This is a genomic window from Acidobacteriota bacterium (assembly GCA_009861545.1).
Classification (GTDB): Bacteria; Acidobacteriota; Vicinamibacteria; order Vicinamibacterales; family UBA8438; genus WTFV01.
Genome location: VXME01000040.1, coordinates 69,108 through 162,129, shown reverse-complemented (window position 1 = coordinate 162,129; position 93,022 = coordinate 69,108). Strand labels below are relative to the sequence as shown.

The 93,022-nt window shown below is 69.4% G+C and carries 79 protein-coding genes and 1 tRNA gene; 42 read left to right on the top strand and 38 right to left on the bottom strand.

Annotated elements, in window-relative coordinates; translation table 11 throughout:
• Positions 1-33: 33 nt before the first annotated feature.
• Genes F4X11_05960 through F4X11_05950 form a run of 3 tightly spaced genes read right to left on the bottom strand, consistent with a single transcriptional unit; the run spans position 34 to position 2,044 of the window.
• Positions 34-288: a glutaredoxin family protein gene (locus F4X11_05960; GenBank protein ID MYN64561.1), complete on the bottom strand. Its 255-nt coding sequence runs from the start codon at positions 286-288 to the stop codon at positions 34-36.
• An 11-nt stretch (positions 289-299) separates the two neighbouring features.
• Positions 300-1,352, bottom strand: a complete 1,053-nt coding sequence (locus F4X11_05955) for a dihydroorotate dehydrogenase (protein MYN64560.1) — start codon at positions 1,350-1,352, stop codon at positions 300-302.
• Positions 1,229-2,044: a dihydroorotate dehydrogenase electron transfer subunit gene (locus F4X11_05950; protein ID MYN64559.1), complete on the bottom strand. Its 816-nt coding sequence runs from the start codon at positions 2,042-2,044 to the stop codon at positions 1,229-1,231. The genes F4X11_05955 and F4X11_05950 overlap by 124 nt, the downstream gene beginning before the upstream one ends.
• Positions 2,045-2,252: 208 nt before the next feature.
• Here F4X11_05950 and pyrR point away from each other — a divergent pair, with 208 nt between their 5' ends.
• The 3 genes from pyrR to F4X11_05935 are packed head-to-tail and all read left to right on the top strand — an operon-like array spanning position 2,253 to position 5,151.
• Positions 2,253-2,834 (top strand): bifunctional pyr operon transcriptional regulator/uracil phosphoribosyltransferase PyrR, encoded by a 582-nt coding sequence (pyrR, locus tag F4X11_05945; protein MYN64558.1) that lies wholly within the window; start codon positions 2,253-2,255, stop codon positions 2,832-2,834.
• A complete protein-coding gene (locus F4X11_05940) occupies positions 2,831-3,826 on the top strand; it encodes an aspartate carbamoyltransferase catalytic subunit (protein ID MYN64557.1) in 996 nt (331 codons plus the stop codon). Before pyrR ends, F4X11_05940 begins: the two co-directional genes overlap by 4 nt.
• Positions 3,827-3,828: 2 nt before the next feature.
• Complete coding sequence (locus tag F4X11_05935) at positions 3,829-5,151, top strand: dihydroorotase (protein ID MYN64556.1); 1,323 nt, start codon at positions 3,829-3,831, stop codon at positions 5,149-5,151.
• Positions 5,152-5,209: 58 nt separating this feature from the next.
• On the opposite strand, the gene F4X11_05930 is transcribed toward F4X11_05935, so the two are convergent.
• Positions 5,210-6,544, bottom strand: coding sequence for a glycosyltransferase (locus F4X11_05930; protein MYN64555.1), 1,335 nt, complete (start codon positions 6,542-6,544; stop codon positions 5,210-5,212).
• Positions 6,367-7,302: a glycosyltransferase family 2 protein gene (locus F4X11_05925; protein ID MYN64554.1), complete on the bottom strand. Its 936-nt coding sequence runs from the start codon at positions 7,300-7,302 to the stop codon at positions 6,367-6,369. Before F4X11_05925 ends, F4X11_05930 begins: the two co-directional genes overlap by 178 nt.
• Between F4X11_05925 and truA the strand changes: the two genes are divergently transcribed.
• From truA to F4X11_05895, 6 genes are all read left to right on the top strand, one after another.
• Positions 7,292-8,059: a tRNA pseudouridine(38-40) synthase TruA gene (gene truA / locus F4X11_05920; GenBank protein MYN64553.1), complete on the top strand. Its 768-nt coding sequence runs from the start codon at positions 7,292-7,294 to the stop codon at positions 8,057-8,059. The two genes, F4X11_05925 and truA, sit on opposite strands and share 11 nt — an antisense overlap.
• A 17-nt stretch (positions 8,060-8,076) precedes the next feature.
• Positions 8,077-8,871 (top strand): isoprenyl transferase, encoded by a 795-nt coding sequence (locus F4X11_05915; protein MYN64552.1) that lies wholly within the window; start codon positions 8,077-8,079, stop codon positions 8,869-8,871.
• Positions 8,739-9,662: a phosphatidate cytidylyltransferase gene (locus tag F4X11_05910; GenBank protein MYN64551.1), complete on the top strand. Its 924-nt coding sequence runs from the start codon at positions 8,739-8,741 to the stop codon at positions 9,660-9,662. Before F4X11_05915 ends, F4X11_05910 begins: the two co-directional genes overlap by 133 nt.
• Entirely contained in the window at positions 9,659-10,822 is a 1,164-nt protein-coding gene (locus F4X11_05905) for a 1-deoxy-D-xylulose-5-phosphate reductoisomerase (protein MYN64550.1), read from the top strand. Before F4X11_05910 ends, F4X11_05905 begins: the two co-directional genes overlap by 4 nt.
• A 36-nt stretch (positions 10,823-10,858) precedes the next feature.
• Positions 10,859-12,178 carry an RIP metalloprotease RseP gene (gene rseP / locus F4X11_05900; GenBank protein ID MYN64549.1) on the top strand — a complete coding sequence of 440 codons (1,320 nt, stop codon included), beginning with the start codon at positions 10,859-10,861 and terminating at the stop codon, positions 12,176-12,178.
• Between the two features lie 105 nt (positions 12,179-12,283).
• Complete coding sequence (locus F4X11_05895) at positions 12,284-13,645, top strand: MATE family efflux transporter (protein ID MYN64548.1); 1,362 nt, start codon at positions 12,284-12,286, stop codon at positions 13,643-13,645.
• A 12-nt stretch (positions 13,646-13,657) separates the two neighbouring features.
• Here the strand turns inward: F4X11_05895 and F4X11_05890 are convergent, their stop codons facing one another.
• The 3 genes from F4X11_05890 to hemL form a co-directional block, all read right to left on the bottom strand.
• Positions 13,658-14,536, bottom strand: a complete 879-nt coding sequence (locus F4X11_05890; protein MYN64547.1) for an HAD-IIB family hydrolase — start codon at positions 14,534-14,536, stop codon at positions 13,658-13,660.
• A gap of 165 nt (positions 14,537-14,701) precedes the next feature.
• On the bottom strand, positions 14,702-15,970 hold the full coding sequence (gene ispG, locus F4X11_05885; protein MYN64546.1) for a flavodoxin-dependent (E)-4-hydroxy-3-methylbut-2-enyl-diphosphate synthase: 1,269 nt from the start codon (positions 15,968-15,970) through the stop codon (positions 14,702-14,704).
• Between the two features lie 22 nt (positions 15,971-15,992).
• Positions 15,993-17,285: a glutamate-1-semialdehyde-2,1-aminomutase gene (gene hemL, locus F4X11_05880; protein ID MYN64545.1), complete on the bottom strand. Its 1,293-nt coding sequence runs from the start codon at positions 17,283-17,285 to the stop codon at positions 15,993-15,995.
• Positions 17,286-17,315: 30 nt separating this feature from the next.
• On the opposite strand from hemL, the gene F4X11_05875 reads away from it, so the two are divergent.
• The gene (locus F4X11_05875) at positions 17,316-18,356 is read left to right on the top strand and encodes a class I SAM-dependent methyltransferase (protein MYN64544.1); all 1,041 of its coding nucleotides are present in this window, start codon (positions 17,316-17,318) and stop codon (positions 18,354-18,356) included.
• A 65-nt stretch (positions 18,357-18,421) separates the two neighbouring features.
• Positions 18,422-18,847 (top strand): cytochrome c, encoded by a 426-nt coding sequence (locus F4X11_05870; GenBank protein ID MYN64543.1) that lies wholly within the window; start codon positions 18,422-18,424, stop codon positions 18,845-18,847.
• 108 nt (positions 18,848-18,955) lie between these two features.
• Here the strand turns inward: F4X11_05870 and F4X11_05865 are convergent, their stop codons facing one another.
• Complete coding sequence (locus F4X11_05865) at positions 18,956-20,911, bottom strand: tetratricopeptide repeat protein (GenBank protein MYN64542.1); 1,956 nt, start codon at positions 20,909-20,911, stop codon at positions 18,956-18,958.
• A gap of 42 nt (positions 20,912-20,953) precedes the next feature.
• On the opposite strand from F4X11_05865, the gene F4X11_05860 reads away from it, so the two are divergent.
• Entirely contained in the window at positions 20,954-21,628 is a 675-nt protein-coding gene (locus tag F4X11_05860; protein MYN64541.1) for a hypothetical protein, read from the top strand.
• A 31-nt stretch (positions 21,629-21,659) separates the two neighbouring features.
• On the opposite strand, the gene F4X11_05855 is transcribed toward F4X11_05860, so the two are convergent.
• Together F4X11_05855 and F4X11_05850 are read right to left on the bottom strand one after the other, a co-directional pair.
• Positions 21,660-22,217, bottom strand: a complete 558-nt coding sequence (locus F4X11_05855; protein ID MYN64540.1) for a Uma2 family endonuclease — start codon at positions 22,215-22,217, stop codon at positions 21,660-21,662.
• A gap of 199 nt (positions 22,218-22,416) precedes the next feature.
• Positions 22,417-25,692, bottom strand: coding sequence for a TonB-dependent receptor (locus F4X11_05850; protein ID MYN64539.1), 3,276 nt, complete (start codon positions 25,690-25,692; stop codon positions 22,417-22,419).
• A gap of 295 nt (positions 25,693-25,987) precedes the next feature.
• Between F4X11_05850 and F4X11_05845 the strand changes: the two genes are divergently transcribed.
• Positions 25,988-27,337, top strand: coding sequence for an ATP-binding protein (locus F4X11_05845; GenBank protein MYN64538.1), 1,350 nt, complete (start codon positions 25,988-25,990; stop codon positions 27,335-27,337).
• Positions 27,338-27,428: 91 nt separating this feature from the next.
• Here the strand turns inward: F4X11_05845 and F4X11_05840 are convergent, their stop codons facing one another.
• The 10 genes from F4X11_05840 to F4X11_05795 all read right to left on the bottom strand — a co-directional run bounded on the left by F4X11_05840 (position 27,429) and on the right by F4X11_05795 (position 41,485).
• Positions 27,429-30,767 carry a TonB-dependent receptor gene (locus F4X11_05840; protein MYN64537.1) on the bottom strand — a complete coding sequence of 1,113 codons (3,339 nt, stop codon included), beginning with the start codon at positions 30,765-30,767 and terminating at the stop codon, positions 27,429-27,431.
• Between the two features lie 258 nt (positions 30,768-31,025).
• Positions 31,026-32,690, bottom strand: a complete 1,665-nt coding sequence (locus tag F4X11_05835) for a tetratricopeptide repeat protein (protein ID MYN64536.1) — start codon at positions 32,688-32,690, stop codon at positions 31,026-31,028.
• A complete protein-coding gene (locus F4X11_05830) occupies positions 32,627-34,393 on the bottom strand; it encodes a CRTAC1 family protein (GenBank protein ID MYN64535.1) in 1,767 nt (588 codons plus the stop codon). Before F4X11_05830 ends, F4X11_05835 begins: the two co-directional genes overlap by 64 nt.
• A gap of 43 nt (positions 34,394-34,436) precedes the next feature.
• Entirely contained in the window at positions 34,437-35,474 is a 1,038-nt protein-coding gene (gene hemB, locus F4X11_05825; protein ID MYN64534.1) for a porphobilinogen synthase, read from the bottom strand.
• A gap of 15 nt (positions 35,475-35,489) precedes the next feature.
• On the bottom strand, positions 35,490-36,305 hold the full coding sequence (locus F4X11_05820; protein MYN64533.1) for a uroporphyrinogen-III synthase: 816 nt from the start codon (positions 36,303-36,305) through the stop codon (positions 35,490-35,492).
• On the bottom strand, positions 36,305-37,246 hold the full coding sequence (hemC, locus tag F4X11_05815; GenBank protein MYN64532.1) for a hydroxymethylbilane synthase: 942 nt from the start codon (positions 37,244-37,246) through the stop codon (positions 36,305-36,307). The genes F4X11_05820 and hemC overlap by 1 nt, the downstream gene beginning before the upstream one ends.
• Positions 37,243-38,595, bottom strand: a complete 1,353-nt coding sequence (locus F4X11_05810) for a glutamyl-tRNA reductase (protein MYN64531.1) — start codon at positions 38,593-38,595, stop codon at positions 37,243-37,245. The genes hemC and F4X11_05810 overlap by 4 nt, the downstream gene beginning before the upstream one ends.
• Positions 38,596-38,697: 102 nt before the next feature.
• A complete protein-coding gene (locus F4X11_05805; GenBank protein ID MYN64530.1) occupies positions 38,698-39,537 on the bottom strand; it encodes a hypothetical protein in 840 nt (279 codons plus the stop codon).
• Positions 39,538-39,564: 27 nt separating this feature from the next.
• Entirely contained in the window at positions 39,565-40,506 is a 942-nt protein-coding gene (locus F4X11_05800) for a VWA domain-containing protein (protein MYN64529.1), read from the bottom strand.
• A gap of 37 nt (positions 40,507-40,543) precedes the next feature.
• Positions 40,544-41,485 (bottom strand): VWA domain-containing protein, encoded by a 942-nt coding sequence (locus tag F4X11_05795; protein MYN64528.1) that lies wholly within the window; start codon positions 41,483-41,485, stop codon positions 40,544-40,546.
• A 280-nt stretch (positions 41,486-41,765) separates the two neighbouring features.
• Between F4X11_05795 and F4X11_05790 the strand changes: the two genes are divergently transcribed.
• The 9 genes from F4X11_05790 to F4X11_05750 all read left to right on the top strand — a co-directional run bounded on the left by F4X11_05790 (position 41,766) and on the right by F4X11_05750 (position 51,188).
• Complete coding sequence (locus F4X11_05790; GenBank protein MYN64527.1) at positions 41,766-42,122, top strand: NADH-quinone oxidoreductase subunit A; 357 nt, start codon at positions 41,766-41,768, stop codon at positions 42,120-42,122.
• Between the two features lie 263 nt (positions 42,123-42,385).
• Positions 42,386-42,937: an NADH-quinone oxidoreductase subunit C gene (locus tag F4X11_05785; protein ID MYN64526.1), complete on the top strand. Its 552-nt coding sequence runs from the start codon at positions 42,386-42,388 to the stop codon at positions 42,935-42,937.
• An 18-nt stretch (positions 42,938-42,955) separates the two neighbouring features.
• A complete protein-coding gene (locus F4X11_05780) occupies positions 42,956-44,089 on the top strand; it encodes an NADH-quinone oxidoreductase subunit D (GenBank protein MYN64525.1) in 1,134 nt (377 codons plus the stop codon).
• Positions 44,090-45,091, top strand: a complete 1,002-nt coding sequence (nuoH, locus tag F4X11_05775; protein MYN64524.1) for an NADH-quinone oxidoreductase subunit NuoH — start codon at positions 44,090-44,092, stop codon at positions 45,089-45,091.
• A gap of 17 nt (positions 45,092-45,108) precedes the next feature.
• Positions 45,109-45,654, top strand: a complete 546-nt coding sequence (locus F4X11_05770) for an NADH-quinone oxidoreductase subunit J (GenBank protein ID MYN64523.1) — start codon at positions 45,109-45,111, stop codon at positions 45,652-45,654.
• 10 nt (positions 45,655-45,664) lie between these two features.
• The gene (gene nuoK / locus F4X11_05765; GenBank protein ID MYN64522.1) at positions 45,665-45,973 is read left to right on the top strand and encodes an NADH-quinone oxidoreductase subunit NuoK; all 309 of its coding nucleotides are present in this window, start codon (positions 45,665-45,667) and stop codon (positions 45,971-45,973) included.
• Between the two features lie 10 nt (positions 45,974-45,983).
• Positions 45,984-48,098, top strand: a complete 2,115-nt coding sequence (nuoL, locus tag F4X11_05760; GenBank protein MYN64521.1) for an NADH-quinone oxidoreductase subunit L — start codon at positions 45,984-45,986, stop codon at positions 48,096-48,098.
• Between the two features lie 12 nt (positions 48,099-48,110).
• Entirely contained in the window at positions 48,111-49,688 is a 1,578-nt protein-coding gene (locus F4X11_05755; protein ID MYN64520.1) for an NADH-quinone oxidoreductase subunit M, read from the top strand.
• 30 nt (positions 49,689-49,718) lie between these two features.
• On the top strand, positions 49,719-51,188 hold the full coding sequence (locus F4X11_05750; protein ID MYN64519.1) for an NADH-quinone oxidoreductase subunit N: 1,470 nt from the start codon (positions 49,719-49,721) through the stop codon (positions 51,186-51,188).
• A gap of 214 nt (positions 51,189-51,402) precedes the next feature.
• Here F4X11_05750 and atpF read toward each other — a convergent pair whose 3' ends face one another.
• From atpF to F4X11_05725, 5 genes are read right to left on the bottom strand one after another with little or no spacing between them, the layout of a single operon-like run.
• Positions 51,403-51,909 (bottom strand): F0F1 ATP synthase subunit B, encoded by a 507-nt coding sequence (gene atpF, locus F4X11_05745; protein ID MYN64518.1) that lies wholly within the window; start codon positions 51,907-51,909, stop codon positions 51,403-51,405.
• 10 nt (positions 51,910-51,919) lie between these two features.
• A complete protein-coding gene (locus F4X11_05740) occupies positions 51,920-52,138 on the bottom strand; it encodes an ATP synthase F0 subunit C (GenBank protein ID MYN64517.1) in 219 nt (72 codons plus the stop codon).
• Positions 52,139-52,157: 19 nt separating this feature from the next.
• A complete protein-coding gene (gene atpB, locus F4X11_05735; protein MYN64516.1) occupies positions 52,158-53,126 on the bottom strand; it encodes a F0F1 ATP synthase subunit A in 969 nt (322 codons plus the stop codon).
• A gap of 55 nt (positions 53,127-53,181) precedes the next feature.
• Entirely contained in the window at positions 53,182-53,532 is a 351-nt protein-coding gene (locus tag F4X11_05730) for a hypothetical protein (protein MYN64515.1), read from the bottom strand.
• Positions 53,533-53,535: 3 nt separating this feature from the next.
• A complete protein-coding gene (locus F4X11_05725) occupies positions 53,536-53,778 on the bottom strand; it encodes a hypothetical protein (protein ID MYN64514.1) in 243 nt (80 codons plus the stop codon).
• A 169-nt stretch (positions 53,779-53,947) separates the two neighbouring features.
• Here F4X11_05725 and F4X11_05720 point away from each other — a divergent pair, with 169 nt between their 5' ends.
• Positions 53,948-54,871 carry a DMT family transporter gene (locus F4X11_05720; GenBank protein ID MYN64513.1) on the top strand — a complete coding sequence of 308 codons (924 nt, stop codon included), beginning with the start codon at positions 53,948-53,950 and terminating at the stop codon, positions 54,869-54,871.
• Here the strand turns inward: F4X11_05720 and F4X11_05715 are convergent.
• A complete protein-coding gene (locus F4X11_05715; GenBank protein ID MYN64512.1) occupies positions 54,858-55,853 on the bottom strand; it encodes a hypothetical protein in 996 nt (331 codons plus the stop codon). The two genes, F4X11_05720 and F4X11_05715, sit on opposite strands and share 14 nt — an antisense overlap.
• An 83-nt stretch (positions 55,854-55,936) precedes the next feature.
• The gene (locus F4X11_05710) at positions 55,937-58,087 is read right to left on the bottom strand and encodes a dehydrogenase (GenBank protein MYN64511.1); all 2,151 of its coding nucleotides are present in this window, start codon (positions 58,085-58,087) and stop codon (positions 55,937-55,939) included.
• 174 nt (positions 58,088-58,261) lie between these two features.
• On the opposite strand from F4X11_05710, the gene F4X11_05705 reads away from it, so the two are divergent.
• The gene (locus F4X11_05705; GenBank protein MYN64510.1) at positions 58,262-58,633 is read left to right on the top strand and encodes a cupin domain-containing protein; all 372 of its coding nucleotides are present in this window, start codon (positions 58,262-58,264) and stop codon (positions 58,631-58,633) included.
• On the opposite strand, the gene F4X11_05700 is transcribed toward F4X11_05705, so the two are convergent.
• From F4X11_05700 to ychF, 3 genes are all read right to left on the bottom strand, one after another.
• On the bottom strand, positions 58,634-59,467 hold the full coding sequence (locus F4X11_05700) for a rhomboid family intramembrane serine protease (GenBank protein MYN64509.1): 834 nt from the start codon (positions 59,465-59,467) through the stop codon (positions 58,634-58,636). It abuts the gene before it with no gap.
• Positions 59,468-59,590: 123 nt separating this feature from the next.
• A complete protein-coding gene (murJ, locus tag F4X11_05695; protein MYN64508.1) occupies positions 59,591-61,225 on the bottom strand; it encodes a murein biosynthesis integral membrane protein MurJ in 1,635 nt (544 codons plus the stop codon).
• Positions 61,222-62,580 carry a redox-regulated ATPase YchF gene (ychF, locus tag F4X11_05690; GenBank protein MYN64507.1) on the bottom strand — a complete coding sequence of 453 codons (1,359 nt, stop codon included), beginning with the start codon at positions 62,578-62,580 and terminating at the stop codon, positions 61,222-61,224. The genes murJ and ychF overlap by 4 nt, the downstream gene beginning before the upstream one ends.
• Between ychF and F4X11_05685 the strand changes: the two genes are divergently transcribed.
• The 14 genes from F4X11_05685 (at position 62,447) to ftsZ (ending at position 79,296) form a co-directional block, all read left to right on the top strand.
• Positions 62,447-62,887 carry a division/cell wall cluster transcriptional repressor MraZ gene (locus F4X11_05685; protein ID MYN64506.1) on the top strand — a complete coding sequence of 147 codons (441 nt, stop codon included), beginning with the start codon at positions 62,447-62,449 and terminating at the stop codon, positions 62,885-62,887. The two genes, ychF and F4X11_05685, sit on opposite strands and share 134 nt — an antisense overlap.
• 25 nt (positions 62,888-62,912) lie before the next feature.
• Complete coding sequence (gene rsmH, locus F4X11_05680) at positions 62,913-63,803, top strand: 16S rRNA (cytosine(1402)-N(4))-methyltransferase RsmH (protein ID MYN64505.1); 891 nt, start codon at positions 62,913-62,915, stop codon at positions 63,801-63,803.
• A complete protein-coding gene (gene ftsL / locus F4X11_05675) occupies positions 63,800-64,237 on the top strand; it encodes a cell division protein FtsL (GenBank protein MYN64504.1) in 438 nt (145 codons plus the stop codon). Before rsmH ends, ftsL begins: the two co-directional genes overlap by 4 nt.
• On the top strand, positions 64,212-66,566 hold the full coding sequence (locus F4X11_05670; GenBank protein ID MYN64503.1) for a transpeptidase family protein: 2,355 nt from the start codon (positions 64,212-64,214) through the stop codon (positions 66,564-66,566). The genes ftsL and F4X11_05670 overlap by 26 nt, the downstream gene beginning before the upstream one ends.
• Positions 66,563-68,101: a UDP-N-acetylmuramoyl-L-alanyl-D-glutamate--2,6-diaminopimelate ligase gene (locus F4X11_05665; protein MYN64502.1), complete on the top strand. Its 1,539-nt coding sequence runs from the start codon at positions 66,563-66,565 to the stop codon at positions 68,099-68,101. The genes F4X11_05670 and F4X11_05665 overlap by 4 nt, the downstream gene beginning before the upstream one ends.
• Before the next feature lie 7 nt (positions 68,102-68,108).
• Positions 68,109-69,530, top strand: coding sequence for a UDP-N-acetylmuramoyl-tripeptide--D-alanyl-D-alanine ligase (locus tag F4X11_05660; protein MYN64501.1), 1,422 nt, complete (start codon positions 68,109-68,111; stop codon positions 69,528-69,530).
• Entirely contained in the window at positions 69,530-70,615 is a 1,086-nt protein-coding gene (locus tag F4X11_05655) for a phospho-N-acetylmuramoyl-pentapeptide-transferase (protein MYN64500.1), read from the top strand. The genes F4X11_05660 and F4X11_05655 overlap by 1 nt, the downstream gene beginning before the upstream one ends.
• On the top strand, positions 70,612-71,994 hold the full coding sequence (murD, locus tag F4X11_05650; protein ID MYN64499.1) for a UDP-N-acetylmuramoyl-L-alanine--D-glutamate ligase: 1,383 nt from the start codon (positions 70,612-70,614) through the stop codon (positions 71,992-71,994). Before F4X11_05655 ends, murD begins: the two co-directional genes overlap by 4 nt.
• Positions 71,995-72,187: 193 nt before the next feature.
• Positions 72,188-73,288, top strand: coding sequence for a putative lipid II flippase FtsW (gene ftsW / locus F4X11_05645; protein ID MYN64498.1), 1,101 nt, complete (start codon positions 72,188-72,190; stop codon positions 73,286-73,288).
• Between the two features lie 8 nt (positions 73,289-73,296).
• Positions 73,297-74,454, top strand: a complete 1,158-nt coding sequence (gene murG, locus F4X11_05640; GenBank protein ID MYN64497.1) for an undecaprenyldiphospho-muramoylpentapeptide beta-N-acetylglucosaminyltransferase — start codon at positions 73,297-73,299, stop codon at positions 74,452-74,454.
• Complete coding sequence (locus tag F4X11_05635; protein MYN64496.1) at positions 74,378-75,853, top strand: UDP-N-acetylmuramate--L-alanine ligase; 1,476 nt, start codon at positions 74,378-74,380, stop codon at positions 75,851-75,853. The genes murG and F4X11_05635 overlap by 77 nt, the downstream gene beginning before the upstream one ends.
• On the top strand, positions 75,853-76,761 hold the full coding sequence (locus F4X11_05630; protein MYN64495.1) for an FtsQ-type POTRA domain-containing protein: 909 nt from the start codon (positions 75,853-75,855) through the stop codon (positions 76,759-76,761). Before F4X11_05635 ends, F4X11_05630 begins: the two co-directional genes overlap by 1 nt.
• Positions 76,751-77,983, top strand: coding sequence for a cell division protein FtsA (gene ftsA / locus F4X11_05625; GenBank protein ID MYN64494.1), 1,233 nt, complete (start codon positions 76,751-76,753; stop codon positions 77,981-77,983). Before F4X11_05630 ends, ftsA begins: the two co-directional genes overlap by 11 nt.
• Positions 77,984-78,000: 17 nt before the next feature.
• A complete protein-coding gene (gene ftsZ, locus F4X11_05620) occupies positions 78,001-79,296 on the top strand; it encodes a cell division protein FtsZ (GenBank protein MYN64493.1) in 1,296 nt (431 codons plus the stop codon).
• Between the two features lie 76 nt (positions 79,297-79,372).
• Here the strand turns inward: ftsZ and acpS are convergent, their stop codons facing one another.
• The 7 genes from acpS to larB all read right to left on the bottom strand — a co-directional run bounded on the left by acpS (position 79,373) and on the right by larB (position 87,543).
• Complete coding sequence (acpS, locus tag F4X11_05615) at positions 79,373-79,762, bottom strand: holo-[acyl-carrier-protein] synthase (GenBank protein ID MYN64492.1); 390 nt, start codon at positions 79,760-79,762, stop codon at positions 79,373-79,375.
• Complete coding sequence (locus F4X11_05610) at positions 79,759-80,493, bottom strand: hypothetical protein (protein ID MYN64491.1); 735 nt, start codon at positions 80,491-80,493, stop codon at positions 79,759-79,761. The genes acpS and F4X11_05610 overlap by 4 nt, the downstream gene beginning before the upstream one ends.
• Before the next feature lie 82 nt (positions 80,494-80,575).
• Positions 80,576-80,651: transfer RNA gene (locus F4X11_05605), tRNA-Ile, on the bottom strand.
• Between the two features lie 11 nt (positions 80,652-80,662).
• Positions 80,663-82,372, bottom strand: a complete 1,710-nt coding sequence (gene rpoD / locus F4X11_05600) for an RNA polymerase sigma factor RpoD (GenBank protein ID MYN64490.1) — start codon at positions 82,370-82,372, stop codon at positions 80,663-80,665.
• Between the two features lie 163 nt (positions 82,373-82,535).
• Complete coding sequence (locus tag F4X11_05595) at positions 82,536-84,296, bottom strand: DNA primase (GenBank protein ID MYN64489.1); 1,761 nt, start codon at positions 84,294-84,296, stop codon at positions 82,536-82,538.
• Between the two features lie 8 nt (positions 84,297-84,304).
• Positions 84,305-86,764, bottom strand: a complete 2,460-nt coding sequence (locus tag F4X11_05590; protein MYN64488.1) for a hypothetical protein — start codon at positions 86,762-86,764, stop codon at positions 84,305-84,307.
• A 17-nt stretch (positions 86,765-86,781) separates the two neighbouring features.
• Complete coding sequence (larB, locus tag F4X11_05585) at positions 86,782-87,543, bottom strand: nickel pincer cofactor biosynthesis protein LarB (GenBank protein ID MYN64487.1); 762 nt, start codon at positions 87,541-87,543, stop codon at positions 86,782-86,784.
• Between the two features lie 71 nt (positions 87,544-87,614).
• On the opposite strand from larB, the gene F4X11_05580 reads away from it, so the two are divergent.
• The 4 genes from F4X11_05580 to lepB all read left to right on the top strand — a co-directional run bounded on the left by F4X11_05580 (position 87,615) and on the right by lepB (position 92,919).
• Positions 87,615-89,123, top strand: a complete 1,509-nt coding sequence (locus F4X11_05580) for a glycosyltransferase (protein MYN64486.1) — start codon at positions 87,615-87,617, stop codon at positions 89,121-89,123.
• Positions 89,120-90,259 (top strand): citrate synthase, encoded by a 1,140-nt coding sequence (locus tag F4X11_05575; GenBank protein MYN64485.1) that lies wholly within the window; start codon positions 89,120-89,122, stop codon positions 90,257-90,259. Before F4X11_05580 ends, F4X11_05575 begins: the two co-directional genes overlap by 4 nt.
• 103 nt (positions 90,260-90,362) lie before the next feature.
• Positions 90,363-92,165 (top strand): elongation factor 4, encoded by a 1,803-nt coding sequence (gene lepA / locus F4X11_05570; GenBank protein ID MYN64484.1) that lies wholly within the window; start codon positions 90,363-90,365, stop codon positions 92,163-92,165.
• Positions 92,158-92,919, top strand: coding sequence for a signal peptidase I (gene lepB / locus F4X11_05565; GenBank protein MYN64483.1), 762 nt, complete (start codon positions 92,158-92,160; stop codon positions 92,917-92,919). The genes lepA and lepB overlap by 8 nt, the downstream gene beginning before the upstream one ends.
• Positions 92,920-93,022 lie beyond the last annotated feature (103 nt).

Genomic DNA, 93,022 nt, shown 5'->3' with positions numbered 1-93,022 from the left:
CGTCGGCACTCTGGGGTGTGGGGCCCGCTCGATTCAGTGGCCGCGGGGGGGGTTGTACGGTCGCTCCTCGCGGCGGGCGGCGGGGGCCGGCCTGACGCGCGCGAGCACTTGCCCTTCGTGCTCCAGCACCGGGATCTCGACCCCGAAGCGGCGCTCGAGGTCGCCGTTCCCGGTGATGTCGATCTGGCGCAGGGCGACCGGCTCGTTCCGTGCGACTGCGTCGACCACGCTCTTCATGGCGTCGCACAGGTGGCAGCCCGGCCGTGTGTAGAGCGTGAGCCGCAGCATGGCGCCTTCTCCTACGAGCTGATCCACGCGGTTTCCCGCGCCGAGAGGTCAACCGTGCCGACGACCTCGCCGACTGCGGCGTGGCCGTGGCGCTCCAGATAGTCGGTCACGCCCGCGAGGAGCTTCGGCCAGATACCGGGATCCTCGAAGTTCGCCGTGCCCACCTGCACCGCGTCGGCGCCGGCAATCAGGAACTCGAGCACGTCGCGCGCGGAGGCGATGCCCCCCATGCCGATGATCGGGATGCGCACGGCGGCGCGGCACTCGTACACCATGCGCACGGCGATGGGGCGGATGGCCGGACCGCTCAGGCCGCCGACGACGTTGGACAGCCGCGGGCGTCGCGTCTCCACGTCGATCGCCATCGCGAGAAAGGTGTTGACGAGCGAGACGGCGTCGGCGCCGGCCTCCTCGGCGGCGATCGCGATCGCGGCGACGTCGGTGACGTTCGGCGTCAGCTTGGGAAAGATCGGCAGCGTCGTCGCCGCGCGCACCGCGCGCACGACGTCGCGCACGCCGGTCAGGCTGCAGCCGAAGGTATGGCCTCCCTCGTCGATGTTGGGACAGGAGATGTTGATCTCGATGGCCGCGACGCCGTCCGCGTCGGACAGAATCCGGGCGACCTCGGCGTACTCGTCGACCGTCGAGCCGCAGATGTTGACGATGACGACGGCGCGCCGCGCCTTCAACTCGGGCAGCTTCTCCGCCACGAAGGTCCGCACGCCGATCCCCTGCAGCCCGATCGCGTTGAGCATCCCGCTCGGCGTCTCGACGATGCGGGGCGGCGCGTGTCCCTCGCGGGCCTCGAGGAACAGTCCCTTGACCGCGACGGCGCCCAGCCCCGCCAGATCGACCAGGTCGGCGTACTCGACGCCGTAGCCGAAGCAGCCGCTCGCGGCGATGAGTGGATTCGCCAGGCGCAGGCCGGCGATGTCGACGCTCAGGTCAGGTCGGCCCACGAGACCCGGTTTCCCTCGAAGACCGGCCCTTCCAGGCAGGCCCGGACGAAACGGGCGCCGTCGAGGATCCGCACCACGCAACTGTAGCAGCCGCCGAGCCCGCATCCCATGACCGGTTCCAGCGAGACCTGCACCGGGCGGCCCGCGCCCGCCGCCAGCCCTGCCACCGCGCGCATCATCGGGGTCGGTCCGCAGGCGTACACCATCACCGGGCGGTCCCCGGCAGCAGCCAGCTCGCGCTGCAGAGGAGCCGTCACCCGGCCTGCCTCGCCGCGCGTTCCGTCCTCGGTGGCCAGGACGACTCGTACGCCGAGGCGCTCGAAGAAGGGGACGCGGTACAGGTCTTCGCTCGACCGTCCGCCGTAGAACAGCGTCGTGTCGACGCCGTTCGCATGCAGTGCCTCGGCCAGCGTTGCGAACGGCGCGAGTCCGACCCCGCCGGCCACCATCCAGGCATGCGTCGGCGGACCGACGACCGAGAACGGGGTGCCGAGCGGTCCGAGGCAGCGGATCCGTTCGCCCGGCTCGGCCTGAAAGAGATCGCGCGTGACGGCGCCCACCTGCTTGCTGAGCAGCGAGAGACCGGTCACGGCGCCCCGCGCGTTGCGCAGGATTTCGAAGACCGAGAACGGCCGGCGGAGCAGGGGCTCGCGTCCGAGTGCCCGCTTGACCATCACGAACTGGCCCGGCCGGGTCTGCCGGGCGATGGCCGGCGCTTCGATTTCCAGGACGTTGTACGCGTCGGAGAGGCGGTGGTTGGCCGCTATGCGGGCGTCCACATCGACCGGTGAGGCCACCGGCGGAGTATACCCGAGGGCCGGGCCCCGGGCCGGGCGATGCCGCGCCGACGGGGCGCGATCTTGCGCGGCCGGCACGGCCGGGCTACGATCCTGCCGACTCTTTAAGCGCGTCCCCGCGAGGTCGCAAAGAGGTGCCAGCCGCAGAGTCCGCGCGCCCGTTCTTCCTTGTTCCCTGCCGCTCGTCCGGCGTCCGGAGATCGATCCAATGCCGCTGGTGATGGAAGCGGACGGGATTCAGCGCGCCCTCGTGCGCATCGCGCACGAGATCGTGGAGCGCAACCGGGGCGTCGGCGATGTCGCTCTCGTCGGCATCCGGCGCCGCGGAGTCCCGATCGCGCAGCGGCTCGCCCGTACCCTGCTGGAGATAGCCGGCCGCGAGGTGCCGACCGGCGCGCTCGACATCACGTTGTACCGCGACGATCTGATGCGGCACGCGGTCGGGCCGCAGCCGGTGCTGCGGCGCACCGAGATTCCCTTCTCCATCGATGATCGGCGCATCCTGCTCGTCGACGACGTGCTGTATACCGGCCGTACGACGCGCGCCGCTCTCGACGCGCTCATCGACTTCGGGCGCCCGCGGAGCATCCAGCTCGTGGTGATGGTCGATAGAGGTCACCGGGAGCTGCCGATCAGGGCCGACTACGTGGGGAAGAACGTGCCGACCTCGGCCCGCCAGAGCGTGCAGGTGAAGTTGATCGAGCAGGACGGTGTGGACGAGGTGGCGATCGGCGGGATCGGCGAACACGAGGAGGGACACGCACCTGGGACCGGGGAAGTCGCGCCATGAACGTCGCTCGCGACGCGCGTGAACCGGTGGCGGGCGGGCAGGTGGAGCCGGCGGCGAGACTGCGGTCGAAGCACCTGCTGAGCGCCGGCGATCTGAGTCGGGAGGAGATCCTGCTCATCCTCGACTCGGCCGAGGCGATGAAGGAGGTCGGCGCCCGACGCATCAAGAAGGTGCCGACGCTGCGGGGCGCCACCGTCGTGAACCTGTTCCTGGAGCCGAGCACGCGGACGCGCACGTCCTTCGAGATCGCCGAGAAGCGTCTCAGCGCCGATACCCTCAACATCGCGGGCGGCACGTCCAGCCTGCTGAAAGGGGAGACGCTGGTCGATACCGCGCGCACGCTCGAGGCGATGGCGCCGGACATGGTCGTCCTGCGGCATGCCGCGTCCGGCGCCTGCCACCTGCTGGCCGGCGCCTGCGACGCGCGGGTCATCAACGCGGGCGACGGCATGCACGAGCATCCTACCCAGGCGCTGCTCGACGCATTCACGATCCGCGAGCACAAGACCCGCTTCGAGGGACTCAAGGTCGCCATCGTCGGCGACCTCCTGCACAGTCGGGTGCTGCGGTCGAACATGCTGCTGCTGTCCGCTCTCGGAGCCGACGTCTGGGTCTGCGGCCCGCGTACGCTGATGCTGCCCGGTGTCGAGGGCTTCGGCGTGCGGGCGACCACGTCGCTCGACCGGGCGCTGGAGGATGCGGACGTGGTGATGTTGCTGCGCGTGCAGGCGGAACGGATGCAGGGCCACTTCTTCCCTTCGCGCCGCGAGTACTTCACCACCTTCGGGCTGACGGCGGAACGGCTCCAGCGCGCCAGGCCCGACGTCATCGTGATGCATCCGGGGCCGATGAACCGCGGCGTCGAGATCGCCTCCGACGTGGCGGACGGTCCGGTGTCGGTCATCCTCGAGCAGGTGGCGAACGGCGTCGCGGTGCGGATGGCGGTGCTCTATCTGCTGGCCGGATCCGATGCGGACGAAGGAGCGGAATGACGATGCAGGCGGTCGTTCTCAAGGGCGGGCAGGTCGTCGACCCCGTGCAGGGAATCAACGGTGTGGTGGATGTCCGCATCGACGAGGGGGGACGGGTGGCGGCGGTCGGCGCCGACCTCCCGCTCGACGGCGCGGCGCCGGTGGAGGTGCCGGCCGGGTTCGTCGTCTGTCCCGGCTTCATCGACATGCACGTCCACTTCCGGGAGCCGGGGCAGGAGCACAAGGAGTCGATCGCGAGCGGCGTTGCCGCCGCCGTGGCGGGGGGGTTCGCGGCGGCGGCCTGCATGCCGAACACCGATCCGGTCAACGACCATGTCGGCGTCACCGAGGAGATCGTCCGCAAGGCGGCCGACGCCGGGCTCGCCAGGGTCTATCCGATCGGCGCGGTGTCGGTGGGCTCGCAGGGGGAGCGGATGACCGAGATCCGGGCTCTCCGCGAGGCCGGCTGCGTGGGCATCTCCGACGATGGTCATCCGGTTGCCGACGCGCTTCTCATGCGGCGGGCGCTCGAGTACGTGTCGATGTTCGGGATGCCGGTCATCAACCACTGCGAGGAGCCTTCGCTGGCGGCCGGCTGCGTCGTGCACGAAGGTCATCGCGCGTCCGCCCTCGGTCTGCGCGGCCAGCCCGGAGAGACCGAATCGATCATGGTCGAGCGGGACGTCAGCCTGAGCGGGCTGACCGGCGGGGCGGTCCACGTGGCGCACATGAGCGCCGGAGAGTCGCTGCGCGCGGTGCGCTCGGGCAAGGAGCGCGGCATCGCGGTGACGTGCGAGGTGACCCCGCACCATTTCATCCTGACCGACGAGGACCTGCGCTACGACACCAACTTCAAGATGAACCCGCCCTTGCGCGCCGCCGCGGACCGCGATGCGATGCTGGAAGGGCTCGCGGACGGCAGCATCGACGCCATCGCCACCGACCACGCGCCCCACCACGCCGACGAGAAGGCGGTGGAGTTCGACCGGGCGCCGTTCGGCATCATCGGTCTGGAGACGGCGGTGTCGCTTTCGCTGGATCGCCTCGTTCATCGCGGCGTGCTGTCGATGAGCCGTCTCGTCGAGCTCTACGCGCCGAATCCGGCACGGATCCTGGGAGTCGAGGGCGGGACGCTGAAGCCCGGCGCAGCGGCCGACATCACGATCCTCGCGCCGGACACCGCGGTGGAGGTGGCCGCCGACCGGTTCCGCTCGAAGGCGCGCAACACGCCCTTCGACGGCTGGCGGTTGCGCGGCGCGGTGGCCGCCACCGTCGTCGGGGGGCGGGTCGTCTACATCAACGAGACGGTGCCCGAGGCGGCGGCGCTGGCGTGGCCGGCGCCCTGACCCGGGAAGGGCCGCTCGTCCGCGGCGCGGTCTCCGACGTTCTTCCCGTGCCCTGGATTCACGGCGTACCCGGTGGGTCGGCACGGTTCGCCGCCGGGCCGGTTCCCGCCACCGCGGCGTAGACCGCCGCGGTCTCGCCGACCATCCGCTCCGCGCTGAAGGCGGCACGGGCGCGCCGGCGCCCCGCGGCGCCGAATGCCCTCCGCTCGACGGTGTTGCGCAGCAGGCAGGCCATGGCCCGCGCCATCGCGGGGGCGTCGCCCGGCGGCGCGAGCAGTCCCGTTTCCCCCTCCACGACACTCTCGGGGATGCCTCCGGCGCGGGTGCCGACCACGGCCAGCCCGGCCGCCATCGCGTCCAGGACGGAAGTGCCGAGCCCTTCGGTGATCGAGCTCATGACGAAGAGATCGAGTCCCTTCAGCACGGACGGCACGTCGGATCGGAACCCGGTGAGAATCACGCGGCCTTCCAGGCGCAGGCGCCGGATCTGACGCGCGAGCGCGCCCGCGAGCTCCCCGGCGCCGACGATCAGGACCCGTGCGTCGGGGATCTCGCGAACGAGCTGCGCCGCGGCGTCGACCAGATGGCGCTGGCCCTTGTGCGGCACGAGCGCGGCGACGTTGCCCGCGACCGGGCAGCCCGGAGGCAGATCGAACTCGCGGTGGAGATCGAGGCGTGGCGCCCGTTCGATCCGGTCGATGTCGATTCCCTCGTGCACCACGGTGGTCCGCGCCGCCGGCACGCCGTCGGCGGCCAGCATGTCCCGGATGGCGGACGACGCGCAGATGAAGCGGTCCACCTGGCGGTACTTCCAGCGGGAGAAGGCGTTGCCGCGGACGTGGAAGTCGACGCGGCGGGAGGCGATCAGGGGCGGCGCCGCGCGCCGTCCCGCCAGCGTCCGGGCGAGTGCCGCCATGGCGATCGCGTGGGCGTCGTGGGCATGGATCACGTCCGGCGCGAGGTCGCGGACCAGGCGGGAGAGTCTCCAGGCGGCGCGCAGGTCCAGATCCCCGCGCGGCGCGAGTGCGTGCAGGTCGCCGCCCTCCGCCGCGCGCCGGAACAACTCGCCCCGCGGTTGGGCGGCCAGGGCGGCGCGCTCGCCTCGCCGGCGCAGGCCGCGCACCGTCAGCAGCGCCTGGTGCTGCCCGCCGCGCCACGTGCGGGCCGTGTCGACATGCAGAGAGAACATCGCTGAGGCGTTCCGGCTCACCGCGGTCAGTCGCGGTCGCTCCCGCCGCCGCGTTGGCGCTCCCACAGTTTCACGAACTTGAGGAAGACGTAGCCGGCGTTCAGCATGGAGATGATCAATCCGTGCATGCCATCGCGCACGCCGCGCCGGACGACGTAGTTGCGCAGGAACGCCGCGAGGGGGCGGGCGGCCACATCCACCCATCCGGCGCGGCGCCCGTCGCGGTGCATCTGGCGGGCCGCGAGCGTGGTGTAGCGGTCGATGGTCTGCAGGTGGTGGGAGACGTCGCGGTACGCGTGGTGCTCCAGCTCTCCCTGCAACCGGTCCACGGGACCGTCGACCGCGACCGACTCGTGCACCAGCCGTTCGTTCCAGCGGGCGTTGCGGCGGTCGTAGAGGCGCAACGGGAGGTCGGGGTGCCAGTCGGTGGAACGGATCCAACGGCCGAGATAGCGCGTCACGCGCGGAATGCGGTACCCGCGCGCAGCCGGCTCGTGGCGCAGCAGCGCCTGAATCTCGTGCGCGAGAGAAGGCGAGACGCGTTCGTCGGCGTCGAGCGACAGCACCCAGTCGTGCGCCGCAAGCCCCGTCGCATGGTTCTTCTGTGCGCCGTAGCCGGCCCACTCGCGCGTGGTGACGCGGTCCGCGATCTCGCGCGCGATGCGCATGGTGTCGTCGGTGCTCCCGGAATCGACCACGACCAGCTCGTCGGCCCAGCGGACCGATCGGAGCGCGGCGCGAATGTTGCCGGCTTCGTTTCTCGTGATCACGACCACCGAGAGGCGGGGCATGGGAACAGGCCCGAGTCTAGGAGCCTGCGCCGCAGAACGCAACGCAGTGCGTTGCGCGGTGCAGATTCCTGGGGCGGTGGGGCTGGGGCCGAACACGGAGCTCGCGACGGGTTCGGCGGCGCTATCAAAGCGCCTCTGTATACTTGCTCGCGCGCCAGCGATGCGCACCATCAAGCTCACTCTCGCCTACGACGGGACCGACTACGTGGGCTGGCAGCGCCAGGCGCGGGGACGCTCCATACAGGGCGAGGTGGAGCGGGCGCTCGCGGAGATCGAGGGGCGGGCGGTGGTCGCCGTCGGTGCGGGACGTACCGACGCCGGCGTACACGCGCTCGGACAGGTGGCCGGCGTGCAGCTTGCGCACGCCATCGAGACGCCCGCCCTCGTCCGGGCGGTCAACGCGAAGCTGCCGCCCGACATCCGCGTGCTCGCGGCCGAGGCGGCGTCCGCCGGCTTCCACGCGCGCTACGCGGCGCGCCGCAAGACCTACCGGTACAACCTGGTCTCCGGGGCCGTCGCGAGCCCGTTCGGCCGGCGCTATGCCTGGCACGTCCGGCCCGCGCTCGACGTCGAGGCCATGCGCGCCGCCGCGGCGGCGTTCGGAGGGCGTCACGACTTCGCGGCGTTCCAGGCCGTGGGGACGGAGGTGGCATCGTCGGTACGGACCGTACGGTCCGTGTCCGTCGAGCCCGCGAACATCGTTCTCGGCGCGCCGTCGCCGGCCGGGAAGCCGGGACTGACGATAGACGTCGTCGGAGACGGCTTCCTCAGGCACATGGTGCGGATCATGGTCGGCACCCTCGTCGCGGTCGGATCCGGCCGCGTCCCGGCGACCCAGGTCCGAGCGATCCTGGCGTCGCGGTCGCGGGAGCGCGCGGGGCCGACGGCGCCGCCGCACGGACTGTTCCTGGTCGCCGTCGACTACTGATTTATCATAGGAACAGAATGGGCCTGCACGACGTACTGGCGTGGGCGCCGGCCGGATCCGTCGAGGCCCGTCTCGCGCGGCAGGTGGATTTCGAGCGCCTGCCGGCGCACATCGCGGTCATCATGGACGGGAACGGACGCTGGGCCGCCCGCCGGCGCCTCCCGCGCGTCGAAGGGCATCGCGCCGGCATCGATTCGGTGCGTGAAACGGTGGAGTTGTCCGCGCGGCTCGGCATCGAGGTCCTTACCCTCTACGCCTTCTCGGTGGACAACTGGAAGCGTCCGCCCGCGGAGGTGCGGGGCCTGATGGGGCTCCTCAAGCGCTATCTGCGGCTGGAGATCGCCACCCTCATGGCCAACGACATCCGGCTCAAGGTCATCGGCAGCGAAACGGAGCTCGCGCCGGACGTGCGGGTGGAGCTCGATGCCGCGCAGGAGCGGACCGGCGGCAACGCCGGCATGGTCTTCAACATCGCGCTCAATTACGGCGGCCGGGCCGAGATCGTCGCGGCGGTCCGTCGCGCTCTGCAGGCCGGTGTCGAGCCGCACGACCTGGACGAAGCACGATTCGCGGGACTGCTGTACACGGCAGGCCAGCCGGACCCCGACCTGCTGATCCGGACCAGCGGAGAGATGCGCATCAGCAACTTCCTGCTCTGGCAGATTGCCTACTCGGAGATCTGGGTGACCGACACCTACTGGCCCGACTTCCGCGCCCGGCACCTCCTGGAAGCGGTGGTCGCCTACCAGAAGCGCGAGCGCCGCTACGGCGGCATCGAGCAGGAGCCGGCGGTCGTCGGCCGCCAAGCGTGACCAGAGTCCTCAGCGGCGTCGCGCTTGGCGCTCTCTTCGTGGGCGGTATCTGGTTCCTTCCGCCGGCCGCCGCGGTCGTGCTGGCCGGCTGCGTGCTGCTGCTGGCGTTCGTGGAGTACGTCGGCTTGGCGCGATCCGCGGGGACGTCGTTCCCCACGGTCCCCAGCGGCGTGGCGACGCTGGCGACTGCGGGGGCGGTCGTCCTGGCTCCCGGCGCGCTCGTGGTGGTCGCAATGGCCGGCGGGCTGCTGATCGCGGTGGCGGTGCTCGCCGAGACCCGCCGCGAAGGTGCGCTGGCCGCCGCCGGGGCCGCGGCCTTCCCCCTGCTCTACTTGGGGCTGCCCGTCGGCGCAATCGCGGCGCTCCTGGTGGACGCGGGCCGCGAAGTCGTGCTGTTGTTGATTGCGACGATCGTCGCGAGCGACACATTGCAGTACTACGGAGGGCGCCGGTTCGGAAGCAGACGGCTCGCGCCCGCGGTGAGCCCCGGCAAGACGGTCGAGGGAGCGGTGTGCGGCTTCGTCGCGGCCGCGCTGACGGTTGCCTGCGCCGGGGCGTGGTGGTTGCCCGGCCTGGATGCTCCCGCCCGCGTCGTCCTCGGCATGACGCTCGGGGCGGCGGGCATGGCCGGCGATCTGTTCGAGTCGCACCTGAAGCGCTCGTCCGGGGTCAAGGACTCCTCGGCTCTCATTCCGGGGCACGGCGGGGTGCTCGACCGGATAGACGCGCTGCTGTTCGCCGCGCCGGTCTACTACACCGTGGTGACGTTCGCCGGGGGGCGCCTGCCGTGAAGCGGATCGCCATTCTCGGCTCGACCGGCTCCATCGGCCGGAGCGCGCTCTCGGTGGTGGCCGCGCATCCCGAGCGCCTGGAGGTCGTCGGCCTTGCGGCCGGGCGCAACGTCGAGCGGTTCGCCGAACAGGTCGCCGACCTGCGGCCTGCCGTGGTGGCCCTGGCGGACGACGAGGCGCTGGATCGGCTACGGGTGTCCGGAGCGCTGCCCGCCGCCGCCGACGCCGGAAGCGGCGAGGACGGGCTCGTGCGGGTGGCCACGCATCCGCGTGCGGATCTCGTGCTCTGTGCCTCGGCCGGGACGGCGGCGCTCGGCGCCACGCTGGCCGCCATCGAGGCGGGCAAGACGGTGGCGCTGGCCAACAAGGAAGTGCTGGTGATGGCCGGCCGGCTCATGGTCGAGGCGGCCCGGCGCCGGGGCGTGGCGATTCTCCCGGTCGACAGCGAGCACAACGCCATCCACCAGTGCGTCGACGGGCGCGCGCCGAACGATGTGCTCCGCTACATCCTGACCGCGTCGGGCGGTCCGTTCCGCGGGCGGTCCGCCGCGGAGCTGGCGGCGGTGACGCCGGAGGACGCCCTGCGCCATCCGACGTGGTCGATGGGACCGAAGATCACTATCGATTCCGCGACGCTGATGAACAAGGGGCTCGAGGTGATCGAGGCTCGCTGGCTCTTCGACGCGCCGCCCGATCGCATCGACGTGGTGGTCCATCCGCAGTCGGTCGTGCATTCGCTGGTGGAACTCCGTGACGGATCGGTGATCGCGCAGCTCGGCGTCACCGACATGCGTCTGCCCATCCAGTACGCTTTTTCCCACCCGGAGCGCTGGCCTGCGCCGCTGCCGGCGCTCGATCTGGCCGCTTGCGGACCGCTCGACTTCCAGCCTCCCGACACCGACCGCTTTCCGTGTCTCGGGCTGGCCTACCACGCGCTGCGCGCCGGGACGTCGCTTCCCGCCGTTCTCAACGCGGCGAACGAGGTGGCGGTGGCGGCGTTCCTGGAGCGCCGGCTCCCGTTCACCGCCATTCCGCGCGTGATCGAGACCACTCTCGACGCCGCGGCGGGGCGCGCGCCGGCCGAGCCGGCCGCGTTGGCCGAGGTTCGCGAGGTGGACGCCTGGGCGCGCAGCTTTTCGTCGTCGGTCGCTGGCGGGTAGAATCGAAGAAACTCGTACAGATCGGGTGACCGAACCTTGACCACCCTGCTTGCCTTCCTTTTCGTTCTCGGCGTGCTCGTCTTCGTGCACGAGCTGGGGCACTTTCTGATGGCCCGCCGCCTCGGTGTCCGGGTCCTGACGTTCTCGCTCGGGTTCGGGCCGAAGATTCTCAAGGCCACGCGCGGAGACACCGAGTACTGCGTCAGCGCGATACCACTCGGCGGCTACGTGAAGATGGCCGGCGAGCACGGGGAGGAGAATCGCAGCGGCGCCCCCGACGAGTTCATGTCGAAGACCAAGTGGGAGCGCTTCCTGGTGCTCATCATGGGGCCGGCGATGAATCTCGTCCTCGCCGTGCTCGTCATGTGGCTCGTGCTCTATCAGGGAGCCGAGGAGCCCGCGTACGAGGAGGAGCCGCCCGTCGTCGGGCGCGTGATGGAGGATTCTCCCGCCGCGCGCGCCGGCATCGCCCCCGGCGAGCGGATCGTGAGCGTCGCGGGCCGCGCCGTCGAGACCTGGAACGCGCTGTTCATGGAGGTTCTGCCCCGCGCGGAGCGCGAGATCCCCATCGTGGTGCGCGGTGTGGAGGGGCGGGAACGGACCCTGCAGGTGACCCCGGACGCCCAGACGAGCTTCGAGATGGGCGATCTCGGCATCGGGCCGGCGGTGCACCCGCAGGTCGTGCAGGTCATGCCGAACGAGCCGGCGGACCGGGCCGGGCTCCGGGCGCGCGACGTCATCGAGGCGGTGGACGGCGAGAGCGTCGACCATGCCGAGCTGATCGCGCGTATCAACGCCAGCCCCGACGTGCCGCTGACCCTCACCGTTCGCCGCGCCGGCGAGCCGCTCGAGGTCCGTGTCACGCCCGCGCTGCGCGGCGACATCGGACTGACCGGGATGACGGTCGGGCCGTTCGAGACGCGGATCGTCGAGCCGGGCTTCATCGAGGCGTTCGGCATGAGTCTGGAGCGGAACTACGAGTGGTCCGGGTTGATCTTCCAGACCCTCTGGGGGCTGCTGACCGCGGAGACCTCGCCGCGGCAGCTCGTCGGTCCGGTCGGCATCGCCCAACTGTCCGGCAGCGCCGCCCAGGTGGGTTGGGTGCAGCTCTTCAGCCTCATGGCGATGATCTCGCTCAACCTCGGCATACTGAACCTGCTGCCGATCCCGGTCCTCGACGGCGGCCACATCTTCATCATGGGCATGGAGAGCGTGGCGCGGCGCGATTTCAGCATGCGTGTCAAGGAGCGCATGCTGCTGGCCGGCTTCGTGGTCCTGATGATGTTGATGGTCACGGTGATCTACAACGACCTGACGCGCATCCAGTGGATCGAAGGGCTGATGCCCTGGCGCTAGCGCGACTCCGCTCGCAACCCAATCGCCGGTCGTTCGACAGAGGCGGAAGCGGCCGATGCGCCTGCGCCGTGGCGCCCGCCGACTGCCCGCGCCTCCCTGTACCTGATGCCGATGTCCCTGTTTGCCGCACTCCGCCGCGAGATCCGCCCGACCGTGTCGCTCGCGGCCCCGGTCGTCATCGCCGAGGTCGGCTGGGTGTCGATGCAGATCGTCGACATCGCCATGGTCGGCCGGCTCGGCCCGGAGGCCATCGGCGCGGTCGGCGTCGGCAGCGCACTGTTCCTGGCCCTCAGCGTCTTCGGCATGGGACTGCTGCTCGGCCTCGACACGCTCGTGTCGCAGGCGTTCGGCGCCCGGGACCACGCGGCTTGTGACGGCTGGCTGCGGCACGGGGTCGTCCTGGCGCTGGTCCTGACCGCGCCGCTCGGCCTGCTCGCCTGGATCGCCGGGAGCCGCCTCGACGTGTGGGGCTTCGATCCGGCCGTTCTGGCGCTGGTGCGTCCCTATTTCGGCATCGTCGCCTGGAGCCTGCCGCTGCTGCTGCTGTACGCGGCGTTCCGGCGCTACCTGCAGGCGGTGTCGATGGTCCGGCCGATCATGATCGCGCTGGTCACCGCCAACGTCGTCAACGCCGCCGCCAACTGGGCCCTGATCTTCGGCAACCTGGGCGCTCCGGCCCTGGGCGTCGACGGCGCGGGCTGGGCCACGTGCATCTCCCGCGCCTACATGGTGGTCGTTCTCGCCGTCGCCGTCTCCCGTCGGGGCGTGCGGCCCTGGACGCTGGCCGCCGGGGTGCGGATCGCCGGCCTCCGGCGCCTCCTGGGCCTCGGCTGGCCCGCGGCGACGCAGGCGATGCTCGAGTACGGTGCGTTCGCGGCAGTGACCATGCTGGCCGCGCGGCTCGAGCCGGCGACGCTGGCCGCGCACCAGATCGTCATCAACCTGGCCGGGCTGACCTACATGGTGCCGCTCGGGATCTCGGCGGCCGGCGCCGTCCGTGTCGGGCACGCGGTGGGCCGGCGGGACGCAGCGGGAGCGTCCGGCGCCGGCTGGACCGCGATCGCGGTCGGGACCGCATTCATGGCGTCGGCCGCCGCGATGTTCCTCCTCGTCCCCCGCGCCATTCTGGGGCTGTTCACCGTCGACGCCGGGGTTGTCGAGGTGGGCCTGAGCCTGATTCTTGTCGCGGCGCTGTTCCAGATCTTCGACGGGCTGCAGGGCGTGGCCACCGGGGCGCTCCGGGGCCTCGGCGACACGCGGACCCCGATGCTCCTGAACCTGGCCGGCCACTGGGGGGTCGGGCTGCCCGTCGGCTATCTGCTCTGCTTCGTCGTCGGCTGGGGCGTCCTCGGGCTCTGGATCGGGGTCTCGGCCGGCCTGCTGCTGGTCGGCAGCCTCGTGACAGCGATCTGGTGGGTTCGGGAGCGGGCGCTGACCGGGGCGCTCGCGGGCGAGCCGGCGCCCTGAAGCCGGGTCGGGTCAACGGAGCGCCGCGGACTCCCGACCGACGACCGCGTCGATGGCGGCCGCAAGACCGCATTCGTCGTGGGTCGCCGTGATCTCCCAGCCGAGACGCTTGAGCGGCTCCACCGCGTTGCCCATCACCACGGGCCGGCCCGCGAACTCGAGCATCTCGCGGTCGTTCAGATTGTCGCCCACCGCCATGACCGCGGTGCGGTCGAGCTCGAGGCGGCGGGCATGCTCCCGCAGCGCCGCGCCCTTGGACCAGCCTCCGGCGATCAGGTCGAGCAGGGAGAAGTCGCGCTCCGCATACTCCGTCAGGGTGACGGTGACCTCCGGCGCCTGCGGCAGGCCACGCACCTCGGCGGACAGCGCCCGCATCTGCTCCACGCCGCCGGTGAACGCCACCTGGATCGGATCTTCGGTGAGCGCCGCCTCGATCGGTTCGACGCGGGTCATGAACGTGCGGTTTCGTTCGTAGTACCAGTGCCGCTGGGGATGGCTCCAGTCGATGCGCTCGTAGACGTACTGCCGCGCGTCGGGCCGGTCGAAGAGGATCGCGACCCCGCGATGGCGCGGGCGCATCGCCTCGACGATGGCGCGCGCGGTGTCGCGCGGCACGAGGCGGCTGTCCACGGTGGTTCCGTCCGCCCGCTTGGTCAACGCGCCGTTGCTGACGATGAGGGCAAGCGCGTCCGGCGCATGCTCCGGTGCGAGCGCCTCGGCGATCGGCCGCGCGTGATGGAAGGCGCGGCCGGTCACCAGCACGACCCGGATCCCCTGTTCGATGGCCCGGTGGACGGCCCGGCGGTTGCGCGGCGGCAACGCGCCGCGGCCGTCGAGCAGCGTGCCGTCGATGTCGATGGCGATGAGGCGGATGGGGCTGGCGGGCGGCATGGAACGTGGTGGTCGGATTGCGGTCGCGGTCCGCGGGGTGGCGACGGGACTGCATCGCCCCCCGGGCCGGGAGCGAGGCCAGGCGGCCGGTGCAGCTGGCCCGACAAGCCTCGCCTACGGCTCCGCTTGCTGCCCAACCGGGCCGGGCTGGAAGTCTACGCCGTTCTACGGCGCAGACTGCCAGGGTGACGCCACCGGCTTCCTGGCGTACTTCTCTTCGACGTAATCGTCTATCAGACGGCGGAAGGCCTCGGAGAGCTCGTCGTAGGAGCCGCGCAGCGTCGTCGCGTGTCGGCCGTCCACGTAGACCGGGCAGGTCGGCTCCTCGCCCGTGCCCGGCAGGCTGATCCCGATATTGGCCGCCTTCGATTCGCCCGGGCCGTTGACGACGCAGCCCATGACCGCCACGGTCATCTCCTCGACGCCTTCGTAGTCCGTCTTCCAGGTCGGCATCATCCCGCGCACGTAGCCCTGGATGCGCTCCGCCAGCTCCTGGAACGTCGTGCTGGTGGTTCGGCCGCAGCCGGGGCAGGCGGTGATGCTCGGCGCGAACGACCGCAGTCCGAGCGCCTGCAGCAGCTCGCATGCGGCGTAGACCTCCTCGCGCCGATCGCCGTTCGGGCGCGGCGTCAGCGACACCCGGATCGTGTCGCCGATGCCTTCGTGCAGCAGGATGCCCATGGCCGACGCCGACCACACGAGTCCCTTCACGCCCATGCCCGCCTCGGTCAGCCCGAGGTGCAGCGGCTGCGACGTCTGCGCGGCCAGCGCGCGGTAGACGGCGACGAGATCGCGGGGCCGGGACACCTTGGCCGAGAGGATGATCTGGCTGTCGCGCAGGCCGCTGTCGAGGGCCAGCGCGGTCGATTCGAGGGCGGACACCACCATGCACTCGTTGATGATGTCTTCCGACGTTCGGCCGAGATCGCGATCGGTGTTCTCCTGCATCTTCGCCATGACGAGCTCCTGGTTCAGGGAGCCGCCGTTGACGCCGATGCGCACGGGCTTGCCGCAATCGCGGGCCACCGCGCAGATGGTGGAGAACTGCTCGTCGCGGCGCCGGCCCGTCCCGACGTTGCCCGGATTGATGCGGTACTTGTCGAGCGCCACCGCGCAGGCCGGGTGCCGGGTCAGCAGCAGATGGCCGTTGTAGTGGAAGTCGCCGATGAGCGGCGCCGTGCAGCCGGCGTCCAGCATGCGCTGCTTGATCTCCGGCACGGCGCGCGCCGCGTCGTCCTGGTTGACGGTGACGCGCACCAGCTCGGACCCCGCGCCGGCCAGCTCGATGCACTGCGCGGCAGTCGCCGCCGCGTCGGCGGTGTCGGTCAGCGTCATCGACTGCACCGCCACCGGCGCGCCGCCGCCGATCTGCACGCCGCCGACCGGCACCGGCGTGGTGCGGTGCAGACGGATCTCGGTCGTCACTGCGCGCATGATACCAAGCCGGCGCTTCCGGCTACGCGGCCGGCCGGACGTCGGCCAGCGCCTGGCGGGCCGCCCGCACCGTGCGATCGACGTCGCGCTCGGTGTGGGCGTCCGAGAGGAACCAGCCCTCGAACTGCGAGGGCGGCGGGTAGACGCCCCGCTCGAGCATGGCGCGGAAGAACGCGGCGTACGCGTCGGTGTCGGCCGCGGTCGCCGAGACGTAGTCCGTCACCGGTCCGGCGCTGAAGAAAGGGGTGAGCACCGAGCCGGCGGCGTTGACCGTGAGGGGCACCCCGGCCTCGCGGGCGGCGTCCCGCAGCCCGTCCGCCAGACGGCTCCCGAGCTTGTCCAGCCTGCGGTACAGCGGCGCCGACAGCTTCGACAGCGCCCAGATCCCGGCCGTCATCGCCAGGGGATTGCCCGACAGGGTTCCGGCCTGGTAGACGGGCCCGGCCGGGGATACGCGATCCATAAGGTCGGCCCGTCCGCCGTAGGCGCCCACCGGCAGGCCGCCGCCGATGATCTTGCCGAGGCAGGTCAGGTCCGGCTTCACCCCGTGGACCGCCTGCGCGCCGCCCTTCGACGCGCGAAATCCCGAGATGACCTCGTCGAAGATCAGCACGCTGCCGTGCCGATCGCAGAGGTCGCGCAGCCCGTCGAGGAAGCCGGGAGCCGGCGGCACCACCCCCATGTTGCCGGCGATCGGCTCGACGATGACGGCGGCGATGGCGTCGCGGTGAGCGGAGCAGAGGCGGTCGACGGATTCGACGTCGTTGTAGGTCGCGATCAGCGTGTCGGCCGCGGTGGCGCGGGCGACGCCGGGGCTGGTCGGAACGCCGAGCGTGGTGGCTCCCGAACCCGCCTGCACCAGGAAGGCGTCCCCGTGGCCGTGGTAGCAGCCGGCGAACTTCACGATGCGGTCGCGGCCGGGGGCCGCGCGGGCGACGCGGATGGCGCTCATCGTGGCTTCGGTGCCCGAGTTCACGAACCGCACGCGCTCGATGGACGGAACCAGGCGGCAAACGAGCCGGCCGAGCTCGACCTCCTGCGCGGTGGGGGCGCCGAAGCTGGTGCCGCGACCCGTAGCGGCCCGCAGCACGCGCGTCAGCTCGGGCGGGGCGTGCCCGTGGATGAGCGGACCCCAGGACATCACGTAGTCGACGTAGCTGCGCCCGTCGACGTCGTACAGGCGTGCGCCCCGCGCCCGCTCGATGAAAGGGGGCCGGCCGCCGACCGCGCCGAAGGCGCGCACGGGGCTGTTGACGCCGCCGGGCAGGACCCGGCGCGCGCGGTTGAACAAACGGGAGGATTCGGACTGTGGCATCGGCGAAGCGAAAGATATCATGCCCCCGGCATGGTGGATCCGTGCGACGTCTGCGGCGCGGCCGGTCGCATGAGCCCGCTCGTGGAGGCCGGACTGCCCGGCGTCGGCCCGGTCTGGCTGCATCGGTGCGGCGGCTGCGGGGTCCGGCAGGTACGCCCCCGCCTCTCGCCGGCCGCGCTCGACGTCCTGTACGGCGCCGACTACTTCGATTCGACCGCGACGCACGGCTTCGGAGGGTACGCCCGCCAGCGGCAGCGGTACGATCGCGACGCGTTCTTTCTCGCTCGCGAGCTGCTGCGGCTCCGCCCGGCAGGCCGCTTCCTCGAGGTCGGCAGCGCCCTCGGATTCCTGCTCGCATCGCTCATGCCCATCACCCGCTGGGAGGTGGAAGGCGTCGAGATCTCGACGTTCGGCGCCTGGTACGCCCGCGACCGGTTCGACGCCAGGGTGCACCGGGGCACGCTGGAGGAGGCCTGCCTGCCGGCGGCGGCGTTCGACTACGTGCTGCAGAAGGACTTGCTGGAGCACGTGACGCACCCGCGCCGGCACCTGGAGGAGACCCGGCGGATCATGCGGCCGGGCGCGCGGCTGCGCGTCGTCACCCCGAACGGTGAGGCCGACGTGCGCCCCCTGCAACGCGCCGCGGAGAGGCTGGCGCCCGGTGACGTGCCGGTTCTCGACCAGGGGCACCTGTCGTTCTTCTCGCGGGCGCAGCTCCTGCGGCTGTTCGAGGACGTCGGGTTCCGCGTGCTGCGCGTTCGATCCATCGGAATACGCCGGGGTCTGCGCGCGCTCGGCGCCATTCCCGGCTGGAGCGATGGCACACGCGGGATGCGGCGCACGGATCTGACGGCGGGCGCGGGAACCGCGCAGCACGCCGCAGCAGGGATCGGGCCGGAGCGGCGCGAAGACAAGGCGGCCCGGATCGACGCGGAGATCGCCGCGTGCCGGCGGCGCATCCGCGGCTGGCGGCCCTACTACCATTATCGCCGTCTCGTGAAGCGGCTGGACGCCCTGCCCGGTTCCCTGGCTCTCGGCCGGGACTTCGACGTGCTCGCCGAAAAGCGCTGAGTCCGACGGGGGGGCACCTCCGGTTCACGGCGAATATGAGAGAATGAACGCCGGGAGTTGAGGACATGATCACACGTCGGTTCGCTTTCGTCCTTTGTGCGGCGGCGGTTGTCGTTGCGGGGCTGTCGGTTCCGGCGGCGGCGCAGGACCGCACCATCAACGACGGCGTCTACACGGACCAGCAGGCGACCCGCGGCCGGACCGCGTACCGCGAGCAATGCGCCGCCTGCCACGCTGCCGACCTGTTCGGCGGAGAGATGGCGCCCGGCCTGAAGGGCTCCGGCTTCATCGGCGGGTGGAGCGGCGCGACGCTGTGGGAGTTCGCGGACTTCACGAACGCGACGATGCCGCAGGACGCGCCGGGACGCCTGACGGCGCGGCAGTTGAACGACGTCATCGCGTTCATCCTGCAGTCCAACGACTATCCGGCCGGGGAGGACGAGCTCGCGATCGATATCGCCAACCAGGGCGATCCCATCCGCATCGAGTAGGAGCCCGCGCCGTAGCACGGCGGCAGACTCCCGGCGAGGCTTGGCTGCGGGGCAAGGCGGAGCCGCAAGGTGACGGTTTCCGGGCCGGGCCCCGGAGGCCTGCTCGCTTCAGCGCAGTCCGGCCCGCTCCAGCTCGGCCGCGATTTCGCGGGCCAGCTCCAGGTTCTGGCGCGCCGGGACGTGGTCGGGCTGCAGGCGTAGCGCGCGCTGGAACTGGTCGATCGCCTCGTCCAGAAGGCCGCCCATCGCCAGGACGCTACCCAGGTTGTTGTGGGCCTCGGCCGAGCCGGGCTGCAGCCGCAGGGCCTCGCGGTGGTGGGTCACCGCCTCGTCGAGCCGGCCGAGCTCGCGCAGCGTGTACCCCAGGTTCGTGTGCGCCGCCGCATGGTCGGGCTCCAGCGCGAGCGCCTCGCGGAGATGGCCGGCCGCGTCCTCCAGCCGGCCCTGGGCTAGCCGCACGCTGCCCAGGTTGAAGTGTCCGTCGGCGTAGCCGGGATCCAGCTCCACCACGGTTCGGAATTCCGCCGCCGCCTCGTCCAGCCGGCCCTGGCGCTCGCGCACCGCGCCCAGGCTGGTGCGCGACGGCACGTGCGTCGGATCGGCGCCCAGGCCGGCCAGGTACTGCCGCGCCGCCTCGTCCAGGCGATCCTGCTCCAGCAGGGCGTTGCCGAGCTCGTAGTACGACCACGGATTCGCCGGGTTCCTGCGGATCGCGTGCCGATAGAGCGACTCCCGCAGCAATACCAGGTCGGCGGCGCGGCGCGGCCGCACCTGGAGTTGCAGGTGCGCCATCTCGTCCGACGATCGATTGCCGGCCCGCACCCGCCGGGGCGGATCGTTGGGATTGCGCGGATTGTCGGCCGAGTTGTCGTAGGTGAATCGCATCGAGAGCGTGGTGCCGGCCGGCAGCAGGTACGGCTCGCGCACGCGGTAGACGTCCTGCCAGTCGAAGTCCCACTCGTCGATGCGGATCAGCCACCGCTCGCCGCCGTCGGGCAGCGTCGCCCTGCCCTCCATGGACTTCGCCAGATAGTGCGCGTGGGGATAGACGGCGTGCAACTCGACGTCGATCGGCAACTCGACGGCGTCGGAGACGACGAAGTCGGCAGCGCCCGGTGGGATGTCGAGCAGGTGGTCCGCGTCCAGCCGGATCAGATAGAGGGGCGGCCCCGACGGCGGCGCGTCCGCGAAGTGGAAGCCGGCCACCGGCGCGATGGTCTCCGCGCGGCCCGACGGCAGCATGTGGAGCTGCAGGACGAAGTCGGTGCCGGGGTCGAGGCGCCAGGCGAGTCCGTCGATGCCGGGGTTCGGGGCCATGCCCGGAGTCCAGCCCATCAGGTGCCCGTCCGGCATGAATGCCAGGCCCATCTCCATGCCGCTGAAACCGGGCTCTCCCGGCTGCTCGGCCTCCTCGGCCTCCCGGCGACGTGACGACGTCGTGTCGTCGACCGCCATGATGGCGTGGTGCACGAACCGCGGGTTGCCCGGGCGCAACTCCACCGTCTTGACCCAGCGTGTCTCGCCGACCGGCAGGGGCATGACGAGGTTGCGGAAGACGTCGGGCCCGTCCGCCGGCAGCGTATACGGGGCTGGCAGCGACACCGTCAGGTCCGGTTCGCCCAGCGCCCAGCCGTCGGTGGCGGCGGGCGGCTCCGGGAGATCGGATGCGTCGCCCTCCTCGGTGCCCGACTCGGCCCATGCGGCCAAGGTCGCTATCTGCGTGTCTGTCAGGCGCCGCTCGCCGACGAACTCGCCGAAGCCCGGCTCCGGCAGCCACGGCGGCATGAAGCCGCTCGTCGTGACCTCGGCGATCTGTCGGGCGCGGCGGGCGACGTCATCGTAGCTCAGCAGTGTGAACGGGCCCGAGCCGCCGGGGCGGTGGCACGTCGCGCAGTGCTCGAAGACGATCGGGGCCACGTGGCGCGTGAAGGTGATCGGTCCGGCCGGCAGCGTTTCCGCCGAGCCGTCCGAGGCAGGCGGTTCGGGAGCGGATGGCGTCCCGCATCCGGTAGCGATGAGGCTCGTCACCGCTAACGCCGCAGCCGGCAACGCAGCACGGTGCATGTCCGACAGGGTACTTCAGGTCGTCGATGGGCGTCGCGTTCGGTGGGCTCCTTCCGCGTAGCGGGCTGCATGGACTTGCCACGCCGGCGAAACTATGCTGGGCAGGTGCGGCAAGTATTCCGGCGCGCGTCGGTTGGCCATACGCAGGCTCGCGTAGCGGGCGCACTGGCGGCGTTCTCGCTCGTCGCCGTCCTGTCGGTTGCCGGGGTCGATGCCCACGATTGTTCGGAACCCGGCAAGTGGTTTCGAATCAATCTCGGCGTGACGGGATTCAATGACTGCCATTTGCGCGCCTGGGTAGCCCGCTACTACTTTCCGCGCGATCACGATCCGAAATGGTTGGCCATCGACCTGGCGATCCAGGGCAGGGTGGGAGAGGCGATGACGTTCCGGCCGGACGACGTCGAGGTCTTGCATCCTGACGGGTCTCGGACGCCGCTGATCTCCCAACGAACCTATCGTCGCCAACGCACCAGCCTGCTGCCGTTGCTGCTTCAGCTCCGGGGCGGCGCCAACCGATCGCCGAGCGAATGCGCGAACAGGCTGCAGTTCTTCGTGGACAATGGCGTCCGGCGTTCGCTCGCGGACGTGAACCAGTACCGGTGCGTGCAGGGGTACCTGTTCTTCGCCTCACCCGCCGGCCGTTGGGCAAGCGGGAGCTACGAACTGGCCGTCGGTGGGGACGTCGGCCTGCGTATTCCGTTCGAGATCGAATAGTCGGGGCGTCTCGGGGATTCCGGGCCCACGCTCACGACGAGAAGACGTCGTCCAGGTCGAGTTGGAAGCTGGCGAGCAGGGGAGAGCGCAGTGTCTCGTTGCGCCCGAACGTGCGCGCCACTTCGAGTGCGCCGGCTCGCGGGCGCAGGATCGATACGGTCTCGGCCGCCGGGTCGACCAGCCAGTACTCCTTCACCCCGTGCTTCGCATAGAGCGCCCGCTTGTAGCCGCGGTCTCTCTCGGCGGTTGTGGGAGACAGGATCTCGACCACCAGATCGGGTGCTCCCTGCACGTTGTCGCCGCCAATCAGCAGGTGCGCGCGAGCGTGGGAGACGAACAGCAGGTCCGGCTGCACGACGTCGGTGTCGGACAGCACCACGTCGCAGGGGGCGAAGAAGAAATAGCCCAGCGCCTTCTCTTCGACGAATCGGCCGAGCCTGCTTCCCAGTCGAACCTGCACGCTCTGGTGCTTCAGGTTCGGCGCCGGGTTCAAGAGCAACTCTCCGTCCAGCAGTTCGTAGCGCTTGTCCGGCGGCGCGGTCCGGTAGTCCTCGTACCTGAACTTGAAGACGGGTTGCGCCGTGGCCACTTGGGTGTGTCCCCTGGTACCGCCGCTCGATCTCAAGGACCATCATACCGCGTCCCCGGCCCGACTCGACGCGGCCGCATCCGTTGCGGTTTGCAGCTCTTCGTGACGGAACGGATTCGTCGGTCCGCAAGAAAATGGCCGGTGGGAACCTGCCCCACCGGCCGCAGGCGATACGCAGAGCTCGACGTGGAGACCGTTCCTACCACTTCACCTGGAAGGCCACGCGCGCCAGGCGGCCCTGCAGCAGCCGCGTCGGTGTCGCGTAGCCCGACCCGTAGGAGTCGTTGTCGCTGATGATGGCGCTCGCGTTGAGCGCGTTGTAGATGTCGACCTGCGCCGAGTACTCCCAGTTGCCGACCCGGAAGAGCCGCCGGATGGCGAAGTCGACCTGGGTCCAGTAGCCGAAGTAGTTGGTGCCCGGCGCGAACATCTGTACCGGCTGGTTGTCCGTCAGGTTGCCGCCGGGGAAGTAGGCGTCGGTGATGGTCCAGCGCATCTCGCGCTCGTTGCCCGAGTAGGCCTGGATCGATCCGCTGAACTCGAAGTCGCCCGGCAGCGGGTAGGCGCCGAACAGCTTGAAGTCGTTGCGGAACGGGATGCCCAGCGCGCTCTGATCGCAGAATCGGCCGCCGCGCAGCGTCGTCCGGTTGCGGTCGATCATGTCCCGCTCGCTGACGCCGTTCGGGTTCTGGGTGAGGCCGCAGGTGTCCTGCACGTGCTGGTGCATCGTCCAGCCGCCGAACAGCGTGCCGCCGTTCGGCAGCCGCGCCTGCAGGCTCAGCTCCAACCCGTTGTAGTAGTTGCGGTTGATGTCGGAGTTGACGTGGACGATGTCCTTGAGGGTCCGCGTCGCCGGGTCCCGATTGAACGCCAGGAACGACGTGTCCGCCAGCGTCGGCGCCTGACCGATGCTGCCGAGGTACGCCAGCCGCCCGCCCGGATCGTCGAACGTGACGTTGAACGGGATCCAGTCGCCGCACGGGACGCCTGCCTGTGCGGTCGAGACGTCGCAGCCTCGCAGGGCGCGGTTCTCGGCATGCTCGATGTCGTAGAAGACCCGCCGGTAGTAGGCGGCGGTCAGCGAGACGCGCGGGGCGATCTCGTGCTGGACGCTGCCCGTCCACTCGACGTTGTACTCGCGCTGCAGGTCGGGGTCGGGGCGCTGGCCCACCTGCGCCAGCTCGCCGCTGGTGAAGACGACGGCGTTGGTGCCCACGGTGCCGATCTCGTGGTCCTGCGCGATGAAGTCGCCATTGGTCCCGGTGTAGTCGGGCATCCCCAGCGCGGCGAGATCGGCCGCCGTCGCGCAACGCGCCGCGCCGCCGCTGTGGACGTCGGGGTGCAGGGCGCAGTCGAACCAGTCGCGGGTGTCCGACTGCAGCGAGATGGGATGGTAGCGTCGCCCGAAGCCGTTGGTCCACGGCTTCATGAAGCGGTTCACGGAGAACTTCAGCGCCGTCCGCGCGTCGCCGAACAGGTCGTAGACCACGCTGAACCGCGGCGCGATGTCGTTCCAGAACGGCTTCTGGTCCCGCGCGTTGAACAGGCGTGCGCCGATGAACCGGCCGCCGCCGATGCCGGCGCCGGCACGGTAGGTGTCGTTCCCGGACTGGAACTGCTCGAAGCGGACACCGGCGTTTATGGTGAGTCGGTCGATCGTCCAGGTGTCCTGGGCGTAGATGCCGCGGTCTGCCCGCACGTAGGTGTTGTAGTAGGCGGGCAGGTTGTAGACGCTGACCTCCTCGGCCACGCCCTCGTTGAATCGCGCCAGCAGGCTGCCGTTGCCGTCGAAGCCGACGCCGCCGTTGCTCATCGACCACTGCATGCCGACCTTGAAGTTGTGCGAGCCGGTGACGTACGAGAACGACGCGTTCGGGTAGCGCCGGTCGGCCGGCGTGACCAGGATGTCGTAGGTGTAGGCATGGGTCGTCAGCCCCGTGCCCCGGTCGTAGAAGCGGACGTCGTCGAACCAACCCCGCGTCTGGTCGTAGCTCAGCGGGTGGTAGCAGGGCGTGTGGATGCAGGTCATCAGGTCGTCCGGCTTCGGATGCTGCAGTTGCCTCCCGGCGCCCCCTGCCTCGATCGGCGTGTTCGGCTGGTAACCGAGCCGCAGCCGCTCGTAGACCTGCGAGTAGCCCACCTCGAGCAGCGCGCGGCTGCTGATCGTCGACGTCCATTTCGCCTGGGCCGTGTGATAGTTCCCGAACTCGGGGTCACGGTGGCTCGACGCCCGGATCGGCTCGGTGTTGCCGTAGAACTCGCGGGCCTTGAACTTGAAGATCCGGTCGAGGTACGCGCTCACCTTGTTGCGCTGGGAGACTTGCGACGTCACGCGGAACAGCGCGCTGCGGACGTACTGCTCCACGATGGCGTCCTCGCGGCTCTCGACGGCCGGATGGTCCTTGTCGAAGGTGCGGAAGTACTCCTCGATCTCCTGCTGGCTGGCGCCCTGCCGGAACGTGGGGACGAACGCGTTGGGCCACAGCTCGTCGACCGAGATGCCGCGGACCGAGGTGAAGTACCACAGCTTGTCCCGCAGTATCGGGCCGCCGATGGCCGGATTGACGTCGTGGATGTTCGACACGCCCTGCGTCGACTCGAGTCCCAGTTGGTTCAGCTCCGGCGTCAGGTTGTTCGCCTGCCACCCGCCGTCGGTGAAGCCGATGTAGTTCGACCCGCTGAACTGGTTGCCGCCGTCCTTGGGGATCATGTTCAGCCGGAGCCCGCCGGCCGAGACCTCCGCCGGGCTGCCCGAGGTGCTGACCGCCATCTCCTGGCTCAGCGCTTGGTTGTTGTAGTTCATGATCCGGCCGTCGCCCAGCTCCGCGTTGACCATCATGCCGTCGACCTGCATGACGGAGTGGTCGGAGTTGGCGCCGTGCGAGATCATCTGCACCTGCTCCATCATCTGGGCGCCGCCGACGTCCGGGATGGTCAGCCGGACCCCCTGCGCCAGGTAGCCGATCGACTGCGTGTTGCGCGGGGTCGGCAGCGCGTCGATGGTGTCGCGCTGCAGGACCTCGGTCCGGGCCGCGCTCTGCACGTCGACCACGGGCGCCTCGCCCGAGACCGTGACGGTCTCCTCGAGCGCGCCGACCGACAGCGCTCCGTTGACCGTCAGCGTGAAGTTCGCCTGCAGCTCCAGGCCTTCCTGCACGAAGGTCGAGAAGCCCGGCAGGCTCATCGTGACGGTGTAGGTGCCAGGGCGCAGATCGATGACGGTGTAGCGGCCGGTGCCGTCGGAAACCGCGACGCGGCTCCCCTCGATCAGTGCCGGACTGGAGACTTCCACGGTGACGCCAGGCAGGACGCCCCCGGTGTTGTCGCTGACCTCGCCGGTGATCGAGCTCTGGGCGAGCGCCGCGGGAGCCAAGGTCAGCACGATGAACGCGGCCAACGCGCCGCGCGCGCACTTGACGACTGTCATCTCTCCTCCTCGTGAATGCGGTTGCGCGAACGTCGATTTCTCCGCCATGAACGCCTGCCATCACGCAGAACGGTCGATGAACGACGGAAAGCGACGACGACAACGACAGACGAGTTCGGACGACGACGGACGCCGAGGCGGACGATGCGCTATCGCGCCAAGCGTAGCACCTGACGGCGGAAGGTCAAGTCTCTGTCACGTGTCCGGATGCTGCCGCTGGCACCCTGAGGCCGAGCGTCACGGGCGGCGGTCGCCCGCAGGGTGTCGTCGGCGCCGGACATGTACGGTGTCATGAGAATGTTACTCATGAGAATGCGAGTCATGCACATGTTATTCTTGGCCAGTGTATAGATTCGTCAATCGTGTGAGCGAGCTGGCCCTGCTCGATCGGCTCGCGGCGTCGGACCGGCGGGAATTGCTCGTCATCTACGGGCGGCGCAGACTCGGCAAGACGGCGCTGTTGAGACAGTTCGGCGCCGGCAGGCCCCTCGCGTTCTTCGCGTGCCCCATGAGCACCGCGCCGGAGGCGCTGCGGTTGTTCACGCGCGAGTTGGCGCGTACGCTCGACGATTCGCTGCTGGCGCGCACCCGGTTTTCCGGTTGGAGCGAAGCTGTCGAGTACGCCGTGGAGCGCTGCGGCCGCATGGAGATCCCGCTGGTTCTCGACGAGCTGCCGTATCTCCAGCGCAGTGTTCCGGGCATCGACTCGTTGCTGCAGCACGCCTGGGACGGCCACGATGGTGCGGTCAAGCTCTTCCTTACCGGGTCTTCCTTCTCGGTCCTGGATGCCGCGGTAGCGGACCCGCGGGCGCCGCTCTACGGGCGTCGCACGGCGCAGCTCGAAGTGCGGCCGATGTCCTTCGACGAGGTTGCCGACTTCCATCCCGGCTGGTCGTTCGAACGCCGCGCCGTGGCCTACGGCCTCTTCGGCGGCGTGCCGGCTTATGCCGAGCAGGTCGCGCGTCACGAGTCCCCGGGCGAGGCGGCGCATGCCCTCGCGCTGTCGCCGGCCGGGCCGCTGTATGCCGAGCCCGAGTTCCTCGTCCGGGAGGAGCTCCGCGATCCGGGCGCCTACTTCGCCATCCTGCACGCGCTGGCGGTAGGAAAGACCCGCCCGAACGAGATCGCCCAGGACGCCGGGATCGCCCACGCCAGCGCCGGCAAGTACCTCGACACGCTGCGGCGCCTGCGCTTCGTCCGCCGGGAGACGCCGGTGACCGAGCCCAGGCCGGAACGCTCGCGCCGGAGCCTGTACCGCCTGGCCGACCCGTTCCTGCGCTTCTGGTTCCGGTATGTCTACCCCAACCGCTCGGCCCTGGAGGCCGGCCGGAGCCGGCAGGTGCTCGAGTCGGTCGTGCTCCCCGACCTGGACACGTTCATGGGTCCGCCCTACGAGGACATCTGTCGCCAGCACCTGATCGGCAACTGGCAACGGCTGCTCGGCTGGCAGCCGTTGCGGGTAGGCCGCTACTGGGACTCCCGTACCGAGATTGATCTGGTCGCCGTCGATGCGGCCGGCGAACGCGCCGCGTTCGTCGAGTGCAAGTGGGGGAGATCCGTCGACGTGGCGCGCGTCGTCTGGCGGTTGCGGGAGAAGGCGCGCGCCGTCGCTCCGTTCGCGGCCATGTCGCACCGCTACCTCGTCATCAGTCGGACCGACGCCGACGACGAGCACCACGTCCGCCTTGCGTGATTCGCGAAGGTACGGAGCAAAGAAAAGGGCCGGTGGGGGAGGTCCCCCACCGGCCCCGGAGAAACGGCTCAGCCTTGAGCCGAACGTCGATCTACCAGTTCACCTGGAACGCCATGCGCAGCAGACGACCCTGCAGCAGGCGCGTCGGCCGGCCCCAGGAGCCGCCGTACGACTCGGTCTCGTCGACGACCACGGCCTTGTTCATCAGGTTGTAGATGTCGGCCTGCACGGACGACTCGACGCCGCCGAAGCGGAAGATCCTGCGCAGCGCGATATCCACCTGCGTCCAGTAGGGCAGGAAGTTCGTGCCCGGCTGGAACAACTGGACCGTGGCGCCCCGCGTCCGCACGCCGCCCGGGAAGTAGCTGGACGGCACCGACCAGGTCAGCTCGCGCTCGCCGCCCGAGTAGGCCTGGATCGATCCGCTGAACTCGAAGTCGCCCGGCAGCGGATAGGCGCCGAACAGCTTGAAGTCGTGGCGGAACGGCATCCCCAGTGCGCTCTGGTCGCACCAGCGGCCGCCCCGGCGGATGCCCTCGTCGGCGCCGCGGATCGGATCCTCGATGCTGACGCCGTTCGGATCCACCACCAGACCGCAGGTGTCCTGGATGTGCTGGCTCGCGGTCCAGCCGCCGAAGACGTTGCCGCCGTTCGGCAGCCGGGCGTTCATGCTCACCTCGAAGCCGTTGTAGTAGTTGCGGTTGATGTCCGAGGTGATGTCGAGGTTGTTGACCAGGCCGCGGTAGGCCGGATCGAGGTCGAACGCCAGGAAGTTCGGCTGCGTGATCGAGATGTTCTGGCCGAGCCCGCGCAGACGCGCCACGTGGCCGTCCGGATCGTCGAAATTCACCTGGAACGGGATCCAGCTTCCGCACGGCACGCCGGCCTGCGCGGTCGCGACGTTGCAGGTCTGCAGCGCCGCGTTGCTCCGCGCCTCGATGTCGCCGAACACGCGGCGGTACCAGCCGACGTTCAGCGATACGCGCGGCAGCAGCTCGTGCTGGATGCCGGCGTTGTACTCCCAGTTGTACTCGCGCTGCAGGTCGGGGTGGGGCTGGGAGTCGGGAACGGCGAGCCCGCCCTCCCGGAACGTGGTCGTGTTGTTCCGCAGGCCGATCTCGTGGTCCTGAACGATGCCGTCGTAGTTCGTGCTCAGGTAGAAGTCGGGCGATGCGGGCAGGCCGGCGAGGTCGGCCGCGGTGGCGCAGTCGCCGCGCGGGTTGCCGACCCCACCGGTCTGGTGGATGGCCGGGTTCAGCACGCAGTCGAACCAGTCGCGGCGGTCACTCCGTTCGCGATACGGCGAGTACCGCTCGCCGTGGCCGCTGGCGTACGGCCGCATGTACTTGTTCATCGAGAACTTCAGCGCCGTCCGCGCATCGCCGAACAGGTCGTACGTCGCGCTGACGCGGGGCACGATGTCGTTCCAGTACGGCGTTGCCGGGATCTCCGGGGCCGCCCGCTGGCTGATGAAGCGGCCGCCCTGCAGGTTGCCGCCGGTGCGGAACGTGTTGATCAGCGACTCGAAGTGGTCGTACCGCACACCGGCGTTGATCGTCAGCCGGTCGAGCGTCCAGGTGTCCTGCACGTAGAAGCCGCGATCCGCCCGCACGGTCGTGTTCCAGCTCGTCGGGTAGTTGAGCGCATCGATTCCGTGCCGATCCTCGCACGGCACCGACGGATCCGGATCGCACGGCTGCGGGAGTCCGCCGTACGGGCGCATGTTCAGGTGGCCCAGCCGGTTGCGGGTGTCGCCGTCGTTGCCGAACGACCACTGCACGCCCACCTTGAAGTTGTGCGAGCCGGTGACGTAGGACAGCGCCGCGTTCGGGTAGCGGCGGTCGGAGGGGGTGATCCAGATGTCGCCCCAGTAGTTGTTGGTCTGCAGGCCGGTCGACAGGTCGCCGATGACCGCGTTGGCGAACCACGGACCGGTCTGGGGGTAGCCGGCGTCCCAGTAGCAGGGAGTGGCGATGCAGGTGCGCAGGTTGCCCGGCGTATCCGCCCGCAGGTTCGGCAGCGGGATGTTGTCCGGGAACACCTCCCGCAGCGCCGACTCCGGCTGGCTGGCGATGAGCAGCCGCTCGTAGACCTGCGAGTAGCCGACCTCGAGCAGCGCGCGGCTGCTGATGGTCGACGTCCACTTGGCCTGGAACGTGTGGTAGTTCGCCTGGCCCGGATCGCGGAAGCCGGCCGCCTGGATCGGCTCGCGGGTGGTCGAGAACTCGCGCTTCTTCCACTTGAAGATGCGGTCGAGGTACGCGGACACCTTGTTGCGCTGCGAGACCTGCGACGTCAGGCGCAGCAGGACGCTGCGGACGTGCTGCTCGGCGACCGCCCGCTCGGCGGAAGCTATCGCCGGGTGGTCCCCGACGCAGCCGATGCTCCTGTTCGGGTCCTCGCAGGTGATCTTGGCGCCGCGCTTGAAGTAGTCCTGGATGACCTCGGGGCCGACGTCGGTGCGCAGGGTCGGCTGGAAGGCGCCGGCGAAGAGCTCGTCGACCGAGATGGCGCGGGCCGACGTGAAGTACCACAGCTTGTCCTGCAGGATCGGGCCGCCGATCGCCGGGTTGATGTCGTGGATGTTGGTGACGCCCTGGTTCGAGGTCAGGCCGAGGTCCTGGATCTGCTGGGTGAAGTTGTCGGCCTGCCAGCCCTCGTTCAGCGTGAAGCCCATGTAGTTCGTACCGGCGAGCTGGTTGCCGCCGTCCTTCGGGATCATGTTCAGGCGCAGGCCGCCCGCCGCAACCTCGGCGTTGTTGCCGGAGGTGGTCATCGCCATCTCCTGGCTCAGCGCCTGGTTGTTGTAGTTCATGATCAGGCCGTCGCCCATCTGCGAGTTGACGATCATGCCGTCGACCTGCATCGTCGTGTGGCGCGGGGTGGCCCCGTGCACCGACATGCGGACCTGCTCCATCATCTGCGCCCCGCCGACGTCCGGCCGGGTGAGCCGCACGCCCTGCGCGAGGTAGCCGATGGACTGCGTGTTGCGCGGGGTCGGCAGCGCGTCGATGACGTCGCGCTGGATGACCTCCGTGCGGGCCGCGCTCTGCACGTCGACGATGGGGGCCTCGCCGGAGACCGTGACGGTCTCCTCGAGGGCGCCGACCGACAACGCGCCGTTGATGGTGACGTTGGTCGACGCCTGGACCTCGATGCCCTCCTGCACGAAGGTCGAGAAGCCGGGCAACGTCATGGTGACGCTGTAGATGCCCGGGCGCAGGTCGATGATGTTGTAGCGGCCGGTGCCGTCGGTGATCGCGAGGCGCGATCCCTCGATCAGGGCCGGACTGGCCGCTTCCACGGTGACGCCCGGCAGGACGCCGCCCGTGTTGTCGGTGACTTCGCCCGTCAACGCGCTCTGGGCGAGAGCGCCCGCCGGCAACAGCACCACGGCCGTCCCGACAAGCAACGATTTCACAAGTCGCATAACGAGTGTGTCCTCCTCTGTGGTGCGGGACTGCCGGCGTCATGCCGGCGATGAACGCACGCGAGACGGCGCAGTATACAGCAATTGTCGTGCCGAAGTGCGGAGCAGGGTGGCGTTGCTGGGCAGAGTGGACCGATGTCCCTGTTTACGGTCCTGTCCTTGGGTCCTGCGCCGTGGCCGGTCGGGCACCGTCGATAGACGGAATTCGGTTCCCTGGATTCTGATCCACGGATCCGGATCCCGCTGGCACCCGGGCTGTCAGGGTTGCGGTCCTCCCAGCGGCGCGCGGGACGGTCGGTTCCGCTCGTAGAGGCCGAGCACGCCGGTCATCGCGCGGGCGACCTCGGGGTACCCCGCCTCTTCGGCGGCCGCGATCGCGCGGCGCTGGCGTTCGGCCGCCTCGGCGTAGCGGCCCGCCTCGGCGAGCGCCATCGCCACGGTCTCGTCCAGGGTCGGGTTGGGAGGCGCCCGGAGCAGCGGCTCGACGAGCGCGATTGCACGGCGGCCGTCGCGGGCGCCGGGGTCCGGCGCGGCGGCGAGCACGCGGACCAGCAGGTCGGTCAGTCCGGGGTGTCCCGGGTGGACGGTGCGCGCTTCGTCCAGGCGCTCGCGCGCCTCCCGGTAGCGGCCGAGCTGGACCAGCAGCAACCCCCGCGCCAGCCAGACGTCGGCGAATCCGGGTGCGATCTCGATCGCCCGGTCCAGCTCGGCCAGCGCGTCCTCCGCGCGTCCGGCGGCGCGATACGCATCCACCAGTCCGAGCCGCGCCTCCAGGTAGTCCGGATCGTGTCGGACCGCTGCCGTGAAGTGCTCGATGGCCTCGGCCTGCCGGCCGCCCATGCTCGCCAGCGTTCCCAGGCCGGCATGGGCCCGGGCCTGCGTGGAGTCCAGGCGCAGCGCCGACTCGAACTGCTCGGCGGCGCCGTCGGCATCGCCGGTGGCGAAGAGCGCGGTTCCGAGCTGCTGGCGCAACGATGCGTCGTCCGGCGTCTCCGCGATTCCTTCCCGGAAGATCTCGACCGCGTCGGCGGTGCGGCCGTCCTGCATCGCCGCGACGCCGCGGGTCTCGTAGTTGCGCGGGCTTCTCAGCAGCGCCTCGTACGCCTGCATGAGCGGGTCCGGCGGCTCCGGCGGGTCGCCGCCGCGCTGGTTCAGGTGCTCCTCGGCCCGGTCCGGCCGCCCCGCGTCGCGGTACGCCGTCGCCAGGTTGTAGTGGATGTCCCAGGCCGCGGGCCCCACCGCCAGTGCGCGCTCCAGGTACTCGATGGCTCGCGCGGTCGCGCCTTGCGCCAACGCCGCGCGGCCGATGCCGGACAGCGCAGGCGCGGACGCCGGGTCGATCGCCAGCGCCTGCTCGAAGAGCGGCTCCGCGTCCTCCGCCCGGCCCTCGTCGAGATACAGCTCGCCGAGGCGAACGAGCGCCGCGAGATAGGTCGGATCGAGGTCGACGGCGTGCTCGAAGAGCTCGACGGCGCGCGGTTGGTCGCCGGTCGTCCGGTAGAGCTGCCCGAGGTAGTACGGCCACCGCATGCGCCGCGGCGCGAGCGCCCGTGCGTGACCCAACGCGATCTCCGCGGCCTCGTAGAAGCGGGTGGCCATGAGGATGAGGCCGAGGTCGCCGTAGGCGTTTCCGCGGGCGATCGCGGCGCCGGACTCCTCGGCGCGCCGCAGGGCGTCGTGCCGCTGCCGTACCTGTTCCCGGACCGCCTCCGGAAGCCCCGAGAGGTCGGGCATGACGAACGGCGGCGGGGCCGTCACGCCGGCGCCGCCGGTCGGCGCGGACGACGGCGTCTCGCCGGCGGGCGTGCAACCGCCGCCCAGGACGAGGAGGCCTATCGTCGCGCCCAGCAGCCCGTGGTTCATCGCGTCCGGCCTCCTCCCTGTTGCAGGGTTGCGTAGCGGTCGATCGCCAGGTCCGTCCATTCTTCGACCTCGCCGTCCGGCCAGAACACGCGCACGAGCGAGACGGCGGCCGATTCGCCGAGGCCGAGCAGCACCCGCGGATCGTTCGCGGACGCGAAGCTGCCGTCGGCGCGGGCGCGGCGCCAGCGCGTCGTGCCGTCGGGAAGTACTGCCTCCACGCGCGCGCCGAGCATGTCCCTGCGGGGATTGGCGCCCACGAGCCGCAGGCCCAGCCAGTGGCGGCGGTTGCCGACCCGGTTCAGCAGCAGGCGCACGCGGCCGGCCGCGTTGGCCACCAGCACATCCGTGTCCCCGTCGTTGTCGATGTCGCCGAAGGCGGCGCCGCGGCTCACCTCCGACAGCTCGAACACCGAGCCGGCGCGATCGGTGGCCGCCTCGAAACCGGCGCCGCCCGTGTTGCGGAACACCTGGTTGCGCTGGTCGAGCGCGAACGGGTTGTCCGGTCCGAACGTCTCGAAGTTCAGGACGACGGCGCCGTTCACCGCGACGATGTCGAGCCAGCCGTCGTTGTCGATGTCGGTCCAGGCCGTTCCGAAGCCGGTGTACGGCAGGCTCGGGGCGCGGATGCCGAGCCCGGCGCTCCGATCCCGGAACAGGCCGCCGCCGTCGTTCACGTACAGGGTGCTGCCCTGGCCGGACAGCTCCGTGATGAAGAGGTCTTCGTCGCCGTCGTTGTCGAAATCGCCGGCGTCGACCCCCATGTCGGCCTTGGCGTTGCCGCCCGCGCCGAGCGCCGCTCCCGCGGACAGCGCGCGGTTGCGGAAGGTGCCGTCGCGCCGGTTCATCCACAACTGGTTCTCGCGCTGATCGTTGGCCACGAAGAGATCGAGCCAGCCGTCGCCGTCGAAATCGGCCGTTGCCGAGCCGAGGGCCGGCCCGAACTCGCGGCCCATCCCGGCCGCCGCGGTCACGTCCTCGAAGGTGCCGTCCCCCCGGTTGCGGTAGAGGACGTCGGGATGCGGCCGGTTCGTCTCCGGCGCGCAATAGTCGGGTGCGCCGGCCCGGTCGTAGCACTGCGTGTGGCCCGCCAGCGTGTAGCCGAGGTAGTTGCCGACGAACAGATCGAGCCGGCCGTCCCGGTCGTAGTCGAAGAACGACGCCGGAACTCCCCATCCGGGATCGCCCGTGCCGCTCCGCTCGGTGACGTCGGCGAAGGTGCCGTCGCCCCGGTTGCGGAGCATCCGGTTGCGCCCGAAGCGGGTCAGGTACAGGTCGGTCCAGCCGTCGTTGTCCATGTCGCCGGCCGCGACGCCCATGCCGTAGCCGCTTGCCGCGACGCCCGCCTCGTCGGTCACGTCGGTGAACCGGAGCCGGCGCTCGCCGTCGGCCGCGATCTCCAGATCGTTGCGGTAGAGCCGGTCGCCGGGCGGCTGATCCGCGGGCGGCGGGAGCAGCGGCTCGCCGTCGCCCAGCCGATCGCCCTGCACGAGGTACACGTCGAGGTCGCCGTCGTTGTCGTAGTCGAACAGCCCGGCGCCCGGTCCGGCCATCTCGGGCTGGTAGAACCTGCCGGTCATCCCGTTGAAGTGCACGAAGTCGAGTCCGGTCTCGGCGGCCCGATCCACGAACCACTCCACGTCGGACTCCGACGAGGCGGCGGGCTCTGCGTCGGAATCCGGCCGCGCGGCCGGATCGGGGCCGCAGGCAGACAGGCACACGGCTAGCAGAGAGCAGGTCGCCGAGCGACGGGCAGTCGAGTACATCGGGAACGGCGGTCAGATTACGCCCGCTGGCCTTCGGTGTCCATCAGTCCAGCATGCGGGCGGCCACTCGCGCGTAGTAGGTGATGACGATGTCGGCCCCGGCGCGCGTGATGGCGGTGAGCATTTCCCGTAGCGCCCGGTCCTCGTCCAGCCAACCGTTGCGGGCGGCCGCTTTCAGCATGGCGTACTCGCCGCTGACGTGGTAGGCCGCGGTCGGGTAGCCGAACTCCTCCTTGACCCGCGCGATGACGTCCAGGTAATGCAGCGCCGGCTTCACCATGACGATGTCGGCGCCTTCCTCCAGATCGAGCGCCACCTCGCGCAGGGCCTCCTCCACGTTGGCCGGATCCATCTGGTGGGTCCGCCGATCGCCGAACGCGGGCGCCGAGTCGGCCGCGTCGCGGAACGGGCCGTAGTAGGCCGAGCAGTACTTGGCGGCGTAGCTCATGATCGCGACGTCGGTGAAGCGCGCGGCGTCGAGCGCGTCGCGGATCGCGCCGACCCGCCCGTCCATCATGTCGGAGGGGGCGACCACGTCGGCCCCCGCTTCCGCGTGCGAGACGGCCGTGCGTGCGAGCCGTTCGACCGTGGCGTCGTTGACGATGACGTCCCCGTCGACGATGCCGCAGTGACCATGCGACGTGTACTCGCAGAGGCACACGTCGGTCACGACCAGAATGTCCGGCGTCTCGTCCTTGATGGCCCGGATCGCGGCCTGGACCGGCGCGCCGGGATCGTCCGCCGGGCTGCCGATCTCGTCCTTGTCCTCGTCGTGCGGCAGGCCGAACAGCAGGACCGACCGCACGCCGTCGCCTGCGGCGGCGGCCGTTTCGGCGACGGCCTCATCGACCGACAACTGGTACACGCCCGGCATCGACGGCACCTCCCGCCGCACGCCCTCGCCCTCGCAGACGAACAGGGGATAGACCAGCCCGTCGGGGGAGAACCGCGTTTCGCGCACCATGCCGCGGATCGCGGCAGACCGGCGCAGGCGCCGGGGGCGGCGGCGCAGGTCCAGCGTCTCGTCGGGCGCCCGCTTCCGCGCGACGCCCGCTGGCGAGGGAGCAGCGGTGGTAGTCATGCCATGGTCCCCGTTTCAGGCGGAGTGCGCTGCCGGCGTTCCGGTGAAATAGTCCGCAAGCGCCTGTGCGAGCGCCTGCGTAGTGTACGTGGACGGCATCACCGTCGTCTCCACCCCGAGCTGCTCGGCGGCCCGGGCCGTGACGGGACCGATCGCCGCCACGACGGTCGGGCGCAACAGCTCGACGGCCCGCACCGCGCCGAGCGACTGCGCGACTGCGCGGACGGCGGATGCGCTGGTGAACGTCACCGCATCGATCCTGCGCCGGTCGAGCAGCTCGCGTACGTCGGCCCCCGGCCATGCGGTTGCGGCCACCGTGCGGTACGCGGTGACCTCCGTCACCGCGGCCCCCGCCGCCCGCAATGCATCGGGCAGGAGCGGCCGTGCGATGTCGGCCCGCGGCAGCAGGATGCGCGTCCCGCGCAAGTCGCGCGCAGCCCGGAGCGCATCGCTCACGCCTTCGCCGCGATGGTCGGCCGGCGCCAGATCCACGGACAGTCCGTGCCGCGCGAGCCGTGCCGCGGTCGCCGGACCGATGGCGCAGATCTGAACCCCCGCGAGCTTCCCGTCACCCCCGCCCGGGCCGTCGAGGCGCTGCAGGAAGGCGTCGACGGCGTTGGCCGACGTGAACACGATCCAGGCGAATGAAGCCGCGGCGGCGCACGCGTCGTCGAGAGGTTGCATGTCGTCCGGCGGAACGATGCGGATCGCCGGCGCCTCGATCGACTCGGCGCCCAGAGCGTCCAGCCGCTCGGCCAGCTCGGGGGCCTGCGCCTGCGGGCGCGTCACCAGGATCCGCTTTCCGGCCAGCGGTCGCGTTTCGTGAGCCATCAGGTCCGGGCCGCCTCCAGCAACGGTCCGGCGCCCCCGGCCAGAAGCCCGGCCGCGACCCGGGCACCCAGATCGGCGGCGCCTGCCAGCGATCCGCTGGCCTCGTGACGCACCAGCCTGGCCCCGTCCGGCGAGGCGACTACGCCGCGCAGAAACAGATCGTCCCCGGCGACGGTCGTCACGGCTCCCAGCGGCACCTGACAGTCCGCCCCCAGCGCGGTGACGAGCGTGCGCTCCGCTTCCAGCGCGGCCGAGGCATCGCGATCCGCGATAGCCGAGAGCAGATCGCGCATCTCGCCGTCGTCGCCGCGGTGCTCGGCGCAGACGATCCCCTGGCCGGGGGCCGGGACGCAGATATCGAACGGCAGCCGGACCGCGATGCGCGCGGCCAGGTTCAGCCGCACCAGCCCCGCCGTGGCCAGCACCAGCAGGTCGAAGCCTCCTGCCTCGAGCTTGTCGAGCCGCGTGCCGACGTTGCCGCGGATCGGGGCGACTTCGAGGTGGGGATACGCGTGCCGCAGTTGCGCGGTTCGGCGCACGCTGCCGGTGCCGACCCGCGGAGCCCGGTCGGGTGCGAAGATCGCTGCCGGGTCCGCGGCGGGGCGTTCGCACGACCGCGGCGCCACGACCGCGTCGCGCGCGTCCTCGCGCGGCAGCACCGCCTGCACGCTCAGCCCCGCCAAGCGTTCGGCCGGCAGATCCTTGGCGCTGTGGACGGCGAGGTCGACCCGCCCGTCGATCAGCGCTTCTTCGATCTCCTTGACGAACAGCCGCTTGCCTCCGGTGCTGGAGATCGGCTTCGAGGACAGGCGGTCGCCGCTGGTCCTGATGAGCACCAGCTCGACGGGGGGGGCCCCCGCACGCACGAGGGCGCCGGCCACGGCTTCCGCCTGCCAGCGGGCGAGGGGGCTGCCGCGCGTCCCGACCCGCAGCCGTCTCACCGGTTCCTCGGGGCCGGAGGGCGTCCGGTGGTGGCGCCCGCCGGCTCGCGATCGCGCAGCGTGCGACGCCGTTCCTCGGCCGCTCTCTCGTCGAGTCCGAACAGCCGGCTGAGCGTGTCGGCGTCGGCGGCCACGGCCTCTTCGTCCGGCGCGGCCTTGAGCTGCTGGGTCGGCGACGACAGCAGCTTCTCCACCAGCAGCCGCGTGACCTCCTCCACGCGCGTCCGCGCTGCCGGCGGCAGCGAGGCCAGCTTGGGCGCGAGCCGCTCCAGCTCCTGTTGCCGCGTCCGCTCGAAGTGTTTCCTTAGCGCAACCACCGTGGGAACGGCGCCGCGCGAGCGGAGCCAGCGCATGAAGCCGTCGACCTCCTCGCGCACCATCAGCTCCGCCCGGTCGACCTGGGTCTGCCGCCGCGCCAGGTTGTCCCGGACTATCGACTGCAGATCGTCGATGTTGTAGAGGAAGACCTGCTCCACGTCGCTGGCCGACGGCTCGACGTCGCGCGGCAGGCCGATGTCGATCATGAACAGCGGCCGGTCGCGCCGGGGCCGCATCGCCTCGGCGACCTGCGCGCGGGTGAGCAGCCAGCGGGGGGCCCCGGTGGCGGTGAGCACGATGTCGGTGGTCGTCAGCTCGGCCGTGATTCCTTCCCATGGCACCGCCACGCCGTCGACCGTCGCGGCGAGAACGGCGGCGCGCGCGGCACTCCGGTTGGCGACGCCGATCCGCCCGACGTTCTGGGCACGCAGATGCGTGGCGGTGAGCTCCGCCATCTCGCCCGCCCCGACCACCAGCGCCCGCCGGCCGGCGAGGTCGCCGAATATCTTGCGCGCCAAGGAGATTGCCGCGTAGCTGACCGAGACGGCGCCCTCGCCGAGCCCGGTCTCGCTGCGCACCCGCTTGCCGACCGTAAAGGAAGTGTGAAACAGGCGGTTCAGCGCCGCCCCGGTGAATCCCCGTTCCGCGGCGATGGAGAAGGCATCCTTGACCTGGCCCAGGATCTGCGGCTCGCCCACCACCAGAGAATCCAACCCGGCGACCACGCGGAACAGGTGGCGGGCCGCGTCGCCGCCCTGGCGGTTGTAGAGGTGCGGGGCCAGCTCCGGTTCCGGCACGTCGTGGAACGCACTCATGAACCCCGCCAACGTCTCGGCCAGCCGCCCGGAAGTCTCGGAATGCGCGTATATTTCTGCGCGGTTGCAGGTCGAGAGGACCACCACTTCGGCGAGACCGGTGGTTTCCACGATTGCCGCCAGCGCTTCCGGGATGCCGCGGCGGGCAAAGTCGATCCGCTCCCGCAGATCGACCGGTGCGCTGTGGTGGCTCGCCCCGAGCAGAAACAGATGCATACCGCGTGTCCGGCGCGGGCCGGGAGTCGCTCCCCGCCCGACAATCGTCGCCTGCGGCTCCGATTGCCGCCCAACCGGGCCCGACCAGAAGTCTACGCCGTTCTACGGCGCAGACTCCTGGTAGAAGTTGTGGCTGCTGGTGCCGAAGTACCCTATCGGCACGAAGTTCAGCATCAGGATCGCGAACCCGACCGTCGACAGCCAGGCCGCACGACGTCCTCCCCAACCGAACGCCCGCCGCGCGTACAGCGAGAACGTGTACACCAGCCAGCAGAGCAGCACGGTGAAGATCTTCGGATCGAGAAGGGACATCGCCTGCACGCGGGGGTCGGCGGCGCCAGGCTGCACCTGGATCAGCCAGATGGCGCCGACCGCCAGTCCGAGGGTCAGGAACACCCAGCCGAACGTGACCGCGCGTCCGTTCATGCCGTCGAGCACCTGCAGCGACGGCAGGCGGGCGTAGAAGACGCCGAGATGCTTGCCCTTGAGCTCCTTGAAGAGGAGCACGTAGGTGACGCTGATTACGCACGCGAGAGCGAACGTCGCGTACGCCACGAGCAGCGAGAACACGTGGATCTCGAACCAGCGGCTCTCGAGCACCGGCGGCCGGGTCGCCACGTTGTTGCTGATGGCCGGAATCAACTGCAGGACGACCATCAGCGGGACGATGAAGATTCCCATGGCCCGTTCGTCCGTCGTCATCTCGGTATAGAGATAGGCGAGCGCGAGGACCCACACGAACGCCGAGATCGCGCCGGTGGTGCCGACCAGCGGCACGTGGCCGACCTGCATCGTCTGCATGCCGATGATGAAGGTGTGCACGAGGGCTCCGAACACCAGCGACACCGTCGCAACGCGTCCGGAGGAGGGGCTGCGCGTCCCGAAATGGACGGCGTAGGCCACGCCCGCCACCAGATAGAGTGCGAGCGGCGTGGCGTTCATGGGTAGCCCTCCCGGCGGTCCGGTGCCTCAGCCCCGGGGGGCGTAGTAGCCCTGCTTGGTCCGTGCGGACACCGCGTCGCGGTCGACCCGCACGACGACCCGCCGCCACAGGCCGTTCCGCAGCGGGTTCGCGGAGATGTAGCCGACGGAGTACTGGCTCGAGAGCTCGTCGGAAATCTGCCGGTAGATCGCGGGCAGCTCTTCGATCCTCTCCGGGAAGAACGCCCGTCCGCCGGTCTCCTGCGCCAGTTGCCGCAGCACGAAGTCCGCTTCGCGGAAGCCGGTGCGGGACCGGCTGTCGTCGGACTGCAGTCCGATGGAGAAGATGGCGGTGTTCGAGCGCTTCGACAGCTCCAGGACCTCGTCGAAGCTCACCAGGCTCGAGGTGTCCTCGCCGTCCGACAGCACGATGATCGCCTCGCGCCGCAGGTCGGCCTCCCGGAGCGGCGCCTTGGCCAGCTCCCGCAGAGCGATGTATATCGCGTTGTAGAGGGAGGTCGACCCGCCGGCCGCGGTCCGCTGGATGGCGCGCTCGAGCTGCTCGACGTCGTTGGTGAACGGTTGCAGGATGTTGACGCGGCCGTCGAAGTCGACGATCTCGGCGAGGTCCTCGGGGCGCAGCCGTTGCGCGAAGCCGATGGCCGCCTCCTGCGCCGTCGCCATCTTCTCGTCCATGCTCGCGCTGGTGTCGATGAGCAGCGCGAGCGCGATCGGCAACTGCGTTCTGGTGAAGAAGTTGATGTCCTGCTGGACGCCGTCCTCGTAGATCCGGAAGCTGGATTCGTCCAGGTCGGTGACGAAGCGCCCTTCCCGATCGGTGACCGTCACGTTGAGGGAGACGACGTCGACCCCGGCCCGGAACGACGGCGGTTGGGCCGGGATGTCCGGGGGTTGGGCGCCGGTCGCACCCAGCCCGATGATGCATGCGGCGGCGATGAGCGCGGCGGCTGCCGTGGCGCGGAGAGTCATGTCGGCTTCCGTGCTGTCCCGGGCTGGATGCCGGGGTCTAGCGGTTACGGTTCTCCTGAGTGCTGAGTACGATTCCGCGCGCCGTGAGCCCGGACCCGTTCACGGTCACCGTGACCTCCTCCGGCGGAATGAGGGAGTCGGGCCGCGAATAGGCGACCAGGTACTGGTTGCGGAGCTCGGCGGCGAGGTCGAGCAGCGCCCGCTCGACGGCAGAGCTCGCGAGCAGATCCCGATGCCGCCCGCCGGTGCCGGCGGTCCCGCGCGACAGGACCAGATCCCGCTCGAATTCCTGTTGGCGGGCGTCGAAGCCTCCCCCGAACGCGCCGGTGGGCCGCCCGATTCCGAACGCAGCGCGGCGGGCTTCCACGGACAGCGCGTAGAAGGCGGCCCCACTCTCGTCTATGCGCTCGAGCACCTGCCGGGCCCGGCGGTTGCTGTAGTCGGTGCCCTCCGTGGTCAGCACGACCATCACCGGACGGTCGGCGCCGCGGCGGTCGAATCCCTCGGCGACCTCGTACACGGCGTCGAGCATGTACGCCGCCTGGCCGGACTGCGGGAAGATCCTGCCGACTCCCTCGCGAAGCCGCTCGCCGTCGCTCGTCGACGGGGCGAGAATGCGGGGCGCCCCCCCGAAGGAGATGATCGAGATCTGATTGTCCCCGTGCATGGCGTCGACGAAGGCCGACAACCCGCGGCGGAATCCGGACGCCACTCGCACCGCCGCCTCGCTGGTGTCGACCAGAACGGCGATCTGCCGGCCCGCACCGGCAGAATCGACGCGCAGCACCTCCCGCGCCGCATCGTCCTCGCGAATCTCGAAATCGGCCGCGGCGAGGCCCGTGACCGGCGCCCCGTCGGCGTCGAGCACGGAGACGATCATGAGGCGTTCCACCGACTGGGCCGAGGCCGCCGCGACAGCGGCGATCGAGGCCGTGAGTGCGAGCGAAAACGTGACGTGAGCGTGTCTCGAGAAAGCCATGCCGTACACCGGCAGTATAGGTTCTGCTTCCCGGCCCCGTCAAGGTCGTCGACCTCCAAAAACCCCTGTAAAAGCGGGAGTTGCACGACGATCGGGACTTCCGCGGCCCGTTCGGGGTTTCTTGACAGCCTTCCGGGCCCGTGCAATAATCCGCGCGAATTTTCGACCGCACGTCGCACCCTTTCGGCCCGCATGGTTCCGCCGTGGTGCCTCGTGTTCTTGCGACGAGCCAGAGGGGAGCCACGAGCCGGAGCCGGCAACGCGTGAAGGGTTCGCGACGATGCTAGACGCCTACATCCCGGTGTTCCTGTTCATCCTGGTGGCCATCGGCTTCGCCATCTTCACGCTGATGGTGTCCCAGGCCGTCCACACGAAACGCTACAACCGGGTGAAGTTCGAGCCGTACGAGTGCGGCATCGAGCCGGAGACCGACGCCCGCGACCGGTACAGCGTCCGCTACTACTTGGTGGCGATGCTCTTCGTCATCTTCGACGTGGAGACGGTCTTCATGTTCCCGTGGGCGGTCGTCATGGACGAGCTGGCGCTGTTCGGCCTGATCGAGATGCTGGTGTTCCTGTTCATCCTGGTGGTCGGCTACGTCTACGCGTGGCGCAAGGGCGCCCTGGACTGGGCCTGACGACAGGCCGGATCGGATAGATGGCGGACGAAACCAAGTCGCAGTCGGGGCAGGACAGCGCCGATTCCCGGCCGCAGACCGCGGGAGCGGGGTCGAAGGTCGCGGAGAAGTCCGCGCCCGCCGCCGGCAAGCCTGCCGCGGCCGGCAAGCCCGCCGCCGAGGCGGCGGCCCGGAAGCCCGCGCCCAAGCCGCGGCCCAAGCCGAAGCCGAAGGCGCCGCCCGAGCCCCCCAAGGCTCCCGAGGATCAGGCCCCGCCGGACGGCATGGAGCTGCCGAAGATGGTGGCCGCCGTTCAGGCCGGCGTGCCGGGCGCGGTTCAGCAGGTCTCCTATTGGGTCGGCGACTGGACGGTCATCGTCGCCGTGGATCGGCTTCTCGACGTGATGCGGTTCCTCAAGGACGACGCTTCGACCTTGTTCGACTACTGCTCCGACGTGACCGCCGCCGACTGGCCGCCGCGCGAGAAGCGCTTCGACGTGGTCTACTGCCTGTACTCGACCCGGCTCCGGCACCGGCTGCGCGTCAAGGTGCGGGTCGGCGAGGAGGATCCGGTCGAGTCGGTGACGCAGCTCTGGCCGGCCGCCGACTGGCTGGAGCGCGAGGTCTACGACCAGTTCGGCATCGATATCGTGAATCATCCCGACCTGCGGCGGATCCTGATGCCGGAGCAATGGCAGGGCTATCCGCAGCGCAAGGACTACCCGCTCGAAGGTCCCGGCGAGCTGCTGATGGAGAATCCGCAGGACTGGCTGCGCTTGCGCAACCTGCCGGACGAGGCCGGCGCGGGCGCCGATGCCGACATCGAGATCGAGTAGACCGCAGGACCCGAGCCGATGACTCTCGAAGCCCCCCGCGCCAGCACGACGCAGTTCGACACGGACGAACTGGTCATCAACATGGGTCCGCAGCACCCGAGCACGCACGGCGTGCTGCGCGTCGTCCTCAAGCTGGACGGCGAGCGGGTGATCGACGCCGACTGCGTGATCGGCTACATCCACCGCGGCATCGAGAAGCTGTCCGAGAACCGTGACTGGACGCAGATCATCCTGCTGACCGACCGGATGGACTACGTCGCCGCGGCGACGAACAACCTCGGCTACTGCCAGACGGTCGAGAAGCTGATGCAGATCGAGGTTCCGCGCCGGGCCCGCTACATCCGGACGGTGCTGGCCGAGCTGCAGCGGATCGCCAGCCACTGCCTGTGGCTGGGCACGCACGCGATGGACATCGGCGCGATGACCGTGCTGCTCTACGCGTTCCGGGAGCGCGAGTTCGTGCTCGACCTGTTCGAGGAGTTCTGCGGTGCGCGCCTGACCTACAACTCGATGCGCATCGGGGGGCTTCCGCTCGACATCCCGCCCGGCTGGGACAAGAAGGCGCTGTCGTTCTGCGACCTGATGGAAGGCAAGCTGAACGACTACGAGACACTGCTGACCAACAACCGGATCTGGCTGAAGCGGACCCGCGACGTGGGCGTCATCAGCGGGGAAGAGGCGATCGGGCTGGGTCTGTGCGGGCCGCCGTTGCGCGGGTCCGGCGTGCCGCGCGACGTGCGCAAGGACGAGCCGTACGCCGCGTACGACGAGCTGGAGTTCAACGTACCGTTGGGGACGCGGGGCGACACCTACGATCGGTATCTCATCCGGATGGACGAGTTCCGCGAGTCCATCCGGCTCATCCGGCAGGCCGTCGAAGGTATTCCGGAAGGTCCGATCATGGGCAAGGTGCCGCGTCTCATCAAGCCGCCGGCGGGCGAGACCTACCACGCCATCGAGTCGCCGAAGGGCGAGCTCGGCTACTTCATCGTCAGCGACGGGAAGTCGACCAACCCGTACCGGTTCCGGGTGCGGCCGCCGTCGTTCTGCAACCTGCAGGGGCTCAAGCGGCTCGTGACGGGACATCTGGTGGCCGACGTGGTCGCGCTGATCGGCACGATAGACATCGTGCTGGGCGAGGTGGATCGCTAGATGCTGGAGACCTTCGTCGTCCCGCTGCTGAAGATCGCAGTGCTGTTGAACGCGGTGCTCGTGGCGGTGACCTTCCTGGTGCTCATGGAGCGCAAGGTCATCGCGTGGGCGCAGTCGCGCCTCGGCCCGATGCGGGTCGGGCCGTACGGCATCCTGCAGGCGATCGCCGACCCCATCAAGCTGATCCTGAAGGAAGACATCACGCCGCGGAAGGCGGACAAGTACGTCTTCACGCTGGCGCCGATCATGAGTCTGGTGCCGGCGCTCGTCGTCTTCTCGGTCATTCCGTTCGGGCCGGACCCGCTCTACGGCTACGTTGCCGACATCAACGTCGGCCTGCTGTTCATCATCTCGGTGACCTCGATCGGCGTCTACGGGATCATCCTGGGCGGTTGGGCTTCGAACAGCAAGTATCCGCTGCTGGCGAGCCTGCGCGCGTCGGCGCAGCTCATCAGCTACGAGATCGCCGTCACGATGACGCTGGTCTCCGTGATCCTGACCACCGGCACGCTCAGCCTGGTCGGCATCGTGGAGGCGCAACGGGAGGGCGGCCTCTGGTTCGCGTTCGTCCAGCCGGTGGCGCTGGTGCTGATCTTCATCGGGGGGCTGGCCGAGACCAACCGGGCGCCGTTCGACCTGCCGGAGGCGGAGACGGAGCTCACCGGCGGGTTCCACACCGAGTACAGCGGTATGCGCTTCTCGCTGTTCTTCCTGGCCGAGTACGCGAACATCATCGTCATCTCGGCGATCGTCGTCATCATGTTCTTCGGGGGCTGGCTGGCGCCGTTCCCGAACGTGGCGGCGCTCTCGTTCCTCGGCCTCGTCCCGTCCTGGATCTGGTTCATCGGCAAGATCTTCCTGTTCCTGTACGTCTTCATCTGGATTCGCGCCACGCTGCCCCGCTATCGGTACGACCAGTTGATGGCGCTCGGCTGGAAGGTGCTCATCCCGCTCGCGATCGGCAACCTTGTGGTGACCGGCATCCTGAAGGTGGCTCTCTAGCCGTGCAGGCGTAACCGATGGTCGAAGCGATAGTGTTCTGGACGCTCGCGGTGCTCATCCTGGGTCTGGGGATCATGGTGATCTCCGCCCGCAGCGCGGTGCACAGCGTGCTCTTCCTGGTGGTGAACTTCCTGCTGGTGGCGTTGCTCTACGTCATGCTCAACGCGGAGTTCGTCGCCGTCATCCAGGTCCTGGTGTACGCGGGCGGCATCGTCGTCCTGTACCTGTTCGTCGTCATGCTCGTCAGCCTGAAGAAGGCCCCGGAGCGTTACTCCGATCCGCGGCGCGTGGCGTGGTCCGGCACGCTCCTCGCCGGTGCCGTGCTCGCCGAGGTCATCGCCATCGTGGCCTACTCCGCCGGCGGCGACTCGACCGCGGCCGAGGGCGGCGGGTTCGGCGCCGATACGCCTTTCGCCGACTGCGGGACGGGGCTCGTAAGCTGCAACACCGAACAGCTCGGCTGGGTGCTGTACACCAGCTACCTTATTCCGTTCGAGGTGGCCTCGATGCTGCTGCTGGTGGCGATGATCGGGGCCATCGTCCTGGCCAAGCGGCACTTGTAGAGGGAAGCGCGTGCTCGAGATCACCCCACTGCACTACAGCCTGTTGTCGGCCGCGCTCTTCATGATCGGCGTGATCGGCGTCCTCGTGCGGCGCAACGTCATCATCATCTTCATGTCGATCGAGCTCATTCTGAACGCGGTCAACATCAACCTGATCGCGCTGTCCGACCGGCTTCAGGATCTCTCCGGACAGGTCTTCGTCGTCTTCGTGATCGCGGTGGCGGCGGCCGAGGCGGCCGTCGGGCTGGGCATCATCATCGCCTTCTACCGCAACAAGGAGACGGTGAACATCGACGAGATCCAGATCATGCGCTGGTGAGCCTGCTGTCATGGAATCAATCTGGCTGATCCCGCTCCTGCCCGGCATCGGCGCCGCCATCAACGGCCTGATAGGGATTCGCTTCTTCGGCAAGCGGCTTGCCGGCGTGCTGGCTTCGTTCATGATGGGCTGGGCGCTGTGGCTCAGCCTCGTGGCCTTCTGGGAGCTGCTCGGGACCGAGGAGCGGTTCCACCAGGTGACGGTGGCGAGCTGGATCCCGCCGATCCCGCTCGACACGGTCGACGGCATCGGCTCGTTCTCGGTGGACTGGTCGTTCACGCTCGATCCGCTGTCGGCGATGATGCTGCTCATCGTCACCGGCATCGGGTTCCTGATCCACATCTACTCCATCGGCTACATCGAGCACGAGCCGCGAGGCGGCGTCGCGCGCTTCTTCTGCTACCTGAACCTGTTCTGCTTCTTCATGCTCACCCTGGTCCTGGGGAGCAACTTCCTGGTCATGTTCGTGGGCTGGGAGGGCGTCGGCCTCTGCTCGTACCTGCTGATCGGCTACTGGTACCAGAAGAAGAGCGCCTCGGACGCGGGGAAGAAGGCGTTCATCGTCAACCGGATCGGCGACTGGGGCTTCGTGCTCGGCGTCTTTCTCGTCTTCTTCACGTTCGGCACGCTCGATTTCCGCGCCGTGGCCGAGGCCGCCTCGCACATGCCGGTGGAGACCGCCGCCGTCGGATTCGGCGTCATCTCGGCCATCTGCCTGTTCCTGTTCATCGGCGCGACGGGCAAGAGCGCCCAGATTCCGCTCTACGTCTGGCTGCCGGATGCGATGGAGGGCCCGACCCCGGTATCGGCCCTGATCCACGCGGCGACGATGGTGACGGCCGGCGTCTACATGGTCTGCCGCAACGCGGTGCTGTTCACCCATGCGCCGATGGTGATGGAGGTCGTCGCGATCGTCGGTGTGCTCACCGCGCTCGTTGCCGCCACCATCGGTCTGGTGCAGACCGACATCAAGCGGGTGCTGGCGTACTCAACCGTCTCGCAGCTCGGCTACATGTTCCTCGCCACGGGCGTCGGCGCCTTCGGCGCGGCCGCCTTTCACCTGATGACCCACGCCTTCTTCAAGGCGCTCCTCTTCCTCGGGAGCGGGTCGGTCATCCACGGGATGAACGAGGAGCAGGACATGCGCCGGATGGGCGGGTTGCGGCAGTACATGCCGGTGACCGCGCTCACGATGGCGATCGGCGCGGTGGCGATAGCCGGCATCCCGCCGTTCTCCGGGTTCTTCAGCAAGGACGAGATCCTGTTCCGCACGTACCTCCACCACGGTGTCTTCGTGCCGGACAAGGTGCTCTGGGGCCTGGGCGTCGTGACGGCGATGCTGACCGCGTTCTACATGTTCCGGCTCATCAACATGACCTTCTTCGGCGCCTACCGCGGCCCGGCGTGGGGACATGGCGCCGAGGATCACGGACACGACGACGATGGGCACGGACATGCGTGGCACGGTCCGCACGAGTCGCCCCGGTGGATGACGATCCCGCTCGTGGTGCTGGCGGTCGGCGCGATGCTGGCGGGCTTCGTCGGCGTGCCAATCGCCTTCGAGGCCGTCTGGCCCTGGACGGCGACGATCGAGCACTTCCTGCATCCGAGCTTCGTGGCGGAGGGCGCGCACGCCGCCGAGGAGGTCCACCACATGTCGCTGCTCGGCGAGCTGGGCCTGATGGCGTTCTCGGTGCTGATCGCACTCGGCGGCATCTGGTTTGCGTACCGGAACTACGTCGAGCGGCCCGAAGAAGCCGAACGCATGGCCGCGAGCTTCGCCGGCCCGCACCGCGTGCTGACCAACAAGTACTACGTCGACGAGCTGTACGACGCGACCGTCGTGCGGGGAACGATGGGCAGCGCCGGCGGCTTGTGGGCCGTCGATCGCCAGGTCGTGGACGGCGCCGTCAACGGGACCGGCTGGACGACCATTGCGGCGGCCTGGGTGTCGCACGTCCTCGACAAGTACGTCGTGGACGGCCTCGTCAACCTGACCGCCTGGCTCTGCGGGGAAGCCAGCTACGCTTTCCGCCGGGCGCAGACCGGCCTGATTCAGAATTACGCGTTCGTCACGCTGCTCGGCGTGTTCGCGTTCGTGACCTGGTTCCTCGTCGCCCGGTAATCGGACACTGTCATGAGTAATGACTCCAGCCTGCTGTCGTTGATTCTGTTCACGCCGCTCGTCGGCGCGCTCGTGCTGCTGTTCGTGCCGAAGCGGCAGGAGGACGTGATCCGCTGGATCGCCAACGTCGCCGTATTCATCGGCTTCCTGGTGTCGTTGCCGCTCTGGTTCCACTACGACACGGCGAATCCGGACTTCCAGTTCGTGGAGCGCCTGCCGTGGATTCCTTCCATCGGCGCGGAGTACTTCCTCGGGGTCGACGGCTTCAGCGTGCTACTGATCCTGCTGACGACGCTGATGGGCGTCATCGCGGTGCTGTCGTCCTGGACCGCGATCACCATGCGGGTCAAGGAGTACTACATCTTCCTGTTGATGCTGCAGACCGGGATGATCGGCGCGTTCGTCTCGCTCGACTTCCTGCTGTTCTTCCTGTTCTGGGAAGTGATGCTGGTGCCGATGTACTTCCTGATCGGCATCTGGGGCAGCGACAACCGGCTGTACTCCGCCATCAAGTTCTTCCTGTTCACCCTGGTCGGCAGTGTCGTCATGCTGCTCGGCATCCTCGCCGTCTACTTCTACAACCACAGCGTCACCGGGGTGTACACGTTCGACGTCACCCAGTTCCACCAGTTGAGCATCCCGGCGGACATGCAGTGGTGGATCTTCCTGGCGTTCTTCCTGGGCTTCGCGGTCAAGGTGCCGATGTTCCCGTTCCACACCTGGCTGCCCGACGCCCACACCGACGCGCCGACTGCGGGCTCGGTCATCCTGGCGGCCGTCCTCCTGAAGATGGGGACGTACGGCTTCATCCGTTTCAGCCTGCCGATTCTGCCGGAGGGGACCGCCGCGTTCGTGCCGCTGGTCGCCGCGCTGTCGATCATCGGGATCGTCTACGGGGCCCTGGTGGCGATGGCGCAACGGGACTGGAAGCGCCTGGTCGCCTACTCCAGCGTCAGCCACATGGGGATGGTGATGCTGGGCATGTTCGCCCTGACGCCGGTGGGCATCACCGGCAGCATCGTCCAGCAGCTCAACCACGGCATCTCGACCGGCGCGCTGTTCCTCATCGTCGGCATCGTGTACGAGCGCCGGCATACCCGGCTCATCGCCGAGTACGGGGGGCTGTCGAAGGTCATGCCGGTCTACGCCGCGGTGTTCCTCATCATGACGATGTCGTCCATCGGGCTGCCGACCCTGAACGGGTTCATCGGCGAGATCCTGATCCTGCAGGGCGTCTTCGTCGTGCAGAAGACCTGGGCGTTCTTCGCCGCGTCCGGCATCGTCCTCGGCGCCGCCTACATGCTCTGGCTGTACCAGCGCACGATGTTCGGCACGGTGGACAATCCCAAGAACGAGAACCTGCCGGATCTCAGCATGCGGGAGTTCGTCACGTTCGTCCCGCTGCTGGTGCTGGCGGTCTGGATCGGGCTCTATCCGAAGCCGTTCCTCGACCGGCTCGAGACCTCGGTGGACAAGGTCATGATGCGCGTGAACAGCGACTATACGCCGCGCTTCGCGGCGCTCGTCGACGGCCGCGGGCCGGGTGGGCCGGTCGTGATCGAGGCGCCGGTACGAGGCGGCGGGCGCTAGTCCTCTTCGCCAGGAGCATCAGGAACAAGCATGCCTGCCGGGTTCACTGCCGCCGACTTCTACTACTTGCTGCCCGAGTTGCTGCTCACGGGCGGGGCGTTGCTCGTCCTCGTGATCGACGTCCTGTTTCCGCGTCGCGAAGAGGCGACCCTGGGCATGACCCTGCTCACCCTGGCCGTGACCGGGGCGGCGGTCGGCGGGTTCACCGGCGTGGACACGACGATCTCGGCCGGGCTGCTGGCGGTCGACGGCTTCGCGACGTTCTTCAAGGTGATCATCATCGTGTCGGCGCTGCTGACGGTCCTGATGTCGCCGTCATACCTGCGCGTCGAGGCCGTCCGCGCCGGCGAGTACTACTTCCTCATCCTCTGTGCGACGCTCGGCATGCTGTTCATGGCGAGCGGCATCGACCTGATCACGCTCTTCATCGGGCTCGAGACGATGGCCATCTCGTTCTACATCCTGGCGGGGTATCTGAAGCCCAACCAGCGGTCGAACGAGGCGTCGGTCAAGTACTTCCTGCTCGGCGCATTCTCGCTCGGCATCCTGCTCTACGGCATGTCGTTGTTCTATGGCGCCACGGGTACGACCCACCTCAGCGGCATGGCCGAGGCGCTGGCCGGGGGCGAGCGGAGCCTGACGGTGTCGCTGGCGCTGGTGCTGCTGGTCGCCGGGATGGGATTCAAGATCGCGGCGGTCCCGTTCCACATGTGGGCGCCGGACGTCTACGAGGGGGCCCCCACTCCGGTGACGGCGTACCTGTCGGTCGGCTCCAAGGCGGCTTCGTTCGCGATGATTCTGCGGATCTTCATCGAGGGACTGCCGAGTCTGGTCGCCGACTGGCAACTGCTCTTCTGGGTGCTCGCCGCGGTCACGATGACCGTGGGCAACATCGCCGCGATCACGCAGAGCAACATCAAGCGCATGCTCGCCTATTCGTCCATCGCGCACGCCGGCTACATCCTGATCGGCGTGGTGGCGGCGACGGAGCGCGGGGTCGCGGCGGCGCTGGTGTATCTCTGGGTCTACGTGTTCATGCAGCTCGGCGCCTTCGCCGTGGTGGCCATGCTGCGGCGGCAGGATGTCATCGGCGACGAGCTCAAGGACCTGAGCGGGCTGTATCTCCGCAAGCCCTTTGCCGCGATCGCCATGTTGATTTTCATGTTGTCGCTCGGCGGCATTCCGCCGACCGCCGGATTCATGGGCAAGCTGTGGCTGTTCGGGGCCGCTATCGAGTCGGGTTTCGTCTGGCTCGCGGTCATCTTCGTCGTCAACAGCGTCATCTCGCTCTACTACTACTACCGGGTCATCGTCTTCATGTGGCTGAAGGACGAGACGGCCGGCTCGGACATCGTGATGAGTCCCGCCATGGCGACCGCACTGGTCATTGCCGTCGTCGGTTCCCTTCTGTTCGGCGTCTATCCCCAGGTTCTGTTCGACCACGCGCAGATCGCCGCCGACATGTTCGGCTCGGCCGTGTCGACTGCGGCGCTCCGGTAGGCCTGGACGTTCCTCCGACGCTCGAGCCAGCCAGAGTCCTGCGCCGCAGGACTCTGGCCGGCGAATGCTCAACGCGACCCGTCGGTCGGGTCGCGCAGGGTCTTGCAGCCGGCGCCCGTGGTGGGGTGGCTGATGTGCGCGGGACGGCGTTCAGCGATGGGGTCGCTGAGCCGGGGGGCCGCCGCCGCCCCGAACAAAGGGCGGCGGGGCTGCCTCACTGAATGCGGTTGGAGTCGACCTGCTGCAGCGCCTCGTCGATGAGCGCCGCGTTGTCTTCCCGGGTCAGGTTCCGGCGGATGAGCTTCGAGGCAATCATCACCGACAGCTCCACCGCCTCCCGGCGAAGCTCGGAAACGGTACGATCCCGTTCCAACTGGATCTGCTGCTGAGCGTCGCGCTTGATCGCCTGTGCTTCCTGCTGCGCGAGTTCGCGCAGTTCCTGTCGGATTTTCGCACCGTCCGCCCGTGCCTCCGACAGGATGGCGTCGGCTTCGGTGCGAGCCTTGCCGATGAGGGCGCTGGTCGTCGACTGCAACTCCGCCAGCTCGCGCTTGGCGGTGTCGGCGTCGTCGAGTGACTTGCGGATCCCGGCCTTCCGTTCCTCGAGCGCCGCGAGGAGCGGTCCCCACGCGAACTTCTTCAGCAGGAACAGCAGCGTCAGGAAGACCGCTATGGTCCAGAAGAACAGTCCCGGATCGAGCTGGACGAGCGGATTGTCCATGATCCGATTCCTACAGCATGAGGATCAGAATGAAGACCTCGGCCAGAATCGCGACGCCTTCGAGCAAGAACAGCGGCAGGTTGATGGCGCCGGTAATCTGCGCCGCGGCGTTCGGTTGCCTTGCGATACCCTCGGCGGCGGCGGCGGCGAATCTGCCGATTCCCAGACCCGCACCGATCACGATCATCCCGAGTCCCAATCCCGCACCGAGCAGGTGAAGCTCTTCCATTCAGGTAACCTCCGTTTCCCTAGTGATGCACGTTGATGGCCATGCCGATGAACACGGCCGACAGCAGCGTGAAGACATACGCCTGGACGAAGACGATGATGATCTCGAGTGCGTTGATGCCGACGGCAAGCGGTATCGAGGCGACGATGCCGACCCCGATGCCGGCCGCGGAACCGAACTGCTCCGTGAAGATGAACACGAACGACAGAATCGCCAGGATCGCGATGTGTCCGCCGGTCATGTTGGCGGCCAGTCGCATCGTGAGCGCAAACGGCTTGACGAACATGCCCATGATCTCGATCGGGATCAGCAGAATGTAGAGCGGCCAGGCGAGTCCGTGGGGCACCAGGTTGATCCAGTGCCGGATGAAGCCGTGGGCCAGGCTGCCGGCGACGATGATCGAGACGAACGTGATGGTGGCAAGGGCCGCGGTGACGTTGAAGTTTCCCGTAGCGGTCGTCCCGCCGTGAACGATGTTCTTGATGAGCGAGTGCTCGCCGGTATGCAGCACGTAGTGGTCGATCAGACCGAGCACCTCGAAGATCGGAATCAGCCCGATCATGTTCGCGCCCAGGATGAAGAAGAAGAAGGTGAGCACGAGCGGCGCCCACGTTCCGACGTACTTCGCGCCCACGTTCGGCAGTACGATCGAGTCCCGGATGAACTCGACGACGAACTCCAGGGCGTTCATGAAGCCGCCCGGTACGAGTCGGTCCTGCCGCAGGTAGCGCCGCACGGCGGTCGTGACCAGCAGGAAGACCGCGGTCGCCACCAGGAGCAGCATGAAGACGTGCTTCGTCACCGAGAAGTCGATGCCGAGGAGCGGCGGCAGATGCAGGATCGGGTGCTCGAACGAGCTGTTCGCGACGTGCTCGATGATCACTTCGCCTGCATTGAATCCTTCCGCGGCGTGATCGCCGGCGTGTTCCGCGGCTTCGACGTGTCCGGCGGCTTGTTCCGTCGCTTCGGTGTGGTCGGGTTGCTGCATGCTTCTGTTGAAGTCTGGATGCGTCAGGTGGAAGGTCCGCTCCGGTCTCGTCCGGTCAACCGGCTTGCAGGCGTTGCAACTGCACGGCCTCGGTGAGGTGCAGAACCACGAACGAGACGGCGAAGGCGCCGATGAACCACGTCCTGTCGAGCGAAAAGGCGCCGACGGTCACGGTCAGGTAGACGGCGAAGAACACGAGCTTCCCCAGGAACGCATAAACCATCAATCGCGACAAGCGCTCCGGACTGCGTCGGTGCGCGCTTTCCATCAGTCTCCACGAGCCAAGGGCGACGACCAGCGGGGCCAACAGCCCGAGCATGATCTCGACCGCCGCATCGGACACGACCAGCGCCAGCAGTGCGCTCCCAGTGGCCAGAATCGCGGCCGCTATCCAGACGGTCCCCATCAGTCACGGCTTCCAGACCGTCTTCGCCAGCTCGTAGAACCCGACGACCAGTCCGGTCAACAGACCCGCCAGCAGCCCCCAGGGTTCCGTCCCCTGCCAGCGGTCTACCAGATGTCCTCCGCCACCGAGCAGGAGAACGGCTCCAATCAACGAATAGCTGGCCGTTGCAGCCGGTCCGGCCCTGCGGATATTGTCTTGCAGATGCCGCAGGGACCCGGCTACGAACGACTCCCGCTCGCCGGGCATTCTCTTTCCCGCCACCGGCGCGCTTCGAGGGCCGCCGGCCCTGCAGCCGAAGCAATCTGATATGGCGACCGCCCTCCGCGACCGAACAAACAGCCAATGATACCAAGGGGCCACCGATGAGGCAACGCACGGGGGCAATCCGTTCCGCCGCGGTGCCGGGACGGCGCCCGTGGTGAGCCGCGGAACGCTCCGCATCAGCCTGACCCCGCTCGATGCGCTTCTGCTGCTCCTGGTGCTGATCTGGGGCAGCAACTTTTCGGTCGTCAAGTCCGCCATCGAGGAGATTCCGGCCTTCGCGTTCAACGCACTGCGGATCGCGACGGCGTGTGTGGTGCTTCTGTGCGCCTCGCGTCTGTCCGGCGAGGCGGTTCCCGCCCGCCGCGACTGGCCGGCGCTGGTGGCTCTGGGCGCGGTTGGCCATTGCGGCTATCAGTTGGCTTTCGTCAGCGGTCTGGCGCGCACTACCGTCGCCAACAGCTCGTTGATCCTCGGTTGCATGCCGATCGCCGTGCTGGCGCTCAACGCGCTGAGTCGGCGGCGGGAAGCGGTCGGCGGGCGTCAGTGGCTGGGGGTCGCGCTTGCCGTGGCCGGCGTCTATCTGGTGGCCGGGCGGGGGGCCGGCGCCACGCCGACGACGCTCACCGGCGACGCCATGACGCTGGTCGCCCTCTGGTGCTGGGCCTGGTACACGACCGGATCGCGGGCGCTGCTGGTACGCTACTCGCCGCTTCAGTTGTCGGCCTACGCCACGCTGGTCGGCACGCTGTGCTACGCGCCGTTCGGGGTGCCCGATCTGCTGGAGCTCGACTGGGGAGCCGTCAGCGGCTGGGCGTGGGTGGCGCTCGTCGTCTCGGGGTTCCTGGCGCTCTCCGTGGCGCACATCATCTGGTACACCGGCGTCAAGAGACTCGGCAGCGCCCGGACCTCGGTCTACTCCAATCTCGTGCCGGTCGCCGCCATGGCGGTCGGGGCCGTCTGGCTGGGAGAGCCGCTCGGGGCTGCCCGCATCGGCGGCGCCGTACTCGTGCTGGGCGGCCTGGTGCTGACGAGGGCGGAGGGATCGGCCGCTCCCGCCCCCGTCACCACACGGTGAATTCGTAGCACCCGGGGGCGACCAGCATCCGCCGTTCGTCCGGGAAGTGCAGGCTCGACGGGTGCACGACGCCCGCCGCCTGCAGGCGGACCGTGCGAATCTTCTCGCCGGACGGATCGTAGACGTAGAGGAACGGCGTCGACAGGGCGACCCACAGGTTGCCGGTACGGTCGACCGCGGCGGTGCGGACCGTGGGCGGAACCAGCGGCAGTTCCCGGCCGCGGTCGTCCGGGCGGGTGGGCCAGACCGTCGGAAGCGCGTTGATCAGTGGATCCAGCTCGACGCCTTCGATGTGACGTTCGAAGAGCAGGGTCCCGGCGCTGTCGTACTTGCGGAAGAGCGGCCGACCCGACTGGAAGACGAAATAGTGTTCGCCGAACGGGTCCGCGAGCGGCAACCCGCTGTTCAGGGCGAGATGCAGGTCGCGATTGGCTTCGTGACCCGTCGAGCGGAAGGAGCCGAACGTCTGGTACGGATGCCCGTTCAGGCTGAAGCGGGTGATCAGTCCGCCGATCTCCGGCTGGTTCATCAGCATCGACCGGCCGGTGAATTCCAGCGAGCCGATGCCGTTCAGGACGATCGGGCCGAGGGTGAGTCGCGGCGCGGCACGACCCGGCAGCCGGAAGCTGCCCAGGCGCCCGCCGTCGAGATCGAAGATCTGGACGCGTTCCCGGCCGCCGGGCGCGTCCGCGACGACGAACCGGGAGCCGGGCCCGAGATCGAACGTGCTCGCGCCCAGGATCCGGCCGTCTTCGGGACCGACCTGTACGAGCCGCGTGGTTACGGTGCGGTCAGGGGCGATCCGATGGACCGCATGCCCGCGCCGGTCGAACACGAAGTACCGCCCGTCGGGCGCCTGCTGGAAGACGCTCGGTTCACGGAACGTGCCGACGATGTGCGGTGGCAGACCGCCGGTGGAGTGCAGGATCTCGACGTGGTGCGAGGCCTCCGGTGCGGGAGTGACGAGCGGTGCGAACGCCAAGGCCAGGGCCGTCGCTCCGGCGAGCCGGCAGATGCTGGCGATCGCGCGGGTACGGGCCGGTGGGTCCAGCGGGGTCTCCTTCGTCAGTAGCGAGCGGTCGCTCTGATGGTGTCCAGCACGTCGTCCGCCTGCGGCAGGATGGCCTCTTCGAGAACGGGACTGTAGGCGACCGGGCAGTCCAACGCCCCCAGGCGCTTGACGGGGGCGTCGAGGTGCTCGAACAGCTCGTCGGCGATCCGTGCAGCGAGCTCGGCCCCGAAACCGCACGTCAACTGGTCTTCGTGCGCGATCACGACCCGGCTGGTCGCTCGCACGGCTTCGGCGATGCCCTCCCAGTCGTACGGTACGATCGTGCGCAGGTCGATCACCCGAACGTCGATTCCCTCCTGGCTGGCGCGCTCGGCGGCCAGCAGCGACCTCTGTACGAGAGCGCCCCAGGTCAGCACGGTGACGTCGGCGCCGTCCCGCCGGACGGCGGCCCGCGCGAACGGCAGCGTGTAGTCGGCTCCCGGATAGATTCCCTTGTTGTAGGTCTGGCGATAGAGGTGCTTGTGCTCGAGGAAAAGGACCGGGTCGTCCGCCCGGATCGCCGTACGGAGCAGGCCGGCCGCGTCCTCGGCGGTCGACGGAAAGGCGATGCGCAGCCCTGGGCAGTGCGCAAAGATGCTCTCGCCGGACTGACTGTGATAAAGGGCGCCGCCCTTCAGGTAGCCGCCGATCGGGACACGGATGACGACCGGGCAGGACCAGTCGTTGTTCGAGCGGTAGCGCAGCATGCAGAGCTCATCCCGTATCTGCATCATGGCCGGCCAGATGTAGTCGAAGAACTGGATCTCCACCACCGGCTTCAGACCGCGCACCGCCATGCCGATCGCCCGTCCGACGATATTCGCCTCGGCGAGCGGAGAATTGAAGACTCGCTCTCGGCCGTACTCCCGTTGCAGTCCGAGCGTTGCCTTGAACACGCCTCCCTTGCCGGTTACCTCGGAGAGGATCTCCGGACGGCTGGCGTCGGCGACGTCCTCGCCGAAGACGACGATACGGGGGTCGCGCGCCATCTCGTCCTTGAGCGTGCGGTTGATGGCGGAGACCATCGTCTCCGGCGTGCCGGATGGGGCCGGGGCGGCCGCGGCCTCGAACGCGTCGGAAGCCGGGTCGACCGTCGGGGAGTACACGTACAGCGCGGCCGTCGACGCATCCGGCTTCGGGGCGGCGACGGCGCGGTCCGATGCGTCCTGCACCTCGCGGTCGACGTCGGCCGCGACCGCGTCGAGCTCGACCTCCGTCGCGTGCCCGGCGGCCACCAGGAAGTCGGCGAACCGGCGCAGAGGATCGCGCGCCGCCTCCGCTTCCCGTTCGGCGGCGCTCTTGTAGTGACGCTCGTCGTCCGACATCGAGTGCGAGTACGGACGCGTGACGTGCGCGTGGACCAGTGCGGGGCCGGAACGGCCCCGCGCCCACGCCACGGCTTCGCTCATGGCGCGGAAGCTGGCGACGCCGTCGGTTCCGTCGACGCGGATGACGTGCAGGCCGGGGAACGCCTCGATCAGATCCGAGATATCACCGCCGGGCGTCTGCACCTCGACCGGCACGGAGATCGCGTATCCGTTGTCCTCAACCAGGTAGACGACCGGAAGCCGTCCCGTGCAGGCCGTATTGAGCGATTCCCAGAACTCGCCCCCGCTCGTCTGGCCGTCGCCGAGCGAGACGAGCACGACATCGCCGTCGGGGGGAGACGAATCGGATTCGATGCCGAGAAGTCGTGGCAGGAGCTCTCCCGCCTCGGCCGCGCCGACCGCGTGCAGGCACTGCGTGGTGCACGCACTCGAGGGGGACACGATGCGCAACGTCGGCGAGCTCCAGTGGGTCGGCATCTGCCGGCCGCCGGAGTTGGGATCGTCCTTCGCGCCCACGGCGTTGAGCAGCATGTCGTGGGCCGTCAGACCGAGCGTCAGGCACAACGCCCGGTCGCGGTAGTACGGGAAAACCCAGTCGCGGCCCGGCCGCAGGGCCAGTCCGGCCGCCACCTGCACGGCCTCGTGCCCGGCTCCGCTGATCTGGAAGTAGCTGAGGCTCTGGTTCTTGAGCTGCAGCTCCCGGTCGTCGAGACGGCGCGACAGCAGCATCGTGCGGTAGAAGCCGATGAACCGCTCGCGCGACAGCTCGCCGACAGGGCCGCCGACCGCGAGGGCTGCGCGGGCGGCAGGCTCGTTCGTGAGCGCTGGTCCCTTCATGGTGCGGAGTCCTTGCGGTGGGCGGGTGCGGGCGACAGTCGGCTCGATCGAGTATCGTGCACGACTCTCGATTATATCACGCGGCCGCGGCCCGGCGGCCCTTCGCGAGGGCGGCGTAAACCGTTCCCTGTCAACAGTTACGATCAGGTGACCCAGGCCGCGGGGGAGGAACCGATGCCGTCGAACGCCGTCGTTCATCGTTGGGCCGCGCTCGATCTCGACAAGGTCACGGAGCTGATCTCCCGGAAGATCGTGTCGGGAGAGCGGCAGATGCTGGTGCAGGTCTATCTGAAGCGGGGTGCGCACGTGCCGGCGCACCGGCACGTGAGCGAGCAGTTGCAATACGTGCTCGAGGGCGCCCTGCGCTGCATGGTCGGAGGCGAGGAGATCGTCGTGCACGAGGGAGAGGTACTGGTGATTCCGGCAGGGGTGCGGCATCAGGCCGAGGCACTGGCGGATACGTTCGCGCTCGATCTCTTCTGTCCGGTGCGGACGGAGTGGCTGGCGCCCACCGGCCGCGGTCCTGCCGGTGACCCGCCGCAGTAGCTAATGCACGCGGTCGTTCCAGTTGCCGTCGCCGCGCGGATAGTCGTCCCAATCCCGGCCGCCCCGGCCCTGGTAGACGTCGAAGCGCTTCCGGAGACGCGCCATCTTCCACTTGACGTAGCGGTACTTGATGTCGGCGATGACGCCGATCCGTCCCAGCCTCATCCGTCCACCGCCGATCCGACCGGCCGCTGCGCCGCGCATCCGCAGGTACAGGAAGCCGACCAGCAGCCCGCCGAGATGGGCGATGTGCGCGACCCCATCTCCGCGGGGCACGGACAGGAACGCCACGGCGCCGATGATCATCACGAAGTACTTCGCCGGCACGGGAAAGAGGAAGAACATCAGGATGGGCGTTTCCGGGTAGATCAGCGCGAACGCCATCAGCAACCCGTAGACCGCGCCCGAGGCGCCGATCGTCACGGCAGCGTAGGTCGGATCGGCGAAAGCGAACGGCAGCAGCGACACCGCGATGGTCGAAAGTCCCGCCCCGATGCCGGTGACGAAGTAGTAGCGCAGGAAGAACCGGGAGCCCCAGAGCCGCTCCAACTGCACGCCGAACATCCAGAGCACCAGCATGTTCAGCAGCACGTGCCCCATGCCGCCGTGCAAGAACATGTAGGTGACCGGCTGCCAGATCCAGAACCGGGTGAGGACCGCCTGCGGCGTCAGTCCGAAGACGCCGGCGATCGAGTAGAAGAGCGACGGGGCGAGCGCGGTCAGCAGGAACGGACCGACGTTGGCCCACAGCAGCATCTTGACCGCGGGCGTCATCAGGCCGGGTCCGAAGGAGTAGTGGCTGCCGCCGTAGTGCATCGGTCGCATCGCGCCCATCGTACCATTCTCAGGGGCCGATGCGCCGGATTCGGCTGCCGGGAGTCGCTCCGGCGGACCGCGAGCGACCGTGCCGCAGCAGTTTCGCGTCGGCGAGACTCCCAACGCGACCGCAGGGTCGCGCTAGCGGTTGCGAGCCAGGCGGGCCAGCACCTGCCGTCCCACCTGTTCGAGCTCTCGAATCCTGAGCATCAGCGCAGCGGCCGCCAGCACGGCGCCGCCGACCGCGATGCTCGTGCAGACCCTGCCCAGGCGCGTGACCAGCTCCGCGCCGGGCCAGGCTTCCAGCAGCAGCGCATGCGTCATCCAGGCCGCGCCTCCCATGGCCGCCGATGCGACGGCGATCTTCGCGAAGACCGTGAGTACCCGGCCCAGATCGAGACCGTGGAGCCGCCGGCGCAGCACCGCGAGGAGGGTGACCGCGTTGGCCAGGGCGGCGATCGAGGCGCCGAGCGCCAGCCCGCGGTATCCCATCAGATCCACGAGCAGGAGATTGAGCGCGATGTTCAGGGTCACGGCGGCCATGCTGATCGCTGTCGGAGTGACGCTGCTGCCGAGTGCGTAGAAGCAGGGGACCGCGATGCGGACGGCCGAATAGCCCGCGAGCCCGGGGGCATAGAAGAAGAGCGCGGCGGTCGTGGCGGCCGTGTCCTCCGGCGTGAAGCTGCCGCGTTCGAAGATGAGTTGCACGACCGGTGCGCCGAGCGCGATGAGGCCGACCGTAGCGGGGACGTTGACGACCAGCATGAGGCGGAGCGCCCGTGAGACGGCGTCGCGGATGCCGTCGATCTCCTCGCGCGCGGCGTGGCGCGAGACGACCGGAAGCGTCGCAGCGGCTATCGAGACGCCGAACAGGCCGATCGGCAGGTACATCACGCGAAACGCATAGCCCAGCCAGGAAACGGCACCCGTGCCCTGTCCGGTGGCCAGCACCATGTTCACCAACAGGTTGATCTGGACGGCCGCGCCGGCGAGCGTGCCGGGTCCCATCAGCCGGAGGATGTGCCGCAGTCCGGGATCGGCCGGGTCGAGGGCCGCCCGGTATCGGAATCCCTCGCGGTGGAGGGCGGGAACCTGCAGCGCGACCTGGCCGACCCCGCCCAGCAGCGCGCCGATGGCAATGGCGACGATCGGATCGAGCCCGAGCCCGGGCATGAGCGGAACGAGCAGTGCGCCGCTCACGATGATGCCCACGTTGTACATCGCGGGCGAGAGGGCCGGCACGAAGAAGCGGTTGAGCGAGTTCAGCATGCCCATCAGCGCCGCGGCGACCGCCACCAGCGTCAGAAAGGGCAGCAGCAGGCGCGTCAGGAACACCGTCAGCTCCAGCTTGCCGGGCACTTCGGCGTAGGAGCCGGCGAGCAGTCGCACGAGCGGTTCCGCGAAGAGCATGCCGGAGAGGACGAACGCGCCGGTCACCACCACGAGCGCGTTCAGAAGCTGATTGCCGAGCCGCCAGGCTTCCGCCCGCCCGGCGTGCGTCAGACGGCGCATGAAGGCGGGCACGAACGCGGCGCTCATCGCGCCCTCGGCGAACAGATCCCGCAGGAGGTTGGGGATTCGCGTCGCCACGTTGAAGGCGTCCATGGCGTTGCCGGCGCCGAACAGATACGCGAGCACCTGGTCGCGGACGAGCCCGAGGACGCGGCTGGTCAGAGTCGCCGCTCCCACCACGCCGGCGGACCTGGCGAGCCGCGTCGTGGCCGAGGCTGCGGCCGTTCCAGGCGGGGGCGGGGGCGTCGACTCCGGGGGAGTCATGTGGCGAAGCGGACGTTGATGACGTCGCCGTCGCGGACCACGTAGTCCTTGCCTTCGAGCCGCACCTCGGCGTGCCTGCGGCAGGCGGCGAGGGAGCCGCGGGCCACCAGGCGCTCACAGGCGACCACCTCGGCGCGGATGAAGCCCCGGGCCAGATCCGAGTGGATCTCTCCGGCCGCGTCCTGCGCGACGGTGCCCGCCGGGATGGACCACGCGCGGCACTCGTCTTCGCCGGTGGTGAAGAAGGACACGTAGCCGAGCAACTCGTAGGCGCCGCGGATCACGCGGTCGAGCCCGGTCTCGCGCAGGCCCAGATCGGTCAGGAAGGCCGCCGCATCCTCCGGCTCCAACTCCGCGATCTCCAGCTCGATCTTCGCGCAGACGGTCAGCGCCCGCACCGCGGGTCCGTGAACGAATCCGTCGAGGCCGGCCGCGCGCACCGCGTCCTCGGTCGAGATGCCCGCGTCCGCCTCGTCGACGTTGACGACGAGCAGGAGCGGTTTGGCGGAGAGGAACTGGAAGCCGCGAAGCCGCCTGGCGTCCGCGGGATCGAGCTCGAGCGCCCGTAGCGGCGTGCCGGCCTCGAGCACGCCCGCGCAGCGTCGCAGGACGTCGAGCTCGGCCGCGTCACCCTTCCACGCGCCCTTGCTCCGGTCCTTCTCGATCCGCTCGATGCGGCGCTCGGCCACCCCGAGGTCGGCCAGGATCAGCTCGTCTTCCAGGGTCCTGGCGTCACGCCCGGGATCGACGGACTCCGCCGGATGCGGAACCGCGTCGTCCCGGAACGCGCGGACGACGTGGAGCAGCGCATCGGCCGTGCGGTACGGCGCGACGTCGACCAGCGTCGCGGCGCCGCCGCCGCGCCGGGTCGCCATGTCGACGAAGGTCACCGTGGCCGGCGTGTGCTTCCGTGGCGAGAACATCGCGCTCAGGCGGTCGAGGCGGGGATCGGGCACGCGCGCCAGCCCCATGGCCGCGTCGTCCCGACCGGTGGCACGGCCGCCCGTGTCGGCCGCCCGCGTGAGGAGCTGGAAGAGAGTCGACTTGCCCGCCGAAGCGAGCCCGATCAGGCCGGCGCGCAGCATCGTCGCCGGAAAGTGTCGCACATCCATCGCGAAACGGCGATTCACCCGTTGACAAGGGGAAAGTGGTCCCCTAGGATTCGTGTGTGGACTAAAGTGGCCTGTGAGGGATTTAACTGGACTGTAGTGGAGCAGACAGGTGAGAGGGAACAGGCCCGCGAAGATCGACGACAAGGGGAGGCTGAAGGTGCCGACGGTCTTCAGGTCGGCAATCGCGGCGCAGTACGGCGACGACGTGTTCGTGACGAGCACCGACGGCAAGGCCGCGTTCATCTACCCTCTGCGCGTCTGGACCGACATGGAGGCGCAGCTCGCACAGGCTCCCTCATCGGATCCCAGGGTCCGCCGGTACAAGGAAGCGGTCAACTACTACGGGCAGGAGGCGGCCTTCGACAAGCAGGGGCGCGTCCTGATTCAGGGTTTGCTCCGGGAGCAGGCGGAGATAGTCGGGGAGGTGATGGTCCTCGGGCTGGGCAATCACCTCGAAGTCTGGAACAAGGAGCATATCGGCAAGCGGCAGAGCGATCACCCGCTCACGCCGGAGGAACTCGGCACGCTCGCGGCGGACTACGGCATCTGAGTGGGGCGGCATGACGCAGAGTCCGATGGTCACGCACGAACCGGTCATGGCGGCGGAGGTGGTGACCGTCCTCGATCCGGCGCGCGGCGGCCTGTTCGTCGACTGCACGGTCGGAGGCGGCGGCCACGCCCGCGCGCTCCTGGAAGGCGGCGCGGATCGCGTGCTGGGGCTCGACCGGGACGGTGAGGCGCTGGCGGCGGCCGCGCGGACGCTGACGAGCTGGACCGACCGTGTCGAGCTCGTCCACTCCGACTTCCGCAACCTGGATGCGGCGCTCGCCGAGCGCGGCATCGGCGACATCGACGGCGGCGCCCTCGCCGACCTGGGAATCTCGTCGCTGCAGCTCGACGGCGCCGGACGCGGCTTCAGCTTCCGGCGCGACGAACCGCTCGACATGCGGATGGATCGTTCGACCGGCCCGACGGCCGCCGACCTCCTGCGCGACACGCCCGAGTCGGAGCTCGCCGACGTGATCCACCAGTACGGGGAGGATCGCTACGCGCGGCGCATCTCCCGGCGCCTGGTCGCCTCGCGCGCCTGCGCGCCGTTGACATCCACCGGTCAACTGGCGGAGGCGGTCCGCCGTGCGGTGCCCTACCGGGGCCGCCGGCGCATCCATCCCGCCACCCGCACCTTCCAGGCGCTGCGAATCTGGGTCAACCGCGAGCTCGACGGGCTGGACGCCTGGCTGCTGGCGCTTTGCCGGCGCCTGCGGACCGGGGCGCGGCTGGCCGTCATCACCTTTCATTCGCTGGAGGATCGCATCGTCAAGCGGGCGTTGCGCCGATTCGAGCGTGAAGCCGGCGCCGCCATCAGGGTGCTGACCAGACGCCCGTTGCGTCCCTCCGCGGGCGAGGTGGCCCGGAATCCCCGTGCGCGCAGCGCGAAGCTGCGCGCCGCCGAGAGGCTGGCATGACCCACGAGGATTTCGCGGATCTCGTTTCCCCGCAGATTCGCAACGCCCCGATCGTGCGCGAGCTGGACGGCGTTCGACAACGCGAGTTGCGGGGGTCGCTGATCCTGGCCGTCTCGCTGGTTGCCGTTCTGCTGTTCTCGGTCTGGCAGCACTTCGAGCTGCTGCAGCATGGCTACCGCACCGAACAGATGCGCCAGGAATACGCCAGGCAGCAGGAGCTGAACCGCCATCTCCGTCTGGAGATCGAGACCCTCCGCTCGCCGGCCCGCATCGAGCGCGTCGCGATCGGGCAACTGCACATGGTCGTCCCGGCCGGCGGCCGCGAGTTGCTCGTGGAACGGGTGGTGGGCGAAGCGGTGCCGGAGGTGCCGGAGTCGTCGATCGTGGCGACGCGGCAGGAGGTGTCGGGTGAGCCGACTCGCGGACTCTATTAGGCCGCCCTGGGGCAGGCGGAGCACGCGGCGCCGGCGCGCCGCGGCGCATGCGCCGCGCCCGGAGTGGCGCGACACGTTGAAACGTCGCGTGCTGGTGGCGGCTTGGGCGTTCGCGATCTGGGTCGTCGCCATCGAGGCCAGGCTCGTGCATCTGCAGGTCGTGCAGCACGCGGAGCTGGTTGCGAGGGCGGGAAGCCAGCAGCGGCGGACCATCGAAGTGCATTCGAAGCGCGGCGAGATTCTGGATCGGAACGGGCGCGTGCTTGCGTACAGCGTCGACGCCGACACGGTCTACGCCGTGCCTACCGACATCGATGAGCCGGCAGCCACCGCCCGCGCCCTCTGCAACGCGTTGAACGAATGCACGCGGGTGGACCGGGACGCCCTCGAACGTCGTCTCCACCGTCGCAGGAGCTTCGCCCTGCTGAAGTCCGACCCGTCTTCCGAGGAAGCGCGGCGCGTGGCGGCTCTGGGACTGGCCTCCGCGGGGATCGACCCGGACACCGGCGCCGTATACGCCGTGCCCTCCAGAATCGAGGACGAAGAGCTCGAAGCGACTGCGAGTGCGATCTGCGGCGCCCTCGACGACTGCGCCGGGGCCGGGCGGGACGACCTGGCGCGCCGTCTCCGGCGCCCCAGGGACTTCGCGTACGTCCAGCGCAAGGTGTCGCCGGAAGAGGCGCGGCGCGTGGCGGCCCTGGGGCTGGACGGCGTCGGATTCCTCACCGAAGACCGGCGCTACTACCCCGGCCGCGAGCTCGCGGCGCACCTCATCGGCTACGTCGGGCTCGACAACCAGGGCTTGAGCGGGATCGAGTCGACCTATGACTCGGAGATCGGCGGCCGGGCGGGACAGATCCTGGTCCACACCGATGCCCGCCGGCGCGCTTTCAGCCGCATCGACCGGCCGCCGACTGCCGGCGCGACCGTCGAGCTGACCATCGACAAGCATCTCCAGCATATCGCGGAGCGCGAGCTACGGGCGGGGATTCGAACCTACGACGCGGATGCCGGGGCGGTCGTGATGCTCGATCCGCGCACCGGCGAGGTGCTGGCGCTCGCCAGCGCGCCGTCGTTCAATCCGAACGTGTTCGGCGCCGCAACGCCCGCGCAGCGCCGCAACCGCGCCGTGCAGGACGTGTACGAGCCGGGCTCGACCTTCAAGATCGTCACCGCCGCGGCGGCCTTCGAGGAGGATGCCGTCCAACCCGACGAAGTGTTCGACGTGAGCGCCGGCTTCATCCGGATCGGCCGCAACCGGATCCATGACTTCACCACCTACGGCCCGCTGAGCTTCACGGACGTGATCGTCAAGTCCAGCAACGTCGGGGCCATCCTGGTCGGATTGCGCCTGGGACCGGAGCGGCTCAGCCGGTACGTCGACAGGTTCGGTTTCGGGCGCGCACTGTCACGGGACTTTCCGGGAGAGAGCGCGGGCCTCGTCTGGAGTGCCGAGACGCTCAACGATCGGGCGATAGCGTCCATTGCCATGGGGTACCAGATTGCCGTCACCCCGTTGCAGATGGCGGCTGCCTTCGCCGCGGTGGCGAACGGCGGCGAGCTCCTCGAGCCTCGTGTCGTTCGCACGGTGGCCCGCAACGGTGGCCGGGTGCAGTCGGAGCGACGGGTGATCAGGCGCGCGATCTCGCGGGAGACGGCGGCTGCGCTGACCGGGATCATGACGCAGGTCGCCGAGCGCGGAACGGCCCGTCGCGCCCGAGTGCCCGGCTATGCGGTCGCCGGCAAGACCGGCACGGCGGAGAAGCTCATCGACGGTCGCTATTCGCACACCGACCACAATGCCTCGTTCGTCGGATTCGTACCGGCGGATGCCCCGCGGTTCGTCGTCCTGGTCATGCTGGACACGCCGCGCACCGCCATGATCAACGGCATCCGCCAGCGGGCATACACCGGCGGCGCGGCGGCGGCGCCGGTCTTTCAGCGTATCGCCGAGGCGGCCCTGCGGTACCTCCGGGTGCCGCGCACGCAGGACTCGACCCGACCGCCGCTGGTTGCGCGCTCCGCGCCCGCGCGGGATGCTGACCTGCGGGCGGCCGCCTGGTCGGAGTCCGCCGGGGCACCGCTTCCGGCCCGCTCTGCGGTCGCCTCCGAGGATGCGGGATCGATACCCGATCTGCGTGGGCTGAGCGCTCGGCAGGCTGTCGAAGTCCTCGGCCGCATCGGTCTGCGAGCGGAGTTCAACGGCGACGGAGCGGTGGCGCGCCACGTGCCGGCGGCGGGAGAGGCCGTCGACCCGGGCGCAACCGTCACTGTCTGGCTGCAGCGGTATGCGCCGCCGGCCGACGACGCCGAGGCGCTGGGGCCATGACCATGGTCGACGAAAAGGCCGCGGTTGGGAACGTCGATCGCGGGATGTCCTGCGGGGTATTGCTCGCTGACGCCGGCGTCGGCGGCCCCACGGTTCCGGACGCGCGTCTGGAGTCTCCGGTGACCGGCGTCCATTTCGATTCGCGTGACGTCACTCCGGGCGGCGTCTTCGTCGCCGTCCCGGGGCAGCGCTTCGACGGCGCCGATTTCGTCGACGACGCGGTAGAGCGCGGCGCGGCGCTCGTCGTCGCCGAGGTGGAACCGCCGGCCACGGCGCCGCTGCCCTGGGTCCGCGTGCCGGATGCCCGCGCCGCGCTGTCCGCACTCGCCGCGGCCTTCCACGGCGATCCGAGTCGCGACCTGCAGGTCGTCGGCGTCACCGGCACCAACGGCAAGACCACCACGACGTGGCTCCTCGAATCGATCTTCGCGCACGCGGGGATGGTGACCGGGCGCATCAGCTCCATTTCGAACCGGATCGGCGGCGACGACGCCGAGCAACCGGCGGTGCACACCACGCCGGAGGCCCCGCAGGTCCACGCGTTGCTCGCGGCGATGCGCGATCGGGGCGCACGGGCCTGCGCCATGGAGGTCTCTTCCCATGCCACGGCGTTGCGACGGGTCGAACACGTCCGGTTCGCAGCCGCGGTCTTCACGAACCTGACGCGCGACCATCTCGACTTTCACGGCGACATGGAGAGCTATTTCGCCGCGAAGCGGCGGCTCTTCGACTTGTTGCCGGATGGGGCTCCGGCCGTGGTCAACCTCGACGACCCGCGCGGCGCTCGCCTGGCGGGGCAGGTGTCGCGGCCGGTGACCTACGCCCTGGATCGGACGGCGGACTGCATGCCCGTCCGCCTGGAGTTGCGGGCCGACGGGACCGTCATCGAGGCGCGCACCCCGCGTGGATCGTTGCTGCTGGAGTCGCGGTTGCCGGGTCGCGCCGCCGCCTACGACGTGCTCGCCGCGGCGGCCGCGGGCGTGGCTCTCGACCTGCCGTTCGCCGGTATCGCAGCCGGGGTACGCGCGTTGACCGTGGTGCCGGGTCGTATGCAGACGGTGTCTTCGGAGGACGACGACGTGATCGTCATCGTCGACTCCGCGCACACCGACGACGCGTTGCGGGGATTGCTGGAAACCGTGCGCCAGTTCGCCCGGCGCCGGATCGTCACGGTGTTCGGTTGCGGCGGCGATCGGGACGCCACGAAGCGGCCGTTGATGGGGGTGGTGGCGACCCGCCTGAGCGACGCGGTGATTCTCACGTCGGACAACCCCAGGTCGGAGGATCCGAAAGCCATCATCGACGACATCGAGCGTGGCCTCGGTCGTTCCGACACTCCGCATCTGGCGATCGTGGAGCGGGCGGCGGCGATCCGCCGCGCGATAGACGACGCGGGGGCCGGCGACGTGGTCGTCATAGCGGGCAAGGGGCACGAGCGTTACCAGGTGATCGGATCGCGCGCGGTGCCCTTCGACGACGTCGTCGTGGCGCGCGCGGCGCTCGACGCACGGAGCGGGCGGCCGTCAGGGGGATGACAGACAGGTGCCGGATCAAGGAACGGCGGTGGTGCGGGCGGGGGAACTGGCCCTCGCGGCCGGAGGGCGGCTGGTGGCCGGCCTCCCGGATGTCGAGTTGGGAGACATCTCCATCGACAGCCGGCGTATCCGTCCGGGCGACGTCTTCCTGGCGATTCGGGGCAACCGGCTGGACGGTCACGACTTCATCGCCGAGGCAGTCGGTAGAGGAGCGGCGGGCGTGATCGTCAGCGACGCTGCGGCGGCGCCGGTCACCGGGGCGAGCGGGGTCGCCCCGGCGACCATCGTCGTGGAAGACACCACGCATGCGCTCCAGTCGATCGCGCGTGACGTCCGGCGTCGTTCGGGCGCGAAGGTCGTGGCGATTACCGGAAGCGTGGGCAAGACGACGACCAAGGAGCTGACGGCGGCGTTCATCGGCACGCGCCACGACGTGCTCCGCAACGAAGGCAACCTCAACAACCACATCGGCCTCCCGCTGTCGCTGCTGGCGCTCAGGCGCCGCCCCGAGGTGGCGGTGGTCGAGCTCGGCATGAACCATGCAGGCGAGATTCATACCCTGGTCGGCATCGCCGAGCCGAACGTCCGCGTCTGGACGAACGTGGCGGAGGTCCATGCCGAGTCATTTCCTTCGATAGAGGGGATCGCCGACGCCAAGGCGGAGATTCTCGACGGTGCGACCGCGCGTGACCACCTGGTCGTGAACGCCGGGGACACACTGGCCATGGAGCGAATCGGCGGGTTTCCAGGCGGCGTGACCACCTTCGGAGTCGACACGCAGGCCGACGTTCGAGCCACGGAGGTCGACGATCGCGGAATCGACGGCATGCGGGCGGCGGTCGAGACACCCGTCGGCGGCGGCGGCCTGAGCACCCGACTGCTCGGAGCGGGTCAGGTGGCCAATGTGGTCGCCGCAATCGCGGTTGCCCTTCTGTTCCAGGTCCCGGTGGAGGCGATGCTGCGCGAGGCGGCGGCGTTCGCACCGCCGCCCCGCCGTGGCGAGGTGCTCCGCCTGGCCCAGGGGGTGACGGTGGTCGACGATTCCTACAACTCCAACCCGGCGGCGCTCGAGCAGGTGCTCCGGTCGCTGGGGAGCGACAGAGGGCACCGGCGCCGCGTCGCGGTTCTGGGCGAGATGCTCGAGCTCGGACCCCGCGCGGGGTTGCTGCATCGCGCCTGCGGCCGTCTGGCGGTGGAGGCCGGGTTCGACGTGCTCGTGGCCATCGGCGGCCCCGCCGCCGAGGCGCTGGCGGAAGGCGCCCGCGCGGCCGGTATGAGCGCCGGCCGCGCCGTGACCTGTGGTACGAGCGACGAAGCAGCTTCGCTGACCGCCGCGCTCGTCCGGGCGGGCGATCTCGTGCTGGTCAAGGGGTCGCGCGGCGTCCGTGCCGATCGCGTGGCCGACCGACTGAAGGCGGAGCATGCGTGATGCTGTATCACCTGCTCTATCCGCTGCACACGGACTTCAGCCTGCTGAACGTCGTCCAGTACATCACCTTCCGGACCGCCGCCGCGAGCCTGACGGCGTTTACGGTGACGCTCGTGTTGGGCCCGGTCACGATCCGCCGGCTGCGGGCGCTGCAGATCGGTCAGATCATCCGGCACGACGGGCCGCCGACGCACAAGGACAAGGCGGGCACGCCCACGATGGGAGGGCTGCTGCTCCTGGCGGGGGCGTTCGTGCCGACCCTGCTCTGGGCGGACCTGACCAACGTCTACGTGCAGATCGCCCTGTTGTCGACCGCCGCCTTCGGCGCCATCGGGTTCGCCGACGACTGGCTCAAGATCGCGCGTCGCTCGCACCGCGGCCTGTCGGTCCGGGGCAAGCTCATCGCCCAGAGCGCGGTCGCGACCGCGGTCGGTCTGTCGTTGTTGCAGTTGACGCACAGCGATCTCTACAGCAGCGAGATCATCTTCCCGTTCTTCAAGCAGTTCACGCCGGACATCGGCTGGTTGTACGTCCCGTTCGCGGTGCTGGTCCTGGTGTTCTCATCGAACGCCGTGAACCTGACGGACGGGCTGGACGGTCTCGCAATCAGCATCTTCACGGTGGCGGCCGGCGCGTTCACGGCCCTGACCTACGTGAGCGGCCATGCCGCCATCGCCGAATTCCTGCTGCTGGTGCGGTTTCCGCCGGCGGGCGAGCTCACGATCTTCTGCGGATCCCTCGTTGGCGCCGGGCTCGGGTTCCTTTGGTACAACTCGTATCCGGCGGACGTGTTCATGGGCGACGTCGGCTCGCTCGCGCTCGGCGGCGCGCTCGGGACCGTCGCGCTACTCATCAAGCAGGAGTTGCTGTTGCCCATCGTGGGTGCGGTGTTCGTCCTCGAAGCGCTGTCGGTGATTGTTCAGGTCGGGTCGTTCAAGCTCACCGGCCGGCGCGTGTTCAGGATGGCGCCCCTGCATCACCACTACGAGCAGATCGGGTGGAGCGAGCCGAAGATCATCTCCCGGTTCCTGATTGCCGCGGTGGTCTTCGCGCTGTTCAGCCTGACGACGTTGAAGCTGCGATGACGCATTTCTCGGTCGTGGACTCGCGTGTCGTCGTGGTCGGCGCTGGCCGTAGCGGGCTTGCCGCCGCCCGGCTGCTGGCCCGTCGCGGCGCCCGCGTCACGTTGAGCGAGGCCGGCCCGAGGATTGCCCAGGCCGAGAGCCTCGCGGGCGACGGCATCGTGCTGGAGAGCGGTGGACATCGAGACGCCACGCTGCGGGCCGCCGACCTGATCGTGCTGAGCCCCGGCGTTTCCCCGCGGGTGGCGGAGATTGCCGCGGCGCGTCGCCGGGGAGTCCCGGTCATCAGCGAGGTGGAGCTGGCGGCCCGTTGGCTGCGGGGGCGTCTGGTGGCGGTGACCGGAACGAAGGGGAAGTCGACCACCGCGGTTGTGACCGGTCGGATGCTGGAAGCCGGCGGACGCCGCGCGATCGTCGGGGGCAACATCGGCGTGGCGCTCAGCAGCCAGGTCGAGAGCTCGACGCCGGACGTCGTGCACGTCGTCGAGGTCAGCAGCTTTCAGCTCGAGCTCACCGAGACGTTTCGTCCCTGGATAGCGGTGTGCCTGAACCTGTCGCCGGATCATCTGGACCGGCATGCGAGCTTCGAGGAGTACGCCGGCGCGAAGGCCCGGCTGTTCGCGAACCAGACGCCGGACGACGAGATGGTGATCAACGCCGACGACCCGCACGTGCTCCGGATTGCACGCTCCGGTCGGGCACGGGCGCTCAGGTTCGCCGTGGAGACGCCATTGGCCGAGGGTGTGCAGGTCACCGCGGACGGTATCGCGCGTCGCTCGGCCGACGGGGACGAGTGCCTGGTGCCGATGTCCGCGGTCCGAGTCCCCGGGCGCCACCTGCTCAGCGATATCGCGGCGGCGGCGGCCGTCGGCACCCTGGTGGGGATTGACGCCGGCGCGATGGCGCGGGCCGTTGGTTCCTTCCGCGGCCTCGAGCACACCCTGGAGTTCGTGGGGGAGAGCGCCGGCGTCCGCTTCGTGAACGACTCGAAGGCAACCAACGTTGTCGCGGCGCGCGCCGCGATCGAGTGCTTCGGTCCGGGGTTGGTGGTGATCCTCGGCGGCCGGTTCAAGGGCGGGCGGTTCGAGGACCTGCGCTCCGTACTGGCGGCGCGGAGCGCCTCGGTGGTGGCCATCGGCGAGGCGCGACCCCGCGTGCGACGCGCGCTGGAGCCGGAGGTCGACGTGCTCGAGGCGGAGACGATGGATGAGGCGGTACGGCTGGCCGCGGCGCGCTGCCGCCCGGGCGGCGCCGTGCTGCTGGCGCCGGCTTGCGCCAGCCTCGACATGTATCGGGACTACGCCGCTCGAGGCGCGGCGTTCAGGGATGCGGTGGCGGCGCTCGGGTCGCCGGTTTCGGAGAGTGACGGACGTGAGCAGTGAGCAGTCATCAGTCGGTTTGCGCGGTGAAGAGCTGGCCGCTGGGAGCGCAGGCTATCCCTTGCCTGCGAGGCTGGTGTCTCCACCCGGGTCTGACTGATGACTGCTGACCGCTCACGTGATCGCGTAACCCCTGTTTCGGGTCGACCGGCCGCGAACTTTAGGCCTTGCGACACGACCATCGCAGGTGGCGAGTATGGCGCGGAAACTCAAGCCCGACAAGTTGCTCTTCTTCGCCACGCTCGCGCTCCTGAGTGCGAGCGTCATCATGGTCTACAGCGCGTCGGCCCTGCTCGCCATGGATCGCTACGCGCGGCCGTACCACTTTCTGTTCCGGCAGGTGATGTGGGCCGTCATGGGGTTCGGACTGCTCTGGGGCGTCATGCGCGTCGACTACCGGCGGTTGAAGAAGCCGGCCGTCCTGTCGACGGCGGTCGGCGTCACGCTGCTGGCTCTCGTCGCCGTGTTGTTCGGCGACCCGATCAACGGAACCCGCCGCTGGTTCGGCATCGCGGGATTCGGCGTGCAGCCGTCGGAGCTCGCCAAGATTGCCCTGATCATGTTCGCGGCGGCGCAACTCGAGCGGCGGATGGACCGGGTCAACGACGCCCTCTACGCGTTGCTGCCGATAGGCGGGCTCACGGCCTGCCTCGCCGCACTCATCCTGTTGCAGCCGGACTTCAGCACGGCGCTTACCGTCGTCGTGATCGTGGCGGCGATGGTCTTCGTCGCGGGGCTCAGCTACCGCTACGTGGTCGGAGCGGCGCTCGTGCTGGCGCCGGCCCTGTACCTCGTGCTGTCGAGCGCGCCGTATCGCATGAGGCGGTTGCTGGCGTTCCTCGATCCGTGGGCCGACCCGCTGGGAGACGGGTTTCAGGTCATTCAGTCGCAGATCGCGGTCGGCACCGGCGGCTTGGTGGGCCTGGGACTGATGCGCGGGCTGCAGAAGCTGCATTTCCTGCCCGAGCCGCATACGGACTTCATCTATGCCGTCATTGCCGAGGAAACGGGACTGCTTGGCGCAACGGTGATCCTGCTGTGCTTCGCGATCATCACCTGGCGCGGTCTGCTCGTCGCCTGCCATGCGCCCGACCGGTTCGGTGCGTTCCTGGCGATCGGGCTCACGACGATGGTCGCCATGCAGGCATTCATCAACATGAGCGTAGTGCTCGGACTGCTGCCGACGACCGGGATTCCGCTGCCGTTCGTCAGCGCCGGCGGGTCGTCGCTCCTGATCGGGCTGATCGGTATGGGAATCCTCCTGAACGTATCGCAGCATGCGGCGCTCAGACGTTGACCCTGGCGATGGACGAGAGGCGGATCGCGAGACGTGGGAACCGGGCCGCCGGAACGGGCGCGCCCCGGGTGATGTTCGCGGGCGGCGGCACCGGCGGCCATCTCTTTCCCGGCATCGCCGTGGCGCGTGCGCTCGTCCGGCGCCATCCGCAAGCGTACGTAGTGTTCGTCGGAACGGGCCGGGGCATCGAGGAGCGGGCTCTGGCGCGCGAGGGGTTCCCGTTCGAACCGATCCGCACGACGGGGCTCGTGGGCAAGTCACCGCTCGCCGTCGCCCGGACCGTCGGGATGGCGCCGCTCACGCTCTGCGACGCGGCGCGCGTGCTGCGCCGGGCCCGTCCGGATCTGGTCATCGGACTCGGCGGTTACAGCGCCGGGCCGGTGGTGCTGCTGGCGGCGCTGGCGGGGCGCTCGACCATGGTGATGGAGCAGAACGCGGTGCCGGGCATGACCAATCGGATGCTCGCGCCTCTGGTGCGGGCGGCGGCCGTCTCGTTCGAGACGACCTCGTCCTGTTTCGGGGCGAAGGCGTTCCTGAGCGGCAACCCCGTCCGCGAGGGGTTCTTCGACGTTGCGAACGTGGAGCGGGCCGGACGGACCGGTCCGTCGACGGTGCTCGTCCTCGGCGGATCGCAGGGGGCGCATGCCCTGAACGTCGCGCTGGCCGGCGCCGCCGGCGTACTGGCTGCGGCGCCCGGCGGCGTACGCATCATCCACCAGACGGGAGCGCACGATCTCGACCGCGTTCGCGCGGCCTACCGTCAGGCCGGTGTGAATGCCCGGGTGGCGGCCTTCTTCGAGATCATGCACGAGGAAATGCGCGCAGCCGATCTGGTGATCTGCCGCGCGGGAGCGACGACGCTGGCGGAGGTGGCGGCGGCCGGCCTGCCGGCGGTGGTCGTTCCGTTGCCGACGGCGGCCAACGACCACCAGCGCCGGAACGCTGCGGTGCTCGTTGCGGCCGGCGCCGCGGAGGTCATCGAAGAGGTCGATCTCGAACGGTGTCTTGCGCCCCGGATGATTGCTCTCGCGGGGGACCGGGAGCGCCGCGCGGCCATGTCCGCGGCGGCGGGGCGCCTGGCGAAGCGGGATGCGGCGGACAGGGTGCTGCAGCGGGCGGAGCAGCTCATGGGATGCGCCGGGGCGGTTGCCGGCGCGGAGAGATAGGGACCGTGTGCTCGAACGAGTCAGACGGATCCACCTGGTGGGCATTGGTGGCATTGGCATGAGCGGCATCGCGGAGTTGCTGCACGGCGCGGGCTATGAGGTGAGCGGGTCCGACCTCGAGACCTCGCGGGCGACGGCGCGACTCCGTTCGATCGGCATTCGGGTCGCGGAAGGACATGCGGCGGCACACGTCGGGGCGCCGGACGTCGTCGTGGTCTCGTCGGCGGTGCCGCCGGACAACCCGGAGCTCGTCGAGGCGGAGCGCCGGCGCATTCCCATCGTCGGTCGCGGTGCGATGTTGGCGGAGCTCACGAAGCGGAAAAGGGCCGTCGCCGTGGCCGGGTCCCACGGCAAGACCACGACCACGTCCATGCTGGCGCTGATTCTCGAGGCGGCGGGGCTGGATCCGACAGTGGTCATCGGAGGAGTGGTCGACGCTCTGGGGGGCAACGCCCGGCGGGGGAGTGGGCCGTTCATGGTGGTCGAGGCCGACGAGAGCGACCGGTCGTTTCTGCACCTGGCTCCCGAGATCGCCGTGGTGACCAACGTGGACGACGAGCACCTGGAGGCGTACGAGGGATTCGACGCGCTCGTTCGCGCGGTCGGGTCGTTTGCGGCCAGCGTGCCGGAGAGCGGTTGCATGGTGGCGTGTGCGGATGATCCCCAGGTCGCTCGGGTGGCGGCGCATTGCCCGCGTCCCGTCGTGACCTACGGGATCGAGATCCCGCATTCGGGCGTGCGCGCGGATCGAGTGGAGCTCGGGCCGTCGGGATCCACGGCCCGGGTGGTCACGAACGTCCGGGGTCGGCGCGCCGAGGTGGAACTGACCCTTGCGGTTCCGGGTCGCCACAACCTGCTCAACGCGCTGGCGGCCATCGGCGCGGCGGCATGGCTGGGCGTCCCTCCCGAAACCGCAACCGGTGCCCTGCGCCGCTTCGCCGGGGCCGCCCGTCGACATGCTCGCCACCACCTGCCCGGCGGCATCGAGATCGTGGACGACTACGCTCACCACCCGACGGAGATTCAGGCGGTCCTGCAGACCGCCCGACTCGGGTCTCCGCGCCGCGTGATCGTGGTGTTCCAGCCGCACCGGTACTCACGGACGGCGCGTCTGCTCGACCGTTTCGGTGAGGTGCTCGGGCAGGCGGACGCCCTGTTGCTCACCGAGGTCTACGCGGCGAGCGAGTCCCGTCTGGAGGGCGTCGACGCGGCCGCCGTCGCGCGGGCCGTACGGCGCCATTCCGGGATACCCGTCGAGATCGCCGCCAGCCTCGATGATGCCGCGTCGCGCGTGAGGGCAATGGTGGCGGCGGGCGATCTGGTAGCCGTGCTCGGAGCGGGGTCGATCGCGCGGCTGGCCCCGCGTCTCGTCGAGCTGCTCCAGGGGCGGGGTGCGTGATGGCGGTGCACGCTCGTCCCGAACCGCGGTTTCGACGCGCTTACGTGCAGCCGGTACGCCGTCGGTGGTTTGCGCGCCGTCGGGGGCTCGTCGTGCATCTGGGCCTGGCTCTGGTCGTGGCCGGCGGCCTCGCCTGGGCGTTTGCCTGGTTGCGCCAAGCGGACGTCCTCCGTGTCGACACGATCACGGTCGAAGGCAACGAACGCCTGTCTGCCGGCGAGGTCGCGGGCCTCATGGAGCCGTTGCGCGGCGAGAATCTGCTGGTCGCCGATCTCGAGGCGGGACGCGCGAGCCTGCTCGCGTCCGGATGGATCCGCGAGGCGGCGCTGCGCCGGGTCCTGCCCTCGGCGGTGCATGTGACACTGGAAGAACGGGAGCCGGTCGGGCTGAGCAGGTTCGGCTCGAGCCTCTATCTCATCGACGTCACCGGGCATGTGATCGATGAATTCGGTCCCCGGTTCTCCGACCTCGATTTGCCGATCATCGACGGGTTCTCCGCCCGCGGAGGCGAAGAGAGCTCGGCGGTCGACGAGCGCCGAGCGGCGCTCGCCGCGCGTCTGATCGCACAAGTGGAGGCGGACAGCGGCCTTGCCGCGCGCATTTCGCAGGTGGACGTCGCCAATCCGCATGACGCGGTCGTGCTGCTGGACGGGGATCCGGTCCGCGTGCATCTCGGCGCCGAGCGGTTCGTTGCGCGGCTCCGGACCTATCTGGAAATCTCGCCGGCGCTACGGCAGGTCGTGCCCGACATCGACTATGTGGACGTGCGGTTCGACGAGAGGGTGTACGTCGGTCCGGCGGACGCGGCCGCGGCGGCGCGCCGCATCGCGTTGCAAAGGAGACTGACGGAAGCGGCCCGGACCGGGCTCGCGGCGAACAGCGGTCAACGGAGGCAGCGTGGCACGTAGAGAGCAGTACGTCGTCGGCCTCGACGTGGGCACGTCCAAGGTCGCCGCCATCGTCGGCGAGGCGATGCAGGACGGAGGCGTCGACATCATCGGGATCGGAGTCGCGGACGCGCACGGCATTCGCCGCGGCGTCGTCATCAACCTCGAGGCGGCTGTCGAGTCGATCAAGAAGGCGATTGAGGAGGCCGAGCTCACCGCGGGTGTCGAGATCGACACGGTGCATCTCGCGCTGTCCGGCAGTCACGTCAAGGCGTTCAACAGCCGGGGCGTGGTGGCGGTCGCCGGGCAGAACCGCGAGATCACGCGCCAGGACGTCCGGCGCGCAATCGACGCCGCGAAGGCCGTGTCCCTGCCGAACGGCCGCGAAGTGCTGCACACGCTTCCGCAGGACTTCGTGGTGGACGAGCAGGATGGCATCGGAGCCCCGATCGGGATGACGGGAGCCCGCCTGGAGGTGAACGTCCACATCGTTACCGGCAGCACCTCGACGACGCAGAACCTGGTTACCTGCGTCAATCGGGCCGGCGTGACCGTCGCCGCCACGGTGCTCGGCCAGCTTGCGGCGGCGGAGGCCGTCTTGACGTCGGATGAGAAGGAGCTCGGAGTAGCCCTGGTCGATATCGGCGGCGGGACGACGGATTTTGCGGTATTCGAGCGCGGCAGCCTGTGGCACACGGGCGCCATTGCGCTGGGCGGAGACCACTTCACGAACGACATCGCCGTCGGCCTGCGTACCCCGATTCCGCAGGCGGAGAAGACGAAGCGCCGCAGCGGGTGCGTCCTGACGGCGCTGGTCGACGAAGAGCAGACGGTAGAGATCGCCAGCGTGGGCGGCCGCCAGCCGCGGATCATGTCGCGCCGCATCCTGGCCGACGTGCTGCAGCCGCGCGCCGAAGAGGTCTTTCACCAGCTCTGGGACGAGATCCAGCATCGCGGCTACGAGGGCGCACTCAATTCCGGCATCGTGCTGACCGGGGGCGCCTGCGCCCTCGACGGCATGCCGGAGATAGCCGATCAGATTTTCGATCTGCCGATCCGCCGCGGCTGCCCGGTCGGTGCGGGCGGATTGACGGATCACGTCAACGATCCGGCGTTCGCTACGGCCGTCGGGCTGATCATGTACGCGAACCGGCGTCAGATGTCCGAGCAGGACCACCACACGGGTGGCGCCTTGAGCAGGGTTGCGGGAAGACTGCGTCTCCTGTTCAAGGAGTTCTTTTAGAGGCGAAGGAGGATGGCATGGCGGAGAGCGGCAGAATCCTGCCCGGGCCCGAGCCGGCGTTGGATGGAGATCTTCGACTGACCCTGGAGGACACGATTCGAACCGGGGCCCGGATCAAGGTGGTCGGTGTCGGTGGCGGCGGGAGCAACGCCGTGGGCCGGATGGTGGCCGGAGGCGTCAGAGGTGTCGACTTCATCGTGGCGAACACCGACGCCCAGGCGCTGGCGCAGAACGAGGCGCCCGTCCGCCTGCAGATCGGGACGAAGGTGACGAGCGGTCTCGGCGCCGGCGCGGATCCCAACATCGGCCGTCAGGCGGCCCTGGAAGATACCGAGCAGCTCATCGCCGCGCTCAGCGGCGCCGACATGGTGTTCGTCACGGCGGGCCTCGGGGGCGGGACGGGCACGGGCGCCGCGCCGGTGGTCGCCGCTCTCGCCAGCGAGCTCGGCGCGTTGACGATCGCAGTCGTGACGAAGCCCTTCAAGTTCGAGGGCAAGCGGCGGGCAGTGCAGGCCGACCGGGGCCTGGACGAGCTCCGCGCGTCGGTGGACACGGTCATTGCCATTCCCAACGAACGCCTTCTCGGACATATCGAGCAGACGACCAGCCTGACCGACGCGTTCCTGCTCGCCGACGACGTCCTGCATCAGGCCATTCGGGGCATCTCCGATCTGATTCTCGTGCCCGGCATGATCAATCTGGACTTCGCCGACGTGAAGACCATCATGTCCGGCATGGGCATGGCCATCATGGGAACCGGCTACGGCGAGGGCAAGGACCGTAGCGTGGACGCGGCCAACAGGGCCATCGCGAGTCCGCTGATCGAGGAAGCCCGGGTCGAGGGTGCGCGCGGGGTCATCGTCAACATCACCGGCGGCTCCGATCTGTCCATGCTCGAGGTCAGCCAGGCGACGACGATCATCCACGAGGCGGCGCACGAGGAGGCCAACATCATCTTCGGGGCGGTCATCGATCCGTCCATGGAGGGCAAGGTCAAGATCACCGTCATCGCGACCGACTTCGAGGGGCTTGGGAGTCGTAGCGCATCGCCCTCGGCGAAATCCGACACGCCGGTCGATCTGCAGCAGTACGCCCATCTGCGCGAGGAGGAGAGCGCGCCGCCGATGGCGGTGGCGGCGGCCGGGGGAGGAGGCATCACGATGTCCCGGCGCGCTTCGATAGAGTTCTCCCCCGCGTTGGACCCGATCGACGCCGGCACGGATGACGACTCGGCGGGTGACGAGGGCAACCACTCCGAAGAGCAACCGGATCCGGTGCCCCTTCCCGCTTTCCTGCGGCCGCCGGTGGAATAGGTGGCGGCGCGCCGCCACCCGGCGGACGCCGCGCTTCCGGCACGCCGGCGTCAAGCGCGGTTGCGCGCGTGTCGGGTCAGCGGCCGAGCAGGGTGACCTGGGCGATGGCCAGATTGCGCGAGTGCGTCATCGTGAGCAACGCGCCGGTGGCGCCGAGTGCATCGAAGCGCCGGCGGGCTCCGCCGTGCAACACCAGTTGCGGAGGTCCGCCGCGGCGGACGACCTCGACGTCGCGCCAGAGCACACCCTGCGACCGTCCCGTGCCGAGGGCCTTCATCGCCGCCTCCTTGGCGGAGAACCTTGCGGCCAGGTGCTGGGCCGGCACCCGGCGCCGCAGACAGTAGTCGGCTTCTCCGTCCGTGAAGAGTCTCGTGATGAAGCGGTCGCCGTAGCGCGTCACGAGATCGCGCACCCGCGCGACCTCCTCGATGTCGATGCCGATGCCGATGACGGTGCAGCGGCTCACGCCGGCGGCGCGGCGGCGTCCCCTGCCGCGGTCGGGAAGTAGAGGAAGCGCTGGCAGCTCTCGCACTGAATCAACCTCTGGTTCAGCCGCACGTCGTTGTAGAGTTGCGGGCGCAGTCGGACCTGGCACGCTCGGCAGCGTCCGTCGCGCACCTCGCTGACGGCGATACCCTTGCGGCCGCGCATCAGGGTGTCGAACGTCTCGATCAAGCGCGGAGAGAGGCCGCTCACGATCTCTTCGCGGTCACCGTCGTAGCGCTCCACCTGGGCCTGAAGGCGGTCTCGTTCCTGTTCCAGCCGGCGTTGTTCCTCACCGACGGTTGTCCGCTCTTCCGCCAGGGCCTGCCGTGCGGCTTCGATATCGGACGACAGTTCGTCGGCCTCCATCATCCTCTCGAGTATCCGGTCTTCGAGCTCCCGGATGTCCGTGGTCGCGCGCTCGATTTCGGCTTGAACGGCCCAGAGCTCCTTGTTGGTCTTGACCGCCATCGAGTGTTCCCTGGAGGTTGCCAGCTTCTTCTCGATCGCTGCGGTCTTCTTCTCGATCTCGCGGCGGGCGGTCTTGTTCGCCGCGAGCCGTTGCTCGGCGGCTTCGAGGCCGGCGGCATGCCTGGCGAGACGGGCCTCCAGCCCCTCGAGCGCCGCGGGAAAGGACTCGATGGTCTGCCGGGCCGCGGCGACGGCGGTTTCCAGTTGTTGCAGCCGAATCAGTCGTTCGAGGTCGGGAAGCATGGATCACGCAAGAAAAAGCCCCGCACGGGCGGGGCCTGGTCTGCCGGGGCGCGCGGCCGAGACGCCGGCCGCGCGAGAAAGATGGTGGGCCCACCAGGATTCGAACCTGGGACAGGCCGGTTATGAGCCGGCGGCTCTGACCGCTGAGCTATGGGCCCTCGGGCAGGCACTACGTGCCTCCTTCGAGAAACGCCCGCAGCTTGCGGCTGCGGGATGGGTGACGCAGCTTGCGCAACGCCTTGGCTTCGATCTGACGAATCCGCTCGCGGGTCACGGCGAAGTTCTGCCCGACCTCTTCGAGCGTGTGCTCGCTGCCGTCGCCGACGCCGAACCGCATCTTGATCACCTTCTCCTCGCGCGGCGTCAGCGACTTCAGAACCGACTCCGTCTGTTCCTTGAGGTTGAGGCTGATAACGGCGTCGGAGGGCGATACGACCTGCCGATCCTCGATGAAGTCGCCGAGGTGGCTGTCCTCCTCCTCCCCGATCGGCGTCTCGAGCGAAATGGGCTCCTGGGCGATCTTGAGCACCTTGCGGACCTTGGTGACCGGGATGTCCATCCGTTCGGCGATCTCTTCCGAAGACGGCTCGCGCCCAAACTCCTGCACCAGCGCCCGCGACGTGCGCAGCAGCTTGTTGATTGTCTCGATCATGTGTACCGGGATGCGGATGGTCCGCGCCTGATCCGCGATCGCGCGGGTGATTGCCTGCCGAATCCACCATGTCGCGTAGGTGGAGAACTTGTAGCCGCGCCGGTACTCGAACTTGTCCACGGCCTTCATCAGGCCGATGTTGCCCTCCTGGATCAGGTCGAGGAACTGCAGGCCGCGGTTGGTATATTTCTTGGCGATCGAGACCACGAGACGGAGATTTGCCTCCACCAGCTCCTTCTTGGCGTGCTCGGCCGAGGCTTCGCCCCGTTTCATGGTCGCCAGCATGTGCGCGAGCGAGCCGGGAGACTCCTCGATCCGCGCCAACCAGGCCTTCAGCCTGGCCCGGAGCTCGCGCCGCTTCCGCTGCAGGCGCGTGCTTTCCTCTGCATCGAGCCGCGGCCGGTTCGTCCTGTCGAGCTGCCGGTCGAGTCCTGCAAGGTCACGCTGCATGCGCTGCACCGCTGCGCCGGATTCCCTGAGTTCCTCGATCCAGAGCTGCTTGACCGGCTCGGTGAACTCCATGCCGCGGATCAGACGTGAGAGCCGCACGCGCGCGCGGAGGGTCAGCCGCTGGCACGCCCGGTGGCGTTGCCGCTCCCGTTTCGGTACCTCGTCCAACTCGGCCTGACGCTTGTCGGCTTCGCATTGCGCCGCGCGGATGGCGTCGATCCGGTCGAGCACCTGCTGCCCGCGATCGCCCGCCTGCGTTCCCTGAGGCGTTGCGTCGTGCACCACCACCAACTCGCGCGGCGTGCGGTCGCCGTCCTTCAGCTCGTCCCCGAACGCGGTGATGGCGCGGGCGACCGAGGGCGTCCGCGACAGGATCTTCAGCACGGAGAGCTTGCCGCGCTCGATGCGCTTGGCGATCTCCACTTCGCCGTCGCGCGTCAGCAGCGGCACCGTGCCCATCTCGCGCAGATACATGCGGACGGGATCGCTGGTCTTGTCGATGGGGCTCGGCGTGAGATCGAACTCCGGTTCGTCGCTTCCCTCCGCGGCGCGCTCCAAGCGCTTCTTTTCCTTGTACTTGTCTTCCGATTCGACGACCTCGATGCCGGCGTTTCCGAGCGAGGAGAACAACTCGTCGAGCTCTTCCGACGAGCTCATCCCGGCCGGAAGCAACTCGTTGATCTCATCGAAGAGGAGATAGCCGCGCTCCTTGCCGACGATGATCAGTTGCTGGATCTCGTCGTAGCGCTCTTCGATCGACAACTGCTTGCCTGGCATCCCGTCACCTCGTGCGGTCGGCTTGCCGTTGCGGATCAGCGCGCCTCTCAGGGCCTTCGCCGCGGGGGGACGCGCCACGGTGGAGATTGTATATGGCGGCGCTCCATCGTGCTCGGCGCCCGCGGATCCCGCACGGTACGCGCCGCGGCATGGCCGCGTGCCGTCATCCCGCGAGCTCCTCGATGCGTTGCAGAAGATCCTTCTTGCGCGTCCAGAGATCGTCGATTTCCTTGAGGGCGTCCGGCGAGCCGTCCTGCTGCCGGTCGTCGATGGCCCGCTGCAGGGCGGCCCTCTCGCGGTCGTAGCGCCGTTTTCGCAACTCGATGCCGCAGTCGGAGACGTCCGCCGCCGCCACGGGATCCCGCGCGGTCGTCCTCACCAGCTCCGCGTCCTCCTCGTCGAGGCGTTCGACGAGCGTCTCGGGGAATCCGGCGGAAGGGATGGTCGCAAGGGTCCGGGCGACGTCGAGGATGCGAGCCGTCTGCAGTCCTTCCAGGTCGTCCGGCTCCAGCTCGGAGAGCACCGACTGCGCGGCCGCGGCATCGCGCATCAGCGCCCAGAGCAGTCCCTTCTCGGCGGGCAGGAGCGCCGTCTGCGCGGCACGGATGTCGGCTTGCACGGCCGACCGTTGCGGCTTCGCCTCCTCGCGCAACTCCGCTCGGAAGAGGCCTTCCGTCACCCGGGCGAGGTGCTCGACCCGGTCGATGAACCTGTCCAGGGCGACCGGATCCCGGATGGCCCGGGCTACCGGCTTCATCCCTTCGAGCAGAGCTCGGCTGTCCTGCACGCGGGAGAAGTCGCGCCCGGCCGAGGCGCGATCGAGCACGTCGTCGAGGTACGGCCGCGACGTCCTGAGGCACTGCGCATAGGCTTCGCCGCCCTGCTGCCGGATGTAGCCGTCCGGGTCGTCGCCGGGCGGAAGCTGCACGACGTTTACCTGAAAGCCATGGGCGAGCAGGAGCTCGCCCGAGCGGGCGGCGGCGCCCTCGCCGGCCGAGTCGGGATCGAAGCTCAGGAGCGCCCGGGAGCAGAAGCGTCGCAGCAGCCGGGCGTGCTGGTCGGTCAGCGCCGTCCCGCACGTGGCGACGACCGGCTTCACGCCGGCCTGCAGGGCCTGGGCGAGGTCGAAGTACCCCTCGACGAGGACGGCGTAGCCGACTTCGCGGACTTCCTGCTTCGTCAGGTGCAGCCCGTACAGGGTCCTGCTCTTCGAGTACAGCGGCGTCTCCGGCGAGTTGAGGTACTTGGGCTGCTGATCGGCCGCGAGCGCCCGGCCGCCGAATGCGATGACGGATCCGATCTCGCCCGCGATGGGAATCATCAGCCGGTTGCGGAACCTGTCGTATGGCCGTCCGCCGTCGCGCTGCGCCACGAGTCCGCTCTTGAGCACCAACTCGAGCGGCTGACCCCGGTCCGCTAGGTGGCGGGTTAGGCCGCCGCCGTGCGGCGCGTACCCCAGGCCGAGCCTCTCGATCGTCTCCGGTCGGATATCCCGCTGATCGAGGTAGCGGGCGGCAGCGCCGGCCGCGGTGCGCAGTTGCGCGCGGAAGTACGCGTCTGCGAGCTCGTGAACGTGACGCAGAGCCTCCCGTTCCGCGTCCTCGGCCCTGTCGCGTTGCGGGTCGTCCGATTCGGGGACGGTCAATCCGAAGCGCTGGGCCAGGGCCTGCACGGCCTCTGGAAAGCTGAGCTTCTCGTAGAGCTCGACGAACTTCAGGACGTCGCCGCCGGTCGAGCAGCCGAAGCAGTGGAAGAAGCCCTTCTCGCGGTTGACGTTGAAGCTCGGGGTCTTCTCGCGATGGAACGGGCACAGGCCCTTGAACGTGCCTCCCACCTGCCTGAGGGGCACCACGTCCTGGATCACCTGGACGATGTCGGCCTGCGCCTTGAGATCGGCGATGAACCCCGGCGGGAAACGTGCCATGCGGCCTGCTAGTCCTTGAGCTCGATGATCGTCACGCCCCGGCCGCCATGCTCCGGCGCGGCCGCCTGGAACTTCGCCACCAGCGGATGCTCGTCGAGGAAGCCGGCGATGGCGCGCCGCAACTGCCCGGTTCCGTGGCCGTGGATCACCCGCAATTGCCCCAGCCCGCCGAGCAGCGCCTGATCCACGTACTTCTCCACGCGCGACAGCGCATCGTCGACACGGCAACCGATGACGTTGAGCTCCTGCGGGGCATCGGTGTCCGCCGCCACCGCGACCGTCACGCCGCCGCCTGCCGCCGGCGTCGCCTCGACGACGCGGAGGTGTGCGGCAGGCACGTGCAGGCGCTTCCCCCGTGCTTCGATCTCGGCGTCCTCGCCGTGGACCGCGACCAGGGTCCCTTCAAGCCCCAGGCTTTCGACTCGGACGCGGCTGCCCGCGGCGGGCGGGGCGGCCGGCAGGGACGGTGCGGGCGGTTCCGGCGGCGCCGCAACGGACTGGTCCCGAATCCGCTCGAGCGCGTCGATCGCCGCGCGCTTCAATTCGCCGGTCGCGCCGGTGGTGACCCGTTTGCCGGGCCGGTCGCTGCCCCGGTCGCCGGCCGGTTTCACGAGCGCTCCCGCACGGGCCCGCAGGTCCTTGACGATCTCCTCGACGACGGACCGCGCCGCCTTGATCTCCGCGTCCACGCCGGTTCGAAGGCGTTGTCGCGCGGCCTTCTCCTGCTCCTCGAACGCCTGCCGCGCCCGCTCCAGCGCCGCGCGTTCGTCCTCGAGCTGGCGGCGGCCCGCCTCCAGCTCGGTACGCTGGGCGTTCACCTGCGCCATGTCGCGCTCGACGCGGGCGAGGTGCTCGGCGAGTTGCGCCTCGCGGGCGCTGCGCCGGCCGCGTGCGTCGTCGACGATGGAGGGAGGAACGCCCAGCCGCGCCGCGATCTCGAGCGCCAGACTCCGTCCGGGCGAGCCGTACGTCAGCCGATAGGTCGGCGCATAGGTTTCCGGATCGAATCCGAAGCCGGCGCAGGCGACGCCGCCTGTCGTCGAGGCGTACGACTTCAGCATGTCGTCGTGGGTCGTCGCGGCCACGAGGGCCCCCCGCCGCCGGAAGTGATCGATGATCGCAGCGCCCAGCGCGCCTCCCTCGACCGGATCCGTACCGGCGCCGACCTCGTCCAGCAGCACCAGGGCCGGCAGGACCAGCCGGCTCTCCATGGCGACGATGTTCGTGATGTGGCCGGAGAAGGTCGACAGGCTGTCGGCGATCGACTGTTCGTCGCCGATGTCCGCGAAGACCGCCTGGAACACCGGCAGCGAGGCTCCCCGGCCGGCCGGCACATGAAGACCCGCCTGGGCCATGAGGACCAGCAGGCCGACGGTCTTCAGAGCGACGGTCTTGCCGCCGGTATTGGGTCCGGTGACGATCAGTGCGCCGACCGGCGGCGCAATGTGCAGATCGACCGGAACCGGTCCGTTCCGCGCAGGGTCCTTCCCGTCCGCCCGGCTGTCGCCCCCGGCCCGTGCGCGGACCGCGGCGATGAGCAGCGGGTGCCTGGCCTCCGGCAGCTCGATCCGGGCATCGGCCGCGATGGTCGGCTCCACGCCGTCGACGAGACGCGAGAAGCTCGCCCGCGCCTGGATGACGTCCAGCTCTTCGGCCGCAGCCAGCGTCCGCCGCAGATCGAGAGCGCGCTGGCGCACCGTGTTGGCGAGACCGAGCAGAATCCGGTGGATCTCCTCGCTTTCGAGCTCCTCGAGAGCGACGATGTCGTTGTTTATCTCGACGGTGCTCAGCGGCTCGAGGAACAGGCTCGCCCCGCTGCCCGAACTGCCGTGCACGATGCCCGGGATCGCGGCGCGGTGCTCGGATCGGACGACCAGCACGAACCGGCCTCCCCGCTCGGTGACCACCCTTTCCTGCAGGTACTTCGCCGTGTCCCGCCCGCGCAGGTACGATTCGAGCGTGCCGCGCAGCCGGTTGCGCTGCCGGCGCAGGCGCTCCCGCAGGGTGCGCAGCTTGGGACTGGCGTCGTCGAGCACCTCGCCCTCGGGATTGATGGCGGCGCGGATTGCCTGGACCTCCCGCTCGAACGACTGCACGGCGCCGATGACGGCTTCCAGCGTCGGATACGGTCCGCCGGCGGCGGCGCCGAACGCGGCGCAAACCGCGTCCATGGAGGCCAGGAAGCGGGCCAGTCCGACGAGCTGGAGCGGCTCGACGACGCGCCCCTCCACGGCGAGTGCCGCGACTGTCTGCTCCAGATCGGCGGGGGCGTCGAGGCCGAACGGGGCATTCGCGTCGATGTACGCGAGGCCTTCACTGGTGGCCGCGAGCGCGGCGGCGACCCCGCCGGCATCGGTTGCCGGCGCGAGGCGGTCGAGCGCCGTCGCGCCGAGCGGCGTGAGCGCCAGACTGCGGACCGCGGTCACGATACGATCGAATTCCAGCGCCTGGAGGGTCCCGTCGTTCATCGTCCTGTCGATCGCGGTTATTTCAGGTGATTGATCAGGCTCGCCATCGCCGCCGCGCCGAGCCCGTTGTCGATGTTCACGACGGCTACGCCCGTTGCGCAACTGTTCAGCATGCCGAGCAGGGCCGCCAGCCCGCCGAGGCTGGCGCCGTACCCGATGCTCGTCGGCACCGCGATGACCGGCGCCCGGATCAGGCCGCCGATCACGCTCGGCAACGCGCCTTCCATGCCGGCGACGGCGATGACGACGCGCGCGGCGTCGAGGCGCTCGCGCTCGGCCAGCAACCGGTGCAGTCCGGCGACGCCCGCGTCGTACACGGTGTCGACCCGGTTGCCGAGCGCCTCTGCCGCGACCCGCGCCTCCTCGGCCACCGGCAGGTCGGACGTGCCCGCCGCGACGACGAGGACGATACCCCGGCCGGTCGGCTCCGCGACCGCGCTACGGGTGATGATCCGGGCCGCGGGGTGGAACTGCGCGTCCGGTACGACCGTGCGCACCGCCTCGAACGCGTCGGGACCGGTGCGGGTGATGATGAGGGTGTCGCCGTTCGCGACGATGCGCTCGGCGATGGCGGCGGTCTGCGCGGGCGTCTTGCCGGCGCCGAACACGATCTCCGGACAGTCCTGACGGACGCCCCGATGGTGATCGACGCGGGCGAATCCGAGATCCTCGAACGGCGCGCGCCGTACGAGATCGAGGATGCGCGCCTCGGCGTCGCGCCGGCCGATCGTGCCGCCCTCGAACGCCGACAGGATCGCGCGCACGTCGTCAGTCGTCATGTCCGCGGATGGCGCGACCACGCGGGCGGTCTCGTTGACTTGACGCCACCGGGATTGTACCGTCGCCGCCAATGTCGCCGCCGGATGTGCTCGTGGTGGGGCTGTACTTCGCGGTGCTGGTCGGCCTCAGCGTCTACGGTGCTCACCGGGGGTACCTGCTGTATCTTTACACAAACGGCCGGCGTCCCGGCCGCCGTCCCCCGGCCTGCGGTCAGGTGCGGACGGAGCCGCCGCGCGTGACCGTGCAGCTTCCCGTCTTCAACGAGGTGTACGTCGTCGAGCGGCTGATCGAGGCCGTGGCGCGCCTCCGCTACCCGCGCGACCGGTTCGAAGTGCAGGTGCTGGACGACTCGACGGACGAAACCTGCCGTGTCGCCCGCGCGGCGGTCGATCGGTGGCGGGCGCGCGGCCTCGTCATCAGCCACCGGCATCGGACGGACCGGGTCGGCTTCAAGGCGGGAGCGCTCGCTCACGGACTGCGCTTCGCGACCGGCGAGCTGATTGCGGTCTTCGACGCCGATTTCGTGCCGCCGCCCGACTTCCTCGAGCGGGCGGTCGGCGTCTTCGCCGACCCGCGGGTCGGCATGGTACAGGCGCGCTGGGGACATGCCAACCGCCGCTACTCGCTGCTCACCCGATTGCAGGCGTTGCTCCTCGACGGTCATTTCGTGCTGGAGCACGGCGGCCGGCACCGCGGCGGCTGCTTCTTCAATTTCAACGGCACCGCGGGCATCTGGCGGCGCGCGGCGATCGAGTCGGCGGGCGGCTGGCAGCACGACACCCTGACCGAGGACCTCGACCTGAGCTACCGGGCCCAGCTCGCCGGCTGGCGCTTCGTGTTTCTGCCGGACGTCGTGGCCCCGGCCGAGTTGCCGGTCGAGATGAGCGCGTTCAAGTCGCAGCAGCATCGCTGGGCCAAGGGCTCGATCCAGACCTGCCGCAAGGTGCTGCCGGCCGTGCTGCGGGCCGACGTGCCGTTGCGGGTCAAGGCCGAGGCGGTGCTGCACCTGACCGCCAACTTCCACTACCTGCTGGTTCTGGCGCTGTGCGTACTGATCGTGCCGGCGCTCGTCGCCCGGACGGCGTCGGTCGGCGGCCAGCGCCTGCTGCTCGTCGATGCGGCGCTCTTCGGGCTTGCCGCGCTGTCGGTGGTCACGTTCTACGCGGTGAGTCAACGGGAGCTCGGGGGGCGCTGGTGGGCGCGCCTGCGGGACCTTCCGGCCATGATCGCGCTGGGTCTCGGTCTTTCCGTCAACAACGCGCTGGCGGTGGTGGAGGCGCTGTCGGGACGCACCGGGGAGTTCAGGCGCACCCCGAAGTACGGCGTCCGGTCGCGGGGCGACGGAGTATTCGGGGGCGGGCGGCGAGGCCGGTTGCGGTTCCAGCCCGTGGTCGAGATAGCGTTCGGGGCGTGGTTCACGCTGGCCATCGCGTACGCCCTGGCGGCGGGCGTGTACGTTGCCGTGCCGTTTCTCGCGCTCTTTCAGGTCGGGTTCTTCTACGCCGGGTTCGCGTCGCGGGTCCCGCGCTACGACGCGGGGCCGGGCGGAGAGGGTCCGGCCGAAGGAGGCGGCCCATGACGCCGGTCGATGCTCCGAAGGCGGGCCTCGAAGGGGTGGTGGCCGCATCGTCCGCGATCTGTCATATCGATGGCGAGCGAGGCGTGCTGTCCTACGCCGGTCACGACATCCACGACCTCGCGCGCGAAGCGGGGTTCGAGGAGGTCTGCTACCTGCTCTGGCACCGGCGTCTTCCGTCGCGCGCCGAGCTCGGCGACCTGCGGTCGGCGCTCGCCGCGGCCCGGCGGTTGCCGGAGGCGATGCTCAGGCTGATGCGGAGCCTGCCGGCCGGTCACGCGATGGACGCTTTGCGCACGCTGGTCTCGGCTCTCGCCCACTCCGACCCGGAAGCCGACGACCAGTCGCCGCCCGCCGCCTACCGGAAGGCGGTCCGCCTGACGGCGCAGGTCGGGAGCGTGGTGGCGACGTGGGGCCGGCTGAACGCGGGGGGAGGACCCATAGAGCCGGATCCGGCTCTCGGTCATGCGGCCAACTTCCTGCTGCTGCTGACCGGCGAGCGTCCGTCGGCCCTCGAGGCGCGGGCGTTGGACGTCGCGCTGATCCTGCACGCCGACCACGAGCTGAACGCCTCCACTTTCGCCGCGCGGGTGACCGCCGCGACCCTCAGCGACGTGCACTCGGCGGCCGTGGCCGGGATTGGCGCGCTCAAGGGCCCGCTGCACGGCGGCGCCAACGCCGAGGTGATGCGGATGCTGCTCGCGATCGGCGAGGATGCCGACGACGCCCGCGTCGAGCGGACGGTCCGCGACATGCTGGCCCGCAAGGCGAAGGTGCCCGGCTTCGGCCATCGCGTGTACCGGACAGAGGATCCCCGCGCCACGCATCTGCGACGCATGTCGGAAGAGATGGGCGAGCGGTCGGGCAGCACCCGCTGGTACGAGATGTCGCGGCGGATCGAGGCGGTAATGAAGGCGGAGACGAAGATCGACGCCAACGTGGACTTCTATTCCGCGTCGACGTACTACATGCTGGGAATCCCCATCGAGCTGTTCACGCCGGTCTTCGCCGTCAGCCGGATCGCCGGCTGGACCGCCCACGTGCTCGAGCAGTACGCCGACAACCGGCTCATCCGTCCCCGCGCCGAGTACGTCGGGCCGGAGTATCCTCAGCCGTTCACACCGCTCGACCGGCGTTGAACCGCCCCGGGGTCGGACCTCCGCCGCGGGCTCGGGCTGCCGCCCCTCTATAATGGAAACGCGCCCGCCTCGCCGCTCCTGGTGCTACGCGGCGTTCACCTAGATGCATCACCGTCAGATCCGCAATTTCTCCATCATCGCGCACATCGATCACGGGAAGTCGACCCTCGCGGATCGTTTTCTGGAGATCACGGGTGCGTTGCGGCCTCGCGAGATGGAGGAGCAGGTCCTCGATTCGATGGATCTGGAGCGCGAACGGGGCATCACCATCAAGGCCCATGCGGTCCGCTTGTCGTACACGGCGGATGACGGCGAGTCCTACGTTCTCAACCTCATCGACACTCCCGGGCACGTCGACTTTTCCTATGAGGTCACCCGCTCGCTGGCCGCCTGCGAGGGCGCGCTGCTGCTGGTCGACGCTTCACAGGGCGTCGAGGCGCAAACGGTCGCGAACGCCTACCTGGCGGTCGACAACGACCTGGAGATCGTACCGGTCATCAACAAGGTCGATCTGCCGGGAGCCCAGCCGGACGAGACGGCGGTGCAAATCGAGGACCTGGTGGGGCTCGACCCGTCGCACGCGCTGCTCGCCAGCGCGAAGGAGGGCATCGGCGCGCGCGAGATTCTCGAGGCCGTCGTCACGCGGGTGCCGCCGCCGGCCGGCGATCCCGAAGCTCCGCTGAGGGCGCTGATCTTCGATTCGTGGTACGACGCCTACCGCGGCGTCATCGTGCTGATCCGCGTCGTCGAGGGCGTGGTCCGGTCGCGCATGAAGGTGCGTCTCATGGCCGCGGCGCAGGACTACGAGGTGGAGCAGGTGGGTATCTTCGCGCCGAAGCCCGCTGCCGTGGCCCAGCTCGGCGTCGGCGAGGTCGGCTTTCTGATCGCCAACGTGAAGAACGTCGCCGAAGCGCGGATCGGCGATACCGTCACCGAGGCCTCCCGGCCCGCGGTGCGGCCGCTTCCGGGTTTCCAGGAAACCAAGCCGATGGTGTTCGCCGGGCTCTATCCGGTGGAGAGTCACCAGTACTCGGATCTGCGCGAGGCCCTCGAGAAGCTGCGGCTCAACGACGCCGCGTTCTTCTTCGAGCCGGAGACGTCGGCCGCGCTCGGCTTCGGGTTCCGTTGCGGGTTCCTCGGCCTGCTGCACATGGAGATCGTGCAGGAACGGCTCGAGCGCGAGTTCGACATGGACCTGGTCACGACCGCACCCGGCGTCCTCTATCGCGTGACCACCACCGACGGCGACGTGTTCGACATCGACAGCCCGGCCAAGCTGCCCGATGCCGGCCGCATCGAGCGGGTGGAGGAGCCGGTGATCACGGCGATGATCCTCACGCCCGCCGATCAGGTAGGGGGCATCCTGAAGCTCTGCCAGGAGAAGCGGGGCGTGCAGAAGGCTCTCGAGTACCACGCGGCGCACCGCGTCCTGATCTCCTACGAGCTGCCGTTCAACGAGGTGGTGCTCGACTTCTACGACCGGCTGAAGACCCTGTCGCGGGGCTACGCGTCGCTCGACTATCATGTGAGCGGGTACTGGGAGTCGCCGCTCGTCAAGCTCGACCTGCTGGTCAACGGCGACCCGGTCGACGCGCTGTCCATCATCGTGCACAAGGAGATGGCCTATGCGCGCGGTCGGGCGCTGGTCGGCAAGATGCGGCAGCTCATCCCGCGGCAGATGTTCGAGGTCGCCATCCAGGCGGCGGTCGGCACCCGCATCATCGCTCGCGAGAGCGTGAAGGCGTTGCGGAAGAACGTCACCGCCAAGTGCTACGGCGGCGACATCACCCGCAAGCGCAAGCTGCTCGAGCGGCAGAAGGAAGGCAAGCGGCGCATGAAGCGGGTGGGCAGCGTCGAGATCCCGCAGGAGGCCTTCCTCGCGGTCCTCAAGGTGGACGATGACTAGAACGAGAACGCGAACCCGGCCGCCGACCGAAGCACGGGAGCGGACCCGAACGGCGCCCGCAGCGGATCCGTATCGCAAGTCCACGGCGCGCGAGTACTTCGAGTCGATCGTCATCGCCGTCATTCTGGCCCTCTTCGTGCGCACCTGGGTGGTGCAGGCCTTCACGATTCCGACCGGCTCGATGGAGCACAACCTGCTCGTCGGCGACTACCTGCTCGTCAACAAGTTCGTCTACGGACCGACGCTTTCCGGGGCCGAACGTCTCCTGCTGCCCCAGGGCGAGGTTTCACGAGGCGACATCATCGTGTTCAAGTTTCCGCGGGATCCGGAGCGGGACTTCATCAAGCGGGTCATCGGTCTGCCGGGGGAGACGCTCGAGGTGCGCGGGGGCGAGGTCCACATCGACGGCGAACCGCTCGACGAGCCCTGGCTGCGGGAGCCGGGGACGGCGTCGGCGGCCGGGGCGGCAGTGATTCCCCGCCGCGACAACCACGGACCGGTAGCAATCCCGGCGGGTCACTACTTCATGATGGGCGACAACCGGGGCAACTCCGAGGACAGCCGCGTTTGGGGACCGATGCCGGAGGACCACATCAAGGGCCGGGCGACGGTACTGTACTGGTCGTACGACTCCGGCAGTCCGGTCGTGCTCCCCGAGCCCGGGATCGGCGCCGCCGTGCGCCGGATCGGCTCGATGGCGACGCACTTCTTCACGCGAACCCGCTGGGACCGGATGTTGCGGCAGGTGCGCTGAGCACCGCGGGGGGGCCGGGGGGGCCGCGCGCACCGCAACGTAGCGGTTTGGATGTAGCCGCGGCGAAAAAACCACGGGTTCTAAGCCCCCGGGCCGAGGCCAA

Excerpts from the sequence above, each read along its gene's own strand:
- F4X11_05700 (MYN64509.1), bottom strand. The coding sequence starts at position 59,467 with ATGGGCGCGATGCGACCGATGCACTACGGCGGCAGCCACTACTCCTTC.
- F4X11_05725 (MYN64514.1), bottom strand. The coding sequence starts at position 53,778 with ATGCCCGGCGAGCGGGAGTCGTTCGTAGCCGGGTCCCTGCGGCATCTG.
- F4X11_05930 (MYN64555.1), bottom strand. The coding sequence starts at position 6,544 with ATGGGTGGATGTGGCCGCCCGCCCCCTCGCGGCGTTCCTGCGCAACTA.
- F4X11_05805 (MYN64530.1), bottom strand. The coding sequence starts at position 39,537 with ATGAACGCCACGCCGCTCGCACTCTATCTGGTGGCGGGCGTGGCCTAC.
- F4X11_05925 (MYN64554.1), bottom strand. The coding sequence starts at position 7,302 with ATGGTGCGCATCGCTGGCGCGCGAGCAAGTATACAGAGGCGCTTTGAT.
- F4X11_05610 (MYN64491.1), bottom strand. The coding sequence starts at position 80,493 with ATGCTTCCCGACCTCGAACGACTGATTCGGCTGCAACAACTGGAAACC.
- F4X11_05705 (MYN64510.1), top strand. The coding sequence starts at position 58,262 with ATGCCGTCGAACGCCGTCGTTCATCGTTGGGCCGCGCTCGATCTCGAC.
- F4X11_05840 (MYN64537.1), bottom strand. The coding sequence starts at position 30,767 with ATGCGACTTGTGAAATCGTTGCTTGTCGGGACGGCCGTGGTGCTGTTG.
- ychF (MYN64507.1), bottom strand. The coding sequence starts at position 62,580 with ATGAACGCGGCCTTGCCGTCGGTGCTCGTCACGAACACGTCGTCGCCG.
- nuoH (MYN64524.1), top strand. The coding sequence starts at position 44,090 with ATGCTGGAGACCTTCGTCGTCCCGCTGCTGAAGATCGCAGTGCTGTTG.
- murJ (MYN64508.1), bottom strand. The coding sequence starts at position 61,225 with ATGACTCCCCCGGAGTCGACGCCCCCGCCCCCGCCTGGAACGGCCGCA.
- F4X11_05795 (MYN64528.1), bottom strand. The coding sequence starts at position 41,485 with ATGGCTTTCTCGAGACACGCTCACGTCACGTTTTCGCTCGCACTCACG.
- lepB (MYN64483.1), top strand. The coding sequence starts at position 92,158 with ATGACTAGAACGAGAACGCGAACCCGGCCGCCGACCGAAGCACGGGAG.
- F4X11_05955 (MYN64560.1), bottom strand. The coding sequence starts at position 1,352 with ATGCGGGCTCGGCGGCTGCTACAGTTGCGTGGTGCGGATCCTCGACGG.
- F4X11_05820 (MYN64533.1), bottom strand. The coding sequence starts at position 36,305 with ATGGCTCACGAAACGCGACCGCTGGCCGGAAAGCGGATCCTGGTGACG.
- F4X11_05935 (MYN64556.1), top strand. The coding sequence starts at position 3,829 with ATGCAGGCGGTCGTTCTCAAGGGCGGGCAGGTCGTCGACCCCGTGCAG.
- F4X11_05785 (MYN64526.1), top strand. The coding sequence starts at position 42,386 with ATGGAGCTGCCGAAGATGGTGGCCGCCGTTCAGGCCGGCGTGCCGGGC.
- F4X11_05915 (MYN64552.1), top strand. The coding sequence starts at position 8,077 with ATGGGCCTGCACGACGTACTGGCGTGGGCGCCGGCCGGATCCGTCGAG.
- atpB (MYN64516.1), bottom strand. The coding sequence starts at position 53,126 with ATGCAGCAACCCGACCACACCGAAGCGACGGAACAAGCCGCCGGACAC.
- F4X11_05770 (MYN64523.1), top strand. The coding sequence starts at position 45,109 with ATGGTCGAAGCGATAGTGTTCTGGACGCTCGCGGTGCTCATCCTGGGT.
- F4X11_05635 (MYN64496.1), top strand. The coding sequence starts at position 74,378 with ATGCGGCGGACAGGGTGCTGCAGCGGGCGGAGCAGCTCATGGGATGCG.
- F4X11_05830 (MYN64535.1), bottom strand. The coding sequence starts at position 34,393 with ATGTACTCGACTGCCCGTCGCTCGGCGACCTGCTCTCTGCTAGCCGTG.
- F4X11_05630 (MYN64495.1), top strand. The coding sequence starts at position 75,853 with ATGGCGGTGCACGCTCGTCCCGAACCGCGGTTTCGACGCGCTTACGTG.
- F4X11_05865 (MYN64542.1), bottom strand. The coding sequence starts at position 20,911 with ATGCACCGTGCTGCGTTGCCGGCTGCGGCGTTAGCGGTGACGAGCCTC.
- F4X11_05575 (MYN64485.1), top strand. The coding sequence starts at position 89,120 with ATGACGCCGGTCGATGCTCCGAAGGCGGGCCTCGAAGGGGTGGTGGCC.
- atpF (MYN64518.1), bottom strand. The coding sequence starts at position 51,909 with ATGGACAATCCGCTCGTCCAGCTCGATCCGGGACTGTTCTTCTGGACC.
- larB (MYN64487.1), bottom strand. The coding sequence starts at position 87,543 with ATGACGACTGACGACGTGCGCGCGATCCTGTCGGCGTTCGAGGGCGGC.
- pyrR (MYN64558.1), top strand. The coding sequence starts at position 2,253 with ATGCCGCTGGTGATGGAAGCGGACGGGATTCAGCGCGCCCTCGTGCGC.
- F4X11_05580 (MYN64486.1), top strand. The coding sequence starts at position 87,615 with ATGTCGCCGCCGGATGTGCTCGTGGTGGGGCTGTACTTCGCGGTGCTG.
- F4X11_05790 (MYN64527.1), top strand. The coding sequence starts at position 41,766 with ATGCTAGACGCCTACATCCCGGTGTTCCTGTTCATCCTGGTGGCCATC.
- F4X11_05780 (MYN64525.1), top strand. The coding sequence starts at position 42,956 with ATGACTCTCGAAGCCCCCCGCGCCAGCACGACGCAGTTCGACACGGAC.
- ftsW (MYN64498.1), top strand. The coding sequence starts at position 72,188 with ATGGCGCGGAAACTCAAGCCCGACAAGTTGCTCTTCTTCGCCACGCTC.
- F4X11_05835 (MYN64536.1), bottom strand. The coding sequence starts at position 32,690 with ATGGACGGACCTGGCGATCGACCGCTACGCAACCCTGCAACAGGGAGG.
- hemB (MYN64534.1), bottom strand. The coding sequence starts at position 35,474 with ATGACTACCACCGCTGCTCCCTCGCCAGCGGGCGTCGCGCGGAAGCGG.
- ftsZ (MYN64493.1), top strand. The coding sequence starts at position 78,001 with ATGGCGGAGAGCGGCAGAATCCTGCCCGGGCCCGAGCCGGCGTTGGAT.
- F4X11_05810 (MYN64531.1), bottom strand. The coding sequence starts at position 38,595 with ATGCATCTGTTTCTGCTCGGGGCGAGCCACCACAGCGCACCGGTCGAT.
- F4X11_05755 (MYN64520.1), top strand. The coding sequence starts at position 48,111 with ATGAGTAATGACTCCAGCCTGCTGTCGTTGATTCTGTTCACGCCGCTC.
- F4X11_05870 (MYN64543.1), top strand. The coding sequence starts at position 18,422 with ATGATCACACGTCGGTTCGCTTTCGTCCTTTGTGCGGCGGCGGTTGTC.
- truA (MYN64553.1), top strand. The coding sequence starts at position 7,292 with ATGCGCACCATCAAGCTCACTCTCGCCTACGACGGGACCGACTACGTG.
- rpoD (MYN64490.1), bottom strand. The coding sequence starts at position 82,372 with ATGCCAGGCAAGCAGTTGTCGATCGAAGAGCGCTACGACGAGATCCAG.
- ispG (MYN64546.1), bottom strand. The coding sequence starts at position 15,970 with ATGCGCGCAGTGACGACCGAGATCCGTCTGCACCGCACCACGCCGGTG.
- F4X11_05940 (MYN64557.1), top strand. The coding sequence starts at position 2,831 with ATGAACGTCGCTCGCGACGCGCGTGAACCGGTGGCGGGCGGGCAGGTG.
- ftsL (MYN64504.1), top strand. The coding sequence starts at position 63,800 with ATGACCCACGAGGATTTCGCGGATCTCGTTTCCCCGCAGATTCGCAAC.
- F4X11_05895 (MYN64548.1), top strand. The coding sequence starts at position 12,284 with ATGCCGATGTCCCTGTTTGCCGCACTCCGCCGCGAGATCCGCCCGACC.
- F4X11_05850 (MYN64539.1), bottom strand. The coding sequence starts at position 25,692 with ATGGCGGAGAAATCGACGTTCGCGCAACCGCATTCACGAGGAGGAGAG.
- lepA (MYN64484.1), top strand. The coding sequence starts at position 90,363 with ATGCATCACCGTCAGATCCGCAATTTCTCCATCATCGCGCACATCGAT.
- F4X11_05710 (MYN64511.1), bottom strand. The coding sequence starts at position 58,087 with ATGAAGGGACCAGCGCTCACGAACGAGCCTGCCGCCCGCGCAGCCCTC.
- F4X11_05740 (MYN64517.1), bottom strand. The coding sequence starts at position 52,138 with ATGGAAGAGCTTCACCTGCTCGGTGCGGGATTGGGACTCGGGATGATC.
- murD (MYN64499.1), top strand. The coding sequence starts at position 70,612 with ATGACGCATTTCTCGGTCGTGGACTCGCGTGTCGTCGTGGTCGGCGCT.
- F4X11_05890 (MYN64547.1), bottom strand. The coding sequence starts at position 14,536 with ATGCCGCCCGCCAGCCCCATCCGCCTCATCGCCATCGACATCGACGGC.
- F4X11_05730 (MYN64515.1), bottom strand. The coding sequence starts at position 53,532 with ATGGGGACCGTCTGGATAGCGGCCGCGATTCTGGCCACTGGGAGCGCA.
- F4X11_05800 (MYN64529.1), bottom strand. The coding sequence starts at position 40,506 with ATGACTCTCCGCGCCACGGCAGCCGCCGCGCTCATCGCCGCCGCATGC.
- F4X11_05590 (MYN64488.1), bottom strand. The coding sequence starts at position 86,764 with ATGAACGACGGGACCCTCCAGGCGCTGGAATTCGATCGTATCGTGACC.
- murG (MYN64497.1), top strand. The coding sequence starts at position 73,297 with ATGGACGAGAGGCGGATCGCGAGACGTGGGAACCGGGCCGCCGGAACG.
- F4X11_05665 (MYN64502.1), top strand. The coding sequence starts at position 66,563 with ATGACCATGGTCGACGAAAAGGCCGCGGTTGGGAACGTCGATCGCGGG.
- nuoL (MYN64521.1), top strand. The coding sequence starts at position 45,984 with ATGGAATCAATCTGGCTGATCCCGCTCCTGCCCGGCATCGGCGCCGCC.
- hemL (MYN64545.1), bottom strand. The coding sequence starts at position 17,285 with ATGCCACAGTCCGAATCCTCCCGTTTGTTCAACCGCGCGCGCCGGGTC.
- rsmH (MYN64505.1), top strand. The coding sequence starts at position 62,913 with ATGGTCACGCACGAACCGGTCATGGCGGCGGAGGTGGTGACCGTCCTC.
- F4X11_05655 (MYN64500.1), top strand. The coding sequence starts at position 69,530 with ATGCTGTATCACCTGCTCTATCCGCTGCACACGGACTTCAGCCTGCTG.
- F4X11_05875 (MYN64544.1), top strand. The coding sequence starts at position 17,316 with ATGGTGGATCCGTGCGACGTCTGCGGCGCGGCCGGTCGCATGAGCCCG.
- F4X11_05595 (MYN64489.1), bottom strand. The coding sequence starts at position 84,296 with ATGGCACGTTTCCCGCCGGGGTTCATCGCCGATCTCAAGGCGCAGGCC.
- F4X11_05960 (MYN64561.1), bottom strand. The coding sequence starts at position 288 with ATGCTGCGGCTCACGCTCTACACACGGCCGGGCTGCCACCTGTGCGAC.
- F4X11_05750 (MYN64519.1), top strand. The coding sequence starts at position 49,719 with ATGCCTGCCGGGTTCACTGCCGCCGACTTCTACTACTTGCTGCCCGAG.